The sequence below is a fragment of the Rhizobium sp. PRIMUS64 genome (assembly GCF_023006465.1).
In the GTDB taxonomy this organism is placed as follows: Bacteria; Pseudomonadota; Alphaproteobacteria; order Rhizobiales; family Rhizobiaceae; genus Rhizobium; species Rhizobium leguminosarum.
Genome location: NZ_JALBGX010000012.1, coordinates 1 through 100,324, shown reverse-complemented (window position 1 = coordinate 100,324; position 100,324 = coordinate 1). Strand labels below are relative to the sequence as shown.

General features: G+C 60.4%; 85 protein-coding genes and 1 pseudogene. 38 read left to right on the top strand and 48 right to left on the bottom strand.

Features of this window, described 5'->3' with window-relative positions:
- The coding region (locus tag MOV76_RS07730; RefSeq protein ID WP_247264239.1) for a divergent polysaccharide deacetylase family protein at positions 1-855 on the top strand (855 nt) is incomplete at its 5' end.
- A 37-nt stretch (positions 856-892) separates the two neighbouring features.
- On the top strand, positions 893-1,426 hold the full coding sequence (locus MOV76_RS07725) for an RNA pyrophosphohydrolase (protein ID WP_018244117.1): 534 nt from the start codon (positions 893-895) through the stop codon (positions 1,424-1,426).
- Positions 1,427-1,513: 87 nt separating this feature from the next.
- Here MOV76_RS07725 and bfr read toward each other — a convergent pair whose 3' ends face one another.
- The 5 genes and pseudogenes from bfr to MOV76_RS07700 form a co-directional block, all read right to left on the bottom strand.
- Positions 1,514-1,999 (bottom strand): bacterioferritin, encoded by a 486-nt coding sequence (bfr, locus tag MOV76_RS07720; RefSeq protein ID WP_017966050.1) that lies wholly within the window; start codon positions 1,997-1,999, stop codon positions 1,514-1,516.
- Positions 1,965-2,395, bottom strand: a pseudogene (locus MOV76_RS07715) ((2Fe-2S)-binding protein). The gene bfr and the pseudogene MOV76_RS07715 overlap by 35 nt, the downstream one beginning before the upstream one ends.
- Positions 2,396-2,484: 89 nt before the next feature.
- Positions 2,485-5,949, bottom strand: coding sequence for an error-prone DNA polymerase (locus MOV76_RS07710; RefSeq protein ID WP_247264238.1), 3,465 nt, complete (start codon positions 5,947-5,949; stop codon positions 2,485-2,487).
- Positions 5,946-7,391, bottom strand: a complete 1,446-nt coding sequence (locus MOV76_RS07705; RefSeq protein ID WP_309506111.1) for a DNA polymerase Y family protein — start codon at positions 7,389-7,391, stop codon at positions 5,946-5,948. The genes MOV76_RS07710 and MOV76_RS07705 overlap by 4 nt, the downstream gene beginning before the upstream one ends.
- Before the next feature lie 10 nt (positions 7,392-7,401).
- Positions 7,402-8,346, bottom strand: a complete 945-nt coding sequence (locus tag MOV76_RS07700) for an ImuA family protein (protein ID WP_247264237.1) — start codon at positions 8,344-8,346, stop codon at positions 7,402-7,404.
- Between the two features lie 161 nt (positions 8,347-8,507).
- Here MOV76_RS07700 and MOV76_RS07695 point away from each other — a divergent pair, with 161 nt between their 5' ends.
- Positions 8,508-8,945, top strand: coding sequence for a metallopeptidase family protein (locus MOV76_RS07695; RefSeq protein ID WP_003589582.1), 438 nt, complete (start codon positions 8,508-8,510; stop codon positions 8,943-8,945).
- A 108-nt stretch (positions 8,946-9,053) separates the two neighbouring features.
- Here MOV76_RS07695 and MOV76_RS07690 read toward each other — a convergent pair whose 3' ends face one another.
- On the bottom strand, positions 9,054-9,260 hold the full coding sequence (locus MOV76_RS07690; protein ID WP_018244122.1) for a DUF1737 domain-containing protein: 207 nt from the start codon (positions 9,258-9,260) through the stop codon (positions 9,054-9,056).
- Entirely contained in the window at positions 9,260-10,180 is a 921-nt protein-coding gene (locus MOV76_RS07685; RefSeq protein ID WP_247264236.1) for a CoA ester lyase, read from the bottom strand. Before MOV76_RS07685 ends, MOV76_RS07690 begins: the two co-directional genes overlap by 1 nt.
- A 138-nt stretch (positions 10,181-10,318) precedes the next feature.
- On the opposite strand from MOV76_RS07685, the gene MOV76_RS07680 reads away from it, so the two are divergent.
- The 3 genes from MOV76_RS07680 (at position 10,319) to leuD (ending at position 11,831) form a co-directional block, all read left to right on the top strand.
- Positions 10,319-10,552, top strand: a complete 234-nt coding sequence (locus tag MOV76_RS07680; RefSeq protein ID WP_018448376.1) for a hypothetical protein — start codon at positions 10,319-10,321, stop codon at positions 10,550-10,552.
- 113 nt (positions 10,553-10,665) lie between these two features.
- Positions 10,666-11,088 carry a glyoxalase/bleomycin resistance/extradiol dioxygenase family protein gene (locus tag MOV76_RS07675; protein WP_247264235.1) on the top strand — a complete coding sequence of 141 codons (423 nt, stop codon included), beginning with the start codon at positions 10,666-10,668 and terminating at the stop codon, positions 11,086-11,088.
- Positions 11,089-11,222: 134 nt separating this feature from the next.
- Complete coding sequence (gene leuD / locus MOV76_RS07670; RefSeq protein WP_247264234.1) at positions 11,223-11,831, top strand: 3-isopropylmalate dehydratase small subunit; 609 nt, start codon at positions 11,223-11,225, stop codon at positions 11,829-11,831.
- A 61-nt stretch (positions 11,832-11,892) separates the two neighbouring features.
- Here leuD and MOV76_RS07665 read toward each other — a convergent pair whose 3' ends face one another.
- The gene (locus MOV76_RS07665) at positions 11,893-12,825 is read right to left on the bottom strand and encodes a pyridoxal-phosphate dependent enzyme (protein ID WP_247264233.1); all 933 of its coding nucleotides are present in this window, start codon (positions 12,823-12,825) and stop codon (positions 11,893-11,895) included.
- A 169-nt stretch (positions 12,826-12,994) separates the two neighbouring features.
- On the opposite strand from MOV76_RS07665, the gene leuB reads away from it, so the two are divergent.
- Entirely contained in the window at positions 12,995-14,107 is a 1,113-nt protein-coding gene (gene leuB / locus MOV76_RS07660) for a 3-isopropylmalate dehydrogenase (RefSeq protein ID WP_247264232.1), read from the top strand.
- Positions 14,108-14,370: 263 nt separating this feature from the next.
- Complete coding sequence (lpxE, locus tag MOV76_RS07655; RefSeq protein WP_247264231.1) at positions 14,371-15,105, top strand: lipid A 1-phosphatase LpxE; 735 nt, start codon at positions 14,371-14,373, stop codon at positions 15,103-15,105.
- 158 nt (positions 15,106-15,263) lie between these two features.
- Here lpxE and MOV76_RS07650 read toward each other — a convergent pair whose 3' ends face one another.
- The 5 genes from MOV76_RS07650 to MOV76_RS07630 form a co-directional block, all read right to left on the bottom strand.
- Complete coding sequence (locus tag MOV76_RS07650) at positions 15,264-17,150, bottom strand: MFS transporter (RefSeq protein ID WP_130718349.1); 1,887 nt, start codon at positions 17,148-17,150, stop codon at positions 15,264-15,266.
- Between the two features lie 238 nt (positions 17,151-17,388).
- Complete coding sequence (locus MOV76_RS07645) at positions 17,389-18,693, bottom strand: ABC transporter permease (RefSeq protein ID WP_247264230.1); 1,305 nt, start codon at positions 18,691-18,693, stop codon at positions 17,389-17,391.
- Positions 18,690-19,382, bottom strand: coding sequence for an ABC transporter ATP-binding protein (locus MOV76_RS07640; protein ID WP_130718353.1), 693 nt, complete (start codon positions 19,380-19,382; stop codon positions 18,690-18,692). The genes MOV76_RS07645 and MOV76_RS07640 overlap by 4 nt, the downstream gene beginning before the upstream one ends.
- Before the next feature lie 6 nt (positions 19,383-19,388).
- On the bottom strand, positions 19,389-19,856 hold the full coding sequence (locus MOV76_RS07635; protein WP_018448382.1) for a hypothetical protein: 468 nt from the start codon (positions 19,854-19,856) through the stop codon (positions 19,389-19,391).
- 208 nt (positions 19,857-20,064) lie between these two features.
- On the bottom strand, positions 20,065-21,819 hold the full coding sequence (locus MOV76_RS07630) for an alkaline phosphatase (RefSeq protein ID WP_247264229.1): 1,755 nt from the start codon (positions 21,817-21,819) through the stop codon (positions 20,065-20,067).
- Between the two features lie 87 nt (positions 21,820-21,906).
- Between MOV76_RS07630 and MOV76_RS40040 the strand changes: the two genes are divergently transcribed.
- From MOV76_RS40040 to MOV76_RS07620, 3 genes are all read left to right on the top strand, one after another.
- On the top strand, positions 21,907-22,119 hold the full coding sequence (locus MOV76_RS40040) for a hypothetical protein (RefSeq protein ID WP_018244134.1): 213 nt from the start codon (positions 21,907-21,909) through the stop codon (positions 22,117-22,119).
- Between the two features lie 111 nt (positions 22,120-22,230).
- Positions 22,231-23,265 (top strand): aspartate-semialdehyde dehydrogenase, encoded by a 1,035-nt coding sequence (locus MOV76_RS07625; RefSeq protein WP_012759513.1) that lies wholly within the window; start codon positions 22,231-22,233, stop codon positions 23,263-23,265.
- Positions 23,266-23,539: 274 nt separating this feature from the next.
- Positions 23,540-24,361: a lytic transglycosylase domain-containing protein gene (locus tag MOV76_RS07620; protein WP_247264240.1), complete on the top strand. Its 822-nt coding sequence runs from the start codon at positions 23,540-23,542 to the stop codon at positions 24,359-24,361.
- A 68-nt stretch (positions 24,362-24,429) separates the two neighbouring features.
- Here the strand turns inward: MOV76_RS07620 and MOV76_RS07615 are convergent, their stop codons facing one another.
- The 3 genes from MOV76_RS07615 to pdxY form a co-directional block, all read right to left on the bottom strand.
- Positions 24,430-26,049 carry a GGDEF domain-containing protein gene (locus MOV76_RS07615; protein WP_247264228.1) on the bottom strand — a complete coding sequence of 540 codons (1,620 nt, stop codon included), beginning with the start codon at positions 26,047-26,049 and terminating at the stop codon, positions 24,430-24,432.
- Between the two features lie 96 nt (positions 26,050-26,145).
- A complete protein-coding gene (locus MOV76_RS07610; RefSeq protein ID WP_247264227.1) occupies positions 26,146-26,787 on the bottom strand; it encodes a carbonic anhydrase in 642 nt (213 codons plus the stop codon).
- A 71-nt stretch (positions 26,788-26,858) separates the two neighbouring features.
- Entirely contained in the window at positions 26,859-27,734 is an 876-nt protein-coding gene (gene pdxY / locus MOV76_RS07605; protein WP_026188562.1) for a pyridoxal kinase PdxY, read from the bottom strand.
- Between the two features lie 276 nt (positions 27,735-28,010).
- On the opposite strand from pdxY, the gene MOV76_RS07600 reads away from it, so the two are divergent.
- Positions 28,011-32,786, top strand: a complete 4,776-nt coding sequence (locus MOV76_RS07600; protein WP_247264226.1) for an NAD-glutamate dehydrogenase — start codon at positions 28,011-28,013, stop codon at positions 32,784-32,786.
- A 27-nt stretch (positions 32,787-32,813) separates the two neighbouring features.
- Positions 32,814-34,202, top strand: a complete 1,389-nt coding sequence (locus tag MOV76_RS07595) for an MFS transporter (protein WP_018244140.1) — start codon at positions 32,814-32,816, stop codon at positions 34,200-34,202.
- A 141-nt stretch (positions 34,203-34,343) separates the two neighbouring features.
- Here the strand turns inward: MOV76_RS07595 and purH are convergent, their stop codons facing one another.
- From purH to htpX, 4 genes are all read right to left on the bottom strand, one after another.
- A complete protein-coding gene (gene purH, locus MOV76_RS07590; protein ID WP_018244141.1) occupies positions 34,344-35,960 on the bottom strand; it encodes a bifunctional phosphoribosylaminoimidazolecarboxamide formyltransferase/IMP cyclohydrolase in 1,617 nt (538 codons plus the stop codon).
- A 200-nt stretch (positions 35,961-36,160) separates the two neighbouring features.
- Positions 36,161-37,834 carry a heparinase II/III family protein gene (locus MOV76_RS07585; RefSeq protein ID WP_018244142.1) on the bottom strand — a complete coding sequence of 558 codons (1,674 nt, stop codon included), beginning with the start codon at positions 37,832-37,834 and terminating at the stop codon, positions 36,161-36,163.
- Positions 37,835-38,050: 216 nt separating this feature from the next.
- On the bottom strand, positions 38,051-39,439 hold the full coding sequence (locus MOV76_RS07580; protein WP_247264225.1) for an RsmB/NOP family class I SAM-dependent RNA methyltransferase: 1,389 nt from the start codon (positions 39,437-39,439) through the stop codon (positions 38,051-38,053).
- Positions 39,430-40,392, bottom strand: coding sequence for a zinc metalloprotease HtpX (gene htpX / locus MOV76_RS07575; RefSeq protein ID WP_018244144.1), 963 nt, complete (start codon positions 40,390-40,392; stop codon positions 39,430-39,432). Before htpX ends, MOV76_RS07580 begins: the two co-directional genes overlap by 10 nt.
- 110 nt (positions 40,393-40,502) lie before the next feature.
- On the opposite strand from htpX, the gene MOV76_RS07570 reads away from it, so the two are divergent.
- Complete coding sequence (locus tag MOV76_RS07570; protein WP_130718382.1) at positions 40,503-40,727, top strand: DUF1674 domain-containing protein; 225 nt, start codon at positions 40,503-40,505, stop codon at positions 40,725-40,727.
- Between the two features lie 96 nt (positions 40,728-40,823).
- Here the strand turns inward: MOV76_RS07570 and acs are convergent, their stop codons facing one another.
- On the bottom strand, positions 40,824-42,779 hold the full coding sequence (gene acs, locus MOV76_RS07565; RefSeq protein WP_018244146.1) for an acetate--CoA ligase: 1,956 nt from the start codon (positions 42,777-42,779) through the stop codon (positions 40,824-40,826).
- A 232-nt stretch (positions 42,780-43,011) separates the two neighbouring features.
- Between acs and MOV76_RS07560 the strand changes: the two genes are divergently transcribed.
- Positions 43,012-43,716 (top strand): DUF1013 domain-containing protein, encoded by a 705-nt coding sequence (locus MOV76_RS07560; protein WP_007632151.1) that lies wholly within the window; start codon positions 43,012-43,014, stop codon positions 43,714-43,716.
- Between the two features lie 79 nt (positions 43,717-43,795).
- Here the strand turns inward: MOV76_RS07560 and MOV76_RS07555 are convergent, their stop codons facing one another.
- The 3 genes from MOV76_RS07555 to MOV76_RS07545 all read right to left on the bottom strand — a co-directional run bounded on the left by MOV76_RS07555 (position 43,796) and on the right by MOV76_RS07545 (position 47,539).
- A complete protein-coding gene (locus MOV76_RS07555) occupies positions 43,796-44,731 on the bottom strand; it encodes a flagellin (RefSeq protein ID WP_018244147.1) in 936 nt (311 codons plus the stop codon).
- A 155-nt stretch (positions 44,732-44,886) separates the two neighbouring features.
- Positions 44,887-46,797, bottom strand: coding sequence for a propionyl-CoA synthetase (locus MOV76_RS07550; RefSeq protein ID WP_247264224.1), 1,911 nt, complete (start codon positions 46,795-46,797; stop codon positions 44,887-44,889).
- A gap of 82 nt (positions 46,798-46,879) precedes the next feature.
- Positions 46,880-47,539, bottom strand: coding sequence for a YggS family pyridoxal phosphate-dependent enzyme (locus MOV76_RS07545; RefSeq protein WP_247264223.1), 660 nt, complete (start codon positions 47,537-47,539; stop codon positions 46,880-46,882).
- 200 nt (positions 47,540-47,739) lie between these two features.
- On the opposite strand from MOV76_RS07545, the gene leuS reads away from it, so the two are divergent.
- From leuS to holA, 3 genes are read left to right on the top strand one after another with little or no spacing between them, the layout of a single operon-like run.
- On the top strand, positions 47,740-50,370 hold the full coding sequence (gene leuS, locus MOV76_RS07540) for a leucine--tRNA ligase (protein ID WP_247264222.1): 2,631 nt from the start codon (positions 47,740-47,742) through the stop codon (positions 50,368-50,370).
- Entirely contained in the window at positions 50,360-50,881 is a 522-nt protein-coding gene (lptE, locus tag MOV76_RS07535; protein ID WP_018244151.1) for an LPS assembly lipoprotein LptE, read from the top strand. The genes leuS and lptE overlap by 11 nt, the downstream gene beginning before the upstream one ends.
- A 10-nt stretch (positions 50,882-50,891) precedes the next feature.
- Positions 50,892-51,932: a DNA polymerase III subunit delta gene (holA, locus tag MOV76_RS07530; protein WP_130653330.1), complete on the top strand. Its 1,041-nt coding sequence runs from the start codon at positions 50,892-50,894 to the stop codon at positions 51,930-51,932.
- A gap of 104 nt (positions 51,933-52,036) precedes the next feature.
- Here holA and MOV76_RS07525 read toward each other — a convergent pair whose 3' ends face one another.
- From MOV76_RS07525 to hemE, 8 genes are all read right to left on the bottom strand, one after another.
- Positions 52,037-52,918: a ParB/RepB/Spo0J family partition protein gene (locus MOV76_RS07525; protein WP_018244153.1), complete on the bottom strand. Its 882-nt coding sequence runs from the start codon at positions 52,916-52,918 to the stop codon at positions 52,037-52,039.
- A gap of 32 nt (positions 52,919-52,950) precedes the next feature.
- Positions 52,951-53,745, bottom strand: coding sequence for a ParA family protein (locus tag MOV76_RS07520; protein WP_130653331.1), 795 nt, complete (start codon positions 53,743-53,745; stop codon positions 52,951-52,953).
- 19 nt (positions 53,746-53,764) lie between these two features.
- Positions 53,765-54,382 (bottom strand): 16S rRNA (guanine(527)-N(7))-methyltransferase RsmG, encoded by a 618-nt coding sequence (rsmG, locus tag MOV76_RS07515; protein ID WP_247264221.1) that lies wholly within the window; start codon positions 54,380-54,382, stop codon positions 53,765-53,767.
- Positions 54,383-54,407: 25 nt separating this feature from the next.
- The gene (gene mnmG / locus MOV76_RS07510; protein WP_247264220.1) at positions 54,408-56,285 is read right to left on the bottom strand and encodes a tRNA uridine-5-carboxymethylaminomethyl(34) synthesis enzyme MnmG; all 1,878 of its coding nucleotides are present in this window, start codon (positions 56,283-56,285) and stop codon (positions 54,408-54,410) included.
- A gap of 70 nt (positions 56,286-56,355) precedes the next feature.
- Positions 56,356-57,675, bottom strand: coding sequence for a tRNA uridine-5-carboxymethylaminomethyl(34) synthesis GTPase MnmE (gene mnmE / locus MOV76_RS07505; RefSeq protein ID WP_247264219.1), 1,320 nt, complete (start codon positions 57,673-57,675; stop codon positions 56,356-56,358).
- A gap of 106 nt (positions 57,676-57,781) precedes the next feature.
- The gene (gene rho, locus MOV76_RS07500; RefSeq protein ID WP_011654069.1) at positions 57,782-59,047 is read right to left on the bottom strand and encodes a transcription termination factor Rho; all 1,266 of its coding nucleotides are present in this window, start codon (positions 59,045-59,047) and stop codon (positions 57,782-57,784) included.
- Between the two features lie 198 nt (positions 59,048-59,245).
- Positions 59,246-59,782 (bottom strand): protoporphyrinogen oxidase HemJ, encoded by a 537-nt coding sequence (hemJ, locus tag MOV76_RS07495; protein WP_032994780.1) that lies wholly within the window; start codon positions 59,780-59,782, stop codon positions 59,246-59,248.
- Positions 59,783-59,784: 2 nt separating this feature from the next.
- Entirely contained in the window at positions 59,785-60,831 is a 1,047-nt protein-coding gene (gene hemE / locus MOV76_RS07490; protein WP_247264218.1) for a uroporphyrinogen decarboxylase, read from the bottom strand.
- A gap of 401 nt (positions 60,832-61,232) precedes the next feature.
- Here hemE and MOV76_RS07485 point away from each other — a divergent pair, with 401 nt between their 5' ends.
- From MOV76_RS07485 to dnaQ, 5 genes are read left to right on the top strand one after another with little or no spacing between them, the layout of a single operon-like run.
- Positions 61,233-62,054 (top strand): pyruvate, water dikinase regulatory protein, encoded by an 822-nt coding sequence (locus MOV76_RS07485; RefSeq protein ID WP_011649834.1) that lies wholly within the window; start codon positions 61,233-61,235, stop codon positions 62,052-62,054.
- A gap of 33 nt (positions 62,055-62,087) precedes the next feature.
- Positions 62,088-62,687, top strand: coding sequence for a Maf-like protein (locus MOV76_RS07480; RefSeq protein ID WP_018448408.1), 600 nt, complete (start codon positions 62,088-62,090; stop codon positions 62,685-62,687).
- Positions 62,680-63,537 carry a shikimate dehydrogenase gene (locus MOV76_RS07475; RefSeq protein WP_247264217.1) on the top strand — a complete coding sequence of 286 codons (858 nt, stop codon included), beginning with the start codon at positions 62,680-62,682 and terminating at the stop codon, positions 63,535-63,537. The genes MOV76_RS07480 and MOV76_RS07475 overlap by 8 nt, the downstream gene beginning before the upstream one ends.
- Positions 63,537-64,148 (top strand): dephospho-CoA kinase, encoded by a 612-nt coding sequence (gene coaE, locus MOV76_RS07470; RefSeq protein ID WP_112905592.1) that lies wholly within the window; start codon positions 63,537-63,539, stop codon positions 64,146-64,148. The genes MOV76_RS07475 and coaE overlap by 1 nt, the downstream gene beginning before the upstream one ends.
- Positions 64,141-64,863, top strand: coding sequence for a DNA polymerase III subunit epsilon (gene dnaQ, locus MOV76_RS07465; RefSeq protein ID WP_112905593.1), 723 nt, complete (start codon positions 64,141-64,143; stop codon positions 64,861-64,863). The genes coaE and dnaQ overlap by 8 nt, the downstream gene beginning before the upstream one ends.
- Before the next feature lie 67 nt (positions 64,864-64,930).
- Here the strand turns inward: dnaQ and secB are convergent, their stop codons facing one another.
- Both secB and MOV76_RS07455 read right to left on the bottom strand, forming a co-directional pair.
- On the bottom strand, positions 64,931-65,413 hold the full coding sequence (gene secB, locus MOV76_RS07460; protein WP_017995590.1) for a protein-export chaperone SecB: 483 nt from the start codon (positions 65,411-65,413) through the stop codon (positions 64,931-64,933).
- A gap of 101 nt (positions 65,414-65,514) precedes the next feature.
- Positions 65,515-66,021, bottom strand: coding sequence for an FxsA family protein (locus MOV76_RS07455; protein ID WP_309506110.1), 507 nt, complete (start codon positions 66,019-66,021; stop codon positions 65,515-65,517).
- A 131-nt stretch (positions 66,022-66,152) separates the two neighbouring features.
- Between MOV76_RS07455 and MOV76_RS07450 the strand changes: the two genes are divergently transcribed.
- From MOV76_RS07450 to gyrB, 5 genes are all read left to right on the top strand, one after another.
- Complete coding sequence (locus tag MOV76_RS07450; protein ID WP_018068923.1) at positions 66,153-66,857, top strand: Tim44/TimA family putative adaptor protein; 705 nt, start codon at positions 66,153-66,155, stop codon at positions 66,855-66,857.
- The gene (locus tag MOV76_RS07445; protein ID WP_247264215.1) at positions 66,850-67,968 is read left to right on the top strand and encodes a murein transglycosylase A; all 1,119 of its coding nucleotides are present in this window, start codon (positions 66,850-66,852) and stop codon (positions 67,966-67,968) included. Before MOV76_RS07450 ends, MOV76_RS07445 begins: the two co-directional genes overlap by 8 nt.
- Positions 67,968-68,534, top strand: coding sequence for a Smr/MutS family protein (locus tag MOV76_RS07440; RefSeq protein ID WP_130769217.1), 567 nt, complete (start codon positions 67,968-67,970; stop codon positions 68,532-68,534). The genes MOV76_RS07445 and MOV76_RS07440 overlap by 1 nt, the downstream gene beginning before the upstream one ends.
- A complete protein-coding gene (locus MOV76_RS07435; protein WP_018244167.1) occupies positions 68,531-68,908 on the top strand; it encodes a helix-turn-helix domain-containing protein in 378 nt (125 codons plus the stop codon). The genes MOV76_RS07440 and MOV76_RS07435 overlap by 4 nt, the downstream gene beginning before the upstream one ends.
- 135 nt (positions 68,909-69,043) lie before the next feature.
- On the top strand, positions 69,044-71,479 hold the full coding sequence (gyrB, locus tag MOV76_RS07430) for a DNA topoisomerase (ATP-hydrolyzing) subunit B (RefSeq protein WP_247264214.1): 2,436 nt from the start codon (positions 69,044-69,046) through the stop codon (positions 71,477-71,479).
- Positions 71,480-71,542: 63 nt separating this feature from the next.
- On the opposite strand, the gene MOV76_RS07425 is transcribed toward gyrB, so the two are convergent.
- Together MOV76_RS07425 and MOV76_RS07420 are read right to left on the bottom strand one after the other, a co-directional pair.
- On the bottom strand, positions 71,543-72,142 hold the full coding sequence (locus MOV76_RS07425) for a nitroreductase family protein (RefSeq protein WP_112905595.1): 600 nt from the start codon (positions 72,140-72,142) through the stop codon (positions 71,543-71,545).
- Between the two features lie 46 nt (positions 72,143-72,188).
- Positions 72,189-72,473 carry a DUF2218 domain-containing protein gene (locus MOV76_RS07420; protein WP_018448416.1) on the bottom strand — a complete coding sequence of 95 codons (285 nt, stop codon included), beginning with the start codon at positions 72,471-72,473 and terminating at the stop codon, positions 72,189-72,191.
- 274 nt (positions 72,474-72,747) lie between these two features.
- Here MOV76_RS07420 and MOV76_RS07415 point away from each other — a divergent pair, with 274 nt between their 5' ends.
- The 10 genes from MOV76_RS07415 (at position 72,748) to MOV76_RS07370 (ending at position 82,961) form a co-directional block, all read left to right on the top strand.
- The gene (locus tag MOV76_RS07415) at positions 72,748-73,707 is read left to right on the top strand and encodes a glutathione S-transferase family protein (protein ID WP_247264213.1); all 960 of its coding nucleotides are present in this window, start codon (positions 72,748-72,750) and stop codon (positions 73,705-73,707) included.
- Between the two features lie 143 nt (positions 73,708-73,850).
- On the top strand, positions 73,851-74,693 hold the full coding sequence (locus tag MOV76_RS07410; RefSeq protein ID WP_247264212.1) for a fumarylacetoacetate hydrolase family protein: 843 nt from the start codon (positions 73,851-73,853) through the stop codon (positions 74,691-74,693).
- A 204-nt stretch (positions 74,694-74,897) separates the two neighbouring features.
- Entirely contained in the window at positions 74,898-76,175 is a 1,278-nt protein-coding gene (locus MOV76_RS07405) for a polyhydroxyalkanoate depolymerase (protein ID WP_018244173.1), read from the top strand.
- A 145-nt stretch (positions 76,176-76,320) separates the two neighbouring features.
- Positions 76,321-76,755: a DUF2852 domain-containing protein gene (locus MOV76_RS07400; protein WP_017962639.1), complete on the top strand. Its 435-nt coding sequence runs from the start codon at positions 76,321-76,323 to the stop codon at positions 76,753-76,755.
- Positions 76,756-76,862: 107 nt separating this feature from the next.
- Entirely contained in the window at positions 76,863-77,621 is a 759-nt protein-coding gene (locus tag MOV76_RS07395) for a M48 family metallopeptidase (RefSeq protein ID WP_130653339.1), read from the top strand.
- A gap of 177 nt (positions 77,622-77,798) precedes the next feature.
- On the top strand, positions 77,799-78,467 hold the full coding sequence (locus tag MOV76_RS07390) for a phosphoribosylanthranilate isomerase (RefSeq protein WP_027689457.1): 669 nt from the start codon (positions 77,799-77,801) through the stop codon (positions 78,465-78,467).
- Positions 78,468-78,469: 2 nt separating this feature from the next.
- On the top strand, positions 78,470-79,690 hold the full coding sequence (gene trpB, locus MOV76_RS07385; protein WP_003544114.1) for a tryptophan synthase subunit beta: 1,221 nt from the start codon (positions 78,470-78,472) through the stop codon (positions 79,688-79,690).
- Positions 79,691-79,693: 3 nt separating this feature from the next.
- Positions 79,694-80,533: a tryptophan synthase subunit alpha gene (trpA, locus tag MOV76_RS07380; RefSeq protein WP_018244177.1), complete on the top strand. Its 840-nt coding sequence runs from the start codon at positions 79,694-79,696 to the stop codon at positions 80,531-80,533.
- Positions 80,534-80,675: 142 nt separating this feature from the next.
- Positions 80,676-81,581 (top strand): acetyl-CoA carboxylase, carboxyltransferase subunit beta, encoded by a 906-nt coding sequence (gene accD / locus MOV76_RS07375; protein WP_018068910.1) that lies wholly within the window; start codon positions 80,676-80,678, stop codon positions 81,579-81,581.
- Between the two features lie 27 nt (positions 81,582-81,608).
- The gene (locus MOV76_RS07370; RefSeq protein ID WP_197728276.1) at positions 81,609-82,961 is read left to right on the top strand and encodes a folylpolyglutamate synthase/dihydrofolate synthase family protein; all 1,353 of its coding nucleotides are present in this window, start codon (positions 81,609-81,611) and stop codon (positions 82,959-82,961) included.
- A 69-nt stretch (positions 82,962-83,030) separates the two neighbouring features.
- On the opposite strand, the gene trxA is transcribed toward MOV76_RS07370, so the two are convergent.
- The 12 genes from trxA to MOV76_RS07310 all read right to left on the bottom strand — a co-directional run.
- The gene (gene trxA / locus MOV76_RS07365; protein ID WP_008528748.1) at positions 83,031-83,351 is read right to left on the bottom strand and encodes a thioredoxin; all 321 of its coding nucleotides are present in this window, start codon (positions 83,349-83,351) and stop codon (positions 83,031-83,033) included.
- 75 nt (positions 83,352-83,426) lie between these two features.
- Complete coding sequence (gene addA, locus MOV76_RS07360) at positions 83,427-86,978, bottom strand: double-strand break repair helicase AddA (protein ID WP_247264211.1); 3,552 nt, start codon at positions 86,976-86,978, stop codon at positions 83,427-83,429.
- A complete protein-coding gene (addB, locus tag MOV76_RS07355) occupies positions 86,971-90,162 on the bottom strand; it encodes a double-strand break repair protein AddB (RefSeq protein ID WP_247264210.1) in 3,192 nt (1,063 codons plus the stop codon). The genes addA and addB overlap by 8 nt, the downstream gene beginning before the upstream one ends.
- 3 nt (positions 90,163-90,165) lie before the next feature.
- Positions 90,166-90,897 carry a nucleotidyltransferase family protein gene (locus MOV76_RS07350; protein WP_018448424.1) on the bottom strand — a complete coding sequence of 244 codons (732 nt, stop codon included), beginning with the start codon at positions 90,895-90,897 and terminating at the stop codon, positions 90,166-90,168.
- Positions 90,898-90,910: 13 nt separating this feature from the next.
- A complete protein-coding gene (tsaE, locus tag MOV76_RS07345) occupies positions 90,911-92,428 on the bottom strand; it encodes a tRNA (adenosine(37)-N6)-threonylcarbamoyltransferase complex ATPase subunit type 1 TsaE (protein WP_130769226.1) in 1,518 nt (505 codons plus the stop codon).
- Entirely contained in the window at positions 92,425-95,010 is a 2,586-nt protein-coding gene (locus MOV76_RS07340; protein WP_183619360.1) for a PAS domain-containing sensor histidine kinase, read from the bottom strand. Before MOV76_RS07340 ends, tsaE begins: the two co-directional genes overlap by 4 nt.
- A gap of 203 nt (positions 95,011-95,213) precedes the next feature.
- Positions 95,214-96,614: an adenosylhomocysteinase gene (gene ahcY, locus MOV76_RS07335; RefSeq protein ID WP_011649859.1), complete on the bottom strand. Its 1,401-nt coding sequence runs from the start codon at positions 96,612-96,614 to the stop codon at positions 95,214-95,216.
- A gap of 154 nt (positions 96,615-96,768) precedes the next feature.
- Entirely contained in the window at positions 96,769-97,044 is a 276-nt protein-coding gene (locus MOV76_RS07330) for an HPr family phosphocarrier protein (RefSeq protein WP_003544133.1), read from the bottom strand.
- A gap of 9 nt (positions 97,045-97,053) precedes the next feature.
- Complete coding sequence (locus tag MOV76_RS07325; protein ID WP_003544139.1) at positions 97,054-97,455, bottom strand: PTS sugar transporter subunit IIA; 402 nt, start codon at positions 97,453-97,455, stop codon at positions 97,054-97,056.
- Between the two features lie 150 nt (positions 97,456-97,605).
- On the bottom strand, positions 97,606-98,058 hold the full coding sequence (locus MOV76_RS07320) for an HPr kinase/phosphorylase (RefSeq protein WP_247264209.1): 453 nt from the start codon (positions 98,056-98,058) through the stop codon (positions 97,606-97,608).
- Positions 98,055-99,845 carry a sensor histidine kinase gene (locus tag MOV76_RS07315; RefSeq protein WP_018244185.1) on the bottom strand — a complete coding sequence of 597 codons (1,791 nt, stop codon included), beginning with the start codon at positions 99,843-99,845 and terminating at the stop codon, positions 98,055-98,057. Before MOV76_RS07315 ends, MOV76_RS07320 begins: the two co-directional genes overlap by 4 nt.
- A gap of 131 nt (positions 99,846-99,976) precedes the next feature.
- Positions 99,977-100,324, bottom strand: a 348-nt coding sequence (locus MOV76_RS07310; protein WP_247264208.1) for a response regulator transcription factor, incomplete at its 5' end; no start/stop codon positions are given.

Genomic DNA, 100,324 nt, shown 5'->3' with positions numbered 1-100,324 from the left:
GACGGCGGCGGGCCGGTGCTGGTCGACGCCATGCAGATCGGCCAGGATCCGCGCATGGCAGCCCAACCCAATGATGCGCTGCTCGAAGAGACGCCTTTTGGCAGGCTGCCGATCGTCGGCCCCGATGGCCGGAGGCCGATGGATCAATATGCGCGTCCCTCGTCCGGCGCGCGCGGCGTCCGCATCGCCATCGTCGTCAGCGGCCTCGGGCTCAGCCAGACCGGAACGCAGCGCGCCATCGCCGAACTGCCGGAAGAGATCACCTTCGCTTTCGCCGCAAGCGGCAACAGCCTGCAGCGCTGGATGCAGGAGGCCCGCCGCGGCGGTCACGAGATCCTTTTGCAAGTACCGCTCGAACCTTTTGATTATCCGGCGAACGATCCGGGCCCCGAAACGCTGCTGACCACGAAGTCGGCCGCCCGCAACATCGAGAACCTGCACAAGGCGATGGGCGAGATCACCAACTATACCGGCGTCATGAATTATCTCGGCGGCCGTTTCCTGTCTGATCCCGCCGCCATGGAGCCTGTCATGCGCGACATCGGCAAGCGCGGGTTGCTGTTTCTCGACGATGGCACATCAGCGCAGTCGAAGACGGCGGCGATCGCCAAGGGAACCGAACTGCCCTATGCCTTCGCCGACCTGCAGCTCGACGGCCAGCTTGATATCAATGCCGTCCTGAAGAAGCTCGACGAACTCGAGCGCATTGCCCGCAAGAACGGCCAGGCGATCGGCGTCGCCGCCGCTTTCGATGAGAGCGTTGACGCCATCGCCAAATGGAGCGAGGAGGCTGCGATGCGCGGCATCGAGATTGTCGGCGTTGCCGCCCTTTCCAACGACCCCAGGAATCCTTGAGAGAATCCCTGAGAAGAATCCCAGAACGGAGAAGAAGATGAGCCAGGCGACCGTGAAAGCCGAGGATCTGCCCTACCGCCCCTGCGTCGGCGTGATGATCCTGAACCGCGATGGCCTCGTCTGGGCCGGGCGGCGCATCTCCGACGGCAATTCCGAATATGACGGCTCGCCGCAGCTCTGGCAGATGCCGCAGGGGGGCATCGACAAGGGCGAGGATCCATTGGACGCCGCCTACCGCGAGCTTTACGAGGAGACCGGCATCAAGACGGTGACCCTGCTTGCCGAAGCGAGAGACTGGATCAACTATGATCTGCCGCCGGCACTGATCGGCATCGGGCTGAGAGGAAAATTCCGCGGCCAGACTCAGCGCTGGTTCGCTTTCCGCTTCGATGGCGACGACAGCGAAATCGCCATCAACCCGCCGCCTGGCGGCCATGAACCGGAATTCGATGCCTGGGAATGGAAGCCGATGCAGCAACTGCCGGAGCTGATCGTGCCCTTCAAGCGCGCCGTCTATGACCAGGTGGTGGCCGAGTTCCAGCACTTGGAAACACTTCAATCGGAAGACTGATTGCCGCTGGATGATTGCTACCGTTTGTGCTCGGCAGCAGGAATAGGGTCACCGGCCGCCATCGGCGGCCGGCATCTCGTTCGAATCTTATTCGGCTTCGTTGGCGGAATCGGCGTTGAGCTGGCCGTATTTGCTCTCACCGATTTTCTCGAGCAGGTCGATCTGTGTTTCGAGGAAGTCGATATGACCTTCCTCGTCCGCCAGCAGCTCCTCGAAAAGTTTCATGGAAACGTAGTCGCCGGCGTCATGACAGATATCGCGCGACTTCTTGTAGGCCGTGCGGGCGTCGTACTCGCCGGCAAGATCGGCTTCTAGAACTTCCTTGACGTTCTGGCCGATGCGCAGAGGTGCGAGGGTCTGCAGATTGGGATGGCCTTCGAGGAAGATGATGCGTGCAACTAGCCGGTCGGCATGGTGCATCTCTTCGATGGATTCGGCGCGCTCCTTCTTGGCGAGCTTGGTGTAGCCCCAGTCCTCAAGAAGACGATAGTGAACCCAATATTGGTTGACCGCACCGAGTTCGAGGAACAACGCCTCGTTAAGCCGCTCGATGACCTTTTTGTCGCCTTTCAATGTCCGCTCTCCTGTTTTCCTCATGGAATTGTTTCAAGCGGGACATGAAATCAAATATTTCGGTCTCCGTCGAGTGGCGACGGGCGTGATATTCCTCCGTCGTCTGGATAATGATGTCGACGACGTTGGGGAAGCAACCGCAGCAGCGGCCGCGTTTTTCCATGGCGTGGTAGACCTTCGCAGGCACGATAAGCTGCCAACAATCTTCATCGAGAAGATTGGTGATAACCTCCCGGATTTCCTTATCGGTTATATAATTGCAGCTGCAGACAAGCACGTCTTCATTCCAAACATGACACTGACTATCGTGTTTTCTGCTAAAGAAGATGGTGGCTGTCAAGAAAAAATTCGAGTCCGCAGCATTGAACAACGGTGTGCGAATGAGGCCTCATGCATATCGTCCGGGATTATGCAGCGGTTTCAGGATGATGACGCCATAAGGCAAATGAAGACAACCTGCATGGTCCTGATCGCTGCGACGTACTTCAATGGAAGTTGCGTCCGCGCGGCATAACCTCAGCGGTTTCCCCCGCGCCGGCATGGCGGCCTGTGGCAACCATCCGTTTTTCCAGCTCCGCCCGCTCCTGCGCATTCGCAGCCTTTTTCTGCCGCTGATCGACACCCGGCCTCAGCACCTCGTCTGCCCGCTCGCAGACGCCGAAACGCCGGGCCTCACGTTGCAGGATACCAAGCGCCGGCGTCATGTCCTCGATATGCTCGACGACGGTATGGATCACTCCGCTCTGGCTTTGCAGCCTGCCGCGGATTTTCACCAGCCGGGCGCCCATCACAACTGAGCGGTATTTGTCGAATATCTTGTTCCAGACGATCGCATTGGCCACCCCGGTCTCGTCCTCCAGCGTCATGAAGATCACACCTTTTGCCGAACCAGGTCGCTGGCGCACCAGCACGAGGCCCGCAATCGTCACCCTCTGCCCGTTCGCGACCTTCAACAGATCGACATTGCGCGTCACACCCGCCTTGCGCAATTCCTCACGCAGGAAGGAGACGGGATGCGCCTTCAGCGACAGTGAGAGATAACGGTAGTCCTCGATGACCTGCTCTCCCGGCAGCATTTCCGGCAGCTTCGCTACAGGCTCGATCTGGAGGTCGACATGACGGACCTGCTCGAAGAGCGGCAGCTCCTCGGCCGCGTTCCTCAGATCCAGCGCCCGCACCGCCCAAAGCGCGTCGCGTCGTGACAGTTTGAGGGACTGGAACGCATCGGCATCCGCCAGTCGCTCGATGACGGATTTCTGCAGACCGGACCGCAGCCAGAGATCGCGTACCGAACCGTAGCCTTCGCCTCGATTGCTGACGAGCCGCTCCATATCGTCTGTCGAAAGGCCCTTGATCTGCCGGAAACCCAACCGCACCGCATGCCGGGTCTTGATGACCTCGCGCATCTTGTCATGTCGGAAATCGATGGCATTCCGATCGAAGACAGCCTCTTCCAGACCGCAATCCCAGTTCGATTCATTGATGTCGACCGGCAGGATCTTTACCCCGTGCTCGCGTGCGTCCCGCACCAGCTGCGCCGGCGCATAAAATCCCATCGGCTGGGAATTCAGCATCGCCGTGCAGAAGATGTCGGGATAATAGGCCTTGAGCCATGAGGAAGCATAAACGAGCAGCGCGAAGGAGGCGGCATGGCTTTCCGGGAAACCGTATTCCCCGAAACCTTTGATTTGGTTGAAGCATTGCTTCGCGAACTCCGGATCATAGTCCTTTGAGACCATTCCTTCGATGAACCGCTTTTCGAAGTTACCGATCGTACCCGTTCTCTTGAATGTCGCCATCGCTCTGCGAAGCTTGTCGGCTTCCGCCGGTTTGAAGCCGGCGGCGGTAATGGCGATCTGCATGGCCTGTTCCTGGAACAAGGGCACGCCGAGGGTTCTTTCCAGAACCGTTTCCAGCTCCTTGCTCGGATATTTGATCGGAATGTTTTTGGCCCGCTGCTCCCGGCGCTTCAGATAGGGATGCACCATATCGCCCTGGATCGGTCCTGGCCGCACGATCGCCACCTCGATGACGAGATCGTAGAACACCTTCGGCTTAAGACGCGGCAGCATGCTCATCTGCGCCCGGCTTTCGATCTGGAAGACGCCGAGCGTATCGGCCCGGCCCATCATCTCGTAAACCGGCTCGCCTTCGTTCCCATGCTCCTTGTTGCCGAGGTCTGCGAGCGTCTTCTTCACGTCGTAATGCAATTCAAGCAGCGAAAAGGCCTTCCGCAGACAGGTCAGCATGCCGAGCGCCAGCACATCCACCTTGAGGATCTTGACGTTATCGAGGTCGTCCTTGTCCCACTCGATCATGTACCGATCCGGCATCGCCGTCTTCATGATCGGCACCACCTCGTCGAGCCTATCGCGCGTGATGACGAAGCCGCCGACATGCTGGGTGAGGTGGCGCGGGAAGCCGAGAAGTTCGGACGCATACTGAAGAACGTTTCGGGTCACCGGATCCTTGACGTCGAGACCCGCCGCCTTCGCGTCCCGCTCCGAGAGATTATCCTCCGACCAGCCCCAGACGAGGCTGCTGATCGCCGACTGGACATCCTCCGAGAGCCCAAAGGCCTTGGAGACCTCACGGCCCGCCGAGCGCGTACGGTAGGTCGTCACCCCCGCCGTCAACCCAGCATGTTCTATGCCGTATCTTTTATAGATGAACTGGATGACCTCTTCGCGCCGGTTATGCTCGAAATCGACATCGATATCCGGCGGTTCGTCGCGATCCATCGAAATGAAGCGGTCGAAGAGCAGTGTGCTTTTTTGAGGATCGACTTCCGTTATTTCAAGGCAATAACAGATGACCGAATTTGCCGCCGATCCGCGCCCCTGGCACAAGACCTTAAGTTCATAGCGGGCGTGCTGGATGATCCTGTGAACCGTCAGGAAATAAGAGGCATATTTCTTTTTTTTAATGAGATCGAGTTCATACTCGATCTGTGGCGCCACCTTGGGCGGGATACCCTTGGGATAGCGTCTTGCCGCTCCCGCTCTCGTCAGCCTTTCGAGAGTCTCCTGCGGCGTTTCACCAGGATCGTTTTCCGGCGGATAATTGTGCTCCAGTTCCTTCAGCGAAAAGGTCAATTTGCCGAAAAAGGCCTGCGTATTGTCGATCGCACCAGGATAGTCCCGGAAGATCCGGGTCATTTCACGTGAATCCTTGAGGTAACGCTCGGCATTCGGCGCCAGAAGGAATCCGGCTTGCGATATCTGCACATGCTCCCGGATCGCGATCACGATATCCGAAAGCGGCCGCCGTTCAGGATGATGGTAAAGCGGCTGGTTGGTTGCAATCAGCGGCACGCGGTTTCGAGCGGCAAGCATGGCAAGCACCGCAAAGACCTGCCTGTCGCGGCCATCATAGGCTGACGACAGCGCCATGAAAAATGCCTTGCGGAACCGTCTGCGGAACCGTTCCAGATAATCTTCCAGCGTCGACTGACCCGCCTGACGGTCGACAAGGGTGCGATCGGGAACGAGAGCAAGCATCATCTCATCCCCCCATTCCATGAGTTCCGCTTCCGTCAGAATGCAGCTTCCCTTGACCGCTTCTTCTTTCAGGTTGCCGGCGCTCAGAAGACGGCAAAGGTTCGCCCAGCCCCGCCGGTTCCGGGGATAGGCGAGGATATCAGGCGTTCCATCGGAAAAGACGAGACGAGCGCCCGGCTGAATCCGGATAGGATCGAGGATCTCCTCCTTTTTTCCTTCCTTCTCCGCTTGGGCTATAATCTCGTCCCTGTTTTTATATCTCTCCTCAAGCTGCTCCGCCTGCGCATGCGCCCGCACCACACCGGCAACCGAATTCCGGTCCGCAACGCCGAGACCGCCGAGCCGTAGACGAGCAGCCTGCACGACCATCTCCTCGGGGCCAGAGGCGCCTTCAAGAAACGAGAAGTTCGTCCTTGTGCCGATCTCGAAGAATGCGCGCGCGGTTGTCATGCGAACACGCCATGCATGAACCAGCGAGGATCAAGCGCCTGACCATAAAAGCCCCGCCGATAGATCCAGAAGCGATGTCCGGTCTCATCCTCGATGCGAAAATAGTCACGCGCCTCGGCGTAATTTCCATCGATCCACCATTCCATGGCAATCCGTTCCGGCCCTTCGCTTCTTGCCACCTGATGCTGCATGCGCCGCCAGCGAAAGATCTGCGGCGGACCATCGGGCACTTCGGCAAGTATGGTCTCGACGGGCTCCGGCGTTGCAAAGAGCCGCAGCGGGCGCTCTTCGCGGAAAGGAAGCTGGATGTCCTGCACGGCCTTCCGCCTGGGAAGGCTCTCCATCACAGGAACCGTGATGACGGCGCGTTCCGGAACATGGCTCTCGCGGAGCTGGAAGCTTTGCAGGCAATCCGCACCAAGTCGGGCCGAGACCCGGTCGACGAAGGCCGAAAGCGAGATCTCTCCCTGCCGGTCGCCTTCGAAATCACCCTGCGCTTCGTTGAAGGGATCGTGCCGCAACACATTCAACCGCACGATCTCGAAACCATAGCCGGCATCGAGATCGTCATAGACCGCCTGCAATCGCTCGGAAAAAAGCCCGGCAATGAACTTTGGTTCGCGAAGCGGCTGCGAAGCGCCGACGGAGATGCGAAAGACCCTGCCGTCGACGCGGAACAGGACCAGTTCGAACACCCGTCCGCCAGCCCCCCGCGCTTCCAGCGACGGCTGCAGCGATAAGGCGACCTGCCTAGTGACGGTAAGGATCTGCTCTTCCGTCCCGATGGGCTCGATCAGACGGCTTTCGGCCGAAAGGCTGGCAACAGGACGCCGGGGCGAGACCGGCTCCTCTTCACGTCCCAGCGCCTGGTCGAGACGCAGAAGCAGCTCCGGGCCGAACCGGCGGGTCAGCGGCGCCCGCGGTGCATCGATGACGTCGCCGATATATTTCAGACCGAGCTTGTTCAGGGCATCGACGGTTTGTCCCTCCAGCCGCAGGGCTGCGACCGGCAAGGACATCAGCACATGTTCCGTCCCTTCGTCCTCGATCACGCCGCCTTGCCCGAAGCGGGAAGCGGCCCAGGAAAGGCCGGGCGACGATGAGATCGCGCCCCGCGCATCGAACCCCATATGAAAAAGCCGCGACAGCACATCCCGAAGAAGCGCCTTTTCACCGCCGAAGAGATGGGCGCAACCGCTAATGTCGAGAAACAGACCGTCCTTCCCGTCGAACGCCACCAGCGGCGTATAACGGTCGCACCAGTCGGCAATTGCCTCCAGCAACCGGCGGTCGGCCGCCGGATCCTCTTCCGCGACCTCGAGCATGGGGTACATGGCGCGCGCTTCGGCAACGCCCAGCTCCTTCCTCAACCCCAGCCTCTCGGCCAACTCGTCCAGTGCCGTCAGCCGCAGGGCATTGTTGAGCTTGCCGGAACAGACGATAGGCGGCGTCTCAGGACGCCCTTTCGAACGCCAGGAGAGCCCCCATCGCTTGCGGGCGATGCGATCCGTTGGCAGATGCGGGAAGCTGAGCGCCAGAATGCGCTGACTGTTCGCCTGGAGGACGAACGAGGTTTGGTTCGGCGATAGGGAGAAATTCGCGTTCATGGGGGTTCCACTCCAGAAGAAAGGAGAGCGGGGCCGGATTGCGGCTCTTCTCCAGCGTGAGACGGAAAATCGGATTGCCGATGCTGCCGGAAAGTTTCGATCCATCCGGCAACGGCCGCAGACCGGACGGGGCTGGTTCGACATGCAGACGGAAGGCCGCACTGCTTGCCTCCTCCGCCCCGGCCTGGCGGACAAGAAAGAGCGGGCGGCGGGCAGCATGCGCCCTGAGACTAAGCCTGCGGCTTTCGGTCAGGCCGAAATGGGCGGGATTGCCTCGCACTTCGAAGATGACGGCCGAGAAGGCAGCGCTTTCCACTGCCACCTCCGCCAGCCAGAGCGCCTCGTCCAGCTTGCGCGGCGCCGCATGGAGAAATCGCTCCGGGCTCAGCCCGAAATCCCGAAGCCCGGGAGCATAGGGACGACCGGCCTCCAGCGTGCCGACGGCATCGCCGATCCAGAGCAACGGCAGAAGGCGGCCGGCATCCGCTTCCCGTTTTTGCAGTCGCGCGGCAACAGCCATCGCCAGCCCGCTTGCAGCACCTGCATCACGAGACAGAGCCGAGCGGAATTCGGTGATCGCATCGAGCGGCAGGCCGCCTTCCAGCGCCCCGTCGAGAAACTCCACCCCAAACGCGAGGGGCGGCAGAATGCGCTCCTGGCGGGTCTTGCGTCCTTCTGCCAGGGCTTCCTGTTCCGCTGCGGCAAGCGCCGGCGCGGGCCTTCCCTCCAGTCGGGCAATGGTTTCGCGGAGCGCAAAAAGCCGCTCGCGCGCCAGGGCGTGCTGCGCCATGGCGTTCTCCGATCCGTCTTGTTCCTGTTATGTTCTTATAGATTCCAGAGAGCTAATGAAGAGTCAACGGCCATTTTCTATGAATTTATTCCTGCCTTTGATTCCGCACTCGAAAATCGGCGATAAAGGTTCTATATGGGCCCGCAAAGGAAGGAATATTCATGGCCCGCATAGACCAGAGCGATGATTGGCGGGACCGCCATGCGCCGACGATCAGCACCTTCGAGTCGCTGGCCATGGAGGCCTATAGCCATCTGCCGGATGAATTCCGCCAGCTGACGACCAACCTCACGATCGAGATCGAAGATTTCCCCGATGACGACGTTTTCGAGGACATGGCGCTGGAAACCCCTTTCGATCTGCTCGGCCTTTTCGAGGGCAGGGGCATTTCCGAACGTTTCACGCTGGAAACCGGCGAGATGCCGAACCGCATCCGCCTCTACCGCCGCCCCATCCTCGATTACTGGGCTGAGAACGACGAGACGCTCGGCGATATCATCACCCACGTCCTGATCCACGAGATCGGCCACCATTTCGGGCTGAGCGACGATGACATGGAGCGGATCGAGGCAAGCGCCGAGGAAGCCGCCGAGCGCTAGAGCGCCGCGCGTCCAAAGGACGCGCTAAGGACGCTCCATCACTTTCAATCACGCATAATCCTTTCCGAAAATCGATTACGATTTTCGGAAAGGATTATGCGCTGAGCCTCACTGCTCGGAGAGCTTCATCTCAGGATGGTAATCCTTGCCTTCGACATGCTTGACGACGGCCTGACCGCACTGCATCGCGCCGGTTGCGGCATTGAAGGCATAGGTCGGCGAGCCCTCCAGCGACCAGCCCTTGTTGAGGGCGGCAGTGACCTTGTGGCAGAAGGAAGCATCGTCGGGACCGGTCAGGAAGCGGTAGAGTTTCATCACATCGTCTTTCGTGCTGCAGCCTGGCGGGCTGCGATCAGGCGGGCTTTATGGACCAGACTTTCCGCCTGGACAAGATGCAACCGCTCGACCATCCGCCCGCCTGCATTGATGACGTTCAGCCCATCGGAGGCAGGATCGGCAAAGGCCGATATGATCGCCTCCGCTTCCGCAATCGCTGCCGGATCCGGGCCGAAATGGCGGTTGGCGGGCTCGATCTGCGCCGGATGGATCAGCATCTTGCCGGCAAAGCCCATCGCCCGGCCCTGCAGACATTCGGCATCAAAACCCTGTTCGTCCCTGAAATCGTTGAAGACGCTGTCAATCGCATCGAGCCCGTAGGCGCTGACCGCAAGGACGACCTGCATCAGCCACGGCACGAGATAGTTCCGCCCCGGCTGCGGCAGCACGCCGCTTTCCTTGCGCAGGTCGTTGAGCCCGACGACGAGGCAATCGAGCCGCGAGCCCGGCGTGCGCCCGGCTTCGGCGATAACAGCCGCATTCAGGATGCCACGCGGCGTCTCGATCATCGCCCAGATACGCAGATCTTCCGGTGCATCCGCCTCGGAGAGAAGGTCGCCGACCGCCATGACATCCTGCGGTTCGTCGACCTTCGGCAGCAGCACGGCGTCGGGATTGAGCGCGATTACCAGTTCCATGTCCGCCAGGCCGAAATTGGTCGACAGGTCATTGATGCGGATAATCCGTTCCTTGCCTTCGAACGGCCGAGCCGAAAAGAAATTCCTCAGATTTTCCCGCGCTTCCGCCTTCCTTTCCGGCGCCACGGAATCCTCGAGATCGAAGATCACCGCATCGCAATCGACCGCATGGGTTTTTTCGAGGGCGCGGGGATTGATGGCGGGCACGCTCAGCACCGAACGGCGCAGGCGGGCGGAGCGGGTCGCGGGGTTTCGGCTCATGGCGAATTAGTGCCAAGCTTTGAAAGCCGAAGCAAGCAGCCCACCCCAGAACATCGAGCAGAACAACAAAAAGCCATGCTTGCCTTGCAGAGAGGAAAGAGAAGGACCACATTCCTTTCCGAAGAAAGGTCTCTAACCATGCAGAACATTCGTTCCATCTTCCTCATGCTTGCCGGCGCCACCGTTTTCGTGGCCATGCTGCTTCTCACCTTTTCGGTGACGCTCGCCGTCGGCGCCATCCTGACCGTGCTCATGGTCGGACGCGCGCTTTCGATGAAGATGAAGCCCGCTCCGGTCCGCGCCAAGGCGAACAATGGTAAGCCGGAGATGCGCGTGTGGAACGACGGCCGCGGTACGATCATCGATCTCTGATCACCGAATTTTCCAAAAAATTTTGACCGACACTGTCGGCTCCAGATTCCATCATGCGTCCTTGAAACAGCCAGGCATTCTGCCGGCTCGTGAAAAACGTATGGAGGACGAGCATGGATACGACGACAGAGAGCAACCCGACGAAGATGCCACCGGTCAAGAATGGCCTGCTGCCCTATCTGACGGTCGACGGCGCGGTGAAAGCTGCGGAATTCTACAAGAGGGCTTTCGGCGCCGAAGAGGCATATCTCGTGCCGGTCGACGAGAGCGGCCGAACGATGCATGTGCATCTCTACATCAACGGCAGCTCCCTCATGCTGTCGGATGCCTATCCCGAATACGGCCATCCTTTCAAAGGCCATGAAGGCTTCGCCATTCAACTGGTTATCGACGATATCGATTTCTGGTGGGATCGCGCGGTTGCTGCCGGCGCCGAAGTCGTCATGCCGGTCGAACTGATGTTCTGGGGCGACCGCTACGGCCAGCTTCGCGATCCGTTCGGCGTCCTCTGGGGCCTGAACGCACCGTCCAAATAAGGGGACAGGCGCAATCGGCGGATCGCGCGAAACGTCGCGTGGCCGCCGTCTGTGAAAGATTCTCCTTCATTTCGGCGAAAAACTGGACTAGATGCAAATTCAGAAAGTAGATTTGCTGAAATGGAGCATGGATCATGGATAAATTCGTGAAGCTCACCGGCGTTGCAGCGCCGCTGCCGGTCGTCAACGTCGACACCGACATGATCATTCCGAAGGATTATCTGAAGACGATCAAGCGCACCGGCCTCGGCACCGGCCTCTTCGCGGAAGCGCGCTACAATGAGGACGGCTCAGAAAACCCGGATTTCGTGCTGAACAAGCCGGCCTATCGCGATGCCAAGATCCTCGTTGCCGGCGACAATTTCGGCTGCGGCTCCTCGCGCGAGCACGCCCCCTGGGCGCTTCTGGATTTCGGCATCCGCTGCGTCATCTCGACCAGCTTCGCCGACATTTTCTACAACAACTGCTTCAAGAACGGTATCCTGCCGATCAAGGTCAGCCAGGAAGATCTCGACAAGCTGATGGACGACGCCTCGCGCGGCTCCAACGCCATCCTGACCGTCGATCTTGAGAATCTCGAGATCACCGGTCCCGATGGTGGCTTGATCAAGTTCGATCTCGACGAATTCAAGCGCCACTGCCTGCTGAACGGTCTCGACGATATCGGCCTGACCTTGGAAAAGGGCAAGGCGATCGACAGCTTCGAAAAGAAGAACGCCACTTCGCATCCCTGGGCAGCCTGAGCCTCTCCAATCGGTTGCCGATCAAGCCGGGTTTTTGCCCGGCTTTTTCTTTTGCGGCACATCAGAGAAATTTCTCTTTCCAGGCCTCAAGCTTTTCGAGCGACACGCCGATGCCGCCGCAGACTTCGATAAGCGGATTGTCGAAGCGCTGAAGCAGCCCGGCATGCACATCGGCAACGGCAAGGGCCGCACCGCAAGCCGGCTCGACCAGAATGCGCTGCGCATCGGCAAATTTCAGGCAGGCGGCAACGGCATCGGCGTCGCTGACGACAACACTTTCGATCGGATGCTGCTTCGGCAGGTCGAAGACATGCTGCGCCACCTGCCGCGCCCCGAGCGAATTGGCAATCGAGGTAATGGCGGGAAGGGTGATACGCTCACTCGCCTGGAGGCTGGCATGGAGCGAGGCCGCCCCTTCAGTTTCGACGGCGATAACAGGCACATCGGAAAGCCCGTTGCGCTTCAACCCCTCGACAATGCCGGCAAGCAGCCCGCCGCCGCCGACGCTGGTGACGACGCAATCGAATTTTGCACCTTTCGCCACCACCTCGTCGATCAGCGTGGCATGGCCATCCCACAGAAGCGGATGGTCGAAGGGGTGAACATAAGTCGCCTTTCGGCTCCGGGCGAGGTCGACTGCATGGGCATTGGCCTCATCGAAAACCGAACCGTGAACGAGGACATTCGCGCCCGTCGCGGCAATCGTCTGCCGCACATCGGCCGCCGTCGTCTCCGGCACGACGATCGTGACCGGCACACCAAGCGCCCGGCCGGCATAAGCCGCGGCAATGCCGGCATTGCCGCCGGAAGCACAGAAGATCTCGCGCGCCCCATTTTCCACCTCGTGCTGGCAAAGCCGTCCGACGCCGCGCAGCTTGAAGCTGCCGGAAGGCTGCAGCGCATCGAGCTTCAGCCAGAGCGGTTTGCCGCTGACGCTGTAGCCAGGTGCCGTCTGGACCAAGGGCGTGTCGAGATGGAGAGGCGCGAAAGGCATGGGAACCATCCAGGGAAATAAAGGTCGGGCTGCCGTTCTAATCCGTTTGCAGGCGCAGGAGCAACCATCGCTGCTCAGAGCGAAGCGTACCGATTCACCGCTTCCGTCGCTTGAAATGCCCATTTCCGGGGTCTAAGAAGCCGCAACTAGTTTTTCCCAGGAGGGTTTCATGACAGCGCGCAATCTTTTCCTGTTGCCGGGTGACGGCATCGGTCCCGAGGCCATGGGCGAGGTCCGCAAGATCATCGCCTATATGAACGAGGCGATGAATGCCGGTTTCGTCACCGACGAAGGCCTTGTCGGCGGTTGCGCCTATGATGCACATGGCGCTGCGATCTCGGAAGCCGACATGCAGAAGTCACTTGCCGCCGATGCCGTTCTCTTCGGCGCCGTCGGCGGCCCGAAATGGGATAGCGTGCCTTACGAAGTGCGCCCGGAAGCCGGTCTGCTGCGCCTGCGCAAGGATCTGCAGCTCTTCGCTAACCTGCGCCCCGCCATCTGCTATCCGGCCCTTTCTGCGGCCTCGTCGCTGAAGCCGGAGCTGGTCGAAGGCCTCGACATCCTCATCATCCGCGAGCTGACGGGCGGCGTCTATTTCGGCGAACCGAAGGAGATCATCGACCTCGGCAATGGCCAGAAACGCGGCATCGACACGCAGGTCTACGATACCTACGAGATCGAGCGCATCGCCGGTGTCGCCTTCGAAATGGCCCGCACGCGGCAGAACCGCGTCTGCTCCATGGAAAAGCGCAACGTCATGAAGTCGGGCGTGCTTTGGAACCAGGTGGTAACAGAGACGCACAAGGCGAAATATTCCGACGTCCAGCTCGAACACATGCTGGCCGATGCCGGCGGCATGCAGCTGGTGCGCCAGCCCAAGCAGTTCGACGTGATTGTCACCGACAACCTCTTCGGCGACATGCTCTCCGACGTCGCCGCTATGCTGACCGGCTCGCTCGGCATGCTGCCGTCGGCCTCGCTCGGCGCGCCTGACGGCAAGACCGGCAAGCGCAAGGCGCTCTACGAACCGGTACACGGCTCGGCCCCCGATATCGCCGGCAAGGGCATCGCCAATCCGATCGCCATGATCGCCTCCTTTGCCATGTGCCTGCGTTACTCCTTCAATCTGGTGAAGGAAGCCGACGATCTGGAAAAGGCGATCGCCAACGTGCTCGACAAGGGCATCCGCACCGGTGATATCATGGCCGATGGCGCAAGGCAGGTCGGCACCGTCGAGATGGGCGATGCGATCCTCGCCGAGTTCAAGACGCTTTCCGCCTGATATTTCACGTGAAACAGTTCTGGCCCTTCGCAGGATTCTTGCGGAGGGCTTTTTTCTCAAGGCCGCGAGCCGCATCGGCTTGGTCGAATTATCCCAAACCGACTATCCTCGGCCACAATCTCGTGTATTTTTGCGCCGGATTTTAACGAGCGTATAACCTCGACATTGGAAACGATCTTCCAATGGATTATGCGCCAATTCAAAATAATAGAGCGTCCTTAGCGCGTCGTGGCACTTTAGGGCAAATTCGAACGGACGACGGAATGCGGGCATTTTGGGCTTCCCTGAACAGGCGCTGGCGCCGGAGTAGCGCCGGCATGCCGCCTTTGCGTTGGCAGGCCTGCCTCTTCATCACGTTCAATGCGGTGATCCTCTCCATGCTGCTCTTCGACGCGCCGATCGGCGCCAGCGAAGCTCCCGCGCCGGTGAAGCACCTCGGCGAGATGCTGACCGGTTTCGGCGATTCCGCTTGGCTGATCTACACCAGCATCTTGCTGTTCTTTCAGGGCCGGGCAGGCTACAAGCTTGTGAAGACGGCGCGCTCCAAGGCGCAGGCACTCTACGTCAGCTGGATCGGCGCCTATCTCTTCATCACGGTTGTCTTCTCTGGGCTTCTCGCCAATCTGCTGAAGCGGGCAATCGGCAGGGCGCGTCCCGATCATTTCCATGACTACGGCATGTTTTCCTTCACGCCCTTTTCTGGCCATTCCGCTTTCGAAAGTTTCCCGTCCGGCCATTCCACCACGGTCGGCGCCTTCTTCGCCGCCTTTGCCCTGCTGTTTCCGCGCTATCGCGTTGCCTTCATCGCCTGCGCCATCTGGCTCGGCATGACGCGTGTCATGGTCGGCGCCCATTATCCGAGCGACGTGATCGCCGGCCTTGCCTTCGGCGGCTGGTTCTCGCTGCTGACGGCGATCGTCTTTGCCCGCTGCGGCTTGCTCTTCAAACTGGCGCCGGATGGCTGGCCGCTCTCGAAGCGCCTGTTTCGCACTGCATAATTCCTTAAATCGGAATCGATTTAAGGATAAAATCATGCAGCAATTCAAAATGTCCTTTGCGCGTCCGAAAAGACGCGCGGCGCCGTGATATGGAAAAGCCCGGCGCCTTGTGAGCGCCGGGCCTTTTTCTCAAGCGCGGATTGGCCTCAATCCGCCGCTCAATCCATGGCGTGGATATCCCTGTTCTTCGTTTCCGGCAGGAAGATCAGGCCGATCACCAGCGTGATCGACGCAAAGACGATCGGGTACCAGAGACCGTAATAGATATCACCCGCGGCAGCGCTCATCGCGAAGGCTGTCGCCGGCAGCAGGCCGCCGAACCAGCCGTTGCCGATGTGATAGGGCAGCGACATGCCAGTATAGCGGATGCGGGTCGGGAAAAGCTCGACCAGCAGAGCGGCGATCGGGCCGTAGACCATCGTCACATAGAGGACGAGGACGAACAGCACGGCGATCGTGCCGATCCAGTTAACCCGGGCCGGATCGGCAACCATGGCGAAAGTGCCGCCATTGGCGATGTTGTAGACCACCATGTCGGTGACGCCATTGGCCTCATCCGCCGTCAGCAGCTTGGTCTCGACCAGCTTGGCCGCTGGTACGGTTTCCTTCTCGCCGGCGCGCACGGCATCGGCATTGAGCGACAGTTCCGGATTGGCTGCGATGAAGGCATCGAGCTTGGCATCCGGCACCTTGACGGCGCCGCGGTTCAGCGGGTAGCCGGCATCATGGAGCGCAATGTTGACGCCCTTTTCGAAGGCGGCGGTCATGCCCTTGGCCTTGTCGCCGGCAGCGACGACGTCAAAGCTTGGGATCGTCGCGTTGCCGACCTTCACCGTTGCCGGCTGTCCGGCGGTACCGGGCACGACGTCGTAAGGGACCGAATTCCTCGTCAGGAACGCCGTTGCCACGTCGCAGGAACTGGTGAACTTCGCGGTACCGGTCGGATTGAACTGGAACCTGCAATCGGCCGGATCAGCCGTCACCGTTGCCCGGATCGAAGCCTGCGCTTCGGCCAGCGCCGGGTTCGCCGTCCAGGTCATCGCCTTGAACAGCGGATTATAGGTCACCGCCGCAATGAGAAGGCCTGCCATGATGATCGGCTTGCGGCCGATCTTGTCGGAGAGACCGCCGAAGATGACGAAGAACGGCGTGCCGAGGAGAAGTGCGATGGCGACCATGACATTGGCCGAGAACAAGTCCACCTTCAGCACGTTCTGCAGGAAGAACAGCGCATAGAACTGGCCGCCGTACCAGACGACCGCCTGGCCCATGGTGGCACCGAGAAGCGCGATGATCGCGATCTTGGCATTTTTCCATGTCCCAAAGGCCTCGGTCAGTGGCGCCTTGGAGCCTTTGCCTTCCGCCTTCATACGCTGGAACGCCGGCGATTCGTTCATCTTCAGGCGGATCCAGACGGAAATGCCGAGCAGGACGACCGAGACCAGGAACGGAATGCGCCAGCCCCAGGCGGCGAACTGGACCGCACCCATCAGATATTGAACCAGGACGATGACGATCAGCGACAGGAACAGGCCGAGCGTCGCCGTCGTCTGGATCCATGAGGTGAAGTAGCCGCGGCGCCCGTTCGGCGCATGTTCGGCGACATAGGTTGCCGCACCGCCATATTCACCGCCCAGCGCCAGACCCTGGAGCAGGCGCAGCCCGATCAGGATGATCGGGGCTGCGATGCCGATGGTGGCGGCACCCGGCAGGACGCCGACGAGAAAGGTCGACAGACCCATGATCATGATCGTCATCAGGAAGGTGTATTTACGGCCGACGAGATCGCCGAGACGGCCGAACACCAGCGCGCCGAAGGGGCGCACCAGAAAGCCGGCGGCAAAGGCGAGCAGCGTGAAGATGTTGCGCGTTGCCTCGGGATATTGGGTGAAATAGGTCGCGCCGATATAGGTGGCGAGCGAGCCATAGAGATAGAAATCGTACCATTCGAAAACGGTGCCGAGCGAAGAGGCGAAGATGACCTTCTTCTCCTCGCCGGTCATCGGACCGGCCTTCGCGCCGTCGATGCTTGCGACATTTGCCATTGTCTGTCCTCCACAGAGTGATGATCACGCGCGCGACCTACTCTCCTCAAAGCATACCCCTGGCCGCGACACGCCTGACGAGAGTGTGCCAGAAACGACAGATCAAAAAGAGAGATGCTTTGGGATTATGACTTTAGTCTAAGAGTGGCGCGGTTCTCGCGCACATCAGGCCGTCCGTGACGATTGAGCTGCCGGAGGTTTGAAAGCAGGTTTCACTGCGGTTTGCGACGTGGATCCGTTATGCTCTCAGCGCCTGTGCCGGCGATTGCCGATAGGCGAGCACTGCCGGCAGTGCAGCGAGAATTGCGGCAAAGGCAAGCAGCACTGTTGCAAGCCCGGCGTCTTCACGCGTGAAGACGACCGGCATGGCGACCCCGCTCGTTTGCGAGAACATGCCAGACAAGATGAGGGCCGCGGTATAACCGAGCGCGAATCCGAGTGCGATGCCAACCGCCACCAGGAAGAAGAATTCCAGCCAGACGATGCCGAAAATCGCGCCACGTGGGGCGCCGAAGGCTCTCAGTGCGCCGATCTGGCGGCGGCGCTGGCCGATATGGATGACCGTGACCAGTACCAGCGAGGCTGCGACGAGAGCTTGCGCGCCTGAGGCGACCGCGACGAGGATCTGCTTGGCATCGCCGAGCGTGGCGTAGAGATTGGTCAGCACCTCGCCGGGAAAGACAGCGACGGTATTGCCGCTGCGATATTCCTGCCGCAGCTTGTAGGCATCGGCGATTGTCTTCGGCTTGACGAGAATGGCGGGAAGGCCGGGAGCGCCCGCAGTCAAGGTCTCATCAAGTGCGGCATCCGGATCGGCTTTCCCGTGATGCCCATGCCCATCGTGATCAGCGCCGGCCTTCTCATGTTCATGGCCATGTTCAACGCTATCCGTTCCGGACGCCGCTTCATGTTCGTGCCCACTGTCCTCCTCATGTTCCTCCGCCTCCAGGCCATGAATGTGCCAGACGGCTTGGATGGGAACGAGAATGGCTCGGTCCCAGGCGGTGCCGGTCGGCCGCAAGCGGCCGGCGATGTGATAGACGAGCTCGGTATGAGTCTCGCCGCCCTCTTCCAGCGACCCATGCATCGGCTTGATCTCGCCGCCGAGCGACAGCTTGACGGCAGCGCCGATCACCGCCTCGCCCTCGCGCGCGAAAATCTTGCCTTCGGCTAAGCCGGAGAGGTTCTGCGTCAACATGATCGTTGTGCCGATGATCGGATAGCCGGAGAAGGAATCGCCGAAGCCGATCGGGGCTGCCCAATCGACCCGCGGATCTGCGGCAAGCTTGCCCAGCACTTCGCCCGGCATCAGCGGCAAGGGCGAGGGCTGCAGGAAGATAGAGGACAGCACGAGCTGCGTCTCGCTGCCGCCGGCGCCGATGACAAGATCGAATTTGTCAGCGGCGCGCGCGCTGCCAAGACGAAGCGCCCGCTCCTGTAGGACGACGCAAACGCCGAGCGCGGTCGCAAGCGCCACCAGCAGCACGACCACCAGCGATCCCGCCCAGAGGCGACGAAGATCGGAAAGGATGAAGCGGATCATGCAGCCTCTCCCGCCGCTGCTGCGGAATCTTCGCTGATCCGGCCGGAGCCGAAGGTGATGCGCCGGTCGAGGCGGCCCGCCAAGCGCTGGTCGTGTGAAACGACAATCAGCGTGCTGCCTTCGGCAATGGCAAGATCGAGGAGAAGATCGCCGACCGCCTCGCCGCTTTCGGCATCGAGGCTTGCGGTCGGCTCGTCGGCGATGATGACGCCGGGCTTGCGCAGCAGCGCCCGACCGATCGCCACACGCTGCATCTCGCCGCGCGACATGGTCTCGATTTTCTGGCCCGGGCGGGAAAGACCGACCGTGCCCAAAAGCGCATGACCCCGCTCGATGACATCGACTGTGGCAGCGCCGGCAAGCCGCGCCGGCAGGAGTACGTTCTCCAGCGCCGACAGGCCGGGGAAGAGATGGAACTCCTGCATGACCAGGCCGATATTGGCGGCACGGAACCGGTCACGCCGGCTTTCTGAAAAACTCGCTATATCCTCACCGTTCCAGCAGATACGGCCTTGCCGTGTACGCTCCAGCCCGGCAACGATATTGACGAAGGTGCTCTTGCCGGAGCCGGACGCCCCTGTAATGGCGACCCTGCTGCCTGCATCGATCGACAGGCGGCTGATCACCAGTGCCGGCGAGGACAGGCCCGGGAAGGCAACGGTCAGGTTTTCGATATCGAGAGAGAGCATATCGGTTCAGACGGCGGAATATTCGGCCTGGCGGATCCGCAACAGGCTGACGAAGCCAGTGTCCGGATCCGTCCACGAACCGTATTCCAGCGTGCCGCGCACTTCGATCGTCTGGCGCGGCTGCACGAAGGTCTGTTTCTCCAAGAGATAGACGACGACGATATTGTCCGGCCAGTCCGTATCCGAGGAGCAGAAGGGGCAGAGCGACATCGGCACCTCGGTGAGCACGAAGAACTGGGCCTCAGCCTTCAATGGCGGCGCCATGAAACCTTTCATGCTGACGTCTTTGCCGGCAAGGCGCTTCACCTTGTCGGAGAATTCGAGGCCGAGCACGCCGAACTTGCCGTAGAGCTCATCGAAGCTAATCAAGGAATCAGCAGCAAAACTCGGGCGAGCAAAAGCGGCGAAGGCCAGCGTACCGATGGCGCCGATCAGGCCGCGGCGGCTGAGATGCAGCGAAGGGAGCTTTTCCATGGCGATCTCCAAGAATGAAATCCCGGCCGCTGAACGGCCGGGACCATGATCGGTGAATGAGGCAGGGCCGGCAAGCGGCTTAGCCGGGCCAGAGCATGATGCCGAAAAGTGTGCGCGGTTTTCGGACGACATCATGCTCTATTTCTTTGATTTAGATGCGGATTCAGATTTTAGGCCGATCCGGCCTAAAATCATCCGCATCTAGAGATCAGTTCGTCTGCTTGGCACCGAGAGCGAAGGTGTCGGCGAGCACGCGATAGACGTCGCTCTGTTCCATGTAACCGTGGAAACCTTCAGCGCCCGGACCAGCCGATTGCAGGACGACGTCGTCGACGGCGTGGACGCCACTATCGCCGCTCTTCGGGATATTGCCCTGAACGAAGACCGCGCCGGGAACATCCTTATACTGCTCGTTGGCGACATATTCCTTCTTTTCGTTCTGGACAGCCGGAACGAACGGACCATCGAGCTTCGGACGGAAGGTCTCGTAGTGATCGGGGCCGTTATTGGCGCTCAGGAACAGCCGGCGGCTGACGTCGACCTTATCGGGATAGCCGTCGCCGTTTTCGTCCTTGTAGTTCGGGAAGCCGGCCTCGGCATAGGTCCCGACCTTTTCGCGCATTTCCGTGCCGGGCTTTTCATCATCGACAGTGCCGATGATGGATACGCCATGCGTGTGGTCGCCGGTGACGACGATCAGCGTGTCCGGATGGGCCTTCTGGAATTCGCGGGCAACGCCGATGGCCTGGTCGAATTCGATGGTTTCGATAACGGCACGATCCCAATCGAGCGGATGGGACATCTTGTCGATCGAGGAGCCTTCGACCATCAGGAAGAAGCCATCAGGATTCTTGGAAAGGCGGTCGAGCGCAACCTTGGTCATGGCGACGAGACCCGGCTGGTTCGGGAACTTGTCGACGGTGCCTTTCTTCAGGAACTCGCGATCAAGCGTGACGTCCATATTGCCGGTGTGGAAGAGGCCGAGGAGATTGCCTTCAGCCGATGCATTGGCTGCGAGCTCGTTCTTGTCGGTCGCAAGCTTGTAGCCGGCATCCTGGAACTGCTTGATGTAGTCCTGGTTGTCCTTACGCTTGGAGCCGGCGACTTCCTTGCCAAGGAAATAGGCCGAGCCTCCGCCAAGGAGGACTTCCGGCTTGACGTCGAGCAGCATGCCGACGACGTCGGCCTTGTCGTTGCGGTTGCGGGTATGGGAAACAACCGCCGCCGGCGTGGCGTCCTCAACCTCGGCCGTTGCAACGATGCCGATCGACTTCTTGGTCAGGCGGCGAACGGCTTCTGCGAAGGTTTCAACACGCGGATCATCAAGCGAGGCCGGCGTACGGTCCGCGTAAACGCCGATCGCGTTGACGGCTGTCTTGTGACCCGTCATGTAGGCCGACATGGTGTTGGCCGAATCCGTATCGACGGCATTCGTCGCCGACGTGCCGATAAAAGCCATACGCTCGAGATCGTCCATATTCAGGCGGCCATTCGCCTTCCCTTCAGTCATGCCCTTGGACATGATGCGGGCAGCGGTGCGATGCGCAACGGAAAGCCCGTCACCCAGCAGGAAAATGATGTTCTTGGCCTTCGGCTGGGCTGCTGTTTCGTAAACGTTCCAAGTAACGGACTTCGTTTCGTCTCCGGCCGCGACTTCGATCCTGTAGTCGCCCGGAGCGGAAATCTTCAGGCCGCGCAGCAGGATAGCGGAGCCGAGAGCCTTGTCATCCTTGCCTTTTTCCAGTTCGACGAACTGCGCCTCGCCCCCAAGCACGGTCTTGTAGTCCTGGCCATTGACCGTGATCTTTACGTCTTCAGGCTTGACCTGCTTGTTGAGCTCGACCTTGAAATCAAACGGTGAACCGGCAAGAATCGTCGCGCGATCAAGCGGATAGACCGTCGTCGCCTGAGCGGCGCCCGCAAGGATGGTGGTGGCCGCAAAGGCGGCAAGAAGCGTACGCATGGAAAACCCCCGTTTTCGTTGCAGACATTAACAACCGGGCCGGGATACCTCCCGAGGATGACAGCGGCATGACAAAACGTCGCAGTATTGCGGCGGCAGCTTTCGCCTGCGGGCTCTAAGCGCAAAAACCTTGACTCCTGTGGAAAACCTTCTAAGAGCAACATCGGAAAAGGAATCTCCATGGTTCGCGACGAACACGCCATTGCCGAATGCAATGACCGGGCACGGGTTGCCGGGGTGGACATTGCCGTTCCGGTTTCTGCCAAAACCAAGGCCAAAACGACGACGAAAACCGTCTGACGTCTCTGGCCTGCCGCTCTCTCCCCGGCTCGGCTGGGGACAGGAAGACGCGATTAATCGCGCCTTTCCCCTCACCGGACAAGAGGAGAGAAGAGAAAGAGAGCTTGAGAAATGGGTTTCAAAGTAGCAGTTGCGGGAGCGACCGGAAATGTCGGCCGGGAGATGCTCAACATCCTCTCCGAGCGAGGCTTCCCCGCCGATGAGGTCGTGGCACTCGCCTCCTCGCGTTCGCAGGGCACCGAGGTTTCCTACGGTGACCGGACGCTGAAGGTCTCCAATCTGGAGAATTACGATTTCTCCGATACCGACATCTGCCTGATGTCGGCCGGCGGCGAGGTCTCCAAGAAGTTCTCGCCGAAGATCGGCCAGCAGGGCTGCATCGTCATCGACAATTCCTCGGCTTGGCGCTACGACGCCGACGTGCCGCTGATCGTGCCGGAAGTGAACCCGGATGCCATCAGCCAGTTCACCAAGCGCAACATCATCGCCAATCCGAATTGCTCGACCGCCCAGCTGGTGGTGGCGCTGAAGCCGTTGCACGACTTCGCCAAGATCAAGCGTGTCGTCATCTCGACCTACCAGTCGGTCTCCGGCGCCGGCAAGGACGGCATGGACGAGCTGTTCAACCAGACGCGCGCCGTCTTCGTGGCCGATCCGATCGAGAACAAGAAGTTCACCAAGCGTATCGCCTTTAACGTCATCCCGCACATCGACGTCTTCATGGAGGACGGCTACACCAAGGAAGAATGGAAGGTGCTGGCCGAGACGAAGAAGATGCTCGACCCGAAGATCAAGGTCACCTGCACGGCGGTGCGTGTGCCGGTTTTCATCGGTCATTCGGAATCGGTCAACATCGAATTCGAAAACGAGATCACTGCCGACCAGGCCCGCGACATCCTGCGCGATGCACCAGGCTGCCTCGTCATCGACAAGCGCGAGGACGGCGGCTACATCACGCCATATGAATCGGCGGGCGAGGATGCGACTTACATCTCGCGCATCCGCGAGGATGCAACGGTCGAAAACGGCCTCAATATCTGGGTAGTCTCCGACAACCTGCGCAAGGGTGCTGCGTTGAACGCCATTCAGATCGCCGAGCTGCTCGTCAATCGCGGCCTTGTCAAGCCGCGCAAGCAGGCCGCCTGATACCATTTGTAAACCATAATATGCTAAAGCCCTGCTGATGAAGGCAGGGCTTTTTGCCGAGCCGTAGGCGCCCTCTATCCATAAGCGCTTACTAAAAGGTGATCGTGACAAAATCGCCTTCGGCTGGCATTCTGCCCGGCGTCAAGCCAAGCTATGCCGCCCGAGACCGTGTAGCGGTTTTGGGGCAACGACATGAACAGAACGAAGATTTAAAGCGCGTCGCATGGTCCCGATCGGCCGCGGCGCGCTTCAGCAGACCGGAGCGGGGTTCCTCATGCGCATGACAACATTCCTTCTGGCGGCGTTTACGGTAGCCGGCGTTCTCCACGCGCTGCCGGCAGCGGCCCAGAGCGCCCAATGCGGCAATAATAGCAGCGGTTTCACTGCCTGGGTCGCCGATTTCAAGCAGGAAGCGGCGGCAAACGGCGTCAGCCGCTCGGTCCTCGACCGCGCCTTCGCCAACGTCAATTACAACAAGCCGACGATCGCCGCCGACCGCGGCCAGAAGAGCTTCAAGCTCTCCTTCGACGCTTTCATGCAGAAACGCGGCGGCGCCACGGTCATCTCCCGCGGCCGCAGCATGAAGGCCGCCAACCAGGCGCTTTTTGCCTCGATAGAGCGTCGTTTCGGCGTTCCGGCCGGCCCTCTGATTGCGATCTGGGGCATGGAGACCGGTTTTGGCAGCTATATGGGCAACCAGCATACGCTGTCGGCTGTTTCGACCCTGGCCTATGACTGCCGCCGTTCTGAATATTTCACCGACCAGCTCTATGCCGCGCTCCAACTCGTCTCCGAGGGGTATCTGAGCCCTCAGGCCAAGGGTGCCGCCCATGGTGAAATCGGCCAGACGCAGTTTCTGCCGCGCAATGTCGTGCGCTTCGGCGCCGACGGCGACGGCGACGGCCGCGTCGACATGGTCGGTTCCCGCGCCGACGCGCTGGCCTCGACAGCGAATTTCCTCAAGGGCCATGGCTGGCGCGCCGGCGCCGGCTACCAGCCTGGAGAGCCCAATTTCGTCGCCATCCAGGGCTGGAACGCCGCCAGCGTCTACCAGCAGGCGATCGCCTATATCGGCCAGGAGATCGACGGCAGGTAGGCCTTCTCGGTAGATAAACCTTCATCGACACCCATACCCGAAAACGCCGCTGCGACATGCGGCGTTTTTCATTTGCGGAAATCAAAGCCGCCGCCCGATGCCGCCTTGCGTCGCTCCTCCTGGGCCGGGGCCGGCAGGGTCGGTCCCGAGACGACGCAGTTGCGGCCGGAGGCCTTGGCGGCATAAAGCGCCAGATCGGCACGTTTGACCAGATCCTCGAAGTTCCGGTTGGAGGCTTCATTTGGCCGTCCGGCGCACCCGAAACTCGCCGTCACCTTGAGAACATCGCCGCTCGGCAACGGGATTTCCGCCGCCTCGATTGCCAGCCGCACGCGCTCGCCAACGATTGCGGCATCGTCAGGCGTCGAATCCGGCAGAAGCGCCAGGAACTCCTCGCCGCCATGGCGCACCAGCAGATCGAAGGAACGAAAATTCTCACGTGCAACGCCCGCGACCTGCCGGAGCACGGCATCGCCGGCGTCATGCCCGTTGATATCGTTGATCTTTTTGAAATGATCGAGGTCGAAGAGCACAACGGAAATCCAGCGTGATCCATGCTCGGCCTGTGTCAGAAGCGCGGATGCAGCGACCTCGAAGCCGCGCCTGTTGTAAAGACCGGTCAGAAGATCGGTCTGGGCGGCGCTACGCAACTCGCCCACCAGCGCCTCCCGATCCTGCGTCAGCCGGTCGATCAGCCGCAGCCCCTTTGCCGCCAGCACCATCACCAATGTGGCGAGAATCAGCAGGCCGGCACACAGCGCCAGGATCCGCGTCAGGTGAATGTGCGAGCGCATGGAAAGATTTTCGCCGGTCTCGTGAATATCTTTTGCGGCCTCGATCATCTTCTGCTGCAGGAAGGTCATGCGTTCGCTCTGCGCGGCGGCCCAGACGTCATGCACGGTCCGTGTCGGCCGCGATCCGGCGAGAATGGCATCGGTGATCGCATTCGCCTTCACCTGGCCGCTGCGGCCGAGATAGGCAACGATGTCGCGCACGATCGGCGCGGAAGAATGGAAAACCATGTGATCCATGCCCTCGCCGAGCATGACCTTGCCCTGCACGAAGAGCTCTACCGGCAATCTGGCGGAAACGCCGTGGTCGAGGTAGCGGGTGCCAACGCCGGTAATAAGCCTTTCGCCGTAATAGGTCAGCAGGATGCCCATCAGCTGGTTGGATTTCTCAAGCAGCACCGGATCACTGATCAGCGGTGAGAGCGCATCGACGACAGCAAGCTGCTTGAGAGCCGCATACCAGTAGATGGAACCGGGATCGCTGCCGGTATAACGCCCCTGATCGACGGCGCTGCGCGCAGCGATGATGCGGCTGTAGGCAAGGCTGAGAATCGATAATTCGCCGACGAGCCCCTCGTCGAGCGCATCGCGGGAGGGCAGGCTGGCATAAAAAGCGCGGCGTTCCCGATCGAGCGTCACCCGGCTTTGCAGCATGTCGGCGGCAGTCCGGCTGTTGGGACGTGCGAGGTAGCGGCGGGTGGCGCCAATTTCACTCAGGATCTCGGTGGCGGCGATGGACCCGCCACGGGCAAGCACATCGGCGAACTGCCGGTCCTTTTCGAGGTTCCTGTATTGTGTGACCGAAGAACGTATGACGACGACGCCTTCGATGAGCATGAAGACGAAGGGCAGCATGATAGCGGCCAGGATAACCTTTTTGATGGTTTCGAACTTCATCGCCAATCGCCACGGTGATCAAAACCTCGGTCGTACCCGACCAATTGACGGCGAGCTTAACAACAATCCTTAAAAAAGTGATAAACCGGCATGTCCCTAGATTTCGGGACGAATGAAGTCGCGTGTCTCGGCGTCCATGACCCACAGTTCGCCGGTCGAAATGTCGAACCAGGCGCCGTGGAGATGAAGGTTTCCCGCTTCCTCGAGAGCCCTGATATCGGGGAAGCTTCTGAGATTGTTGATTGAATTGCGGATGGAGACACGCTCCAGCGCCGTCTGCCGCTCGGCGGCCGTCATCACGTCGTTGCTCTGGATCTGCTCGGCGGCAGGTTTGACCAGCGACATCCAGCGGCCGATGAAGTCGCCGGGCGACAATGGCTCGGCATTCGGATCGAGCGCAGCGCGGATGCCACCGCAGCGGCCGTGACCCATCACGACGATATCCGAGACCTTCAGCACCTGCACGGCAAATTCGAGTGCGGCCGACGTCGAATGAAAATGGCCATCCGGCTCGTAGGGCGGCACCATGTTGGCGACGTTGCGGATGACGAAGAGCTCGCCCGGGCCGGCATCGAAGATCAGCTCCGGTGCCGCGCGAGAATCCGAACAGGCAATGACAAGCGTATGGGGACTTTGACCGTTTTCGGCAAGCTGCCGATACCTGTCGCGGGCGTCGGAATAGCGCCCGTTCATGAAGTTGCGATAGCCGTCCAGAAGAGGGTTTGGAAAACGCTGCATGCTTCTGGATTAGCGCGCGCGGACGACAAGATCAACTGCTGCACCGCAAAATGAACATATTGGCAGATGCGTCACTTTTTCCGCCGCTGCGCCGGGTGCACGAGCCGGCGCATCTGCACCATGGCCATCGGCGTTGAAAGGCTGGAAGCATCGCTTGCCAGCATCAACTCGTTGCTGCCGCGCTTGACGGCCCGCGCAAGCACCTCGAAGACGCTGGCGGTGGCAAGCTGCAGCGCCTTTTCGTCCTCGAGCCCGGAAAGCAGGCGCGACAGGAAGACGGCGGCGAGCAGGTCGCCGAGACCATTGGGCGGGTTTTCGACGACACGGTGCTCGGCAAGAAGCGCGTGGCGACCGGAAAGATAAAGATTGCCGGTACCGCCCGCCATCATCGGCACGGCTGAAGTGACGAGCATGCGCGATGGTCCGAGCGCGAGCGCCGCCTCCATGATCGTACTGTTGTCTTCGAGGGCCGCCCCCGAAAGCCATGCAAGCTCGTACCGGTTCGGCGTCGCGAGCGAGGCAAGCGGAATGAGATGATCGCGAATAGCCTCTGCAGTTGCTTCCGGCACGTAAAGGCCGCCGAGATCGCCCATGACGGGATCGCAGACATAGAGCAGCTCGGGATTGTTTTGCCGGAGCGCACCGATCAGCCGAGCGACGGAGCGCGCCTGGGCGGCATTGCCGAAATAGCCCGAAAGCACCGCCTTGACTTCGCCGATCCAGGGCGCGCGGATCAGATCGTCGATCGCCGCGTCGAAATCCGTTTCCGCAAAAGTTAGCCGCGTCGAGCGGCCGTGGCCGGGATGCCAGGGCAGCACGATGGTCGGCATGGCCCAGACCGGATGACCGAGCGTCTCCAATGCAAAGACGGCTGCCCGGTTTCCGACCGAGCCACGCACCACATGGCTGGAAATGACGATGACTGCGCCCGCTGCATTTTCCGACATGATACCCAAGATCCGAATGATGACCGCGTTTGATGATCTTTTTGACGCCACGCTGTCAACCATTCTTCATGCGAGCGTGGAAATGTTCGCCGGGACGAAAAACCGGGAGACGGGACTTTCCCTTTCGTTTGGCGACGAAAGCGGAAAATCTCTTACAATTTCTCATTTCCAGCGCCAAAAAAGCATCAAAACAATCCTTCGGACCGCTCTTTTAGAGATTTTTTCGAAGAATCTTCTGCTAGCTTGCGAAAAATCAGACATTGAGGGAGGCGATCCATGGCTGCCAGAAACAATCCGAAACGGGAAAAGCAGATCGAAAGCGCGCGCAAGATCGCCAAGGCGACGGGTGAAGCGCATCTCGATCCGGAAATTCTCTTCGGCCGGGCAAGCAATGACGATCTCGAACTCTACACGCCTGAGATGCTGGCACTCTCCGCCGTGCATTCGGCAAAGGAGCTCGCCGCCTGGAACGGTAAGGTGCCTCGTGTCGGCATCGACACCATTGCCGATGTGACGCCGGACGGCATCGCGGTCTCGGTGCTTTCAGTCACCGACCAGAACATGCCTTTTCTTTTTGAATCGGTCATGGGCGAAGTGACAAGCACCTATCGCGACCTGTTCATGGCCGTGCATCCCATCCTGATCATGGAGAAGGGCAAGGCGCCGGCGCTTTATTCCGCCGATCACCCAAGCGATCCGGCCAACCGCGTCAGCCATATCCAGCTTCATATTGCGCCGCTCAATTCCGCCCAGGCCGCCGATCTCGTCAAACGCATCGAAAAAGTGCTCGAACAGGTCCGCCTGTCGGTTTCCGACTGGAAGCCGATGCTTTCCAAGATTGACGGAGTGATCGCAGAGCTTGCGGCCAATGGCGCCAGCCGGAAGAAGGCCGATCGCGACGAAGCCGTCGCTTTCCTGACCTGGCTGCGCGACGAGAATTTCACTTTCCTCGGCATGCGGGAATATGTCTATTCCGGCAAGGGGAGCAATGCCAAGGTCGAGCGCGACAAGGGTGCTGGCCTCGGCATCCTCTCCAATCCCGATGTATTGGTGCTGCGCACCGGCAAGGACGCCGTAACGACAACGCCTGAGATCCTTGCCTTCCTCGACGGCCCCGACTTCCTGATCGTCACCAAGGCGAATGTGAAATCGATTGTCCATCGCCGGGCCTATATGGATTATGTCGGCGTCAAGCGCTTCGACACTGACGGCAACGTCACCGGCGAACTGCGCATCGTCGGCCTCTTCACCTCGACGGCCTATACGTCGCTCGCCTCCGAAATCCCGCTGCTGCGTTCCAAGATCGAGAAAGTGAAGGAACATTTCGGCTTCGACCCGATGAGCCATTCCGGCCGCATGCTCGACAACACGCTGGAATCCTATCCGCGCGACGACCTTTTCCAGATCGACACGACGCTGCTTGCAAGTTTTGCCGAACAGATCAACGACTTGGCCGATCGGCCACGCGTGCGCGTCCTGCCACGAATCGATCATTTCGACCGCTTCGTCTCGGTGATCATCTACGTGCCGCGCGAGGAATATGACTCGATCGTACGCGAACGGATCGGCACCTATCTGAAGACTGTCTATGACGGCCGTGTCTCTGCCTATTACCCGGCTTTCCCGGAAGGGGGCGTGGCGCGCGTGCATTTCATCATCGGCCGCTCGGGCGGCAAGACGCCGCGCATCCCGCAGGCAAAGCTCGAGCAGGCGATCCGCGAGATCACGGCCCGCTGGGACGACCGTTTCGAGGCGCTGGCCGGGGCCAAGGCGCCGAAGATATCCGTCGACCAAGCCTTCCAGGATTCCTTCACCCCGGAGGAAACCGTGGCCGACCTCGCCGATATCGGCGCCTGCGCCGCCGGCGAGCCGCTTCGCATCCAGTTCTACCATCGCCAGGAGGCACAGGGCCGCACCCTTTCCTTGAAGATCTTTCACGCCGGCGGCCAGCTGGCGCTGTCGCGCCGAGTGCCGCTCCTCGAGAATCTCGGCTTCAATGTCGTCAGCGAACGCACCTTCGACATCGGGGTGCCTGCCGCTGATGGAGAAACCAAACTCGTCGTGTTGCACGACATGGAACTCGAGACCCGCAACGGCGGCGAAATCGATCTGCAGCGTTACGGCGCCGCCCTCGAGGAAGCCTTCGTCGCCGCCTTCGCCGGCACGATCGACAATGACAGCTTCAACCGGCTGATCCTTTCGGCCGGGCTCTCGGCGCGCGAGACGAACGTTCTGCGCGCCTATGCGCGTTATCTCCGGCAGGCCGGCATCGCCTATTCGCAGGATTATATCGCAACGACTCTCGACAAATATCCCGGTGTCGCCGCTGCTATCTTCCGTCTCTTCCATGACACCCTCGACACCAGGCTTTCGGAGAAGGCTCGCGTGAAGAAGCTTGCCGAATTGCATCAGGCGATCGAGACCGAGCTTGCAAACGTGCCAAGCCTTGACGACGACCGTATCCTGCGCCGCTACGTCAATATCGTCGATGCGACGCTGCGCACCAATTATTTCCAGAAGAACCCGGACGGCTCGCCGAAGCCGATGCTGGCCTTCAAGCTCGATCCGCATCTGGTGGACGGATTGCCGCAGCCAAAACCCTTCCGCGAGATGTTCGTCTATGGCGTGGAGGTCGAAGGCGTTCACCTGCGTTTCGGCAAGGTGGCGCGCGGCGGCCTTCGCTGGTCGGATCGCGCCGAGGATTACCGCACCGAAGTGCTCGGCCTCGTCAAGGCCCAGCAGGTCAAGAACGCGGTGATCGTGCCGGTCGGCGCCAAGGGTGGTTTTTATCCGAAGAAGCTTCCTGTCGGCGGCAGCCGCGACGAGATCTTCAATGCCGGCCGTGAAGCTTACAAGACCTACATCCGCACGCTGCTTTCAATCACCGATAATATATCGGGCGCCGATATCGTGCCGCCGAAGGATACGGTCAGGCTCGACGGTGATGACCCCTATTTCGTCGTCGCCGCCGACAAGGGCACTGCGACCTTCTCCGACACCGCCAATGCACTGGCACAGGAAGCCGGCTTCTGGCTGGACGACGCCTTTGCCTCCGGCGGCTCGGCCGGTTACGACCATAAAAAGATGGGCATCACTGCCCGCGGCGCCTGGGAAACCGTGAAACGCCATTTCCGAGAAATGGACATCGATATCCAGACGACGCCCTTTACCGTCGCGGGCGTCGGCGACATGTCGGGCGACGTCTTCGGCAACGGTATGCTGCTCTCTCCCAAAATCCGGCTCATATCAGCCTTCGATCACCGCGACATCATCATCGACCCCGACCCCGATATGGAAAAGACGCTGGCCGAACGCCAGCGGCTCTTCGACCTGCCGCGTTCAAGCTGGCAGGATTTCGACAAGAGCGCGCTGTCGAAGGGTGCGATGATCATTTCCCGCGCCGCGAAATCGGTCACGCTGACGCCGGAAGCGGTTGCCGCGATCGGCATCGACAAGGCCGTAGCCACCCCCTTCGAGATCATGATGGCGATCCTGAAGAGCCCGGTCGACCTGCTCTGGTTCGGCGGCATCGGCACCTATGTGAAAGCGCCGTCCGAAACCGACACCGAAGTCGGCGACCGCGCCAACGACCCGATCCGCATCACCGCGGTGGAAGTGCGTGCCAAGGTGATCGGCGAGGGCGCAAACCTTGGGGTCACCCAAAAGGGCCGGATCGCCTACGGCCTGAAGGGCGGGCGCTGCAACTCCGACGCCATCGACAACTCGGCCGGCGTCAACACCTCGGACGTCGAGGTCAACATCAAGATCGCGTTGGCAGCCGCCATGCATGACGGGCGCCTGACGCGCGCAAAACGCGACCAGCTTCTTTCTTCGATGACCGGCGAAGTGGCGACCCTGGTGCTGCGCAACAACTACCTGCAGTCCCTGGCGATCTCACTGACGGAACGCAAGGGCACGGCAAACGGTCTGCAGCTTGGCCGCTTCATGACTGTGCTCGAGGGCGCCGGCCAGCTGAACCGCAAGGTCGAGACGCTGCCGGACGACCAGACCCTTGCCGAACGCTATACAGCCGGCAAGCCGCTGACGCGGCCGGAAATCGGCGTGCTGGTATCCTATGCCAAGATCGTGCTCTTCGACGCGCTGGCCGCAAGCGATCTGCCGGACGATCCCTATTTCATCGCGACGCTTTTGAATTATTTCCCTGTGAAGATGCAGAAGTCGAATGCCGGCGATATCACCAGTCACCGCCTGAAGCGCGAAATCGTCGCGACCGTGCTTGCCAACGAAGCGATCAACCGTGGCGGACCAAGCTTCACCGTCGCCATGATGGACGCGACGGCAGCTTCGGCACCGGAAGTGGTGCGCGCCGCAATCGTTGCCCGCGACGGTTTCGACCTGACCCGGCTCTGGGCCGAAACCGACGCTCTCGACGGCAAGGTTTCCGGCGATATGCAGAACCGGATCTACGAGGAGATCAGCCATAGCTTTACCGTTCTGACGCGGCTGCTCTTGAAGACCGGCATGACCAAGGCGGATATGGCAGAAGTGATTAGCCGGCTGCAGGCCGCTCTGAAGAAACTGAAGCCTGCCTTCGCCGAACAGTCGGCCGGCGATGCCGCCCCGCGCCAAGCGGAATATAGCCAGGCGGGCGTGCCCGAGAAACTCGCGGCCGAGATCGCCAACCTGCAGAGCTTCGCGCTGGTGCCTGAGATCATGCAGATTGCCGAACGCACCGGCGAGCCCCTGGTGCGCGCCGCCGAAAACTATTTCGCGGTGTCGCAGACCTTCCGTATCGGCAGACTGCTGGCGGCCGGCGGGCGGATCCTCACCGCAGACCATTACGAGAATTTGGCGCTTGCCCGCAGCATCGACCAGATCGCCAGCGCAAGGCGCGACATCGTCATCTCGGCCCTTTCCGATCACGGCAAGGAAAAGCTTCCCGTTCAAGCCTGGCACGCGCAGGATCGCATCCGCATTAACCGCATCCTCGAGGAGCTTTCAAGCCTCAGCGACGGCGGCGATCCCAATCTCGCGCGTATTACCGTTGCTGCAGGTATCCTGACCGATCTTGCGCGCGACCGGGCGAGGTGAGACAGTCCGCGTCAAAAGAAGGAGCGGATGTTGAATCGCATTGACTGGACAGGAACGCAACCGCCGAAGGCCACGGAGAAGGGCATCTGGGGGTGGATGTTCTTCGATTGGGCAGCACAACCCTTCTTCACCGTGGTCACAACCTTTATCTTCGGACCCTATTTCGTGTCCCGCCTGACCGATGACCCGGTTTCCGCGCAGACGACGTGGAGCAATATGGCGACGATCTCCTCGGTGATCATCGCCCTGCTCTCACCCGTCCTCGGCTCGATCGCCGACCAGTCCGGCGCACGCAAACCCTGGATCGGCTTCTTCGCGATCATCAAGATCGCCAGTCTCTTCTGCCTGTGGTTCGCAGCCCCCGGTTCGCCTGTTGTCTATCCCGTCATTTTCATGATCCTCGCCTCGATCTCGGCTGAGTTCTCGATCGTCTTCAATGATTCGATGATGCCGCGTCTGGTCGGAAAGCACGAGGTCGGCAAGCTCTCCAACACCGCCTGGGGGCTCGGTTACCTCGGCGGCATAATCGTGCTCATCGCCGTCGTGACGCTTTTGGCGGCGAGCCCCGAGACCGGCAAGACCATCCTCGGTCTCGATCCGCTATTCGGTCTTGATCCTGAGACCGGCCAGGATGCACGTATCACCGGGCCGATCTCAGCCGTCTGGTATCTGATCTTCATCCTGCCGATGTTCTTCTTCACGCCGGACGTCGGCAGGGGTCTTCCCTTCGGCACCGCCGTCCGCTCCGGCTTGCGGGAACTCAGAAACACGCTTGGCGAACTCAGAGAACGCCGCGGCATCCTGACATTCCTCATTGCCCGCATGATCTATCAAGACGGCGTCAACGGCCTGCTGATCCTTGGTGGTATCTTCGCGGCCGGCATGTTCGGCTGGGCGACGATCGAGATCGGTATCTACGGCATCATCCTGAATGTTGTCGCGATCTTCGGCTGCCTGATCGCCGGCCGCGTCGATAGGAGCGTCGGTTCGAAGGTGACTGTCGTCATCAGCCTCAGCATGCTGCTTCTCGCCACGATCGGCATCATCTCGACAGGACCGGGTTACACCCTGTTCGGACTGATGCCGCTGCCGACGGCCGATTCCGGCGGCCTTTTCGGTACTGCGGCGGAAAAGGCCTATATCCTCTACGGTCTGCTGATCGGGCTCGCCTTCGGGCCGGTGCAAGCCTCGTCGCGCTCCTATCTCGCCCGCAGCGTCAGTCCGGAGGAAGCCGGCCGCTACTTCGGCATCTATGCACTTTCGGGCCGCGCCACGAGTTTCATGGCGACGCTGCTCTTCTCGCTGATGACCTATATGAGCGGATCACCGCGGCTCGGGATGGCAACGCTGATCCTGTTTCTTGCCGGCGGACTGGTGCTCTTGTTCCGCACACCCTATCCGGCCGATCGGGCATAGCAATCAGCTCTGCCCTGGCCGGCGGCTACAGCGCCGCGCGTCTTTTAAGACGCGCAAAGGACGCTGTAGCACTTTGAGTTGCTGCATAATTTTCATCCTCAAATCGATTTCGATTTAAAGGAATTATGCAGTCACAATCACTCAGTGCCGGAAATGGCGCATGCCGGTAAAGACCATTGCGACGCCGTGTTCGTTGGCGGCATCGATGACTTCCTGGTCGCGCATCGAGCCGCCCGGCTGGATAACCGCTGTCGCCCCTGCGGCGATCATCGACAGAAGACCGTCGGCAAAAGGCAGGAAGGCCTCGGAGGCGACCGCCGAGCCGTGTGTCATCGGCACTGCAAGGCCAAGCGCCTTGGCTGCCTCTTCGGCCTTCAGCGCGGCGATGCGGGCGGAATCGACGCGGCTCATCTGGCCGGCGCCGATACCGGCGGTCTGGCCGTCCTTGGCATAGACCACGGCATTCGATTTTACATGTTTGCCGACCTTGAAGGCAAACTTCATGTCATCAAGTTCCCGTGCCGTCGGCGCGCGTTTGGTGACGACCTTGAGTTCCAGATCCTCGACCATGCCGTTGTCGCGGCTCTGGACGAGCAGGCCGCCGGAAACGGTCTTCGCCGTCAGGCCCGCCGCACGCGGATCGGGCAGGCCACCAGCGGACAATAGCCGCAGGTTCGGCTTACGGGCGACGATCGCCTTTGCCTCCTCCGTGACATCGGGCGCGATGATCACTTCGGTGAAGAGCTTGACGATCTCCTCAGCCGTTTCGGCATCCAGCGTCCGGTTGAGCGCGATAATGCCGCCGAAGGCGGAAACGGAATCGCAGGCGAGCGCCCGCTGATAGGCCTCGACCAGGCTGGATCCGGTGGCGACGCCGCAGGGATTGGCGTGCTTGATGATCGCGCAGGCCGGCGCCTTCTCAGGCAGGAACTCGGCGACGAGTTCGTAGGCGGCATCCGTATCGTTGATGTTGTTGTAGGAGAGCTGCTTGCCCTGGAGAAGAGCGGCCGTCGAAACACCCGGACGCTTCTCGCCGGTCACATAGAAGGCAGCCTTCTGATGCGGGTTTTCGCCGTAGCGCATCTCTTCCTTCAGCGCGCCGCCGATCACCCGGTGACGCGGCGTGTCGATCGACAGCGCCTCAGCGAACCAGTTGGAGATCATTGCATCATAGGCGGCGGTGCGGGCATAGGCCTTGGCGGCCATACGCTGACGGAAGGCATAGGCGGTCTTGCCGTCATCTGCGGAAAGCTGCTCCAGCAGCTCGGCATAATCGGCCGGATCGGTCAAGGTCGTCACATAGGCATGGTTCTTGGCCGATGCGCGGATCATCGCCGGACCGCCGATGTCGATATTCTCGACGGTCGTCGGATAGTCGCCGCCGGCCGCGCGCACCTCCTCGAAGGGATAGAGGTTGATGACGGCGAGGTCGATGCCCTCGATGCCGTGTGTTTTCATCGCATCCTGGTGTTCGCCGTCGTCACGGATCGCCAGCAGGCCGCCATGCACCATTGGGTGCAACGTCTTGACGCGTCCGTCCATGATCTCGGGAAAACCGGTGATTTCGGAGACATCGGTGACGGCAAGACCGGCCGCAGCGATCGCTTTATAGGTGCCGCCGGTCGAAAGCAGGCGCACACCTCTGGCAGACAAGGCGTGGGCGAGTTCGACGATCCCGGTCTTGTCGAAGACGGAGATGAGCGCGGTCTTGATTTCGACCTTGTCGGGGGCGGGGATCTTCTTGGAAATGACGGCCATGAAACCTTCTCCGTTCGGGCTTCGGGAGGACATCCGCAAGGGATGTTCGCATGCTGGCGCCGCGTTAGCACAGGTTTGCCGCCGCGCAAACAGGCGTCAGAGCAGATGACGAAAAGCACGAGCCATTTTTGGATGGCATCATACCTTGCTTCCTTGCTGTGATCCCAATCTTTGGCCACTCGGCCTAAAATCCTCCGCCTCTAGCTTTTACGAGATAGGAACCAGCGGATTTCCGTCTTTTCGGCAAGATCGAAGTCGATTTCGATCTGGTCCGAACCGCAGATGCCGGAGCTGTCGGCAAAGAAGATGTCCTCAGCGATCAGCACCTCATTGCCGGGCGCCGAAAACAGCCAGCTTTCGCCGTCCGGCGCCGTCAGCAGCACGGACTCCCCGTCACTCTGATGCAGGACGATCGAGGGATGGATATGAAAACGGGCGACAGCCTTCAGAGGTTCGTCATGCTCATATCCTTCGCGGACAACGAGCCGGTCGCGGCCTGTCACGATCGAGCCTGCGGCATTGAGTGTCAGCTCACGCTCGTGCAGCACCCCGAACACCCTGAGATAGCCGTCATGGCTGAGCTTGATGCCGTCGCGTCCGTCCTCGGTTTCGGCGCGCTCGACAGTGATGGTTCTCACCGGTTCGGTGATCGCGTGACTAAGGAAGGGTGAGGGCGAAAAACGGCTGGACGACGTGTCGTTGAGGATGACGGTGGAATGCGCCGCCGTCGTGCGCGCCATCTGGACATAACGATGCCCGGCAAATTTCGGCGAACCGGAATTGACGATGAACCGATGACGGCCGGACGACATCTCGAAGGAGAGGCTGCCGGCATGCACGGTCCGAAGTGCGCCTCCCGAAGGCGGCGTGCCGGTATCGGCAATAATAACCGTCTTTCCCCCGGAAAGCCGCTGATAGCGCGACTGCGGCAAAGCCTTGAACGGCTGACCGGCGGTCTCGTCATATCGCAGCACCGACATCAGCTCGTTTGCGAGCGTCGAGGTCGCCCCGTTGAACAGCGCCAGGTCCCCGTCCTGATGGCGAAAGAACCGCAATGCCGGATACATCCGGTCTATGCCGGAGATCAGCTTCTGCGGCAGGTCATGGCCGAGATTGACATAGGTCTGCCTGAGCGGCAGCAGATCGAGCAGCAATTCCAGCCCGACGCGCGGATTGCGCGAGACATGGCCGCCATCTGATAGAATCTGGCTATCGAATTCGCGGTCGAGTGCCTGCGCCGCCCTTCTCAGCGTGGAGGCGCGCGCCGGCATGGCGACGGAGGCCATGGCGAGCGCGATACGCAGCCGAAACAGCTCCAAGCCGCCGAGGGTGAACGGCGCCATGCGGTGCAGGAACCTCACCTGGAACGCCAGCGACTTCATGAAGCGGCGATAGAAGCCGCGGTCGGCGTTCTGCAGCACCACCGGCGAATGCGACAGCCAGGCGATAACGCGTTGGGCGGTGACGTCGATCTCCCAGGCAATCCCCTCCATGCGACCGGCATGGATAGAAAGCCAGCTGTCGACGATCGCGCGGGCCGCAGCCGAACTACGCTCCGTCTTGTTCGCCCGCATATGCCGCAGCCAGCCGAAGCTGTGAAGACGCGTCGCGAAGGGGCGCGAGGGCAGGGTGAAGGTGAAGGGCGACTTTCCGTTCGTTTCCAGCATGCGCCCGGCCAGGAGAAACCGTCCGTTGAGGATTTCGTCGGCCACATGTGGATCGATGCTGCGGAGATCGGTCGGCGCGACGATCAGACGCTCGGGCACCTTGATCGAATGACGAAAGAGCTTCAGGCGCAGCAACGCGACGCGGCGCAAGGCGCGCCGCCAAGCCTCCCGAACATACATGCTCGCAAAACGCCGACCGGACTGCATATTCTATTGTCTATTGACCCTCGTGGTTAAGAATAGGTGAAAAGCGGCCGATTTCATCGTCCACAATGAATTAATTCGTGACAAGGTTCGAATATACGCAAATTAACGCGTTTCGCCTGAAATCGTGGGGACGGTTTTGCAAAAGGGCATGCGTGACCCGAGGCTATGAAGCACCTCGTATAATGCAGGCTCGCCGCGCGCGCTCAAGCCTTGCAATCAGGCCACGCGCCGCAGCACAGCCGCATAGAAGCCGTCGAGGCCGGAGCCGATGCCATCAGGCATTTTCAGCATGGTGGGAAGCGTACGGAATTCGCCGAGCGGCGTAATCGCCGCCTCAAGGCCGGGCCAGTCGCCGGCGCCGATCGGAACGCGCTCGACCGCATCCGTATCGGAAAGAACACGGGCGACAACTTCCTCACCCTCGACAGGATCGAGCGAACAATTCGAAAAAACCAGTGTGCCGCCCGGCTGCAGCAATGTCAGCGCATGACGCAGCAACCGCTCCTGCAGCGCCGCCAGCCGGGCGATATCCTCAGGCCCCTTGGTCCACAACACGTCAGGGTGCCGGCGTGTCGTGCCGGTGGAAGAGCAGGGAGCGTCGAGCAGGATCGCATCGAAGCGTTCCGCCGGCTCGAATGTCGTCAGGTCTGCCGCAATCGTCTCCGCCTTGAGGCCGAGCCGGTCGAGATTCGAGCGCAGCCGTCTCAGCCGGCTTTCCGACTGGTCGAGTGCGGTGACTGCGCCGCCGGCCAGGATGAGCTGCGCCGTCTTGCCGCCGGGCGCAGCACAGAGATCGGCGGTGCGTTTGCCGGAGAGATCGCCGAACAGCTTGGCCGGGATGCTTGCTGCCGCATCCTGCACCCACCACGCGCCCTCATCGAAGCCTTCGAGCGAAGGAATGCCGCCGTCGAAGGCGGCGAGCCGCACGCCGCCCGTGGGCAGGACGACGCCGGTAAGCCGCTTCGCCCAGCCTTCCGGGTCGGACTTGACGGTCAGATCGATTGCGGCCGGTTCGAGCTGGGATTCCGAAATCGCCAGCGCCGCGTCCCGGCCATAGGCCTTTTCCAACCTGGCGATGAACCAGGCCGGCAACGGCGCGACCTTGCCGATCGCATCAAGCACCTGCTCCTTCTCGCGGCCGAGCCGGCGGAGGATGGCATTGACGAGCTTGGCGAAACGGCGATTGCGTGGATCCAGATTGGCCTGCTCGACGGCAAGATCGACAGCCGAATGATCCGGCACATCGAGATAGAGGATCTGCGCCGCCCCGATGGCGAGCACGTGATGCAGCGCCCTTGCCCCCTCCGGCAGCGGCGAATCCAGCAACGCGGCAATCGCGGCATCGATGCGCGGCAGATGGCGCAGCGTCGTGTTCAGGATGGCGCGGACGAGCGCCCGGTCGCTTTCGCCGAGCGCCCTATAGGCCGGATTGCCGTGTTCATGATCGAGAGCGCCGTCGAGCGGCAGCTTGCGGTCGACGACGGCTGCAAGAATTTTTGCCGCCGCTGCCCGGGCCTGCAGGCCTGGCTTATCAGGCGCAGATCGCTCGGTGGCGGGCTTATGCTTGCGGAATGGCTTCTTCGTGCCGTCTGAATTCAAGACCACGGACCTTTTGGCGGTTGCGAACCACCGCGACCAAGACCCGTATCCGGAACAGAGCGCGATTTGCGCGACGGATTAGCAGTACGAGCCTGCGACGTCGAGACATTCATGCCGCCTTGCGCCATGTCGTGCAGCGCAGCGATGCGGTTTTCCGTATTCGGATGGGTGGAAAACAGATTGTCCATGCGCTCGCCGGAGAGTGGATTGATGATGAACATATGCGCCGTCGCCGGGTTGCGCTCGGCATCTTCGTTCGGCACGTGAGCAGCGCCGCGCGCGATCTTGCCGAGCGCCGAAGCGAGCCAGAGCGGATTGCCGCAGATCTCGGCGCCGCGGCGGTCTGCCGAATATTCGCGCGTGCGGCTGATCGCCATCTGCACCAGCATGGCAGCGAGCGGCGCCACGATCATCGCGACGATGACGCCGACGAAGCCGAGGGGATTGTTGTTGTTCTCACGGTTGCCGCCGAAGAAGAAGGCGAAGTTGCCGAGCATAGAGATCGCGCCGGCAAGCGTTGCCGTGATCGTCATCGTCAGCGTATCGCGGTTCTGAATGTGCGCCAGTTCATGCGCCATCACGCCTGCGACTTCCTCAGGAGACAAGGCGCTGAGCAGGCCGGTCGAGGCGGCGACGGCTGAGTTATCGGGATTGCGGCCGGTGGCGAAGGCATTCGGCTGCGGGCTGTCGTAGAGATAGACCTTCGGCATCGGCAGGCCGGCATTGCGGGCGAGATCGCGCACGATCCGGAAGAATTCCGGCGCATTGCGCTCGTCGACCTCTTGCGCGCGATAGGCCGAAAGCACCATCCGGTCGGAATTCCAGTAGGAGAAGAAATTCATGCCGGCGGCAATGACGAATGCGATCATCATGCCGGCCCGACCGCCGATCAGGAAGCCGACAAACATGAAAAGCGCCGTCATGAAGGCAAGCAACATGGCAGTGCGAACGAGGTTCATTGCGGATCTCCATCTCCGATTTCGGCGTCACAAGCTTTTAATCCCGGCACCGGCGCATTATGATTTGGTTATTCACCAGCCATTTTCAATATTTCCGGCAGGAGACGGCCATGCAGGACGCCGATAACGACAATAGCGAAACGCCGATGGCCGAGGGAACGGAGCCGCCGCGTAAGATGCTGTCCCCGGCTGCCAGACGCGCCCTTGCCGAAGCCGAGGAGCGGCGAAAGAGCCAGAAGCCGCTGGAGCTGCCGGCGGAGATCGGCGGCCGCGGCGGAGCCGAGCCGGCGCGCTTCGGCGATTACGAAATCAATGGCCGAGCGATTGATTTCTAAGTCAATATTCCAATTGGCGTCTTACGATCGGAATAGCCGAGAATCCGGCTAACTAACGAGCGAGCCGCTCCGGACGGGCCGGAGCGGCTCGATATGTCAGGCGGTGGCCTTGTTTTGCCGGTTGGCGATCAGATCGTCGACGACGGCCGGATCGGCAAGCGTCGAGGTGTCGCCGAGAGCACCGAAATCGTCTTCGGCGATCTTGCGCAGGATGCGGCGCATGATCTTGCCGGAGCGGGTCTTCGGCAGGCCGGGCGCAAACTGGATCTTGTCAGGCGCAGCGATCGGGCCGATTTCAGCACGAACATGTTTCACCAGTTCCTGGCGAAGCGTATCCGATCCCTCGTGACCGGACATCAGCGTCACGTAGCAATAAATGCCCTGGCCCTTGATCGGATGCGGATAACCGACGACTGCGGCTTCCGAAACCAGGTTGTGAGAGACAAGCGCGGATTCCACCTCTGCCGTACCGAGCCGGTGGCCGGAGACGTTCAGCACGTCGTCGACGCGGCCAGTGATCCAATAATACCCGTCCGCATCGCGCCGGCAGCCGTCGCCGGTGAAATACTTGCCCTTGTAGGTGGAGAAATAGGTCTGAATGAAGCGCTCGTGATCGCCATAGACCGTGCGCATCTGACCTGGCCAGCTGTCGGTGATGCAGAGATTGCCGTCGGCCGGGCCTTCCAGCACCTTGCCCTCATTGTCAACAAGCTGCGGCTTGATGCCGAAGAACGGGGTCGTCGCCGAACCGGGTTTCAGATCGGTGGCACCAGGCAGCGGCGTGATCATATGGCCGCCGGTTTCCGTCTGCCACCACGTATCGATGACAGGGCAGCGCTTGTCGCCGACGACATTGTAATACCACTCCCAGGCCTCGGGATTGATCGGCTCGCCGACCGTGCCGAGCAGGCGCAGCGAAGAACGCGAGGAGCGAGTGACGAATTCGTCACCGGCACCCATCAGCGAGCGGATTGCCGTCGGCGCAGTGTAGAAGATGTTGACCTTATGCTTGTCGATGACTTCCCAGAAACGGCCCTGATCCGGGAAATTCGGCACGCCCTCGAACATCAGCGTCGTCGCGCAGTTCGCAAGCGGCCCGTAGACGATATAGGAGTGACCGGTAACCCAGCCGACATCGGCCGTACACCAGTAGACGTCACCGTCGTGATAGTCGAAGACATATTCATGCGTCATCGCCGCATAGACGAGGTAACCGCCCGTCGTGTGCAGCACGCCCTTCGGCTTGCCGGTCGAGCCTGACGTATAAAGAATGAAGAGCGGATCTTCCGCCTTCATCTTCACCGGCGGGCATTCCGCCTTCACCGTGGCGATCTCCTGATGATGCCAGAGATCGCGGCCCGGCGCCCAGCCGGTCTTGCCGCCGGTGCGGCGAACGACCAGCACCTTGCTGACCCTGACATGCTGTCGAGCGGCGATATCGATCGCCGTATCGGTATTGTCCTTCAGCGGCACCGGCTTGCCGCCGCGCACGCCTTCGTCGCAGGTGATGACGAAGGTGGATTCGCAGTCGACGATGCGCCCCGCCAGCGCCTCCGGCGAGAAGCCGCCGAAGACGACCGAATGCACCGCCCCGATGCGGGCGCAGGCAAGCATCGCATAGGCCGCTTCCGGGATCATCGGCATGTAGATGGTAACGCGATCACCCTTCTTGACGCCGTGCTTCTTCAACACGTTCGCCATCCGGCAGACATGCTCGTAGAGCTCGTTATAGGTGACCTTCTTGTCGATATAGGGGTTGTCGCCTTCCCAGATGATCGCCACCTGGTCGCCATTCGTTTTCAGATGGCGGTCAATGCAGTTGTAGGAGACGTTGGTCTGACCGTCCTCGAACCACTTGATCGAAACCTTGCCGGTAAAGGAAGTGTTCTTGACCTTGGTATAAGGCTTGAACCAGTCGATCCGCTTGCCGTGCTTGCCCCAGAACTTGTCCGGGTTCTCGACGCTTTCCTCGTACCATTTCAGGTACTTTTCCTTATCGATCAGGGCGCGCGCCTTCACCGGCTTCGTGACCGGATAGATCTTCTCGGACATGCAACTCCTCCTCATGGGACATGCGACGGGCCGCGTGAGCTAGGAAGGGCCCGGACTTGAAATCACGGCAATTCATAGCAGTTCGCATCGCCACGGCAATTAGACAAAGGTCATTTCATTTCGGAAGAATTGCAATTATGCGACAGTGCGGTTATATAGCGGCATATTTCCCGGACATTGTGGTGACAATCCACGGACCGCGACCGGCGCGGACGATAGAAGGACTATATCCATGGCTCAAACACTGCTCATGCCGAAGGCGACCGCCATCTGGCTCGTCGACAATACGGCACTGTCTTTCGATCAGATCGCGCAGTTCTGCAAACTGCATCCGCTCGAAGTCAAGGCGATCGCCGACGGCGAAGCGGCGCAGGGCATCAAGGGCCTCGACCCGATCTCGACAGGACAGCTTTCCCGCGACGAGATTGCCCGCGCCGAGGCCAATCCGAACCACAAGCTGAAGCTTTCCGAACCGAAGGTGCGCGTGCCGGAATCCAAGCGCCGTGGTCCGCGTTATACGCCGGTTTCCAAGCGCCAGGACCGCCCGAACGCCATTCTCTGGCTCGTTCGCAACCATCCGGAGCTGAAGGACGCGCAGATTTCCCGCCTGGTCGGCACGACCAAGTCGACCATCGAGCAAATCCGCGAGCGCACCCACTGGAACTCCGCCAACCTGGCGCCGATGGATCCAGTAACGCTCGGCCTCTGCAGCCAGATCGATCTCGACATGGAAGTGGAAAAGGCCTCCAAGGGCCGTCCGCTGCCGACCGCCGCCGAGCTTGGCGCGACGCTGCAATCGGCACAGGAGACCGAGCGCCTGACCCCGAGCTACGAGCGCGAGGAGGAAAAGGAAAAGGAAATCGACGCCGATGCCGTCTTCCGCAAGCTGAGCTCGCTGCGCTCGGCCCCGAAGGACGAGGACGACGATCAGTACTGAGATATCAGCGATTTCATGAAAAACCCCGCCGGTATGAGCTGACCGGCGGGGTTTTTTATTGCGAATTGCCTGTTTCGAATTAGCTGCGGAACAGGGTGAGAATGTTCTGCGCCGAACTGTTGGCGATCGAGAGCGACTGGACGGCGAGCTGCTGCTGCGTTTGCAACGCCGAGAGCTTGCTTGATTCCTCTTCCATATCGGCATCGACCAGGCGGCCGACGCCGGAGTCGATCGAATCGTGAAGGCCGCTGACGAAAGTTTCCTGCAGCTGAATACGGGTCGAGATCGAGCCCAATGCCGAGCCCGCGGCGGTCATAGCGCCGAGAACCAGTTCGACACCGGTCAGGGCTGCGTCAAGCTGACCCTGGGTGAAACCGGTGATGTCGAGATCATATATTGACGCCATGACGATGACGGTGCCGCCATAGGTTCCGTTGAAGGCCGTGCCGATGATGCCGCTTGATGTCTCGATTGCACCGGTGCTCGTCATGCCGAAAAGCACGTTTCCAAGCGAGCCTGAATCGAGCACATAGTCCGTCATCTTCACGGAGACAGCATTGCTGCCGTCGCGGACGAAGGACGAAACGACGCTCTTCGTGCCGGAGGCGCCGGCAACCCAGTTTTCGCCGGAGAAGGACGCCGATTGTGCGATGCTGAGCAGCTGCTCCTGCAGCTGGTCGAGTTCTTGCTGGATCTTCGTCTTGTCGACGCCCTTTTCCGTGGCGGCGACGATCTTGGCCTTGATGTCGCTGACGACATCGAGCGCGCTGTCCATAGCCGAATAGGCCGTGTCGACCTTGGCTGCGCCGAGACCGAGCGCGTCGGAGACGGCCGAAAGCGCTTTGTTGTCAGAACGCATGGTCGTAGCAATCGACCAGTAAGCGGCATTGTCAGCCGCCTTTTCGACACGATAACCCGATGAAACGCGACCCTGGGTGTCCTTGAGGCTATCGTTTACGCCGCGCAAAGTCTGCAGCGCTGCCATGGCAGCGTTGTTGGTAAGGATGCTTGTCATGATCCGTTCCACAATCGTTGAGAAAGGGGCAATCCGGACTAGGCCGGTAACGGCGACCGCGTCATGCAAAGCCTGCTATGCAAGCCATTGCCGTTAACAAATGCTTGCATCAACATGGTTAACAATTCCTCAATTAGGCTTACCGAAAGTTTAATTCACATCGGCAGGGAGCCGAAACCACGCCCACGCAGCGCCTCGGCAATTTCCTCTAAAATCGTTGGATCATCAATGGTTGCAGGCATTTTCCAGGGTATGCCGTCGGCGATCTTCTGCATCGTGCCGCGCAGGATTTTGCCGGAGCGTGTCTTCGGCAACCGGTTAACGATGATAGCCGTCTTGAAGGCAGCAACAGGCCCGATCGAATCACGAATCATCGCCACCACCTCTGATTCGATCGCCGTTGCGTCACGGGAAACATGTCGTTTCAGCACCAGGAAACCGCAGGGCGCCTGACCCTTCAGCACATCGATCACGCCGATGACAGCGCATTCGGCGACATCGGGATGGCGCGCACAGACCTCCTCCATCGCCCCGGTCGAGAGCCGATGACCGGCGCAATTGATGATGTCGTCGGTGCGCGACATGATGAAGAGATAGCCGTCCTCATCGACGTAGCCAGCATCGGCCGTCTTATAGTAACCGGGAAACTCATCGAGATAGGCCGATCGGAAACGTTCGTCGGCGTTCCAGAGGGTCGGCAGGCAGCCGGGCGGCAAGGGCAGCTTGACGACGATATTGCCGAGCGTTCCCGCCTCGATCGGATGACCGGCATCATCGAGCACCGCAATATCATAGCCGGGCATCGGCAGTGCCGGCGAACCGTGCTTGATGGGAAGGGCGCCGAGACCAAGCGGATTTGCGGCGATCGGCCAGCCGGTCTCCGTCTGCCACCAATGATCGATGACGGGTATGCCAAGCATACGCTCCGCCCATTTCAGCGTCTCCGGATCCGCCCTCTCGCCGGCCAGAAACAGCGCGCGTAGATCCGGCATCGGATACTTATGCATCAATTCACCATCACCATCCTCCCGCCGGATGGCTCGGAATGCCGTCGGCGCCGTGAACAGCACCCGGACCTTATGCTCTGAAACAATGCGCCAGAATGTGCCGGCATCCGGAGTGCCGACCGGTTTTCCCTCGAAGATCAGAGTGGTTACACCGGCGAGCAGCGGGGCATAGACGATATAGGAATGTCCGACGACCCAGCCGATATCCGAAGCCGTCCAGAAGACCTCTCCCGGCTTCAAGCCGTAGATATTCCGCATCGACCAGTTGAGCGCGACCATATGGCCGCCATTGTCGCGCACGACGCCCTTCGGCTGGCCCGTCGTGCCCGATGTATAGAGGATGTAGAGCGGATCGGTCGCCTTGACGGAGACGCAGGCGATCTCGGCGCCACGATGCTGCGCCACCGCCGCCTCGAAATCCTGATCGCGGCCGCTGACGAGATCTGCCCGAAGCTCCGGTCGCTGCAACACCAGACAGCGCCCCGGTTTCGAACGCGCAATCTCGATCGCCTGATCGACCAAGGGCTTGTAGGCGACGATGCGACCAGGCTCGAGCCCGCAGCTCGCGGTGATTACCAGCTTCGCACCGCAATCATCGATGCGCGCCGCAAGTTCGCTGGCGGCAAACCCGCCGAAAACGACGGAGTGAACCGCACCGATGCGGGCGCAGGCGAGCATGGAAAAGACCGCCTGCGGCACCATCGGCATATAAAGGATGACACGATCACCTTTGCCGATGCCGCGCTCGACCAACGCTGCTGCGATGGCCATCACTTCCCGAAGCACCTCATCATAGGTAAAATGGCGCTTCTCGCCGTTCATTGCGCTGTCGAAGATGACCGCTGTCTCGCCGCCGCGGCCGGCGGCCACATGCCGGTCCAGGCAATTGTGGCAGGTATTGGTTTCCGCGCCGGAGAACCAGCGGCCATAGACGCCCTCATTGGGCGAGAAAATCCGCTCCGGCGGCTTGAACCAGTCGATGTCATTGGCCGCTTCGCGCCAGAAGGCTTCGGGATCACCTTTCCAGGCCGCATAGGTCTGATGATAGCCGTTCTGCATCTGCTCCTCCCGAGGACATGCAAACCTCGATATCAATCTAGGCGGCATTAAGGGGAACAGGAAGCCCGACCAAAGCAGCGTTTCAGCGCGTGCCGAAAATTGCGGATCCCACACGCACGCTGGTGGCGCCGAAGGCGATTGCCGTCCCGTAGTCACCCGACATGCCCATGGAAAGTTTTCCGACGCCGCATTTGAGCGCGAGCTTTGCCAGCAGGGCGAAATGCGGTCCGGGATTTTCCTCGGCCGGCGGAATGCACATCAAACCTTCGATGGAAAGGCCGAGCTCGTCGCGGCAAAGGGCAATGAAGGCCGGCGTGTCGTCGGGAGCGATACCCGCTTTCTGCGGTTCGAGCCCGGTATTGACCTGGACATAGAGCCGCGGCGTCTTGCCCTGCCGCTTCATCTCATCGGCAAGCGCGCGGGCGATCTTTTCCCGGTCCACCGTCTCGATGACGTCGAAAAGCGCTACCGCATCCGCCGCTTTGTTCGATTGCAGCGGCCCGATCAGATGCAATTCGATATCCGGACGCTCGGCTTTCAGCGCCGGCCACTTGCCCTGGCTTTCCTGCACCCGGTTCTCGCCGAAGACGCGCTGTCCGGCTTCGATAGCCGGACCGATCGCGTCCGCCTCGAAAGTCTTCGACACCGCGACCAGCTGAACGGAACCCGCCGGACGACCTGCCGCGCGTTCCCCGGCCGCAATCCGTGATCGCACGTCGTTCAACCGCTCTTGAAGTTCCATTGTTCTGCCTCGACATACCAGCATGAAAGGATTGGCAATGAACTAACCAGCCAACCTGTGCTTGCCAAGACCCGCCTTCGCGAAATCGCTTGCGCGTGATCAAGATCGGACGCTTGCAGCGCCTGCAAAACTTGACGCTACGGTGGTTTCATGGTGAAGGTCTCGACCAACTCCCCTGATTTTCCGGAAATACGAATACTATGGCCACCGAACGTTATAATCCGCGCGATGCCGAGCCCCGCTGGCAGCAGAAATGGAATGAAGACAAGGTCTTCGAGACCGACAATGCCGATCCGCGCGAAAAATATTACGTCCTCGAAATGTTCCCCTATCCGTCGGGGCGCATCCATATGGGCCATGTCCGCAATTACGCCATGGGCGATGTCGTCGCCCGCTATAAGCGCGCCCGCGGCTACAACGTGCTGCATCCGATGGGCTGGGACGCCTTCGGCATGCCGGCGGAGAATGCCGCCATGGAGCGTGGTGTTCACCCCGCCTCCTGGACCTACCAGAATATCGGCTCAATGAAGGCGCAGCTGAAGGCCATGGGGCTTTCACTGGACTGGAGCCGCGAATTCGCCACCTGCGACGTCGAATATTACCAGCAGCAGCAGCATCTCTTCCTGGATTTCCTGGAGAAGGGGCTGGTCTATCGCAAACAGTCGAAGGTCAACTGGGATCCTGTCGATAACACCGTGCTGGCCAACGAACAGGTGATCGATGGCCGCGGCTGGCGTTCCGGTGCGCTCGTCGAGCAGCGCGAACTGACGCAATGGTTCTTCAAGATCACCGACTTCAGCCAGGATCTGCTGGACGCGCTGGATACGCTTGACCAGTGGCCGGAAAAAGTGCGCCTGATGCAGAAGAACTGGATCGGCCGTTCGGAAGGCCTGACGATCCGCTGGGAGATCGTGCCGGAAACGGCACCGGCCGGCGAGAGCGAAGTCACCGTCTATACCACCCGACCGGACACGCTCTTCGGCGCCTCCTTCCTGGCGATCGCCGCCGATCATCCGCTGGCAAAGGATGCCGCCGCGAAGAACCCGGCTATCGAAGCTTTCTGCGAGGAGTGCCGCCGCGCCGGCACGTCGCTCGCAGCACTCGAGACCGCCGAAAAGAAGGGCATGGATACCGGTATCCGCGTCAGGCACCCGCTCGATCCCTCCTGGGAGCTGCCGGTCTATATCGCCAATTTCGTCCTGATGGATTATGGCACGGGCGCGATCTTCGGCTGCCCCTCGGGCGACCAACGCGACCTTGATTTTGCTCGGAAATATGGCTTGCCGGTGGTGCCCGTCGTCATGCCGAGGGATGGCGATGCCGCAAACTTTTCCGTCGTCGACACCGCCTATGACGGTGATGGCGTGATGATCAACTCCCGCTTCCTCGACGGCAAGACGACCGAGGAAGCCTTCAATATCGTCGCCGACCGGCTGTCGGCCGCTTCGCTCGGCAATGCGCCGCAGGGCGAGCGCAAGGTCAATTTCCGTCTGCGCGACTGGGGCATTTCCCGCCAGCGTTATTGGGGCTGCCCGATCCCGGTCATTCATTGCGATGATTGCGGTGTCGTGCCGGTGCCGAAGGAGGATCTGCCGGTCAAGCTGCCCGATGATGTCACCTTCGACCAGCCGGGCAATCCGCTTGACCGTCATCCGACCTGGCGCCATGTCTCCTGCCCAAACTGTGGCAAGGATGCACGCCGCGAGACGGATACGATGGACACCTTCGTCGATTCGAGTTGGTATTTCACCCGCTTCACCGCGCCCTGGGAAGAAAAGCCGACCGATCCGCAGGCGGCAAACCGCTGGCTGCCGGTCGACCAGTATATCGGCGGCATCGAGCACGCGATCCTGCACCTGCTCTATTCCCGCTTCTTCACCCGCGCCATGCGCGAGACCGGTCACGTGGCCGCCACCGAACCTTTCAAGGGTCTCTTCACCCAGGGCATGGTGGTCCACGAAACCTATAGCCGCGGCGCAGGCGCCAGCCGCGAATGGGTGGCACCCGCCGATATCCGCATCGACGAACTCGACGGCAAACGCCGGGCTTTCTTGCTGACGAACAACGAGGAAGTCGCGATCGGCTCGATCGAGAAAATGTCGAAATCGAAAAAGAACGTCGTCGATCCCGACGATATCATCGCCTCCTACGGCGCCGATACCGCTCGTTTCTTCGTTCTGTCCGACTCCCCGCCGGAGCGTGATGTCATCTGGTCCGAGGCAGGCGTCGAGGGCGCTCATCGCTTTACCCAGCGTCTGTGGCGCCTGATTTCCGAAGCCGCGGACGCGCTCTCCGCCGTCGCACCGGCGCCGGCAATCAATGGGGACGCGTTGTCAATCTCCCAGGCTGCCCACAAGACGCTGAAGGCGGTCCAGAACGACTATGACAAGCTCTGGTTCAACAAAGCCGTTGCCCGAATTTATGAACTCGTCAACGCGCTGGCGGCACCGATGACGAGGGTTGCAGCAGGCGAGGGTGATGCCACCTATCGCGCGGCCGTACGCGATGCCGCCGAGATCCTGATTCAGCTCGTCTCTCCGATGACGCCGCATCTGGCTGAGGAATGCTGGGCCGCGCTCGGCAATGCAGGACTGCTTGCCCGGGCAAGCTGGCCGCAATACGACGAAACACTCGTCATCGAAAACGATGTCGTCCTGCCGGTACAGATCAACGGCAAGAAGCGCGCTGAATTGACAATTTCTCGCGATGCAGATCAGAATGCCGTCACCGACGCCGTGCTGGATCTGGATGCGGTGAAGAACGCGTTGAACGGACAGGCACCGAAGAAGATCATCGTGGTTCCCCAAAGGATTGTAAACATTGTCGTCTGATATCGCTTGCAAGCTGGCTCGCAATGCCGGCATCGCCATGATCCTTGCCTCCGCGGCTTTTCTCTCCGCCTGCCAGGTTCGCCCGCTCTACTCCGAGAATTCCGGTGTCACTGAAAAGCTTTCCTCGGTCGGCTTTTCCCCGGCAGGCAGCCGCATCGAGCAGCAGGTTCGTAACCACTTGATCTTCCTTGCGTCGCGTGGGGCCGGCGAGCCTGAAAAACCGGAATATCAGGTCGAAATGCACGCCTCATCCACCGTTGCCGATACGCTGCTTACGGAATCCGCCGATACTTCGCGAGCCGGTCGTGTGACCGTCAGCGTCACCTACACGCTGCGCGCGGCGACCGACAATCACGTCATCAAGGCCGGCAGCCGGGCGACCACGGCGCTGGTGGATTTCCCTGACCAGGAATTTGCCAAGCAGCGGGCAATCCGCGATGCCGAAAACCGAGCGGCGGATCAGGTGGCGGAATTCGTAGGAGCCGATATCGCCGCTGCTCTCAGCCGCTGAGGGCGGAGATGTGGCAGAGATAAAATCCCACGAATTCGAGACTTTCCTGCAGAAATCGGCGCGGAACTATCGGATTTTCGTCATCTACGGGCCGGATCGCGGCCTCATTTCCGAACGAGCAGGCTTGCTCGCCGGTAAGACTGGTGTCGCGCTCAATGATCCTTTCTCGCTGACGAAACTCGATATCGGCGACCTGCAGAAGGATCCCGGGCGGTTGGTCGACGAGGTCCAGTCGATCGGGCTGTTCGGCGGTGAGAAATTGATCTGGATCCGCGGCGCCGCCAATGAGAAATACCTCGTCGATTCCCTGGCGCTGCTGGCCGAAAAACCACTCGAAGCCGCCTATCTGATCATCGAGGCCGGCGACCTGAAGAAGGGCGCGTTGCTGCGCAAGACCGCCGAAGCCGCGCGATCTGTCATGACGATCCCGTCCTACGCCGATGACAGCCGCGCTCTCAATGCCTTGATCGATACTGAGCTCGGGGCAGAGAAGCTCGGCATTACGCCGGCCGCGCGCCAGGCGCTCATAGCCTTGATCGGCGGTGACAGGATCGCTTCCCGAAACGAGGTTCGCAAGCTTGCTCTATACTGCCGCGGCTTCGATACAGTCGAAGAACATCACGTTACCGAAATAATCGGCGACGCCAGCGCCATCTCGGTTGACGACGCCGTCGATGCCATTCTCGGCGGCGATCTCAACGCCTTTTTGCACGCCATGCAAAAAATCAGCAGCTCGAAAACCGCGATCTTTCTCGTTCTGCAGGCATGCCTGAAGCAATTCCAGCTTCTGGATTCGATGCGCGCCGAGATGGATGAAAAACGGCTGCAGCCGCCTCAGATCATGCAGACGATGGGGCGGCATCTGCATTTTCGCCGCAAACCGATCATCGAACAGGCATTACGCCAATGGACCGCGGAAAGCATCGCGCGGGAATCCAATCGGCTGCAGGCCGCTATTCTGCAAAGCCGACGGAGACAGGTGCTAGAGGACAGCGTCGCAATGCAAACGCTTCTGTCCACCACCCTTCAATCCGGCCGGAAATCCGCCTGAGTAGCATCAGGCCGAGAATCGGAACCGATTTTCGGCCTGCACGATGCGAGGATTGAAAGAGTGGTGAGTGCGTCCTTTGCGCGTCCGAAAGGACGCACAGCGTTTTAGCGCCTTTCGAGCAAACGGCAGATTTCCTCCAGCTGCTCCAGTGACTTATAGGAAATTTTGATCTGGCCACCGCCCGCCTTGTGATTGATCGCAACCTCAAGACCGAGTGCATCGGAAAGTGTCCGCTCCAGCGCCAGTGTGTCGGAATCCTTCTGATCCCGTCGTAAGGCCGCCTGCTGTGGTTCCGACTGAGCCTTTATATTGTTCTGTGCCAGCTTTTCCGCGTCACGCACCGACATGCCCTTGGCAACGATCGTACGGGCAAGACTTGCCGGGTCAGATGTCGAAACCAGCGCACGCGCGTGCCCAGCCGATAGGCTGCCAGCGGCCAGCAGATCGCGAACCGGATCCGGCAGCTTCAACAAGCGCAAAGAGTTGGCAACGTGGCTGCGGCTTTTGCCAATGATTTCCCCAAGGTCGTTCTGGGTGTAACCATATTCAGCAATAAGCTGCTCATAGCCCAATGCCTCTTCGAGGGCATTGAGATCCGCGCGCTGCACGTTTTCGACAATAGCGATTTCGAGCGCCGTCTTATCATCCACGTCACGGACGATGACAGGAATCTCGATCAGCCCGGCAAGCTGAGCTGCGCGCCAACGTCGCTCGCCGGCGATGATTTCATATCGATCCCGCGACATAGTCCGCACAACAATTGGCTGAACGATACCGTGTTGGCGAATGGAACTTGCGAGATCATGCAGCTCAGCATCATCGAAGAAACGACGAGGATTGCGGGGATTACGGCTAACGAACTCGATCGGGATCATCCTGTCGGCACTGATAATCCGCTCGGCTTCCACCGGGACAGGCTGATCCATTTCACCAATCAGCGCCGCAAGGCCACGGCCCAATCGCCTCTTCGATACATCGTCATTCATGATCTACACTCACCTACACCCCGAAAATGATATTACGCGGCCAGCCTTTGGCGCTCTCGCTGGATGACCTCGGAGGCCAGCTGCAGATAGGCCTGACTGCCCGCGCACTTCAAGTCATAGAGAATAGCCGGCTTGCCGTAGGACGGAGCTTCAGAAACCCGAACATTGCGCGGAATTAACGTGTGGTAAACCTTGTCGCCGAGATGCGTGCGCACGTCATTGACAACCTGCTGTGCCAGATTGTTGCGCGCATCGAACATCGTCAGGACGATCCCCTGAATATCCAGACGCGGGTTAACCGTCCGCCGAACCTGGCTGACGGTCTCAAGCAACTGACTCAACCCCTCCAGCGCAAAGAATTCACATTGCAGCGGAACCAAGACCGAATGAGCTGCTGCCATGGCATTCATCGTCAGCAGATTGAACGACGGCGGGCAGTCCAGAAGAACATAAGAAAACGCCATGGCTTCGGGCGAAGACAACGCTTTCCGCAGTTTGAAGACCCGATCGCTTTGCTGCGAGATCTCCATCTCGATGCCGAGCAGGTCCATCGTCGACGGGACGATAAAGAGGTTGGGAACCGCTGTCTCGAGAGTTACGTCGGGGATCCCACGATCACCAACCATCAGATCATAGGAGGAAAGCTTGCGATCACGACGATCGATACCGAGGCCGGTGCTGGCATTGCCCTGCGGATCGAGATCAACGATCAACACACGCTCACCAATAGCCGCGAGCGCCGTTGCCAGATTGATTGCTGTGGTCGTTTTACCAACGCCACCCTTCTGATTTGCGATGGTGATAATCCGATGTCGTTCGCCAGCCATTGCCGCAATATCCCATCTGTTAAACCAAGCGCCGGAGATTTGATACTTCCAAGATAACGGATTCCTGCTCGACGGCGCTCTTATGTTCTAACAGATCGAATTCCCACCGACCACGTGCTTTGTCGATTTCCCTCAGGTAATCCCGGCCTTTGTGAAAAAAGCCACGACAATTTTCCTTGCCAAGCATCCAGGGGGCTGAATAGCCGAGGAGCCCGTCAAGATCGGCAAGGGCGCGCGCTGAAATCGCATCACATTCGCCAATCTTCGGATAGGCATCTTCGATTCGAAGGATATGCACGCTGCCGCGCGCATTGGTCTCCCGCAACGCTGTCCGCAGAAACGCCGCCTTTTTATGGTTGCTTTCGACCAGATGTACCCATCCCTCCTGCAATTCGGCCAGAAAAATCGCCGTAATGACGCCGGGAAAGCCACCGCCACTTCCGAGGTCGACCCACCTTATCGGTTGCGGATGAATCTGAAAAACCTGGCTGCTATCAGCGATGTGCCGGTCCCATAAGTCTTCAAGGGTCGACGGCGCCACCAGATTAATAGCTTTCGCCCACTTCTGAAACAGCGCAGCGAAGTGTCGAAGCCGTTCCTGTGTTTCACGTGAAACACGCAAGCCGTTTAATTCCATTCTGAAAGACTCTCAAATCTTGTAATCAGGCCCGATGACGCTCAGGCGAGGGGAGGCGACGCAAGTGCACAAGCAGCAATGCGATTGCCGCGGGCGTCATTCCTTCAACGATTGCAGCCTGGGCAATATTGAAAGGGCGAGCAGCATTGAGCTTTGCCTTAAGCTCGTTGGAGAGTCCGGAAAGTGCGTCATAATTGAAAGTAAGTGGGATCTGTCGGTCTTCGTCGCGCTGCTGATCAGCAATCGCCGTCGCTTGCCGATCCAGATAAACCGAATAGCCCGCCTCGATTTCCAACGATTCCGCAACTTTCGGCCTCATCGCGCCAAGCGTCTCTGGCCAGACATGCCGGAGCGCGGAAAAATCGTAATTTGGATAAGATAGCAAATCATAGGCGGTTCGGCGCTGCCCATCCAGATTGATATTTAGGCCGGCGCGTCGCGCCTCATTCGGTGTAATCGTCAGCGACTGCAACAGCGCCCGACCACTTTCAATTTCTGACTGATAGGATGTGAATCGCTGCGCCCGCTCGCCACTTACACATCCAAGCCGCATGGCCAGGGGCGTTAAACGCATATCGGCATTGTCAGCGCGCAAAGTCAGTCGATACTCTGCACGCGATGTAAACATACGATACGGCTCCGTAACGCCGCGTGACGTGAGATCGTCAATCATGACGCCGATGTAGGAGCTTGTCCGACTAAAATGAAACGGATCCGAATCATTGCTTCGCAAAGCAGCATTCAACCCGGCTGCGAGCCCCTGAGCGGCTGCCTCTTCATATCCGGTGGTGCCATTGATCTGGCCGGCGAGAAACAGGCCTCTCAGCCGCTTGACCTCCAACGATGGCGTCAACTCTCTCGGATCGACATGATCATATTCGATCGCATAGCCCGGTTGCAGTATTCTTGCCACTTCCAGACCCGGGATCGTTTTAATAAATTCGGCCTGTACTTCCGCCGGCAAGGAGGTTGAAATCCCGTTGGGATAAACTGTGTCATCGTCCAGCCCCTCGGGCTCGAGAAAGACCTGATGTCCATCCCGCTCTCCAAATTTCACCAGCTTGTCTTCGATAGACGGGCAATAACGGGGCCCGACGCCTTCGATCTGCCCAGAATACATTGCCGAGCGCATAATATTGTCGACGATGATGCGATGGGTCGCTTCGGTCGTTCTGGTGACGCCGCATTCGATCTGCGGGGTGGTAATCGCATCGGTCATGAAGGAGAAAGGAACAAGCTCCTCGTCAGCCCCTTGTCGACCGACGGATTGCCAGTCGATCGTCTTTCCATCCAACCGCGCTGGTGTTCCGGTCTTCAGACGTCCCAACTGCAATCCCAAGCGGCCGAGGGTAGCAGACAAGCCGATCGACGGTGGTTCACCGACACGCCCGGCCGGTGTCTTTTCCGAACCGATATGAATAAGGCCGCGCAGAAAGGTACCAGTGGTCAAAACCACCGCTGGCGCTTTCAAGATCCGACCATCCTTCATGATCACGCCAGCGATGCGACCATCGACAACTTCTAGATCAAACGCATCGCCTTCGATGATATCCAGGCCAGGCGTCGCTTCGATCGCCGCCAGCATTGCCAAGCGATAAAGCTTTCGATCGGCCTGGGTCCGCGGTCCTCGGACTGCGGCGCCTTTCTTCTTGTTCAGCATCCTGAACTGAATGCCCGCGGCATCGGCGACGCGTCCCATCAGACCGTCCATCGCGTCGATTTCCCGAACCAGATGGCCCTTGCCAAGCCCGCCGATCGCCGGATTACACGACATGACGCCGATCGTGTCTCGTCTATGCGTAATCAGGCCGGTTTTCGCCCCGAGGCGCGCAGCTGCGCTGGCAGCCTCCGAGCCCGCATGGCCGCCACCTATCACAATCACATCGAAGGCATTATCCGTCATTCAAGACTCCACATCCGGCGGACGTTTCACGTGAAACCAAGGCAAGCTGACGCCCAGGGTTTCACGTGAATCATTTGCCGATACAAAACTCCGAGAAGATCACCCCGAGCAGATGTTCGACATCCACTCTTCCGGTAATTCTGCCCAAATACTCTGCGGCAATTCGCAGCTGCTCGGTCCGCAGTTCGAGATTCACATCTGTCTGCGATAACGCCGCCTCGAGCGCTGCTAAACATTTCGTTAGCGAATCTTTATGCCGCTGCCGGCTGGGAATCGCCATGGACAGACCGGCGAAACGTTTCTCGACAATATTGCCGATCAACCGTCGCAGTTCCGGCAAACCGACACCCGTCGCCGTCGAAATCTCCAGATCATACCGATCCGTGGAAATATCGATGAGATCCCTCTTTGTCCCGACAGTAACATGTGGAGAGGTCTGCTCCAAGTCATCGGGTATCTGAGGCTTCGCCATGTCAACCAGCAGCAGAACAAGATCGGCATCGCGAAGCGCAATACGCGCCCGCCGCACGCCTTCCATTTCGACACGGTCGTCCGCCTGCCGAAGTCCAGCAGTGTCATAAAGCTTAATCAGATAGCCATCAATATCGAGATCAACCTGCAGGACGTCGCGGGTGGTTCCGGCAATCTCCGTCACGATTGCGACGTCACGACACGCCAAGGCGTTCAACAGGCTTGATTTCCCGGCGTTCGGAGCCCCGGCGATGACCACCTTGAAGCCATCCCTGATAATTTCGCCGGCCGAAGCTGCGGCCAGGTGATGCTGGATATCGTTGCGCAGCTTCTCCATATCGGCCCAGACCATATCCGATACTGACCCCGGAACGTCATCCTCGTCGGGGAAATCAAGTTCGGCCTCAATCAGCGCCCGAGCGCGCGTTAATCGTTCCGCCCACGAATCGTAAATTGTGGAAAGCCCGCCTGCGCTATGTTCGACCGCAAGGCGTCGCTGCATTTCAGTCTCGGCACCGATGAGATCGGCCAGCCCCTCTACCTCGACGAGATCAAGTTTGCCGTTCTCAAAAGCCCGGCGGGAGAACTCACCCTCAACCGCCATCCGAACACCTGGAATTTCGCCAAGCGCGTGAAACAGCGCCGCCAATACGGCTTTGCTGCCATGGATCTGCAGCTCAGCGACATCCTCACCGGTAAACGAATGAGGGGCAGGAAAAAACAGCACCAGGCCGCTATCGATCGGCTGGTTGTTACGAGTCCGAATCGTTCGGTGAGATACGTGCCGGGCTGCCGGAACTGATCCGACAAGCCTCGCCAATATATCTCTGGTCAGGGGACCGCTGATTCGAATGACTGACACGCCCGAAGGTGGAGCACCGCTCGATAGCGCATATATGGTATCATTCAACATGGCCATATCGCCTGGTCCGTCGGTTGGAATCGAACGTGATTCCTCTCAAATAGAAAAGCTGGCGACATCATGACGATGCCCCCAGCTCTTATAGAATGAATCCGGCTAAGGATTACGTATTCATCGAATCGAAGAAGTCGGAATTGTTCTTCGTCTGTTTCAGCTTGTCGATAAGGAATTCGATCGCATCGGTCGTGCCCATTGGAGCAAGGATGCGGCGGAGCACAAAGATCTTCTGCAGATCCTGGCGTGGAACGAGAAGATCTTCCTTGCGCGTGCCGGACTTCAGAATGTCCATAGCGGGGAAGATGCGCTTATCGGCGACCTTGCGATCGAGGACGATTTCCGAGTTGCCCGTACCCTTGAATTCTTCGAAGATCACTTCGTCCATGCGGCTACCAGTATCGATCAGCGCGGTCGCGATGATCGTCAACGAGCCGCCTTCCTCGATATTGCGCGCCGCACCGAAGAAACGCTTCGGCCGCTGCAGAGCGTTAGCGTCCACACCGCCGGTCAGGACCTTGCCTGACGAGGGAACGACGGTGTTATAGGCACGGCCCAGGCGCGTGATCGAATCGAGCAGGATGACAACGTCGCGTCCGTGTTCGACAAGACGCTTGGCTTTCTCGATGACCATCTCGGCCACCTGCACGTGACGCACGGCCGGTTCGTCGAAGGTCGAGGAGATAACCTCGCCGCGAACCGAACGCTGCATATCGGTCACTTCTTCGGGGCGTTCATCGATCAGCAGGACGATGAGATAGCACTCCGGATGGTTGGCGGTGATCGAATGCGCGATGTTCTGCAGCAACACGGTTTTACCGGTACGCGGCGGCGCGACGATCAATCCACGCTGGCCCTTGCCGAGCGGCGCCACCAGGTCGATCACGCGCGGCGACAGATCCTTGGTGGTGGGAATATCAAGTTCCATCTTGAAGCGCTCGTTCGGATAGAGCGGCGTCAGATTGTCGAAGTGAACCTTGTGACGGATCTTTTCCGGATCGTCGAAATTGATGGTGTTGACCTTGAGCAGCGCGAAATAGCGCTCGCCTTCCTTCGGTCCACGGATCGGGCCCTCGACCGTATCGCCGGTTTTCAGCGAAAACCGGCGGATCTGCGATGGGGAGATGTAAATATCGTCCGGGCCCGGCAGGTAGTTCGCATTGGCCGAACGCAGGAAGCCGAAACCGTCCTGCAGCACTTCGACGACGCCTTCACCGATGATTTCGACATCCTGGCTGGCAAGCATCTTGAGGATCGCAAACATCAGCTCCTGCTTGCGCATCGTGCTTGCATTCTCGACCTCGAGCGATTCGGCAAATGCCAGCAGATCCGTCGGGGATTTACTCTTAAGTTCCTGAAGCTTCATTTCAGCCATGAAGTGACCAATACTCTTTTCAATTTCAAAGGGGAAAGGCGATGTTGGGTCGTATTCGGTACCGCGAAAGGGCTCGCAGACGACTGAACTCTACACACATGCCACGTAGATGAGATGCGCGGAAAATAGCGACTCGCAATCGCTGCCGCAAGAGGGCTGCTTAAAATGAAGCAAATTTAACCCAGAGGGCGATTTTCTTCAGAACGGCTTCACCACGACGAGGATGACGATCACGATCATCAGCACGGTCGGCGCCTCGTTCATGAACCGCCAATAGCGCGCCGAGCGGCGATTTTCATCCCGCTCGAACGCTCTGACGGCGCGGCTGAAGAACATATGAACACCGGTGAGCAACACAACGAGACCAATCTTGGCATGCAGCCAGCCGCCCTGGAATCCATAAACCGACCAGGCGAGATAGAGGCCGAAAATCCACGTCAACATCATCGCCGGGGTCATGATGATTCGAAGTAGCCGGCGCTCCATCACCTTGAAGGTTTCCGATTGCACCGAGCCGGGCTCGGCATCGGTGTGATAGATGAACAGCCGCGGCATGTAGAACAATCCGGCCATCCAGGAAATGACCGCGATAATGTGCAGTGCCTTGATCCAGAGGTAGAGATTATCGGGGTTCCAGGCAAAAAGCCCGATCGCCATCAGCGCGAAGAAAACCAGCGCAAAATGAGCCCGACGCCGGGCGTAAGCGCCAGATCTCCGGTCGGTCTGTTTTTCCATCGTCACGCCCCGCCTCGTACGCGCCCGCTTCGCACGCGATCGACCAGCAGACGCACATGCTCGGGGTCAGCCTGCGGCGTAATGCCATGACCGAGATTGAAAATCAGCGGACCATTGCCGAGCTGCTGCAGAATATCGTCGATGCCGTCTTCCAACGCCCGGCCGCCGGCAACGACGCGCATCGGATCGAGGTTGCCCTGAACCGGTCCATCCTTTTGAAGTTCGGCTGCAAAGGCCAGCGGGACCGACCAGTCGAGGCCGATTGCATCTGCGCCCGTCTTCTGGCGATAGGTCTTGAGCTGATAACCGGCGCCCTTGGCAAAAGCGATGATGCGAGCATGTGGCCGTTGCGATTTGACCGAAGCGATCATCCGCGCAACCGGCCTGATCGCGAACGCCTCGAATTCCTTCTCGCCGAGAACGCCAGCCCAGGAATCGAAGATCTGCACGGCATCGGCGCCGGCATCGATCTGGGCGACGAGATAATCGGCCGATACGTCGGCAAGCAGCATCAGCAGATGCTCGAAGGCGCGGGGATGCCTGTAGGCGAAGAGACGGGCAGGGGCCTGATCCGGCGTGCCATGACCGGCGATCATGTAAGTCGCAACCGTCCATGGCGCGCCGCAGAAGCCGAGCAGCGTCGTCTCGACTGGCAACTCCTCCCGCAGCCGCCGCACCGTTTCCAGAACCGGCCTGAGATAATCGACAACCTCTTCGCCATTCAATCTGCCGATACCGGCTTCATCGATGGGATCCATCTCCGGACCATGGCCCTCGGTGAACCGGACATTCCGCTTCATTGCATCGGGAATGACCAGGATATCGGAAAACAGAATGGCGGCATCGAAGCCATAGCGGCGGATCGGCTGCAATGTCACTTCGACGGCGTGGTCAGGCGTGTAGCAGAGATCGAGAAAACTCCCGGCCTTTGCCCGCGTCTCCCGATATTCCGGGAGATAACGTCCTGCCTGTCTCATCAGCCAGAGAGGAGGAGGGGAGAGGCTCTCGCCACTCAAAACCCTCATGATCTTTCGGCGCGTATCGCTCAAGCGCTTCTTCCCTATAAAAAAACAAAGATATTTTAAAAGGTTTCTATTTCTTAGAGTCGGTGACTATCAAGGATTAAAATCCATCCACCGCCGATGCCATTTGTCGCGCGGCTGCAAAAGAACATCGGAAAGATTGGTCGATCTCGTCCAAATTTCGGGGAGAAGCCGAATCCGAAAATGATTCCAAATCCTTCCAGCTCGGCAATTTTTTTCATAGCTGTGGATAGGCTGTGGACGAGCATTCAAGAAGCCTAGCCCTTCCCCGTCGTCCACAGGGCCAACCAAAACCGATCGGCAGAATCCGAAATGTGGATAAAGAGGCATGTTTTCCCTTGCCGGAGACTGCCTCGCCGCCGTAGCTCTGTTTCATCCAGTCTTTTCAACAGGCAGCGGAAAATAGCGTGGAGAACAGAACGAACTTCTTTCATCTGCATCTGATTTCTGACTCAACGGGAGAGACTCTGATCTCCGCCGGGCGCGCCGCGTCAGCGCAATTCAGATCGGCGCAACCGATCGAGCATGTCTATCCGCTGATCCGCAATCGCAAGCAGCTGCTGCCGGTTCTGCAGGCGATCGATGACGCCCCCGGCATCGTGCTCTACACCATTGTCGACCGGGAGCTTGCAAGCCTGATCGATGAGCGCTGCATCGAGATGGGCGTCGCCTCCGTGAATGTGCTGGAGCCGGTGATGAATGCCTTCCAGATCTACCTCGGGGCCCCGTCGCGCCGTCGGGTCGGCGCCCAGCATGTGATGAATGCCGGCTACTTCGCGCGCATCGAAGCGCTGAATTTCACCATGGATCACGATGACGGTCAGATGCCCGACGACTACAATGACGCCGATGTCGTGATCATCGGAATCAGCCGTACGTCGAAAACACCGACCAGCATCTACCTCGCCAACCGAGGCATCAAGACCGCGAACATTCCGATCGTCTATGGCGTGCCATTGCCGGAGAGCCTCTTTGTCGCGAGCAAACCGCTGATCGTCTGCCTGATCGCCACCACCGACCGCATTTCCCAGGTGCGGGAAAATCGTGTGCTCGGGGTGACGCAGGGTTTCGACCGCGAACACTACACCGATCGTGCCGCGATCTCGGAGGAGCTGAAATATGCCCGCTCGCTTTGCGCCCGTCACAACTGGCCGCTGATCGACGTCACCCGCCGCTCAATCGAGGAAACAGCCGCGGCGATCGTTGCCCTGCGCCCGAAGCTGCGCTAAGCGCTGACGAAAAGCCGGCACTCCGAGGAACCCATGACGCCAAAACTCATCCTTGCATCGTCGAGTCCCTTTCGCCGGATGCTGATGCAAAATGCCGGTCTGGCCTTCGAGGCGCATGCCGCAAGGATCGATGAACGAGCCGTCGAAGCGCCGCTGGAAAGAGCCGGCGTTAGGCCTGATGCCGTGGCCCTCGTTCTGGCCAGGGCCAAGGCCGAGGAAGTGAGTAGCCGTTTTCCGGATAGCCTGGTCATCGGTTCGGATCAAACGATGTCGCTCGGTGACCGCGTCTTCCATAAGCCGAAGGACATGGCCGACGCAGCCAGTCATCTTCAAGCCCTTTCGGGTGTAACCCATCGGTTGAACAGCGCTGTCGCCATCGTCAGCGATGGCGTGGTCTTGTGGGAACATCTCGCCCATGCGGAACTGACGATGCGGCCGCTGACGGCAGAGTTCATCGCCAGACATCTGGCGCGGGTTGGCGAACGGGCGCTTTCCAGCGTCGGCGCCTATCAATTGGAGGGGCAGGGCATCCAGCTCTTCGAAAAGATAGAGGGTGACTATTTCACCATTCTTGGCCTGCCGATGCTGCCGCTCTTAAAAAAATTGCGAGAACTTGGAGCGATCGATGGGTGATTCACGTGAAACATTCGGGCCGAAAGCGTTTGTCACGGGCTTTCCCATCAAGCATTCGCGCTCGCCGTTGATCCACGGACATTGGCTGAAGACGCTCGGCCTGCCAGGCAGCTACCGCGCTCATGAAGTGGCACCCGAGGCCTTTTCCGATTTCATTCAGTCGCTGAAGGACGGCAGTTCCGGCTTTGCCGGAGGCAACGTCACCATTCCCCACAAGGAATTGGCGTTCCGGCTCGCCGACAAACCGGACGCGCTATCGCACGAGCTCGGCGCCGCGAACACGCTCTGGCTGGAGGATGGTGCGCTACATGCGACAAATACCGACGGTCGCGGCTTCATCGCCAATCTCGACGAACGCCATCCGGGCTGGGACCGGCATGGCACGACCGTCGTCTTTGGCGCCGGCGGTGCCAGCCGGGCGATCATCCAGGCGGTCCGCGATCGCGGTTTCAAGGAGATCCATGTCGTCAATCGTACCGTCGAACGCGCGCGTGAACTCGCGGATCGCTTTGGCCCGCGTGTTCAGGCCCACCCGGCCGGGGCGCTTACTGAAGTGATGAAAGGCGCCGGCCTCTTCATCAATACCACCTCGCTTGGCATGGACGGCGAGACGGCGCCGCAACTCGATTTCTCGCCTCTGGCAGCCGATGCCGTCGTCACCGATATTGTCTATGTGCCCTTGAAGACGCCGATCCTGGCACAGGCGGAAGAGCAAGGATTTCCGATCGTCGATGGTCTCGGCATGCTGCTTCATCAGGCCGTGCCCGGATTCGAGAGATGGTTCGGCCAGCGTCCCATCGTCGACGCGGCGCTGCGCGCGCTCATCATCGCGGATATGGAAGCACACTGATGCTGAAGATCGGTCTCACCGGCTCCATCGGAATGGGAAAATCGACTGCGGCAAAGCTCTTCGCCGATGCCGGAATCCCGGTGAACGATTCGGATGCCGTAGTCCACGATCTCTATGCCGGCGAGGCTGCACCCCTGGTGAATGCCGCCTTCCCCGGCACGATGAAGGATGGAGCAGTCGACCGACATGAACTTGGCCGCCAGCTTGCTCTTCATCCTGACGGCTTCAAACGCCTGGAAGCGATCGTTCATCCGCTGGTTCGCAAACGCGAGAGGGAATTTCTGAAGCGACAGCGCGCCACCGGCGCCGACATGGTATTGCTCGATATTCCATTGCTTTTCGAAACCGGCGCCGAGGCAAGAGTGGATATCGTCGTCGTCGTCAGCACTGATCCACAGATTCAACGCCAGAGGGTGCTTGCGCGCGAAGGCATGACCGAGGAAAAATTCAACATGATTCTGTCCCGCCAGACGCCGGACGCAGAAAAACGGCGGCGGGCCGATTATCTGATCGACACCAGTCATAGTGTCGCGGTGACGAGGGAACGGGTGCTCGAGATCGTCGCCGACCTGAAAACGCGGATTGCCAAAGGAGATTTCCGGAATGCGTGAGATCATCTTCGATACGGAAACCACCGGCCTCGACAACCGCGCCGACCGCATTATCGAAATCGGCGGCATCGAGCTCTTCAATCATTTTCCCACAGGCAACACGATCCATATCTTCATCAATCCTGGAGATCAGAAAGTTCATCCGGATGCGCTCGCCGTGCACGGCATCACCGATGAATTCCTGAAGGACAAGAAGCCTTTCGGGGAGGTTGCCGAACAAATCCTTACCTTCTTCGGCGATGCGAAGTGGATTGCCCATAACGCCACCTTCGATATGGGCTTCATCAACGCGGAATTCGCGCGAATCGGTTTGCCGCCAATCCTGCCGGAAAGGGTGCTCGACACCCTGTCGATGGCGCGGCGCAAACACCCGATGGGACCGAATTCGCTCGATGCGCTCTGCCGGCGCTACGGCATCGATAACTCGCACCGCACCAAACACGGCGCGCTGCTCGACTCCGAATTGCTTGCCGAAGTCTATATCGAGATGATCGGTGGCAGACAGGCAGCCCTCGGACTCGGCATGGCCGGCAAATCCAACCAGGCAGCTCGCGGTGACATGGCGATGGAAGACGATGTGGTGATTGCCGCAGTGCTCGATCGGCCCCGGCCGCTCGCGCCGCGCCTTAGCCAAATCGAGGAGCAGGCGCATGAGGCGCTCGTCGCCAAGCTCGGTGAAAAAAGCGTCTGGGCGAAATACGCCAACCTCGATTAAACCGGTCCTCAATTGAAAATGCCCGGGACCAGCCCGGGCATCCGCATTTCAGACAAGAAAGAGCCGATCAGTTCGGAACGGCCTGAACCTTGGCGCGGGCCTGTTCTTCGGCAACGCGCTGAGCGAACATTTGCGTGAAGTCGATCGGGTCGATCATCAGCGGCGGGAAACCACCGTTGCGGGTGACGTCGGCGATGATCTGACGGGCGAAGGGGAAGAGCATGCGCGGGCACTCGATGAAGAGAACCGGCAGCATGTGTTCTTGCGGGAAACCGGCAACGCGGAAGACGCCGCCATAGGTGAGTTCGGTATGGAAAACCGTCTTGTCGCCGTCCTTGGCCTCGGCATTCAGCGACAGCACGACATCGAAATCCGTATCGGAAAGCGGGTTGGCGTTGACGTTCACATTAATGTTGATCGTCGGTGCCTTGTCGCGGGCCTGCAGCGAACGCGGCGCACCCGGATTTTCGAAGGAAAGATCCTTGGTATATTGCGCAAGGATCGAAAGGGTGGGATTGGTCGCACCGTTGCTGTTGTTATCGTCTGCCATTGGCTTTTCCTCGAGGGGCATGGGAATGGTGCCGCCATCTAACATTTCAGGGAAGGGCTTACAACCCTAGGCGCTTGGCGCGGTTGATCAGCCGCAGTGCCTCAATCGCCGAGATGCTTGCCGGACCACGGCGAGTTGCGATCCGGGTCTCTATGATAGTCCTCTTCGTCGAGATCGACCACCTTCGAATTCGGCTTGCGGTCGCGGAAATCGGGTTGCGGAGCGGAGGAAAAACCGCCCTTGGCATTGACGACGACGAAGCGTTTGGCGATCGCCCGCCAGACGAGATCGCGCACCGGCGGAATGAGAATAAGGATCGCGATGATATCCGTGAGGAAGCCGGGAATGATCAGGAGCAGCGAGGCGATGACCTTCATGGCCGGCCGCAGCAGGTCGCGGCCCGGCATCACCCCGTTTCGTCCTTCACTCGACATGCGGCGCAAAATACCAATGCCCTGCCGGCGCAGCAGGACCACGCCGATAACGAAACCCAGCATCACGAGCGCGAGCGTCAGCCACAATCCGATAGCCCGGCCGACGACGACGAAACCGGCAATTTCGGCGAGCGGCAGCAGCAGAATGAAAGCTGGCAGGATCGAAAAACGCATGTCGGTCATGTCCCGGGCTCGCCGGTCTCCTCTTGGCGCTGGCGAAGATGCCAGCCATCATTTGAATCATCTGTATAGGCAGACTATATGGGAGTACAAATCAGAGATGTTAACGGCGGCTGCGATACGATATGAGTTCGAACGACTTCATCACATTATTTTTCCTGGTGGCGGCTGTGCTGATTTTCTTTCAGCTCCGCTCCGTGCTCGGGCGCCGCACAGGAAATGAGAAGCCGCCGCGCGATCTCTATACGCCGCGGGATGCGGCTCCGGCTGAAGCCGCCGATGCCGGCAAGGTCGTGACTCTGCCGCGCCGCGATGCGACGACGGAGGACGAGGATCGCTTCGCCGCCATCGATGCTTTCGCGGCACCCGGAACGCCGCTCAACGAATCGCTGCGCGCGCTGAACAAGGCCGATCCCGCCTTCAGCCCGAAGGAGTTTCTGAACGGCGCCCGCATGGCTTACGAGATGATCGTCATGGCCTATGCCGATGGCGACCGGAAAACGCTGAAGAACTTGCTGTCTCGCGAAGTCTATGACGGGTTCGATGCGGCGATCGGCGAGCGCGAAGCCCGGGGCGAGAAGGTGAAGTCCACTTTCGTCGGCATCGACAAGGCCGAAATCACCCATGCGGAGACGAAGGGAAGCGAAGCGCAGATCACCGTGCGCATCGTCAGCCAACTGATATCGGCCACCTACGACAAGGCGGATGTGCTGATCGAAGGCGACGCCGAAAACGTCGCCGAGGTCAACGACCTCTGGACCTTTGCCCGCGACACACGTTCGCGCGATCCGAACTGGAAACTCGTGGCGACCGAATCGGAACATGAGTGACCACGCATCGGACTTCGTCCTGCAGGCCATAAACTTCGACACTTTGGAAGGCTGGAAGGATGATGATCCCTCCGGCCTTTTTGAAGTCATGCGAAGCTGCCGGCGGCAGATCACCGATGTCAAACCGTACCGCACCGGATCGCTTGGCCTGAGCTCGGAAGACCTGCTTCCGCTTCTCGCCGCCGCCGCAGATTTCACGCCGTCATCTCCGGCATCGGCGCGCGCCTTTTTCGAGACGCACTGTCGGCCCTTTCTGATTCGCCGCAAGGATGGCAATTCCGGCTTCGTCACCGCCTTCTACGAACCTGATATCGACGTGTCGGAGCGGCCGGACGAAATTTTCCGTTTTCCTTTCTACAGGCGCCCGGACGATCTGATCGATCTCGACGACGCCAATCGTCCCGTCGAGTTGGACAAGGCCTATGCTTTTGGCCGTCTGCATGACGGCCGCGTCGCGGCCTATCCGGACCGCCGCGCCATCGATCAGGGTTTTCTCAAAGGCCGCGGCCTCGAAATTGCCTGGGCAAAGTCGAAGGTCGATGTCTTTTTCGTTCATGTGCAGGGTGCTGCCCGCCTGCGTTATAAAGATGGTCGTATCGGCCGCATCACCTATGCGGCGAAGGCCGGTCATGCTTTCTCGGCGATCGGTAAGCTGCTGATCGAGCGCGGGGAGATCGACCGGGCGGAGATTTCGATGCAGGCGATCCGTACCTGGCTGGCGCGCAATCCCGAGCGCGCCGACGAGGTGTTATGGCATAACCGCTCATATATTTTTTTCCGTGAAGCGCCGGTTGCCGATCCGCAGGCAGGTCCGATCGCGGCCGCCAAGGTGCCGCTTCTCGCCGGGCGCTCGCTTGCGGTCGACCGGATGATCCATACCTTCGGCTTTCCGTTTTTCATTCACGCCAAAAACCTCACCCATCTCGATCAGGGCCGGCCGTTCAGCCGGCTGATGCTGGCGCTCGATACCGGCTCGGCGATCGTCGGGCCGGCGCGGGGTGATATCTTCACCGGCTCGGGGGATATGGCCGGAGAAAGTGCCGGCACCGTTCGCAATGACGCCGATTTCGCCATCCTCATTCCCAATGCCGCCGCCGGAAGATTCGACTGATGGCCAGGGATCGCAAGCTGAGCGCGGATGAGAGGATCCTCTGGGGCAAGGTTGCCCGCAGCACGCGGCCGATGCCCGGCAAGGCGGGGGCGTTGACCGAACTCGATGCTTTTCTTGCCGAAGCCGAAGCGGCGGCTGAACGGGAACAGGAAAAGCAGACGCCCGCCACACTCATGCCGCCGCACCCGACAGCGCCGTCAACGGCGAAGCCATCGGCCGGGGTGCATCATCCGCTGGAAAAGCCGGTCAAGCGTAAGATCGCCAAGGGCCGGCTGGCGCTCGAAGCGCGGATCGACCTGCACGGGTTGGTGCAGAGCCAGGCTCATGCCATCCTTCTCGATTTCCTGATCCGCGCCCACGAGCGCGGCATGCGCCACGTGCTCGTGATCACGGGCAAGGGCAGCTCGATGGGTAGCGAGGGCGCGCTGAAGCGGGCCGTGCCGCTCTGGTTCTCGAAGCCCGAATTTCGCTACCTGATCTCCTCCTATGAGCCGGCCGCACAGCACCATGGCGGTGAGGGCGCGCTCTACATTCGCCTGTCGCGGCGGCATGGGGAGAGGCCATGACACCCTTCGGAGAGGCGGTTCGCAGGCTACGGGCGCGCAAGGGCGTCTCGCAGAAGGAGATGGCGGAAGCGTTGAATGTCTCTCCCGCCTATCTTTCAGCGCTCGAACATGGAAAGCGTGGTTTGCCGACCTTCGATCTGCTGCAGCGCATCGCCGGCTATTTCAACATCATCTGGGATGAGGCCGAGGAACTGTTCCTGCTCGCCCGCTCGTCCGACCCGCGCGTCGTGATCGACACCTCCGGCCTGCCCCCCGAATATACCGAATTTGCCAACCGGCTGGCCCGGCAGATTCGCAACCTTGACAGTGCAGAGATAGGCCGGCTATCGGCTCTTCTCGAAAATGGCGGCAAAGGCGACGGAAAAGCGTCATAATCCCCTGTTTTATGCCTTGTTTTAGGGGCTTGCCATTGGGAAGTGGGTTCAAAAAACCTATATACGAGAGTGAAGAAAGCCGGTGATTCGCAAGGCGCGCCGCAGCTTTACGACAACAGGGAAAATCTCAACAGAATGAGCGATACATCCGCGACGGAAAACGGCGTAAGCACCGAATATGGCGCAGATTCCATCAAGGTTCTGAAGGGCCTCGATGCGGTGCGCAAACGCCCCGGCATGTATATCGGCGATACCGACGACGGCTCCGGCCTTCATCACATGGTCTATGAAGTCGTCGACAACGCGATCGACGAAGCGCTTGCCGGCCATGCCGACATCGTCACCGTCACCCTCAATCCGGATGGCTCGGTGACCGTCACCGACAACGGTCGCGGCATCCCGACGGACATTCACACCGGCGAAGGCGTGTCGGCTGCCGAGGTCATCATGACGCAGCTTCATGCCGGCGGTAAGTTCGACCAGAATTCCTACAAGGTTTCCGGCGGCCTGCACGGCGTCGGCGTCTCCGTCGTCAACGCGCTGTCCGTCTGGTTGAAGCTGAAGATTCGCCGTCAGGACAAGATCCATGAAATGAGCTTCACCCATGGCGTCGCCGATGCTCCGCTGAAGGTTACGGGCGACGCGCCGAATGAGACCGGCACGGAAGTGAGCTTCATGCCGAGCACCGACACCTTCACCATGACGGAGTTCGACTATGGCACGCTGGAGCATCGCCTTCGCGAGCTCGCCTTCCTGAATTCAGGCGTTCGCATCCTGCTGACCGACAAGCGCCATTCCGATATCAGGCAGGAAGAACTGCGTTATGACGGCGGCCTCGAGGCTTTCGTCGCCTATCTAGACCGCGCCAAGAAATCGCTCGTCGACAAGCCGGTTGCCATCCGCGGCGAAAAGGACGGCATCACCGTCGAAGTCGCGATGTGGTGGAATGACAGCTATCATGAGAACGTGCTGTGCTTCACCAACAATATTCCCCAGCGCGACGGCGGCACGCATATGGCCGGCTTCCGCGCAGCGCTGACGCGCCAGGTCGTTTCCTATGCCGACAGTTCCGGCATCACCAAAAGGGAAAAGGTGACGCTGCAGGGCGAAGACTGCCGCGAAGGCCTGACGGCGGTTCTGTCGGTCAAGGTGCCCGATCCGAAATTCTCCTCGCAGACCAAGGATAAGCTCGTTTCCTCGGAAGTCCGTCCTGTTGTCGAAAGTCTCGTCAACGAGGCGCTGAGCACCTGGTTCGAAGAACATCCAAGCGAAGCCAAGATTCTTGTCGGCAAGGTCGTCGAGGCCGCCGCCGCCCGCGAAGCGGCCCGCAAGGCACGCGAGTTGACCCGTCGCAAAGGCGCACTCGATATCGCTTCGCTGCCGGGCAAGCTTGCTGACTGCTCCGAGCGTGATCCGACAAAATCCGAAGTCTTCCTCGTCGAGGGCGATTCTGCCGGCGGCTCTGCCAAACAGGGCCGCTCGCGCGAGAACCAGGCGATCCTGCCGCTGCGTGGCAAGATCCTGAACGTCGAACGCGCCCGTTTCGACAAGATGCTGTCGAGCCAGGAAATCGGCACATTGATTACCGCGCTCGGCACCGGCATCGGCAAGGACGAGTTCAATGTCGAAAAGCTGCGCTACCACAAGATCATCATCATGACGGACGCCGATGTCGACGGCGCCCATATCCGCACCCTGCTGCTCACCTTCTTCTTCCGGCAGATGCCGCAACTGATCGAGCGCGGTCATCTCTATATCGCCCAGCCGCCGCTCTATAAGGTTTCGCGCGGCAAGTCGGTGCAGTATCTGAAGGATGAGAAGGCGCTTGAAGAATATCTCATCAGCCAGGGCCTGGAAGATGCTTCGCTGAGGCTTGGTAGCGGCGAGGTTCGCGCCGGCCAGGATCTGCGCGAGGTCATCCTCGATGCCCTGCGCATGCGCGCGCTGCTCGACAATCTCCATTCGCGCTACAATCGTTCCGCCGTCGAACAAGCGGCGATTGCCGGAGCGCTCAACGCCGAGCTCGCCAGCGACCCGGCTAGAGCGCTGGCGCTGGCAAACGAAGTGGCAGGGCGGCTCGACATCATCGCCGAGGAAACCGAGCGCGGCTGGCAGGGCGATGTGACAACCGATGGCGGGCTGCGCCTGGAGCGCATGGTCCGTGGCGTCAGGGAAATGGTCGTGCTCGACATGGCGCTGATCGGTTCCTCGGATGCCCGTCACATCGACCAGCTGACGGCACGACTCAAGGAAATCTATCAGACGCCGCCGTCGCTGCATCGCCGCGAAGGCGACGTCGAAATCTCTGGTCCGCGCGCCTTGCTCGACGCGATCTTCGCAAGCGGCCGCAAGGGCCTCACCATGCAGCGCTACAAGGGCCTTGGCGAGATGAATGCCGAGCAGCTCTGGGAAACGACGCTCGATCCGAATGTTCGCTCGCTGCTGCAGGTCAGGGTCAATGACGCCACGGACGCCGATGGCCTCTTCGCCCGCCTGATGGGTGACGAAGTCGAACCCCGGCGCGAATTCATCCAGGACAATGCGCTGAGCGTTGCAAACCTTGATATCTAATTGATATTTCGAAAGTAAAAGCCCCGCCGCCCCTGGACGCGGGGCTTTTGTTTGCCTGAGGGCTCAATTCGCGACGAAGCGGCCGTTGAAGGCGACTTCGGAGAGCGGCTTGCGTTGGCTGGGGAATTCGCGCGCTTGATTGCGTTCGGAAAGAACGCTCTTGTCCGCCAGGCGGCCGACAGCGACGCCTGCTTCGACCCGGTATCCCTCGGGAACGGCGAAAGCCTGCCTGATCTCATCATGCTTGATGCCGCCCATGCCATGGGCGTAAAAGCCGGAGAGGCGCGCCTGGATCGCCAGATGCCCCCATGCCGCACCGGCATCGAAGGAATGGGTGTAGCTCGGCTTTTCCTCGGCTGAGCCGGCAGCCCCGGTGAAGGCGCGCGACACGACGAAGATCAGCGCCGATGCATTCCTGGCCCAGTCCTGATTGGAATCGTTGAGCAAGGCAACAAATTTCTCCCAATGCTCCGAACCCTTGAGGCCATAAATGAAGCGCCAGGGCTGGTGGTTGGCCGAGGACGGCGCCCAATGGGCGGCGTCGAGCAGACCGAGCAGCTGCGTTTCCTCGATGATTTCGCCGGTGAAGGCGCGCGGCGACCAGCGGTCGAGAAACATCGGATCGACCGGATATTCGGATTCGCGGTGATTGCTCTTCGTCATGCTTGTTCCAGGGTTTGGGGCAGAAAATTTGGATCGTGGGCTGGGCTTAATCCGTCCAGACGATGTCGAGTTCTTCGCGGAAGGCGAAGCGCTTCAGATGATCGTCGATGACGTGCTGCATCCTTTCCTGTTGCGAGGGATCGGCGACGGAAAGCGTCATGGTCAGAGCCGCATCGTCGGCCGCAAACGTCACCTCGGCCGTATCGCTGAACGGTACCCGCCCCTTCAGAGGATCAAAATCGACGCTGAACTTGTGGCTCCAGTGTTTGCAGAGCTGCTGCAGGTAGCGGCTTGCATGTTCGGTCCGCACGATGGCCTTCGAGAGATGCATTTCGAACTCCACGTCATCTTGACTAAAGCATGTCGCGCAAAAGTGTGCAGCGGTTTTGCGATAACGACATGCGGCGAAATAAAAAGCTAACAAGCGAGGAGCGAAGCTGAAAGATTGCGACGCGCTTTAGCGCAGTCATATTTCCTGCTTCACCGGCTTGGCAAGCGCAGCATCGTCGCAGTTTGGGTGTACAGACTGTCTTCATAAAAGCGGCCTCACGCCGGCGTCGAAGCAGGATAATGAACCGTTTTAGTCAATTGACCGGGAGTTACGCATGCTGGTGAACGGAAAGTGGACGGAAGACTGGCAGCCCGTTCAGGCAAAGGACGAGAAGGGCGGCTTTCTCCGTCAGACCTCGAGTTTCCGCAATTGGGTAACCTCGGATGGCAGCGCCGGGCCGACGGGCGAAGCTGGCTTCGAAGCCAGCGCCGGCCGTTACCATCTCTATGTCGCCTATATCTGCCCCTGGGCCTCGCGCACCCTGATCGGCCGCAAGCTCAAGGGCCTGGAAGATGTCATCTCCGTCTCGGTCGCTGAACCGCTGCTGGGCAAGCAGGGCTGGCGCTTCGGTGATTATCCTGGCGCGACGGAGGATCACGTCAACGGCGTAACCTATATGCATGAAATCTATACCAGGGCGGCGCCGGATTTCACCGGCAGGGCCACCGTGCCGGTTCTCTGGGACAAGCAGAGAAACACCATCGTCAACAATGAATCCGCCGATATCCTGCGCATGCTGAACGGCGGCTTTGGCGCCCTGGCAAAAAATCCGATCGATCTTTACCCGGCGGAGAGGCGCACCGAGATCGATGCTTTCAACGACCGCATCTATCCCGATCTCAACAACGGCGTCTACCGCGCCGGTTTCGCCACCACGCAGGTCGCCTACGAAGAAGCCTTTGCCGATGTCTTTTCCTGCCTCGACTGGGTCGAGCAGCAGTTCGAGGGCCGGTCTTTTCTCTTCGCCGATCATCCCACCGAGAGCGATATCCGGCTTTTCGTGACGTTGGTGCGCTTCGACGTCGCCTATCACGGCATCTTCAAATGCAATCTGCGCCGGCTTTCCGACTATGCCAAGCTGCGCGCCTTCTGCCGCCGCATGCTGGATTGGCCGGGCATCGCCGAAACGGTGAACCTCGATCACATCAAGCGCGGCTACTATTCGATCGAAAGCCTCAATCCGACGAAGATCGTTCCCGTCGGCCCTGATCTGGCGGAAATTTTTAGAGCTTGATGCCGAAAGATACGGGCGGTTTTCGGCAGAAAATCACCCAAATCGCGGAAAAGCCGTACCGCTTCCCGGCAAAGCCGTAATGACACCGATGAATAATTCGTTCATAGGTGGTTGCAAATCCGTTTTCGATGAGGAGGAATTCCATGAAGCTGATGCGTGTTGGCGAAGCAGGCAGTGAAAAACCCGCACTTCTCGATGCCGATGGCAAGATCCGCGATCTCTCCGCTCATGTCGCTGATATCGGCGGCGAAGCGATCACACCGGCAGGCCTTGCAAAGATAGCGGCCATCGATCCGAAGAGCCTTCCGGAAATCGCGCCCGGCCGCATTGGCGCCTGCGTCGCGGGCACTGGCAAGTTCATCTGCATCGGCTTGAATTATTCGGATCACGCTGCCGAAACCGGTGCGACCGTGCCGCCCGAGCCGATCATCTTCATGAAAGCAACATCCGCAATCGTTGGACCGAACGACAATGTCATCATTCCCCGCGGTTCGGAAAAGACCGATTGGGAAGTCGAGCTCGGCGTCGTCATCGGCAAAACCGCCAAATATGTGACAGAAGCCGAAGCGCTGGATCATGTCGCCGGTTATTGCGTCTCCAATGACGTTTCCGAGCGCGCTTTCCAGACCGAGCGGTCCGGTCAATGGACCAAGGGCAAATCCTGCGACACCTTTGGCCCGATCGGCCCCTGGCTCGTGACCAAGGATGAAATTCCGGAACCGCAGAACCTCGGCATGTGGCTGACGGTCAACGGCCAGAAGATGCAGAACGGCTCATCGAAGACGATGGTTTACGGGGTTGCGTTCCTCGTCTCTTATCTTAGCCAGTTCATGTCGCTGCATGCCGGTGACGTGATCTCGACCGGCACGCCTCCGGGCGTCGGCATGGGCCTCAAGCCGCCGCGTTATCTCAAGGCGGGAGACGTGGTCGAACTCAGCATCGAAGGTCTCGGCACGCAGAAGCAGACCTTCGTAGCGGATCGTTAACGACGCTTCTTGCTGAGAAACTTAAGTTTTCAGCTCGATTATGATGCCGGAGGTCAATTCTCCGGCATTTCTTGTGTGGGTTTGGTTCGTCCATGTTGCTGTGCAACAGAAACCTGTTAGTCTGCGTTACGTGCCCGCATTACGGAAAGACTCGATGCCTCTCAATCAGCGTCATCTTTTCGATAGAGAAAGGTGGCGCCTTCCATGTTTTATCAGCTTTATGAATTGAACCATGCCGCCATGGCGCCGTTTCGCGCCGCGGCCGATATCATGCGATTTGCCTATGCCAATCCGCTGAACCCGTTCTCCCATACGCCGTTCGGCCGGACGATGGCGGCAAGCCTCGAAATGTTCGAACGCACGACACGACGCTACGGGAAGCCGGAATTCGGACTGAAGCAGACGACGATTGGTGACCGGACGGTGTCCGTCCGCGAAGAGGTCGTCTGGTCGCGACCCTTCTGCAATCTCCTGCATTTCGCGCGCAGTGTTCCCGCCGCGCGCGGCAATGATCCGCGCATCCTGATCGTCGCGCCGATGTCCGGCCACTATGCCACGCTGCTGCGCGGCACGGTCGAGGCGCTGCTGCCGAGTGCGGATATCTACATCACCGACTGGATCGACGCCCGCATGGTGCCGATGACGGAAGGCACGTTCGATTTCGACGATTACGTCGACTATGTCATCGAGATGCTGCATTTCCTCGGTCACGACACGCATGTCATCGCCGTCTGTCAGCCTTCTGTTCCGGTGCTGGCAGCCGCTGCGGTGATGGAAGAAGCCAGGGATCCGCTTTCGCCGGCGTCGATGACGCTGATGGGCGGCCCGATCGACACGCGCATCAACCCGACGGCAGTCAATAAGCTCGCCCAGGAGCGATCGCTGCAGTGGTTCTCCGACAATGTCATCATGAACGTACCCTGGCCGCAGCCGGGCTTCATGCGCCCGGTCTATCCGGGTTTCCTGCAGCTCTCGGGCTTCATGTCGATGAATCTTGATCGCCACCTCGTCGCGCACAAGGAATTCTTCATGCATCTCGTGAAGAACGACGGCGAGCCGGAAAGACATCGCGATTTCTACGACGAATATCTCGCCGTCATGGATCTGACCGCCGAATTCTATCTGCAGACGGTGGAGGAGGTCTTCATCAAGCATTCACTGCCGAAGGGCGAACTGATGCATCGCGGCAAACGCGTTGATCCGGCGGCAATTCGCAACGTGGCGCTTCTGACCGTCGAAGGTGAGAATGACGATATCTCCGGGGTCGGCCAGACAAAGGCGGCTCAGACCATCTGCGTGAACATTCCCGAAGATATGCGCATGCACTATCTTCAGCCGGATGTCGGCCATTATGGTGTTTTCAATGGTTCGCGTTTCCGCCGCGAGATCGCGCCGCGCATCATCGATTTCGTCCGACAGCATTCGCGTTCTGCCATTAAGCCTCCGGTCCCGCGTGTCATCAAGGGCGGCCGGGCGGGCTGAATCAGGGATAGCTGAATTAGCGAAACGGATTCAAGGCCTTGTCCGATTTCGCGGGCAATCGTCTTGAAGGCGGTTATTGCGGTAACCACATCGATTTCAGCGTTCGGTATTCTGCCGGGCGCGGAAAGCGAGGGATACCCGCACGATGAACCAGTCAGCATTGCTTCGACCGGATTGGACTCCGGCTACCATTGCCCTGATGATTCTCGGCTTCATGGTTTTCTGGCCTCTGGGTCTTGCCATGCTTGCCTACATCATCTTCGGCGACCGTCTGCGCGGCTTCAAGCGTGACGTCAACCAGGCGACCGATGGCTTCTTTGCCTCCTGCCGCCGCCCGCATGGCCGTCACCGCCCGCACTTCTCGACCGGCAACGTCGCCTTTGACGACTGGCGCAAGGCCGAACTCGACCGGATGGAGGAAGAGCGCCGCAAGCTTGACGAAATGCGCGAGGAATTCGACTCCTATCTGCGTGAGCTCCGCCGCGCCAAGGATCAGGAAGAGTTCGACCGTTTCATGCGCGACCGCAGGAACGCCAAGCGCGATGATAACGGCCCGGTCGCTGAATACCAGACGCCGTAAACACCTGAACGATGAATTGATGACCGGCATCTCGCGATGCCGGTTTTTCCATGTCCGCCCTTCCGACGATCATTTAGATCTGCCGGCGAATCGTATAGAAAACACGCATGTTCTCGCTTCTGAAAACAAGGTCGAAGGCGCGAAAGCCGGCTCCGCCCGAAATGCGGACGCTCGACGTCGCTGGCCGGCTCATGCCGCTGACGATCAAGCAGCATGACCGGGCGACACGCATCACGCTGCGCATCGAACCGGGTGGCCGCGCCTTGAAGATGACGGTGCCGAAAGGCCTTGCGGTGCGTGAGGTTAATGCCTTCCTCGATCGTCACCAGGGTTGGCTCCTCACCAAGCTTGCGAAGTTTTCGACCGATGCCGGCCTGCGTGACGGCGCCGAAATCCTTGTTCGCGGCGTTTCCCATCGCATTCAGCATAGCGGCAGCTTGCGCGGGCTGACCGAGGCGGTGTCCATAGATGGCAGGGCGGTGCTGCGCGTCAGCGGCATGCCGGAACATGTCGGACGGCGCATTGCGGCCTTTCTCAAGAAGGAGGCGCGCGCCGATCTCGCAAGACTGGCGACGATGCATGCCGCAACGATCCGGGCGCCGATCCGCTCGATCTCGATGAAGGATACACGCAGCCGGTGGGGCTCGTGCTCGTCGGAAGGAAATCTGAGCTTTTCCTGGCGTATTGTCATGGCGCCACCTTCGGTGATCGATTATCTCGCCGCCCATGAGGTCGCCCATCTCAAGGAAATGAACCACGGTCCGCACTTCTGGGCCCTCTGCCGTAAGCTTTGCCCCGGTATGGAGGAGGCGAAGTCCTGGCTCAAACGGCATGGAAGCCAGCTGCATGCCATCGATTTCGACTAGCGCACAACCCGAAAATCGGAATCGATTTTTCGGAAAGGATTATGCGCAGATTTAAAGTGATAGAGCGTCCCTAGCGCGTCGTTTGGACGCGCGGCGCTCTAGCCGAGAGCCGCGCTAAATTCAGTGTCCGTCGCAAATTGGCTCGACTCTTTCCGCATTTCGTGTCACTTCGCTGCCATGAGACCGGATATCAAGATCTGTGGCTTGAAGACGCCCGACGCAGTCGATCGCGCGCTGAAACGCGGCGCGACCCATATCGGTTTTATCTTCTTCGAAAAGAGCCCGCGCTATATCGAGCCGGACCTGGCGGCAAAGCTTGCCGAACCTGCGCGTGGCAAGGCGAAAATCGTCGCCGTCGTCGTCGATCCGACCAATGACGAACTCGACGAGATCGTGTCGTTGTTGAAGCCGGATATGCTACAGCTTCACGGCAACGAGAGCCCCGAACATGTGCTGACCATAAAGGCGGTCTATGGTCTGCCCGTGATGAAGGCCTTTTCGGTCCGCACGGCAGACGACCTGAAGCGCGTCGAGGCCTATATCGGCATCGCCGACCGTTTCCTCTTTGACGCCAAAGCGCCGAAGGGTTCGGAACTGCCTGGCGGCAACGGTATTTCCTTCGATTGGAGCCTTCTCAGCTGGCTTGACGGCAACGTCGACTACATGCTTTCCGGCGGGCTGAACAAGGACAATGTCGCAGAAGCGCTTTTCATCACCAAGGCACCGGGTATCGACGTCTCGTCGGGAGTCGAAACTGCGCCTGGCGTGAAGAGCGTCGCGAAGATCGATGAATTTTTTGACGCGGTCGAAAAGGCGAATGCGCCGATGATGGCCTCAGGGAGTTGAGAGTGAACGAGACGCCTAAACCGAATTCCTTCCGTTCCGGCCCCGATGAAGATGGCCGTTTCGGCATTTATGGCGGTCGTTTCGTCGCCGAAACATTGATGCCGCTGATCCTTGATCTGCAGGACGAGTGGAACAGGGCAAAGAACGATCCGGCATTCCAGGCCGAATTGAAGCATCTCGGCGCGCATTATATCGGCCGCCCGAGCCCGCTCTATTTCGCCGAGCGGCTGACGGCCGAACTCGGCGGCGCGAAGATCTATTTTAAGCGCGAGGAGCTGAACCATACCGGCTCGCACAAGATCAACAACTGCATCGGCCAGATCCTGCTCGCCAAGCGCATGGGCAAGACCCGCATCATCGCCGAAACCGGTGCCGGCCAGCACGGCGTCGCCTCCGCAACCGTTGCCGCCCGCTTTGGCCTTCCCTGCGTCGTCTATATGGGCGCCACCGATGTCGAGCGTCAGGCGCCGAACGTTTTCCGCATGAAGCTGCTCGGCGCGGAGGTCAAACCGGTCACGGCAGGCAGCGGCACGCTGAAGGACGCCATGAACGAGGCGCTTCGCGACTGGGTCACCAATGTCGAGGATACCTATTACCTGATCGGAACGGCAGCCGGTCCGCATCCCTATCCGGAGATGGTCCGCGATTTCCAGTCGGTGATCGGTATCGAAGCGAAAGAGCAGATGCTGGCAGCCGAAGGCCGCTTGCCGGATCTCGTCATCGCTGCCGTCGGCGGCGGCTCGAACGCCATCGGCATTTTCCATCCTTTCCTGGATGATCCCTCTGTGAAGATCGTCGGCGTCGAAGCCGGCGGCAAGGGTCTGCAGGGCGACGAACATTGCGCCTCGATCACCGCCGGTTCGCCCGGCGTGCTTCACGGCAACCGCACCTATCTGCTTCAGGATGGTGACGGTCAGATCAAGGAAGGCCATTCGATTTCGGCCGGTCTCGATTATCCCGGCATCGGTCCCGAACATTCCTGGCTGAACGATACCGGCCGTGTCGACTATGTGCCGATCATGGACCACGAAGCGCTCGAGGCTTTCCAGACCCTGACCCGCCTCGAAGGCATCATCCCGGCGCTCGAACCCTCGCATGCCATTGCCGAGGTGATCAAACGCGCACCGACGATGGGCAAGGACGAGATCATCCTGATGAACCTCTCCGGCCGCGGCGACAAGGATATCTTCACCGTCGGCAAGATTCTGGGAATGGGACTGTAAGACATGACCGCACGCATGGACAAACGCTTTGCCGAGCTGAAGGCCGAGGGCCGTCCGGCGCTTGTGACCTATTTCATGGGCGGCGATCCCGATTACGACACCTCGCTCGGCATCATGAAGGCGCTGCCGGAGGCGGGCTCCGACATCATCGAGCTCGGCATGCCTTTTTCCGATCCGATGGCCGACGGCCCGGCGATCCAGCTGGCCGGCCAGCGCGCCTTGAAAGGCGGCCAGACGCTGAAGAAGACGCTGCAGCTGGCGGCCGATTTCCGCAAAACCAACGATGCGACGCCGATCGTGATGATGGGTTACTACAACCCGATCTATATTTATGGCGTCGAGAAATTCCTCGATGACGCGCTCGCCGCCGGCATCGATGGCCTGATCGTCGTCGACCTGCCGCCCGAGATGGATGACGAACTCTGCATTCCGGCCATCCGCAAAGGGATCAATTTCATCCGCCTGGCGACGCCGACGACCGATGAGAAGCGCCTGCCGAAGGTACTGAAGAACACCTCCGGCTTCGTCTACTACGTCTCGATGAACGGCATCACCGGTTCGGCGCTGCCTGATCCGTCGCTGGTTTCGGGCGCTGTCGCCCGCATCAAGCAGCATACCAGCCTGCCCGTCTGCGTCGGCTTTGGCGTCAAGACGGCGGAACATGCAAAGGTCATTGGCGGTTCGGCCGACGGCGTCGTCGTCGGCACCGCGATCGTCAATCAGGTCGCGACCAGCTTGACGAATGACGGAAAGGCAACGGCGGATACGGTTCAGGCCGTTGCCACGCTGGTGCGCGGCCTTTCCACGGGAACACGTTCGGCGCGCCTTGTTGCTGCCGAATAGTTTGCCCACATTGGCGTTAAAGCATGTCGCGCAAAGGTGTGCAGCGGTTTTGCCAACGACATGCGGGAAACCAAAGACCTAGAAGCGTGGCAGGCAAATCTGAAAGATCGCGACGCGCTTTAGTCAATCAGGAGTATTCGAGTTGAACTGGATCACCAACTACGTTCGCCCGCGGATCAATTCCATGCTGGGCCGTCGCGAAGTGCCGGAGAACCTCTGGATCAAGTGCCCGGAAACGGGCGAGATGGTCTTCCACAAGGACCTCGAAGGCAACAAATGGGTCATTCCAGCGTCCGGTTATCACATGAAGATGCCGGCCAAGGCCCGGCTGGCCGATCTTTTCGACAATGGCGAGTTCGAATCGCTGCCGCAGCCGAAGGTCGCGCAGGACCCGCTGAAGTTCCGCGATTCGAAGAAATACAGCGATCGCCTGCGCGACAGCCGCCTGAAGACCGAACAGGAGGATACGATCCTCGCCGGTGTCGGAAAGGTGCAGGGACTGAAACTCGTGGCCGTCGTGCATGAATTCAACTTTATCGGTGGTTCGCTCGGCATGGCCGCCGGCGAGGCGATCGTTAAGGCTTTCGAGCGTGCGACGTCTGAAAAGTGCCCGCTGGTGATGTTCCCCGCTTCCGGCGGCGCGCGCATGCAGGAAGGCATCCTGTCGCTGATGCAGTTGCCGCGCACGACGGTTGCCGTCGACATGCTCAAGGAATCCGGCCAGCCCTATATCGTCGTGCTGACCAATCCGACGACCGGTGGCGTCACGGCCTCCTATGCCATGCTTGGCGATATTCATCTGGCAGAACCCGGCGCCGAAATCGGCTTTGCCGGCAAGCGCGTGATCGAGCAGACGTTGCGTGAAAAACTGCCCGAAGGCTTCCAGACCTCCGAATATCTGTTGGAGCATGGTATGGTCGATATGGTCGTTAAACGTCACGATATTCCGGAAACGCTGGCGCGCCTCTTGAAGATCCTGACGAAGAAGCCGGTTTCTGCGGCGAACGACATGAATGGCGGCGCGATTGCTCTGGCGGCGAGCGCCTGATAACCGACAAGCAGGCGGGGTGCTGAATTGATACCCAGAGGCCAAACCGCGGTGAGTGAGGCAGCACAGGAGATCGACAAGCTTATGGGATTGCATCCCAAGGGCTTTGATCTGTCTCTCGATCGCATCACTCGTCTTCTCGATGTGCTCGGCAATCCGCACAGGAAGCTGCCGCCGGTGATCCATGTCGCCGGCACCAATGGCAAGGGGTCTGTCACCGCCTTCTGCCGCGCCCTGCTCGAAGCCGGCGGCTACAGCGCCCATGTCCACACCTCGCCGCATCTCGTCAATTGGCACGAGCGTTATCGCATTGGCGTCAAGGGTGGACGCGGGCAGCTTGTGGACGACGCCGTTTTTGCCGAGGCCGTGCGTCGCGTGGCCGATGCCAATGCAGGACAACACATTACCGTCTTCGAAATCCTGACAGCGGTCACCTTCATCCTGTTTTCCGAACATCCGGCCGATGCCGCGATCATCGAAGTCGGTCTCGGCGGCCGGTTCGACGCCACGAATGTCATTTCCGATCCGGGCGTCTCGGTCATCATGCCGATTTCGCTGGATCACCAGCCCTATCTCGGCGACAGGGTCGAGCTGATCGCAGCCGAAAAGGCCGGCATCATGAAGCCGGGATTTCCCGTTGTCATCGGTCATCAGGAATATGACGCAGCACTCGACGTGCTGATGTCGACGGCCGAGCGGCTGCATTGCCCGAGCGCGGTCTTCGGGCAGGATTTCATGGCGCATGAGGAATATGGCCGGCTCGTCTACCAGGACGAATTCGGTCTTGCCGACCTGCCGCTGCCGCGCCTTCCCGGCCGGCATCAATATGCCAATGCCGCCGCCGCCATTCGTGCCGTCAAGGCGGCGGGTTTCACGGTCACCGAGACGATGATGGAAAAGGCGATGAGTTCGGTCGAATGGCCGGGCCGGCTGCAGCGTCTGAGCGAGGGCCGGCTGCTGTCGCATGCGCCCGCCGGCGCCGAGATCTGGATCGATGGCGGACACAATCCCGGTGCAGGCGAGGTGATCGCCGAAGCCATGGCCAATTTCGAGGAACGCCAGTCTCGGCCGCTTTTCCTGATTACCGGCATGATCAACACCAAGGATCCGGTCGGCTATTTCAAGGCCTTTACCGGCCTGGTCGAGAAGGTTTTCTGCGTGCCGATCCGCGGCAGCGAAGCGATGATCGACCCGGTGATATTGTCCAATGCCGCTTATGATGCCGGTTTGGTTGCCGAACCGATGTTGACGGTCGGCGATGCGCTGGAAGCAATAAGAGCCGTTCTCGATCCAGAGGCTTTGCCGCCGCGCATCTTGGTCGGCGGCTCTCTCTATCTCGTCGGCGATGTCCTTGCCGACAACGGCACGCCCCCGAAATGAAGGCGGTAAGATGAAAAAAGCCCGGTCGAACCGGGCTTTTTCATTGTGATACAAATTGAGAGATATCAATCAGGCAGCGTTCGAAATCCAGTTCGAAAGGGCCGTCTTCGGCTTTGCGCCAACCGAGATATCGGCAACTTCGCCGCCCTTGAAGATTGCAAGCGTCGGAATGGAGCGCACACCGAACTGTGCAGCGAGTTCCGGGTTCTCATCGATATTCAGCTTGGCCACCTTGACCTTGCCTTCCATCTCGACGGCGATTTCCTCGAGGCTCGGAGCAATCATCTTGCACGGGCCGCACCATTCAGCCCAGAAATCGACGACGACGGGTTCTGCGGATTCCAGAACTTCCGACTGGAAGTTATTGATATCGACTTTCACGGTAGCCATGGGCTGCTCCTTTAACCGAATTGGGTGTTGAACCACATGTGATGGTGCGGTGCCGAATTTTCAATGTCCGGTATTTCACTTTGTCTTGACCGCTGCAAGCGCCAAACCGAGCGCCTTTTCGCTTAGTGTGAAGAGCGAGGCGTTCTCGGTATAGACAAGCATGCAATCGATACGCTTCTCAGGATAGAGCGGCGCCAGGATCTCGCGATAGATCGCCAGCTGCGCCCGGTGCGCGAAGGGGATGGTCTCTTCTGTTGTCGGCGGCACCCGATTGGTCTTGTAGTCGAGAATGACGACGCGATCGGCAAGGACGGCAAGCCGGTCGATACGGCCGGAGACAGCATAGCGCCGGTCCTCGAGCGTCAATGTTCCCATGATCGAGACCTCTGGCTGGGCCTGCGCACCGAGGACGGCCTGCAGACCTTCCTCGTCCAATAGTTTCAAAACTGAATCGACAAGCTTGCGCCGTTCCGCTTCCGGCCAGAATCGCGCCGCTCGTTCGGCATAGCGGCTTGCCGCATCAGGCCGTTCGGCAAGTGGAATTTCGGGAAGCGCCTGCAGCATGCGATGGATCAGCCTGCCCTTCTCCAGTGAGCGATCGCTGCGCTCCTTCTCGCCGAACAGCGGCGAAATGACCAGCAGACTGCCTTCATCTTCATCGACGATCGTCCCGGCACCGGAAGGGCTGAGCGGCCGAGGCAGCTCAGCCTGCGGCGGCAATGGCCGCAACAGGCCGTCCGGCAAGGTTTCCTCGCTGTCGCGCTCTTCGTTGCGATCGGTACGCTCGAAGCTTCGTTCTACCCGCGGCACGCGCCATTTGATGCCCGGCCATTGCCCATCGGGGCCGGAGAATGTGGTCGCCTCCACATGCGGATGGTCGTCGTGCAGCGCCGTCGAAGTCATCATATGCCAGGTGTCGTTGTTCACACGCACGCCACGATAGCCGCAGACGACCAGCCGGTCGGCGGCGCGTGTCATGGCGACATAGAGCAGCCGGCGATATTCTTCTTCCGCCAGCATCTGGATACGCGCCGCATCGTCCTGGGTCAGCGAATTGGCGAGATCGGAGACAGGAACCCAGACGGGCATCGGCGGCTCGTAGGGGCCGGTCTCGATCAGGCGAAGCTTCGGCAGATGGGTATGGGTGAAGGCCTTCGAACCGCCGTCGACGAGGAAAACGATCGGTGCTTCAAGACCCTTGGAGGCATGCACCGTCATGATCCGCACCTCGTTGCGCCCCTTATCCTGCTCGCGTTTCATCACGGGTGCTTCGAGCTCCAGCGTCGAGATGAAGGATTGCAGACCGGGAAGGCCGGAGCTCTCGTGGTCGAGCGTGAAGGTCAGGAATTCGTCGAGAATATCGCTGACCTCGGTGCCGAGACGGGCAAGGAATTGCCGCCGCCCGCCATAGCTACCCAGCACGCGCGCATAGAAATCATGGACCGACAGGCTCCTGGATTGCCGGAGAAACAGTTCCAGCCTCTCAACGGCAGCACGGAAACGTTCGGTGCCGTCGGCGGCGAAGCTTTTGAGATGGCTCCAGACGCTCTGATTGTCGCCGCGCAATGCGGCGATCGCAAAGATGTCGTCTTCGGAGAGATCGAAAAGCGGACTCTTGAGCACGGCGGCGAGCGACAGGTCGTCTTCCGGCAGAAGCAGGAATCGGCCGAGCGCCAGCAGATCCTGCACGGCGATGTGGCTGGTCAGCACCAGCCTGTCCGCGCCGGCGACCGGAATATCGCCGCGGCGTTTCAGCGCCCGCGTCAACGCATTGACAAAGGCGTCGCGCTTGCGCACCAGCACCAGGATGTCGCCGGCCTCGATCAGGCGCTCCTTGCCTTTGTCGACGATCGTTTCGCGGCCGACGAGCGTGCCGATCGAATGAGCGATCCGCCGCGCGAGGATTGCGGCCGGCGCGCTTTCCGGCGTCGCGTCGAAGGGCGCCGTCCAGTCTTCCTCCTTCACCACGGCTTCCGGCGCGACCATCTCCCAGAGGTCGACAGCGCCGGGATGTCCGATGCGGCTGGAACGATGCACGACCGGTTCGCCGAGCGCGCTCAGGCCGCGCGCGTTGTCGGGTGCCTTGAAAATGTGGTCGACGGCCTCGAGCACGTCGGCAGTCGAGCGGAAGGAGAGCGGAAGCCGCACCGAGGAAAAGCTCTGCCCGCTGTCGGAAACGCGCCGCCGCGTCCGGTCGCTCTCCTCGGAAAAACGCTCAGGCCGCGCCCCCTGGAAGGAATAGATCGACTGCTTTTCGTCGCCGACGGCAAAGAGCGTACGCACGATCGGCCGGGCGCTTTCGCCGGAGAAAAAATCTTCGGCGAGCGACTGGATGACGCTCCACTGGATCGGGCTGGTATCCTGCGCCTCGTCGACGAGGATATGATCGATACCCCGATCGAGCTTGTAGTGGATCCACGGACCGACGCCACTTTTCGTCAGCAGCTCGGCGGTGCGGGTGATCAGGTCCTCAAAGTCGAGCTGGCTGCGTTGCTTCTTCAGCTCTTCATAGTCGTGGTTCAGTCGGTCGGCGAGCACGAGCGCTGCATGTGTGGCGCCGTACATCCGCATCAGTTTCAGCCGGTCGCGGCTTGCTGCGACATGCGCGCGGGCAATGGCGATGGCGCCCGCCAGCTGCGGTGCCTCGGCAAGCATGGCTTTGACGAAGAATTGCGAGTCCGCCTTGGGCTCGCCCTTCACGGTCAGAAAGATTTTCTCGAGAAACTCAGCGCGCCTTGCCTCATCGCGCTCCCGCCCGGCGAGCCTGAGGCCGTAGGCAACCTCCTGCGCCTTCGCACCGCCCTTCTGGTCGGCAAGCGAGAGATAAAGCTCCAGCGTGCCGCCCGAAAGCTCCGGCAAAGGCCAATATTGCGCTGCGATCCGGCTTTCGGTATCGCCATCGGCGAGACCCAGCCTCTTGCGCAGGACCTTCTCCACACCGCCCTGTTGTCCAGCCGTCACCGTGAAACGACGAATGGCGTTGCGGTTGGCGACGATGTCGCCGAGCAGGTTCTCCAGTCCGGATTCGTCGCCGAGATTGAGCACGTAAGCGAATGCCTCGGCAAGGGCGCTGTCTTCGTCAGGCGCTGTTGCCGTCAGCAGCGCCCGGCGCGCATCGGAAAGCAGTGCCACCGCCGCGCGATCGTCAAGAACCGAGAAATGTCCGGCAACGTTAGCCTCCAGCGGGAACTGATGCAGCAGCGCCTCGCAAAAGGCATGGATCGTCTGGATCTTCAGTCCGCCGGGTGTCTCCAGCGCCTTGGCAAACAGCCGGCGAGCTTCGGCGAGCTTCAGTCCGTCGGGAGCCGTACCCTCGATCTGCGTTATCCGCCGGCCGAGGTCTTCATCGTCAAGCACCACCCATTCCGCCAGCCGTTCGAAGACGCGATTCGACATTTCGGACGCCGCGGCCTTGGTATAGGTGAGGCATAAAATGGCGGAAGGCCGCGCACCGGCAAGCAGCAGCCGGATGACGCGCTGTGTCAGGACATGCGTCTTGCCGGAACCGGCATTGGCCGAGACCCATGCCGAACGCAGCGGATCAGAGGCAATCGCCTGCTGGATCGTCGTCCAGCCGATCCAGGCGCCCGGATCGTCGTCGTTGGGAAGGGTGGTCACATCACTCATCACCGCCCTCTTCGGTTTCGGCCGTTGACCATTCGGAGACGCGGGCAAGATGATCGTAGTCGCCGCCGAAATCGAATTGCTGGGCCGGGATCAGCCGGGAGGTAAAACCCCTTTCGTTGGATTGCAGCAACCCCACGAATTTGACCAGCTGATCGATCGATTCGGCCGCGAGATCCATCGCCGATTTCGCCTTGTCGCTGCGGGCAGAGCTCTCGTTGTTGACCGTATCGACCTGGAAGCGGCTACCTGGACGCAGACGCACATAGAGAAGGTCCTGCGGCACGAGGCTGCCGGCATCGCGGAAGGCGCCGGCGATCAAGGCGGCCGCTTCGAGCGCAAGCTGCGGATCGAGAAGCACGCGTGCCTGTGCCGGCGAGGGATTGTAGCCGGTCTTGTAGTCGATGATATCGGCGGCGTTCGGTCCGGTGACGTCGATCCGGTCTGCGACACCGGTGAGGCGGATATTGATCGCCTCCAGCTCCATGCCGCCCCGCACTTCCGTCAGCGTTTTCCGGATGCCATGTCGCCGTCCGGCCTCCCATTCGAGGAAGACGCCGGCCACCGCGCGAAAGCGCGGCCGCCACACGGCATCGATATGCGGCGGCAGCTGCTCCATGTCGAAAAGCTCGGAAAGGATGCGCTCCATGGCCGCTGCCGCATCCGGCGTGCCGGCGATGTGAGCCTCGCGAATGAACCGGTCGATGATCTTGTGGTAGAGCGTTCCGCGTTCGGCGGCCCCTGGATCGCGATTGAACGGGTCGACGGGGTCGAGCCGCAGCACACGGCGGGCATAGATGGCATAGGGATCACGGCGCAGCCGGCCGACTTCGCTGAAGGAATAGGATTTTGGTTGCAGGGCCAGCGGCGGTTTCGGCGAAGGTCGCAGCGCCGGCGCCTGACCATCTCCCCGATCGATGAGACCGGCCCATTGGAGAAACCAGTTGCCGCGTCCCTTCAATTCCGCTTCGAACGCCTCTCCCCCGAGCGCCAGCAGCCGCTGCAGCCAACGCGAGGCGACGGTCGGCGTCGAACCTTGGCGCAGCGCGCGCGCATAGATCAGATGGCGCGTGCCGTTTGCCATCTCGAAATCATGCGCCAGCTGGCCGATGCGCCGCTCCGGCGGCTCCAGGCCGATCTCCGTCTTCATCATTCGTGGAATGAAGGGATTGTTGGCGGTCTGCCCCGGCCAGGTGCCTTCGTTCAGGCCGCCGAGTATCAACGTATCGACGCTCTGCAGTCGGGCTTCCAGCGTGCCGAAGATGAAGAGCCTGGGATGGCTGAGCGCCCGCGGCTTCACCGCATGACCGGCGGCAAGGGCTGCCATGATGTCGATCCATTGCGGCCCGTCGGCCTCCATCTGGCCGTCCGTGTCGATCACTTCACCGAGCAGGGCAGCGAGTGCATCTCCTGCTTCACCAGACCAGAGATCGGCGAGATTGCCTTGCGGATCGACCGCGACCGCCTCAAGCGAACGGCCGGTGCGCTCCGCCCATTCGGACAATGTGAAGCGCACTGTTCTTTCGCGATCTTCCGGCCGGTGCCGGATCAGCGCCGAAGCCAGCGGCTCGGTCGCTTGTGCGACCCGCCGGGCGAGGCCGTATGCGCCGTCGGCGGCCTCAGGCGAAAGCGCTTTTCGCCATTGCGGCGCATGCCTATCCAGGGCCTGTTCGGCAAGTTGGTGAGTGAGCAGCGGTTCCAGCGTGCTGATATCAACCTCTGCCACGCCGCCGCGCAGCGCCAGCAGCTCGAGCGCCTCGGTAGCGGAAATCAAGGCGTCGCGTTCCAGACCGAAGCGGGCAAGCGGATGTTTGAGCAGCGAGATGATCGCCACTGGATCGCCCGGCCGCAGCGCTGCCTCCAGCAACAATTGCAGCAAGGTGCCCTGCGGCATGGCCGAAAGTGGCGTGCCCGCCGAATCATCGGCGAGGATGCCGAAGCGGGAAAGCTCGGCCATCACCCGCCGCGCGAGATTGCGGTCCGGAGTGATGAGTGCTGCCCGGCTTTCGCCATCCTGTCCAGGTCTTTCCAACGCCAGCCGGAGTGCGATGGCAATTGCGGTTGCTTCCTCGCGCTCATTGGCGGCTTCGATCAGCGAGACATCAGAGAAGGCCGAAGATAGCGCACCTGCCGGCAGGTCGTTTTTCCACGCCCCCCAGTCGCTGGTCGCCTCCGCCGGCGCAAGTGCTCGCGACAGGATTTCGGCGCGCCGGTCGAGATCGGCCTCCGGCCTATCGAGGAGCGTGACGTCGGCCCGCGTCAGCTTCAGCCGCTTGAGCAGCGACGACAGACCATATTGCGAGTGGCTCCGGCTTGCCGGATTGGCATGCTGGCCGGGCGTCGGTTCCGGCGCGACCATCTGCCAGTGCCTTTCGGGCATGGAGAGATCGAGACCGGGAAGCACGATCACGCCTTCAGGCAGATGGGCGACGGCGGCGATGAGATCGGCGGTGGCGGGAACGGAACCCGTCGAACCGGCGATGATGATCGGTCCGGCCGGTTTCGTCGCCGAAAGCCTGCTTGCTTCGGCCCGGAGAATGGCGTTTCTGTGCCGTGCCGGCGAGGATTTGCCGAGTTCAGACAGCCGCTCCGGCCAGAATGCGCTGGCGATCTGCAGAAATTCCGCCGTCAACTGCCACCAGGCGGCATAGTCGCCGGTGTCGAGTTTCGACAGTTCCGCCCAGTCGAGATCCTCGGTCTCGATGGAATCGATCAGCTCCGCAAGGTTGCGGGCGAGCCAGATGGCATCCGCCGGACTTGCCGGCGCAACGAGCGGCGAGTCCGAATGAATGTGGCGGACGATCTCCGGCAGCTTGTTTCGCCAGGCAAGGATCAGGCGCGCCAGCTCCAGCAGACGGGCGGTATTCGACAGCGGCTGGGCGAGATCGATCGTTGCCGGCAGCACCTCGTCGAAATAGCCGCTATCGTCGTCGGTTTCGCCGAGTGGACGGATGACCGGCAGGATGGCTGAGCGGCCGCCGAGCAGGTCGACGAATTCCGAGCGCAGCACACGCACGGCGCGCCGGGTCGGCAGGTAGATCGTCACCTTGGCGAGCGACAGCGGATCATCGGCCTCGTGCCGGAAAAGCGGCGTCAGTCGGCCATCGCAAAGCGTCGTCCCCAGCATTTTCAGGAAGGGGAGGCCCGCCGGGATTGTCAGGATGCGTGGCTGGTGCCGCTCTGCCATGGCTCAGGCAAACGCCCGCAACCTGCGGATCGTTTCCTCCGCCTCGCCGATTGCCTCCGGCGTTCCCACAGTCAGCCAATGGCCTTCGAGCACCATGCCGAAAAGCCGTCCGCGCGCGATCGCCTTGTCGAAATAGATATTGAGGTTGAAGGCATCCTTCGGTGCATCGTCGAGCAGCGACGGGTTCATGACGATCGCTCCGGCGTAGACAACGGGATTGGACGGATCGTCGCGATAACGCGTCAGCCGGCCATCGGTTGCGAGGCTGAAGTCATTCTTGCCGTTGTGACCTGTCGTATCCTCGATCCCAACGCAAAGCAGCGCCATGTCCATGCGTTCACTATCGAAGAATCCGGCTAAGCGTTGCAGGTTGGTCGGTCGCCCCGGCTGCTCGCCGATCCAAAAGAGATCGGCATTCATGACGAAGACATTGTTGCGGTTAAGTAATGTCAGGCCCTTCGCCAGCCCGCCGCCGGAATTCATCAGAGCGTCCTGCTCGTCGGAAATGATGATGTCGAGGCCGCGGTAGTTCCTGAGATGGTCGAGCATCTGATCGGCGAAGTGGTGGACGTTGACGACGGCCCGTTCGACGCCGGCCGCCACCAGTGAATCCAGCGCGTAGTCGATCATCGGCTTGCCGTCGATCTTCACCAGCGGCTTCGGGATCGTATCGGTGATCGGGCGCATGCGGGTTCCGAGACCCGCGGCCAGTACCATGGCTTGTCTGATGGTCATTCTGATCCGGAACTTATGATTCGCTCTGGCCTATTCCAGCCCTTGTGCACCAATCGCGCAAGGGGGCAAGCGTTTCATGCTCTAGCGCGACGTTCAGATAGGCAAGCGTGCGCGGCATGTGTTTCAGATAGCCCGGCTTGCCGTCGCGCTGCAACAGGCGCACCCAGAGACCGGCAAGCTTGCAATTGCGCTGCGCCGACATGATTGCCCAGGCCCTCATGAAGCCGGCTTCGTCGAAACCGCCCTGTGCGCGGCGAAGCCCCAGATAATCATCCATCAGTTGCCGGAAGAGGCCCGGCTCGATCGTTACGCGCGCATCCTGGACGATCGAGGCGAGATCATAAGCCGTGGGGCCGATCATGGCGTCCTGGAAGTCGATGAGGCCGATCCGTTCGACGCCCTTCGCATGCGGTCTCCAGATGATATTCGGCGAGTGGAAGTCGCGCAGCAGCAGGTTCTTCTCGGCCGTTGCGAGTTCGTCGATGAGTGTATCCCAGATCGCCAGATAATCCGCGCGTTCGGCTTCGGTTGCGGGTGCGCCCTGGCGCTTCCAGGGCAGGTGCCAGTCGAGCACCAGCCGCACCTCCATCTTCATCGCCGTACGGTCGAAATCAGGAATATGATGGACATGCCTCTTTCCAACTGGGATGTCGTGCGGAAATTTCAGAGCGTGCAGTCTGGCCAGGCAGGCAACGCTTTCGCGATAGCGTTCGATAATAGGCTGTCCATGGGCGTCCAGCACGCCGTCACTGCCGAGATCTTCGATCAGCAGGATACCCTTGTTATAATCCACCTTGTAGACTTCGGGCGCCGCAAAGCCGTCCTTGCGCAGCGCATCGGCGATCGCCACGAAGGGATAGGCGTTTTCGGCAAGATGCGCGACTTTGGGATAGGGTTTACCGTCGAGAACCGGCGGGCCTTCTGCAAGAGGCGGCCAGTCCATCAGGATGATGCGCTGGTTCTCGGCCTTCGGATAGATCGCCTCATAGGCGCGCAGCGAGGCATCGCCGGTCAGGAAGCGGCGTTTCGCTTCGGGGTAACCTGCAGCGTCAAGGAAATCGCGGATCGCCAGGACACGGCGGATGCGTGTAATTTGCGCGCCCGCGGCTCTGATTGTCGCCCGCCGGCCGTTGCCCTCATGTTCCAGCGTCAGCGCGATGCGCTGAACGGGCAGTTCGCTCTCCGCCATCTCCGGCCATTCGACGAGACAGATGCCGTTCTGCAGAGCCTCGTCGAAGCCGAGTTCGGTCAGTTCGGCGGGATCGCCGAGCCGGTAGAGATCGAAATGCGAAATGGGGATGCGCAGATCGTAGGACTGGACCAGCGTGAAGGTCGGGCTCGGGACCTCGAGCTCTTCATCATCGGCCATGGCGCGCAGGATCGCCCGGGCGAGCGAGGATTTCCCCGCGCCGAGATCGCCGGAAAGGGCAAGGCAATCGCCGGCCTTCAGGGCCAGTGCCAGATCTTCGCCGAGGCGGATGGTAGCCGCCTCGTCTTTCAGGAAAAGCGAGATCGCATGGCTGGTCGTCATTCGGCGGCGGCGGAATGCGGTACATCGACCGAGGGGATACGGCAGACGACGGTCGTGCCCTTGCCCGGCTCGCTGTCGATCGTCACGTCGCCATGATGCAAACTGACGAAGCTGTCGACGATCGAGAGGCCGAGGCCGGCGCCGCCGCGTTTGCCGCTTTTAGCCCCCGTGGCAAAACGGTCGAAGACGGTCGCGATCATATCAGGTGAGATGCCGGGGCCGCGATCGCTGACGGAGAAGACGAAATCCGTGCCTTCGCGATGGCATTCCAGCGAGATCGAGGTGCCTTCGGGCGAGAAATTCGCCGCATTGGAAAGAAGCTTCAGAAGGATCTGCTTCAGCCGCTGCGGATCGGCAATGATCGAGCCGAGATAGGCGGGTGCGGTGATTTCAAGCGCCACGCCGCTTTCGTGCAGGCGATCGGCGATCTGCATCGAGACGTCGTCGAGCAGGTCGTTGAGATCGATATCCGCATAGTTGAGGCGCATGATGCCGGCGTCGACGGTCGCAAGGTCGAGGATATCGTTGACGAGCGTCAAGAGAACCGAGGACGAGGTCGAGATGTGGTCGATATATTCGGCCTGCCGTTCGTTCAGCGGCCCGACACCCGGCGTGCGCAGGAGATCGGTGAAACCGATGATATTGGTTAGTGGCGAACGCAGTTCATAGGAAACGTGCTGGACGAAGTCGTTCTTCAGCTCGTCGGCCTTGCGCAGTGCTTCGTTCTTCTCGGTCAGCGCGCGCTCGGCGCGCACGCTGTCCGTCATGTTGACGAAGGTCAGCATGGTCTGCGCGTTGGGCAGCGGAATGACGGCGTAGTCGAGCACGAGGCCGGAGAAGAGTTCCAGCGTTCCCTGACCCGAGCGGCGTTCGTCGTCGAAGCTGGTGATCAGCTCCGCGAAGGTCTTCCAGCCATCCGGCCGGTCATAGGACGGCGCGCAGGCCTCGCCCAGCGCACGGATATGGGTGCCGGGCTGGGCTTCGGTTTCGGTGATTCCCCAGAGCGCGCGGAAGGCCGGGTTCGAAAGGCGGATGCGTCCATCAGGGCCGAACACCGCCACACCTTCGGAAAGATGGTCGATCGTTTCGCCCTGCACCTTGACCAGCGTGTTGTAGCGCGTTTCGAGATCGACCTGCTCGGTCAGGTTTTCGAACACCCAGGTGGCGCCGCCCTGCGGATGGGCGGTTGCAAAGACGCGCAACGTCTGTCCGTTCGGCAGGTGCCAGAGATCGGATTGCGTGTCGAGCGCGCGATAAACGGAAAGTGCGGCTTCCTTCCAGCTTTTCCAGTTGAGCTGGTCCGGCAGCTTCTTGGCCGCCCGCAGCCGCTCGAGCAGCTCGCTATTGTCAGGTCGGCCTTCGAGGAAGGCGATATCCAGCTCCCAGAGCGCGACGAAGGCCTGGTTGTAGAATTGCAGCCGGCGGTCGCCGTCGAAGATGGCAACCGGCGTGGCGAGATGGTCGAGCGTTTCGGCATGGCTCTTCAGCGTCCGTTCCAGCTCGGCGCGCACTGCCTCTATGTCGGACACATCGATCGCGATGCCGGCCGAGCCACCGGGAACCCTGACGTCGACGACGTCGAAGAAGGTGCGGTTGCCGTGAACGACCGTCGAAATCTTGTCGTGGAAGGGCGATTCCGGCGTCGTCGTCGCGCGAATGCGTTCGCGCGCCACGGTCGTCAGCATCTCGCGGCCTTCATTGATCGCCTGCTGCGGCGATCGCGCCTCGACCGCCTCGCCATAAGCCTGGTTGACCCAGGTGAGGCGGCCCACCGGGTCACGCTGCCAGGCCGGCATGTCGATCGCGTCGAGCATGGTCTGGAAGGCCGAGATCGAGGTCATCAGCCGGTCGCGCTCGATCCTGAGCTCTGCGAGCTCGGCGCGCAGATTGTTGAGCGCCACGAAACGGACGAAGGCCCGCCCGCCGGAAACCCGGCCCTGCGCCTCGAGGATTTCGTCGCGGATGGTTTCGACCACCATGTCGAAGCTCTGCGCCTCGTCGCGCAGCCGGTCGATCGCCTTTTCCAGCTCGGAAGCCGAACGTGACTTCAGCCACAGCCCGAAGGCCAGGAATTCGCCGTCCTGCGGCGCGCCGGTCTCAGGTGGAAGTTGGCCGAGCAGTTCGGGGCGCGCATTGCCGTCCCAGATGACGATCCGCCGGTTCTTGTCGGCGATCAGAGCCTGGTATTGCGAAATACGCTGCTGGGCATCGGAGAGCGCCGAGCGGATTTCCCGGCTCTCGTTTTCCAGGTTGCCGCGCTGGCGCACGAGCCACAGCGTCGACAGCAGTGCTGCCGATATGACACCGATGACGACGGAAACACCGATCACCTGCGAGGATGTGAAGAGGTGAGCCGAAGCCGCCGCCTGCTGCTCCGCCTGCGCCAGAGCCGGCCGCGCCAGCGCGGCAAGCGCCGTGCCGGCAGCGCAGCGTTTAAGAAAGCGCGCCAATGGTCCGTGCTCTTGCTTTGCGGCCTCGTGTGCCGTTGCAGATTTATATCCTTGGCCTGCCATAGGCGGGCGGCGATCGGCGCGAGCGCCATCATCCGCCTGACCGGGCAGGCTGCTTTTCATTTCCGACATCCTCGGTATGTCTCCGTCCTTCAATGTGCCGCATTACGACAAGACATCCCATTTTCGCAGCGGTCGGACAGAGTCCGGCGCCACGAATCAAGTCTTAAAACAATACTTCGGAAGGGAATCGGCGGGAAGGGAGCGTCCAAAAAATAAGCCGCGACATTTGTCAATGCCGCGGCTTCTACATCTTGTGGATATTAACGATCAGATCAATATCTGTAGTGGTCGGACTTGAACGGCCCCTTCGGCGAGACGCCGATATAGGCAGCCTGTTCCTCAGAAAGCTCAGTCAGCTTCACGCCGAGCTTGTCGAGATGCAGGCGTGCGACCTTTTCATCGAGATGCTTCGGCAGGATATAGACCTGGTTGGAATACTGGTCGGGCTTGGTGAAGAGCTCGATTTGCGCCAGCGTCTGGTTGGTAAACGAAGCCGACATCACGAAGGACGGATGGCCGGTGGCGTTGCCGAGGTTGAGCAGACGGCCTTCGGAAAGAAGGATGATGCGGTTGCCCTTGGGGAATTCGATCAGGTCGACCTGTGGCTTGACGTTGGTCCACTTGAGATTGCGCAATGCAGCGACTTCGATTTCGTTGTCGAAGTGACCGATATTGCCGACGATGGCCATATCCTTCATCGCCCGCATATGGTCGATCCGGATGACGTCCTTGTTGCCGGTGGTGGTGATGAAGATATCGGCCGAGGAAACGACGTCCTCGAGCAGAACGACTTCATAACCGTCCATCGCAGCCTGCAATGCGCAGATCGGATCGGCTTCGGTCACCTTGACGCGGGCGCCGGCGCCGGAGAGCGAAGCGGCAGAACCCTTGCCGACGTCGCCGTATCCGCAAACGACCGCAACCTTGCCGGCCATCATGACGTCGGTGCCGCGGCGGATGCCGTCGACCAGCGATTCCTTGCAGCCATACTTGTTGTCGAACTTCGACTTGGTAACCGAGTCGTTGACGTTGATCGCCGGGAAGGGCAGCAGGCCCTTCTGGCTGAGCTGGTAAAGTCGGTTGACGCCGGTCGTCGTTTCCTCGGTGACGCCCTTGATCGCGTCGCGCTGCTTGGTGAACCAGCCCGGGGAAGCGGCGAGGCGCTTCTTGATCTGTGCGAAGAGGATTTCCTCTTCTTCGGAATGCGGGTGAGACAGCACGTCCTCGCCGGCCTCGGCGCGGGCGCCAAGCAGGATGTACATGGTGGCATCGCCGCCGTCATCGAGGATCATGTTGGAAAGGCCGCCATCGGCCCACTGGAAGATCTTGTCGGTGTAGACCCAGTAATCCTCGAGCGATTCGCCCTTGATGGCGAAGACAGGCACGCCGGAAGCGGCGATCGCGGCAGCGGCATGATCCTGCGTCGAGAAGATGTTGCACGAGGCCCAGCGGACTTCGGCGCCGAGCGCGACCAGCGTTTCGATGAGCACGGCCGTCTGGATGGTCATGTGCAGCGAGCCGGTGATGCGCGCGCCCTTCAGCGGCTTAGTCTGGCCGAATTCGGTGCGGCAGGACATCAGCCCCGGCATTTCCGTTTCGGCGATCGTAATTTCCTTGCGGCCGAAATCCGCAAGCCCGATATCGGCGACGACATAATCTTTTTCAGTGCTCATAGAGGCCTCCAGGCTGAAAACGTCTCAAAATTGGCGCAGGCGCGAAGATGACCGCGTGCAAGCGCACGGCATGTCCGCCGTTTAGCAGGCTTCGCCCGGGATGGCAATAAGGATATAAAGAAGTCTTTATATGTTTATATGAGCTCGCCGGCGCTCACATTTCTTCGCCGAACCTATTCTGGATCAGTTGGTCCAGCGCCTCCAGCGCTTCCTCGGCCTGGCTGCCGCTCGCCGAGACGACGACGCTCGAGCCGGGGCTTGCCGCAAGCATCATCAGTCCCATGATGGAGGTGCCGCCGACCGTCATCCCGTCCTTGGAAACGGTGATGGCGGCATCGAAGGTCTCGACCATCTGCACGAATTTGGCGGAAGCGCGCGCGTGAAGACCGCGCTTGTTGATAATGAGGAGTTCCCGGGAGAGCGATGTCATGAAGGCTCGTTATTTTCCGCTGAGCACACGGCTTGCGACATTGATATATTTCCGCCCGGCTTCGGAAGCCTCCACCAGCGCCTTCTCCATGTTGTTCTCGCCGCGCACGCCGGCAAGCTTGATCAACATCGGCAGGTTGACGCCGGCAATGACTTCGGTATGGCCGCTGCTCATGACTGATATGGCAAGATTGGACGGCGTGCCGCCGAACATGTCGGTCAGGATGACGACGCCATGGCCATCATCGGCACCGGAAACGGCTTCCAGAATATCCTGCCGTCTCTGGTCCATGTCGTCTTCGGGGCCAATACAGACCGTCTCGATAAATTTCTGAGGACCGACGACGTGCTCGACAGCATGACGAAACTCTTCAGCCAGCTTGCCATGAGTGACAAGCACAAGTCCGATCATGATATTACTGCTCCCATAGACGCAAACGGTGGACCCAATATCGCAATGCAGCAATTACGTCCACCGGTGGGGGCACATCTTGGCTATGAAAAGCCGAAGTGCAAGATAAAAATGCGACTATATAAGGCAGATTGACCAATCCGGAAGGCCCTAGCGCCCGATATCCGGCACTTTTGCCATCAGGATCGCAAGGGGTGAGGAAACGCCTGCGAGCAACCGCAATGCGGGAAGCGACAAACCGGCGGCAAGGCTCACCATTTCGCCCTCGGGAGGCACCCGGTTTTCGCCGGTGGCACTGCCCGGAAGCACGGCATAATGCATGGCCGCCCTGGGAATATGCTCCTGATGAACGATACCGGTGCCACGAAGCTCCATCAGCCCGGTGATCGACGGCGGGCACGCGGCAATCACCGCGCCGGCCTCTCCTGAGAGAAGAACTTGGTCGTCGGCGACCAGCGCCGTGAACAGGCCGAGGCGGCGCGCCTCCGTCATGCAGGTGAAGGCCAGCATTGATTTGCCCGAGCCGGAAGGCCCGCTGAACAGCAGTCCCGTCTTGCCGACCACGATCGCGGTCGCATGGATGTTGAAAGTTGCCTCGGTCATGCCGCGGTGCCGACTGGCAAAGAGAGGATGAAGCGCGCGCCGAGCACATGCCCGCCTTCGGCATCGGTGATGTTTTCAGCTCTCAGCGAACCGCCATGCGCTTCGGCAATCTGCCGGCTGATCGAAAGGCCGAGACCTGAATTCTGGCCGAAGCCTTCCGATTCCGGCCGGTCCGTATAGAAGCGCTCGAAGATACGGTCGATATTTTCCGCCTGGATGCCGGGGCCGTTGTCTTCGATAGTGGTGACGCAGCGCGAACGCGTCCGCACCAGCCGCACGGTAATCTTGCCGCCCTTTTCCGGCACGAAAGAGCGGGCATTCTCGATCAGGTTGGCGATGATCTGGCCGATGCGCAGATCGTGGCCATTGACGACGAAGCGCGTCTTGATGTTCGGCTTGCGCTCGATCGCATATTCGATCTCCACCTGCTTCTTGCTGCTCCTGACCTGGCGCGAAACCTCGATGAGGTCACGCAGCAGCACTTCCATATCGACGGAGCCGGCATCGACGCGTGCGAGTTCGGCATCGAGACGGGAGGCGTCTGAGATATCGCTGATCAGCCGGTCGAGGCGGCGGACATCGTGCTGGATGACGTCCATAAGCCGCTTCTTGGAATCGTCGGATCGGGCAAGCGGCAGCGTTTCCACAGCGCTTCGCAGCGAGGTCAGCGGATTCTTGAGCTCGTGGCTGACATCGGCCGCGAAACTCTCGATCGCATCGATGCGGTCGTAGAGCGCCGTCGTCATCTCGCGCAACGCGATGGAAAGGTTGCCGATTTCGTCCTGGCGGGCGGAGAAGTCGGGGATCTCCTCGCGTGCCTTGGCCCCCCGGCGCACGCGGATGGCGGCCGCCGAAAGACGGCGCAGCGGATTGGCGATCGTCGATGAAAGCACCAGCGAAAGCAGCACGTTGACGAGAGTCGCGACGCCGAAGACGCGCATGATGGCAAGCCGCTCGGCATGGACGATATTATCGATGTCGCCCGCCTGCGTCGACAGCAGCAAAACGCCGAGCACGGCACGGAAACGCTGGATCGGCACGGCGACGGAAACGATGAGCTCGCCTTTCTCGGTGGTACGCACGACCGCGCCGCGCACGCCGGTGAGCGCATTCATCACCTCGGGATAAATCGAGCCGTCGCCGCCCGGCGCTTCCTTATAGAGCGGCAGATTGCCGGGCTGCAGCGCCTTGTTGAACAGGGTGGCGAACCACTCGCTCCAGGTCTGTTTCTCCTCTTCGACAGGCGGCAGGTCGAAGCGCAGCACCTGGCCGCGCGAATAGAGATGGCGCGAATCGAGCAGCAGATTGGCGTCGGCATCGAAGATGCGGGCGCGCGTGCGCGTCGGAGAAATCAGCCGGCGCAGGACGGGCGCGACCTTCTCGGGATCGATCGGGAATTCGAGATCCTCGTCATTCGGCACCGGGGTGATGCTCTGGCCGGCCTGCAACTCGAGCAGTTTCTGCGGATCGATGGTGATCGAGTTGGTATCGACCGAAGCGGAGGCCGAAACGGCGCCGGCAATGATCTCGCCCTGCGTCAGCAGGCTCTCGACGCGGGCGTCGATCAGCCCCTCGCGGAACTGGTTGAGGTAGAGGATGCCGCCGACGAGCACCAGCAGTGCGGCAAGATTGAAGAACAGGATGCGCCGCGTCAGGCTCGAAAAGACGGCATTGCCGAAGATGCGGCGGATCAGGGTGAAGGGATGCGACCAACGCCGGCCTCGGACGCGACGGGTGCTTACGCCCTCCGCATCGTCCAGATCCCTTTCCTGCACCAACTGTGCCAATGACAGGCCCTTTCGAAGGGCGGGGCCGGATGAACCGGCCCGCAGCCCTTAATATTTCCTACAGCGCCGCGCGTCTTTTCAGACGCGCAAAGGACGCTGTAACATTTTGACTGCTGCTGCGCCGCTTGGGCTCAGGCTGCTTCGCGGAAGCGGTATCCCACTCCGTAAAGTGTTTCAATCATATCAAAGTCGGTGTCGACCATCTTGAATTTCTTGCGCAGCCGCTTGATGTGGCTGTCGATGGTTCGGTCGTCGACGTAGACCTGTTCGTCATAGGCCGCGTCCATCAGCGCGTCGCGGCTTTTGACGACGCCGGGGCGCTGCGCCAGCGAATGCAGGATCAGGAATTCGGTCACCGTCAGCGTCACCGCCTCGCCCTTCCAGGTGCAGGTGTGGCGTTCCTGGTCCATGACCAGCTGACCGCGCTCCAGCGAGCGGGCCTGCTGCACCGCGCCGGTCTTCGGCGCGCCGGTGGGGCT

What these genes read in the sequence shown, in the direction of transcription:
- MOV76_RS07450 (WP_018068923.1), top strand. Translation starts at nt 66,153, where the DNA reads ATGAGTTCGAACGACTTCATCACATTATTTTTCCTGGTGGCGGCTGTG.
- mnmG (WP_247264220.1), bottom strand. Translation starts at nt 56,285, where the DNA reads ATGACGGATAATGCCTTCGATGTGATTGTGATAGGTGGCGGCCATGCG.
- MOV76_RS07545 (WP_247264223.1), bottom strand. Translation starts at nt 47,539, where the DNA reads ATGGAACTTCAAGAGCGGTTGAACGACGTGCGATCACGGATTGCGGCC.
- MOV76_RS07440 (WP_130769217.1), top strand. Translation starts at nt 67,968, where the DNA reads ATGGCCAGGGATCGCAAGCTGAGCGCGGATGAGAGGATCCTCTGGGGC.
- MOV76_RS07585 (WP_018244142.1), bottom strand. Translation starts at nt 37,834, where the DNA reads ATGCAGTCCGGTCGGCGTTTTGCGAGCATGTATGTTCGGGAGGCTTGG.
- MOV76_RS07340 (WP_183619360.1), bottom strand. Translation starts at nt 95,010, where the DNA reads ATGTCGGAAATGAAAAGCAGCCTGCCCGGTCAGGCGGATGATGGCGCT.
- MOV76_RS07570 (WP_130718382.1), top strand. Translation starts at nt 40,503, where the DNA reads ATGCAGGACGCCGATAACGACAATAGCGAAACGCCGATGGCCGAGGGA.
- addA (WP_247264211.1), bottom strand. Translation starts at nt 86,978, where the DNA reads ATGAGTGATGTGACCACCCTTCCCAACGACGACGATCCGGGCGCCTGG.
- purH (WP_018244141.1), bottom strand. Translation starts at nt 35,960, where the DNA reads ATGGCCGTCATTTCCAAGAAGATCCCCGCCCCCGACAAGGTCGAAATC.
- MOV76_RS07415 (WP_247264213.1), top strand. Translation starts at nt 72,748, where the DNA reads ATGCTGGTGAACGGAAAGTGGACGGAAGACTGGCAGCCCGTTCAGGCA.
- MOV76_RS07650 (WP_130718349.1), bottom strand. Translation starts at nt 17,150, where the DNA reads ATGGCAAATGTCGCAAGCATCGACGGCGCGAAGGCCGGTCCGATGACC.
- coaE (WP_112905592.1), top strand. Translation starts at nt 63,537, where the DNA reads ATGCTGAAGATCGGTCTCACCGGCTCCATCGGAATGGGAAAATCGACT.
- MOV76_RS07640 (WP_130718353.1), bottom strand. Translation starts at nt 19,382, where the DNA reads ATGCTCTCTCTCGATATCGAAAACCTGACCGTTGCCTTCCCGGGCCTG.
- MOV76_RS07420 (WP_018448416.1), bottom strand. Translation starts at nt 72,473, where the DNA reads ATGCATCTCTCGAAGGCCATCGTGCGGACCGAACATGCAAGCCGCTAC.
- hemJ (WP_032994780.1), bottom strand. Translation starts at nt 59,782, where the DNA reads ATGGAAAAACAGACCGACCGGAGATCTGGCGCTTACGCCCGGCGTCGG.
- addB (WP_247264210.1), bottom strand. Translation starts at nt 90,162, where the DNA reads ATGGCAGAGCGGCACCAGCCACGCATCCTGACAATCCCGGCGGGCCTC.
- MOV76_RS07620 (WP_247264240.1), top strand. Translation starts at nt 23,540, where the DNA reads ATGCGCATGACAACATTCCTTCTGGCGGCGTTTACGGTAGCCGGCGTT.
- leuD (WP_247264234.1), top strand. Translation starts at nt 11,223, where the DNA reads ATGGATAAATTCGTGAAGCTCACCGGCGTTGCAGCGCCGCTGCCGGTC.
- MOV76_RS07350 (WP_018448424.1), bottom strand. Translation starts at nt 90,897, where the DNA reads ATGACCATCAGACAAGCCATGGTACTGGCCGCGGGTCTCGGAACCCGC.
- MOV76_RS07700 (WP_247264237.1), bottom strand. Translation starts at nt 8,346, where the DNA reads ATGGCGCAGCACGCCCTGGCGCGCGAGCGGCTTTTTGCGCTCCGCGAA.
- MOV76_RS07680 (WP_018448376.1), top strand. Translation starts at nt 10,319, where the DNA reads ATGCAGAACATTCGTTCCATCTTCCTCATGCTTGCCGGCGCCACCGTT.
- MOV76_RS07330 (WP_003544133.1), bottom strand. Translation starts at nt 97,044, where the DNA reads ATGACATCGCTCTCCCGGGAACTCCTCATTATCAACAAGCGCGGTCTT.
- rsmG (WP_247264221.1), bottom strand. Translation starts at nt 54,382, where the DNA reads ATGGAATTAAACGGCTTGCGTGTTTCACGTGAAACACAGGAACGGCTT.
- ahcY (WP_011649859.1), bottom strand. Translation starts at nt 96,614, where the DNA reads ATGAGCACTGAAAAAGATTATGTCGTCGCCGATATCGGGCTTGCGGAT.
- MOV76_RS07710 (WP_247264238.1), bottom strand. Translation starts at nt 5,949, where the DNA reads ATGACAACCGCGCGCGCATTCTTCGAGATCGGCACAAGGACGAACTTC.
- MOV76_RS07400 (WP_017962639.1), top strand. Translation starts at nt 76,321, where the DNA reads ATGAACCAGTCAGCATTGCTTCGACCGGATTGGACTCCGGCTACCATT.
- MOV76_RS07320 (WP_247264209.1), bottom strand. Translation starts at nt 98,058, where the DNA reads ATGACCGAGGCAACTTTCAACATCCATGCGACCGCGATCGTGGTCGGC.
- htpX (WP_018244144.1), bottom strand. Translation starts at nt 40,392, where the DNA reads ATGAACCTCGTTCGCACTGCCATGTTGCTTGCCTTCATGACGGCGCTT.
- MOV76_RS07695 (WP_003589582.1), top strand. Translation starts at nt 8,508, where the DNA reads ATGGCCCGCATAGACCAGAGCGATGATTGGCGGGACCGCCATGCGCCG.
- MOV76_RS07725 (WP_018244117.1), top strand. Translation starts at nt 893, where the DNA reads ATGAGCCAGGCGACCGTGAAAGCCGAGGATCTGCCCTACCGCCCCTGC.
- MOV76_RS07390 (WP_027689457.1), top strand. Translation starts at nt 77,799, where the DNA reads ATGAGACCGGATATCAAGATCTGTGGCTTGAAGACGCCCGACGCAGTC.
- pdxY (WP_026188562.1), bottom strand. Translation starts at nt 27,734, where the DNA reads ATGTCGGAAAATGCAGCGGGCGCAGTCATCGTCATTTCCAGCCATGTG.
- MOV76_RS07610 (WP_247264227.1), bottom strand. Translation starts at nt 26,787, where the DNA reads ATGCAGCGTTTTCCAAACCCTCTTCTGGACGGCTATCGCAACTTCATG.
- secB (WP_017995590.1), bottom strand. Translation starts at nt 65,413, where the DNA reads ATGGCAGACGATAACAACAGCAACGGTGCGACCAATCCCACCCTTTCG.
- MOV76_RS07645 (WP_247264230.1), bottom strand. Translation starts at nt 18,693, where the DNA reads ATGATCCGCTTCATCCTTTCCGATCTTCGTCGCCTCTGGGCGGGATCG.
- tsaE (WP_130769226.1), bottom strand. Translation starts at nt 92,428, where the DNA reads ATGACGACCAGCCATGCGATCTCGCTTTTCCTGAAAGACGAGGCGGCT.
- MOV76_RS07630 (WP_247264229.1), bottom strand. Translation starts at nt 21,819, where the DNA reads ATGCGTACGCTTCTTGCCGCCTTTGCGGCCACCACCATCCTTGCGGGC.
- MOV76_RS07525 (WP_018244153.1), bottom strand. Translation starts at nt 52,918, where the DNA reads ATGAATGACGATGTATCGAAGAGGCGATTGGGCCGTGGCCTTGCGGCG.
- MOV76_RS07550 (WP_247264224.1), bottom strand. Translation starts at nt 46,797, where the DNA reads ATGCAGAACGGCTATCATCAGACCTATGCGGCCTGGAAAGGTGATCCC.
- MOV76_RS07675 (WP_247264235.1), top strand. Translation starts at nt 10,666, where the DNA reads ATGGATACGACGACAGAGAGCAACCCGACGAAGATGCCACCGGTCAAG.
- MOV76_RS07410 (WP_247264212.1), top strand. Translation starts at nt 73,851, where the DNA reads ATGAAGCTGATGCGTGTTGGCGAAGCAGGCAGTGAAAAACCCGCACTT.
- dnaQ (WP_112905593.1), top strand. Translation starts at nt 64,141, where the DNA reads ATGCGTGAGATCATCTTCGATACGGAAACCACCGGCCTCGACAACCGC.
- MOV76_RS07405 (WP_018244173.1), top strand. Translation starts at nt 74,898, where the DNA reads ATGTTTTATCAGCTTTATGAATTGAACCATGCCGCCATGGCGCCGTTT.
- leuS (WP_247264222.1), top strand. Translation starts at nt 47,740, where the DNA reads ATGGCCACCGAACGTTATAATCCGCGCGATGCCGAGCCCCGCTGGCAG.
- acs (WP_018244146.1), bottom strand. Translation starts at nt 42,779, where the DNA reads ATGTCCGAGAAGATCTATCCGGTCACGAAGCCGGTGAAGGCGCGCGCC.
- MOV76_RS07455 (WP_309506110.1), bottom strand. Translation starts at nt 66,021, where the DNA reads ATGCGTTTTTCGATCCTGCCAGCTTTCATTCTGCTGCTGCCGCTCGCC.
- gyrB (WP_247264214.1), top strand. Translation starts at nt 69,044, where the DNA reads ATGAGCGATACATCCGCGACGGAAAACGGCGTAAGCACCGAATATGGC.
- rho (WP_011654069.1), bottom strand. Translation starts at nt 59,047, where the DNA reads ATGGCTGAAATGAAGCTTCAGGAACTTAAGAGTAAATCCCCGACGGAT.
- MOV76_RS07665 (WP_247264233.1), bottom strand. Translation starts at nt 12,825, where the DNA reads ATGCCTTTCGCGCCTCTCCATCTCGACACGCCCTTGGTCCAGACGGCA.
- MOV76_RS07625 (WP_012759513.1), top strand. Translation starts at nt 22,231, where the DNA reads ATGGGTTTCAAAGTAGCAGTTGCGGGAGCGACCGGAAATGTCGGCCGG.
- lpxE (WP_247264231.1), top strand. Translation starts at nt 14,371, where the DNA reads ATGCGGGCATTTTGGGCTTCCCTGAACAGGCGCTGGCGCCGGAGTAGC.
- MOV76_RS07615 (WP_247264228.1), bottom strand. Translation starts at nt 26,049, where the DNA reads ATGAAGTTCGAAACCATCAAAAAGGTTATCCTGGCCGCTATCATGCTG.
- MOV76_RS07475 (WP_247264217.1), top strand. Translation starts at nt 62,680, where the DNA reads ATGGGTGATTCACGTGAAACATTCGGGCCGAAAGCGTTTGTCACGGGC.
- MOV76_RS07445 (WP_247264215.1), top strand. Translation starts at nt 66,850, where the DNA reads ATGAGTGACCACGCATCGGACTTCGTCCTGCAGGCCATAAACTTCGAC.
- MOV76_RS07395 (WP_130653339.1), top strand. Translation starts at nt 76,863, where the DNA reads ATGTTCTCGCTTCTGAAAACAAGGTCGAAGGCGCGAAAGCCGGCTCCG.
- MOV76_RS07520 (WP_130653331.1), bottom strand. Translation starts at nt 53,745, where the DNA reads ATGGCTGGCGAACGACATCGGATTATCACCATCGCAAATCAGAAGGGT.
- trxA (WP_008528748.1), bottom strand. Translation starts at nt 83,351, where the DNA reads ATGGCTACCGTGAAAGTCGATATCAATAACTTCCAGTCGGAAGTTCTG.
- MOV76_RS07690 (WP_018244122.1), bottom strand. Translation starts at nt 9,260, where the DNA reads ATGAAACTCTACCGCTTCCTGACCGGTCCCGACGATGCTTCCTTCTGC.
- leuB (WP_247264232.1), top strand. Translation starts at nt 12,995, where the DNA reads ATGACAGCGCGCAATCTTTTCCTGTTGCCGGGTGACGGCATCGGTCCC.
- MOV76_RS07555 (WP_018244147.1), bottom strand. Translation starts at nt 44,731, where the DNA reads ATGACAAGCATCCTTACCAACAACGCTGCCATGGCAGCGCTGCAGACT.
- MOV76_RS07480 (WP_018448408.1), top strand. Translation starts at nt 62,088, where the DNA reads ATGACGCCAAAACTCATCCTTGCATCGTCGAGTCCCTTTCGCCGGATG.
- MOV76_RS07560 (WP_007632151.1), top strand. Translation starts at nt 43,012, where the DNA reads ATGGCTCAAACACTGCTCATGCCGAAGGCGACCGCCATCTGGCTCGTC.
- trpA (WP_018244177.1), top strand. Translation starts at nt 79,694, where the DNA reads ATGACCGCACGCATGGACAAACGCTTTGCCGAGCTGAAGGCCGAGGGC.
- mnmE (WP_247264219.1), bottom strand. Translation starts at nt 57,675, where the DNA reads ATGGCCATGTTGAATGATACCATATATGCGCTATCGAGCGGTGCTCCA.
- MOV76_RS07595 (WP_018244140.1), top strand. Translation starts at nt 32,814, where the DNA reads ATGTTGAATCGCATTGACTGGACAGGAACGCAACCGCCGAAGGCCACG.
- MOV76_RS07635 (WP_018448382.1), bottom strand. Translation starts at nt 19,856, where the DNA reads ATGGAAAAGCTCCCTTCGCTGCATCTCAGCCGCCGCGGCCTGATCGGC.
- MOV76_RS07325 (WP_003544139.1), bottom strand. Translation starts at nt 97,455, where the DNA reads ATGATCGGACTTGTGCTTGTCACTCATGGCAAGCTGGCTGAAGAGTTT.
- MOV76_RS07425 (WP_112905595.1), bottom strand. Translation starts at nt 72,142, where the DNA reads ATGACGAAGAGCAATCACCGCGAATCCGAATATCCGGTCGATCCGATG.
- MOV76_RS07435 (WP_018244167.1), top strand. Translation starts at nt 68,531, where the DNA reads ATGACACCCTTCGGAGAGGCGGTTCGCAGGCTACGGGCGCGCAAGGGC.
- MOV76_RS07600 (WP_247264226.1), top strand. Translation starts at nt 28,011, where the DNA reads ATGGCTGCCAGAAACAATCCGAAACGGGAAAAGCAGATCGAAAGCGCG.
- MOV76_RS07685 (WP_247264236.1), bottom strand. Translation starts at nt 10,180, where the DNA reads ATGAGCCGAAACCCCGCGACCCGCTCCGCCCGCCTGCGCCGTTCGGTG.